Source organism: Bradyrhizobium sp. DOA9 (genome assembly GCF_000617845.2).
Classification (GTDB): Bacteria; Pseudomonadota; Alphaproteobacteria; order Rhizobiales; family Xanthobacteraceae; genus Bradyrhizobium.
This window is the reverse complement of the sequence record NZ_DF820425.1, coordinates 5,766,807-5,879,504: the sequence shown is the minus strand read 5'-3', so window position 1 is coordinate 5,879,504 and position 112,698 is coordinate 5,766,807. Positions and strand designations below refer to the sequence as shown.

The following is a 112,698-nucleotide window of genomic DNA, read 5'->3' as shown; positions in this document are numbered from 1 at the left end:
TTCTTCCTGCTCTCGCGCAGCCTGTCGCGCTTCTCCAGCCAGATCGCGGCGGTCGCGATCGGCTGGCAGATCTACGATCTCACCGGCTCGGCCTTTGACCTCGGCATGGTCGGCCTCGTCCAGTTCCTGCCCACCGCGCTTCTGGTGTTCGTCGCCGGCCACGCCGCCGACCGCTACGAGCGCAAGCGCGTGGTCCAGCTCTGCCAGCTGGTGGAGGCCGCGACCGCGCTCTATCTCGCGGCCATCACCTATCTCGGCGCGGTCAGCGAGGTGCAGCTCTTCATCGCGACCTTCCTGCTCGGGATCGCCGGCGCGTTCGAGAGCCCGACCACGGCGGCGCTGCTGCCGCTGATCGCGCCGCAGGGCTCGCTGCAGCGTGCCACCGCCGTCTCCAGTGGGGCGGCGCAGATTGCGACCATCACGGGACCTGCACTCGGCGGCATCGCCTATGCCGTTGCCCCGCACCTTGCCTATGCCGTGATGGTCCTGTTCTGGATCCTGGGGATGATCTTGACCGGCTTCATCCGGCCGCGACCGCAGGCGATCGCAAAGCAGGGGATGGACTCCGACAACATCTTCGCCGGCGTCCGCTTCATCCGCAGCAACCCGGCGATTCTCGGCACCATCTCGCTCGATCTGTTCGCCGTGCTGTTCGGCGGCGTCACGGCATTGCTGCCGATCTATGCCCGCGACATCCTCCAGACCGGCCCGGTCGGGCTCGGGGTGTTGCGCGCCGCGCCGGCCGTCGGCGCGCTGTTGATGACCATGGTGCTGGCGCGACACGCCATCTCCAGGCATGTGGGCCTGCGCATGTTCCAGGCCGTTATCGTGTTCGGCTTCGCCACCATCGTGTTCGCGCTGTCGTCCTGGATGTGGCTGTCGGTGCTGGCGCTCGCAGTCTTGGGTGCGGCCGACACGATCAGCGTCGTGATCCGCTTCTCGCTGGTGCAGCTGTCGACGCCCGACGAGATGCGCGGCCGCGTCGGCGCGGTGAATTTCCTGTTCATCAACGCCTCGAACCAACTCGGCCAGTTCGAGAGCGGAGTGGCAGCCGCGCTGCTCGGCGCCATGCCCGCCGCCGTGCTCGGCGGCGTCGCCACCGTCGCGGTGGCGCTCTTGTGGATGAAGCTGTTTCCCAGCCTGCGCAAGGTGGAGAGCCTGGAGTAGGGCACACTCTCTCCTCGTCATTGCGAGGAGCCCTTGCGACGAAGCAATCCAGAATCCCTCCGCCGAGGCAGCCTGGATTGCTTCGCTGCGCTCGCAATGACGAATGTGGAGGCAGTGCGGGATGTTAGCTCGCATCACCCCCGCAGCCCGGCAACAGTCGGCGGCTCCCGCCGCCTACTGTGCATGGAGTTGTTTTCGCGCTTTTTGTTCAGCCCCGCCCCACGAACGGCATCTTGGTTGCCATCACCGTCATGGTCAGCACATTGGCATCGAGCGGCAGGCCGGCCATGTAGGCCACGGCATCGCCGACCGCTTTCGCGTCCATGCGCGGCTCGTGCTTGGTGGTGCCGTCGGGCTGCAGCACGCCGGGGCCGTTGACCATGCGGTCGGTCATCGGGGTCGCGGCATTGCCGATGTCGACCTGGCCGACCGCGATGTCGTACATGCGGCCGTCGAGGTTGGAGGCCTTGGTGAGGCCGGTGATGGCGTGCTTGGTCGAGGTGTAGGCCGCCGAGAACGGCCGCGGCGCGTGCGCGGAGATCGAGCCGTTATTGATGATGCGGCCGCCGCGCGGGGTCTGGTCCTTCATGATGCGGAAGGCGTGCTGGGTGCACAGGAACGGGCCGGTGAGATTGGTGTTCACCACCGCCTGCCATTGCTCGAGGCTGAGATCCTCGAAGTTCACGGCCGGCGCGCCCATGCCGGCATTGTTGAAGAGCACGTCGAGACGGCCATAGGTCGCCTTCACCTTGTCGAACAGCGCGGCGATGGAGTCCGGCTTGGTCATGTCGGCGGTGACGCAGAGGCTCTTCCCGGCGGGACCGAGCTTGGCCGTCTCCTCGAGCATGTCGAGCCGGCGCCCTGCGAGCACTACGGTGAAGCCGGTGTTCATCAGCGCCAGCGACGCCGCGCGCCCGACGCCGGTGCCGGCGCCCGTCACCAATGCGATCTTTTTCGCTTCACTCATCGTTTCCTGCCTTTTCTCTTCTGTCAGGTTTTGGGTTCTTTGTCGTTCTTGTAGGGCGGGCGCGGAATGTTCTGATGGGCCGCGCGCAAGGCCGCCGACCAGCGTGAGCGAAGGTCGTGGAAATAAGGCTCGCCCGCCTCGATGCGATGGTTGAGATCGGCTTCGCAGGCGTCGGTGCGCACCACCAGCACGTCGATCGGCAGGCCGACGCCGAGGTTCGAGCGCATCGTCGAATCCATCGAGATCAGGCCGGTCTTCAGCGCCTCGTAGAGCTCGACGTCGTAATGCATGGCGCGGTCGAGCACCGGCTTGCCGTATTTGTGCTCGCCGATCTGCAGGTAGGGCGTGTCGGTGGTGCACTCGATGAAATTGCCGGCCGTGTAGACCATGAACAGGCGCATGCGCGCGCCCTTGATCTGGCCGCCGAACAGGAAGGAGACGTCGAAGGAGACGTCCTCGGATTTCAGTGCCGGCCCTTCGGTGGCATGCACCGCCCGGATCGCCCGGCCGATGCGCTGGGCGGCCTGGAACATGGTCGGCGCGTTCATCAGCGTCTCGATCTCGCCCGTGTTGGGGTCTTCGAGGCCCTCGGTCAGCGTCGACAGCACCGACTGGCTGATGGCGAGGTTGCCGGCGCTGGCGATCGCCATGATGCGCTCGCCGGGCTTGGAGAAGATGTGCAGCTTGCGGAAGGTCGAGACGTTGTCGAGGCCGGCATTGGTGCGGGTGTCGGCGATCATCACCAGACCGTCCCGAACCAGGATTCCGCAGCAATAGGTCATTTCCAGTCCCCGAACGCGTTTGCGCGGAATTACTAGCCAATTTCGGGGGCCGGTCCAACCCCCGATTGGGTCCGTCATTCCGGGGCGCGACGAAGTCGCGAGCCCGGAATCCATTCATCCACAAACTCTGCGGCCCAATGGATTCCGGGTTCGCGCTACGCGCGCCCCGGAATGACCGGTTGAGAGAGTAGCCTATTCGCCGGCATCCACCAGAAACGCCTCATCGACCGGCACGCCGAGCGCCGTGACCAGCCGGTTCGTTTCGGCGGCCATGCCGACGATGGCGAGCAGCTCGCCATATTCGGCCTCGGTCATGCCCTTGGCCCGCGCCGCGGCCGTGTGGGAGTGGATGCAATAGCTGCAGCCATGGGCGATCGACACCGCGACGTAGAGCATTTCCTTGACCTTGGGATCGAGCGCACCCGGGGCCATCACCTCCTTGATGCTCTCCCAGGTCCGCCGCAGCGTCTTCGGATCGTGCGCCAGCGCGCGCCAGAAATTGTTGACGAAGTCCGATTTCCGTAGCTTGCGGATATCGTCGAAAACGGCGCGCGCCTCCGCCGAGAGTTCATCATCCGAAAGCAGTTTCACAGTCGCCATGGCCTACCTCGCCGGTCTGATCCGATCGACGCAAGTGTAGCACGGCGATTGCGTTCGGCTGCCGGCTCCTAGCTCTGCCGCTGGGATTGTGATTGCGACTGCCCGCCGCGGCCGGCCTGTTCGACCTTCACGGCCACCGTCAGCGTTTCCGTGCCGCCGCCGTAGCGCGTGCCGCGCACCGGGGCCGCACCGAGATAGTCGAGCCCGATCGCGACGCGGACATGGGCATCGGTGACGCAGATGCTGTTGGCGGGATCGAAGCCGACCCAGCCGAGATCGGGCACGTAAGCCTCCGCCCAGGCGTGGCCGGCGTCCTGGTGCACGGTGTCGTCGGCGCGCAGGAAATGCCCGGAGACGAAGCGCGCCGGCACGCCGCCGGCGCGGGCGCAGGCAATGAAGATGTGGGCGTAATCCTGGCAGACTCCGCGCTTGAGCGTGAACGCCTCCGCCGCGGACGTGCCGGTGTTGGTGGGGTCCTCGTCGAACGTCATGTGGTCGGCAACCTCAGTCATCAGCGTGTGCAGGAAGCCGAGCGTGTCGCTCTCGGCCTCGCTGCGCAACTGGCGCGCGATGGCCGCCATCGCCGGATTGACGGAGGTGAGGTCGGTGGCGCGCAGGAACATGACCGGGGGGAAGCGCTCATCGCTGCCGCGCAGCACGCCGCCGGTGTCGTGGGTCTCGATCAGTCCCTCGGCAATGATCTGGATGTCGCCGACGGGCCCGCAGGACAACACGTGGGTGACGTTGCCGAACGCGTCCTCGTGCATGTCGAGCTTGGTGTCGGTGGAGACGTCGATCTGCCATTCCGCGACGTACTGCCCGTCATGGCTGCCCGGCGTCATGCGCAGGATCTGGATCACGCTGGTGGCCGGCGGCTCGTAGCGATAGGTCGTGGTGTGCTGGATTCGCAGGCGCATGGTGTTTCGATTCCGTCATTCCGGGGCGGTCCGCAGGACCGAACCCGGAATCTCGAGATTCCGGGTTCGCGCTGCGCGCGCCCCGGAATGACGAAGGCTGAGGTAGGTCCCTGTTCGACTAGATCAAATACTGCTTCGTGATGATTTCGCCCAGCCTGGAATTGTCCGCGATGAATTCCTGAATGAATTCATGGACGCCATGCTGGAAAATGTCGTTCATGTTGCTGTGTTCCAGCCGGTTGCGGATGCCGCGGGCGTGGCGCTGGGCCGGGCCCTGGCGGCCGTAGGCGACGCCGATCTGGTCGAGGTTGCGCACGAGGTTGCCGTAGCAGCTGGCGAGCGAGCGCGGCAGCGTGTCATTGAGGATCAGGAGGTCCGCGATCAGCCAGGGCTTCAGCGTCTCGCGATAGACCCAGTGATAGGCCGTCAGCGCCGAGACCGAGCGCAGGATCGAGCTCCACTGGTAGAAGTCGAGCGGGCCGCCGACATGCTCTTCCTCGGGCAGCAGCACGTGATACTTCACGTCGAGGATGCGCGCGGTGTTGTCGGCGCGTTCCAGATGCACGCCCATGCGCGAGAACCAATAGGCGTCGTTGCGCAGCATGGTCCGATAGGCCGAGCCGTCGAAGCGCAGCGAAGTCTCCTGCACGAAGCGCAGGAATTTTGCCAGATCCTCGCGCGTCGAGGTGCCCTTGCTCCAGACCGCCTGCAGCTCGATCCAGGCCGAATTGATGGTGTCCCACATCTCGCTGGTGAGCGCGGTGCGCACCGAGCGCGAGTTCAGCCGCGCCGCCTCGATGCAGTTTCGGATCGAGGAAGGGTTGTTTTGGGCGAACGAGAGATACTCGACGACGTTGTGCTCGTTGGCTTCCTCATAGGCCTGATAGAAGCTCGCGGCGACGCCGGCGGTCAGCAGCGCCGAATCCCATTCATTGGTCTTGCCGATATAGGCGGCGGGAAGCGCGGTGACGCGCAGCGTCGCATCGATGGTGCGCGCGAGATATTCGGCCCGTTCGACGTAGCGGGCGAGCCAGTAGAGGTTTTCGGCGGTGCGCGACAGCATCTCTCTACTCGTCCAAAATCCAGGTGTCCTTGGTGCCGCCGCCCTGGCTCGAGTTCACCACCAGGGAGCCTTCCTTGAGCGCGACGCGGGTGAGCCCGCCCGGCACGATGGTCGTGCTCTTGCTGCCCGTGAGCACGAAGGGGCGAAGATCGACGTGGCGCGGCGCGAGGCCCGATGCGGTGCAGGTCGGGCAGGTCGACAGCGCCAGCGTCGGCTGGGCGATGAAGCCTTCCGGCTCGCGCTTGAGCTTGTCGCGGAACGCTTCGATCGTGGCCTTGGTCGCGGCGGGGCCGATCAGCATGCCGTAGCCGCCGGAGCCGTGCACTTCCTTGACGACGAGCTCGCTCAGATTGTCCAGCACATAGGCGAGGTCCTTCGGCTCGCGGCAGCGCCAGGTCGGCACGTTCTTCAGGATCGGCTCCTCGCCCAGATAGAATTTCACGATGTCGGGCATGTAGGAGTAGATCGCCTTGTCGTCGGCGATGCCGGTGCCGACGGCGTTGGCGAGCGTGATGTTGCCGGCCGCATAGGCCGACATCAGCCCGGGCACGCCGAGCACGGAATCGGGACGGAAGGTGAGGGGATCGAGGAAGTCGTCGTCGACGCGGCGATAGATCACGTCGACCCGCTTCAGCCCTTCCGTCGTCCGCATGAACACTTCGTTGTTCTTGACCACGAGGTCGCGGCCCTCGACCAGCTCGATGCCGAGCTTGTCGGCGAGGAAGGAGTGCTCGTAATAGGCGGAGTTGTAGACGCCCGGGGTGAGCAGGGCCACCGTCGGCTCGCCGGAGGCGCCTTGCGGCGCGACCGAGCGGAGCGCCGAGAGCAGCTCGTCCGGATAGCGCTCGACCGGCGCCACCCTGTGGCGGGCGAACAGATCCGGAAACAGCCGCATCATGATCTCGCGGTTTTCCAGCATGTAGGACACGCCCGACGGCGTGCGGGCGTTGTCCTCCAGCACGATGAAGTCCTCGGCGTCGACCCGGACGATGTCGATGCCGGCGATGTGCACGTAGACGTCGTGCGGCACCTCTTGGCCGTTCATCTCGGGACGGAACACCGGGTTCTGGAAGATCAGATCGGCGGGCACGATGTCGGCGCGGAGGATGTCGCGGCCGTGATAGATGTCGCGCAGGAACATGTTGAGTGCGCGCACGCGCTGCTTCAGGCCCTTCTCCAGGACGGCCCATTCCTTGGCGGACATGATCCGCGGAATCACATCGAAGGGGATCAGACGCTCGGTGGACTCGGAATCGCCGTAGACCGCAAAGGTGATGCCGATCCGGCGGAACAGAAGCTCGGCCTCCTGACGGCGATATTCGAGCGCCTCGGGAGGCGTCTCCTTGAGCCAGCGCGCCAGCTCCTGATAGGCGGGGCGAAGGTCCCCGCCGGGAATGTTCATTTCGTCAAACGCGACTGCCATAGATCCCGACTCGTCCCCCCAGGCGCTGCGACATGAGCCAGGTCGCGTCGGCCTTGATGAGACCGCAACGTCCTGTGGCCATGCGTCAACAGTGCATGACTTTCATGTGGTAGCAAGGGCCGGGCCAGCGCGATAAGCAGGGAGAAGGGGCATTTGCCGCCGATGGCCGGTGGCGTGCCTGAAAAAATGGCTGAAGACTGCTTATTTCAGAAGCAAAACCGCGTGACTTCAACGCGTTACCTCGGCAAAGTCGGCGTCACAGGTGAGGGACTTAAGGCATGAGCGAGATCGTCACGGCGGGCATTCTGGTCATTGGAGACGAAATCCTGTCCGGCCGGACCAAGGACAAGAACATCGGCTTCATCGCCGAATACCTGACCAATATCGGCATCGACCTGAAGGAGGTGCGAGTCGTCTCCGACGACGAGCCCGACATCATCGCAGCACTGGATGCACTGCGGCATCGCTACACCTACGTCTTCACCACGGGCGGCATCGGGCCGACCCATGACGACATTACCGCCGATGCCGTCGCCAAGGCGTTCGGCGTCGGCATCGATCATCACCCTGAGGTGGTCGCCCGCTTCCGCGAGCGCTGGAGCGAGCAGGACCTCAACGAGGCCCGCCTGCGCATGGCCCGCATCCCCGACGGTGCCGAGCTGATCCAGAGCGCGACCATCCTCGCTCCCGGCTTCAAGATCGGCAATGTCATCGTCATGGCCGGCGTGCCCTCGATCATGCAGGCGATGATGGACATCGTCGCGCCCAAGCTGAAATCGGGCGTGCGCATGCTGTCGGACTCGGTTCGCGCCAATGCACGCGAGGGCGACATCGGCGGCCCGCTGCGGGCGATCGCCGCCGCCCATCCCGACACCATCATCGGCAGTTATCCCTTCATGGACGAGGAGCAGAAGCCCAACACCAACCTGGTGGTGCGCTCGCGCGATCCGGAGAAGCTCGCGGCGGCAATGGCCGCGGTGAAGGAAATGCTGGCGGGATTGAACATCAACCGCTAGAGCATGATCCGGAAAAATGTGAAGCGGTTTTCCGAAAAGATCATGCTCAAACAACAACCTAAAGCGCGATGACGATTCATCCCAATCGCATCGCGCTTGAGCAGGGAATTGCCGGACGAGATTGCAGGAGACAGGCGATGGCTGGTGAAGCACCGGAACTGAGTGCGCAGGAGCGGGCAGGCAAGGCTTTCCCGGTCTCGTGGGACCAGTTCCACCGGGATTGCCGAGCGCTGACCTGGCGTCTCAACGAGGTCGGTCCGTTCCATGCGGTGATCGCGATCACCCGCGGCGGCCTGGTGCCCGCCGCGATCGTGGCGCGCGAGCTAGGGGTGCGCGTGATCGATACGGTCTGCATCGCCAGCTACGACCACAACAAGCAGGGCGACCTCCAGGTGCTCAAGGGGATTTCCGAGGCGGCGATGAATCTCGGCGGCGGCACCGGCAAGGGCCTGTTGATCGTCGACGACCTCGTCGACACCGGCAAGACCGGCAGGATGGTGCGCGAGATGCTACCCGATGCGCATTTCGCGACCGTCTACGCCAAGCCGATGGGACGTCCGCTGGTCGACACCTTCATCACGGAGGTGTCGCAGGACACCTGGATCTTCTTCCCCTGGGACACCGCGCTGTCCTACCACCCGCCGCTGCGCGACGGCGCGGCGTGACGGACACCGTCATTGCGAGCGAAGCGAAGCAATCCAGAAATGCATCCGCGGAGGCGGTCTGGATTGCTTCGTCGCGAAGGGCTCCTCGCAATGACGGGTTGAGACACCGATGCCCCTGCAAAACCGCGTCACCCCGACCGGCGACATCATCGCCACGCCGCATCGCGGCCTGTTCACCGGCAATCGCGGCATCATCCACGATCCCGCCACCAAGACGCTGCTGAAGAAGCGCTGGTCGACGCCGGCCTGGATCACCTGCCTGTGCGAATTCCGCGGCTGGCGGCGGCCGGTGATGGCGCGGCGCAGCTGGACCGAGCTGTTCTTCCTCGACGAGGCCACCGCCTTCGCGGCAGGACACCGGCCCTGCTTCTTCTGCCGGCGCGACGACGCCAAGCGGTTTCGCGCAGCGTGGGAGAAGGGCAATGGTGCGAGCGGCATCAGCGCCAAGGCGATGGATGCCATCCTGCATCGCGAGCGTCTCGATCGCGGCAGGAAACGGCTGCATGAATTGCCGATGCCGCTCGCGCAATTGCCCGACGGCGCGATGGTGCAGCGGGGCGAAGACAGCTTTCTGGCGATGCAGGGACAGACGCTGCTGTGGTCGCCGGCGGGCTACACGTCGCATGCACGCGTGGTCGATCGGGCGATGCTGTTGACGCCGCCTTCCACGCTGCGCGCGATCATGGCCGGCTACCGGCCCGTGTTGCATCCGACGGCGGCGGGCTGAAGCACTGAGGTCTCGTGATCAACCCAGCCTCTCGCGCGCCAGCGCCGCGCCGGCGCCGAGCGCCATCAGCTTGGCTTCGGCGATCTCGCGCCGCATCGGCGCCATGCCGCAATTGGTGGTGGCGACGATGTTGCTCTTCGGCACGAATTGCGACACGGCGTCGATCACCTTCACGACGTCTTCGGCCGTCTCCACGGTGTCGCTGGCGACGTCGATCACGCCGGCCTGCACGATCTTGTTCTTGAGCAACGCGAGCAGGTCGAGCGGCACCTTGGAATTGCGGCACTCGATCGCGACCTGCTGGATCGGGCTCGCGTCGATCGCCGGGAAGATCTGCTCGTATTGCCGCCACTGGCTGCCGAGCGTCTCCTTCCAGTCGGTGTTGGCCTTGATGCCGTAGCCGTAGCAGATGTGCACGGCGGTGGCGCAGGTGAGGCCCTCTGCGGCGCGCTCCAGCGCCTTGATGCCCCAATCGTTGACCTCGTCCATGTAGACGTTGAAGGCGGGCTCGTCGAACTGCACGAGATCGACGCCGTCGGCCTGCAAGGCCTTGGCTTCCTCGTTCAAGAGCTCGGCGAAGGCAAAGGCCATCTTGACGCGGTCGCCATAATAGCGGTCCGCAATGGTGTCGATGATGGTCATCGGGCCGGGCAGTGTGAATTTCACCTGTTTCTTCGTATGCGTGCGAGCGACGCGCGCCTCGAACTCATGGATGCGGCCCTTCAGCCGGAGCGGGGCGACCACCTGCGGCACCATCGCCTTGTAGCGGTCTTTCCGGATTCCCATCTCGACCTTGTGGGCGAAATCGATGCCCTCGATCTTCTCCAGGAAGCCGTGCACGAAATGCTGCCGCGCCTGCTCGCCTTCGGTGACGATGTCGATGCCGGCGTCCTCCTGGATCTTCAGCCAGATCAGCGTCGCGTCGCGCTTGGCGCGGAGCAATTCGTCGCCTTCGGACTTCCAGGGCGCCCAGAGCATGTTGGGCTCGGCGAGCCATTCCGGCTTCGGCAAGGAGCCGGCGATCGTGGTTGGAAACAGCATGGCGGCCCTCCCGGCAGGTTGGTTGCGCCCCTTCCTGCCATGTCCTAACGTCGAGGTACAGAACAACGAAAGTCGCTCTTCATTCCAGCAGCGGCGACAGGGAAGGGCCGAGGCAAGGCCCAAAGGAAAAGCCAAGGGACAGGTCATGATCGACCTCTATTACGCGCCGACGCCGAACGGCTGGAAAATCTCGATCATGCTGGAGGAACTCGGGCTTCCCTATCAGGTGATCCCCGTGAATATCCGCGCCGGCGAGCAGTTCAATCCTGAGTTCCTCGCGATCTCGCCGAACAACCGCATTCCCGCGATCGTCGATCATGATCCCGCTGATGGCGGCGCGCCGTTCTCGGCGTTCGAGACCGGTGCGATCCTGATCTATCTCGCGGAGAAGACCGGCCGCTTCCTGCCTGCCGATTTGCGCGGCCGCTCCACCACGATCCAGTGGGTGATGTGGCAGATGGCTGGCCTCGGCCCGATGCTCGGCCAGCACGGCCATTTCGCGCTCTATGCGGCCGAGAAGATCCCTTACGCCATCGAGCGCTATCGCGACGAGGCGGCGCGGCTCTACGGCGTGCTCGATCGCCAATTGGCCAGGACCGGCGCCTATGTCGCCGGCGACTATTCCATTGCCGACATCGCCTGCTTCCCCTGGACCATGACCCACAAGGCGCAGGGCTTTACGCTCGACGACTATCCCAATGTGAAACGCTGGTACGCCGAGGTCCGCGCAAGGCCGCAGGTGCAGGCGGGGCTCGCGATCGGAAAGTTCGTGAAGGAGCCGTTCGACGAGGAATCACGCAAGATCATGTTCGGCCAGCGTGCGAAGGAAGTGTTGGGAAAGAGATGAGCTTCGCTCTCTCCGCGTCGTTGCGAGCGAAGCGAAGCAATCCAGACTGGTTCCGCGGAAAGACTCTGGATTGCTTCGCTTCGCTCGCAATGACGGGGGAGAGATCGAGAGAAACAAGACACAAAGGACCCCCCATGATCGAATTCTTCTTCGACTGCTCCAGCCCCTGGACCTATCTCGCCTTCCACAACATCCAGCCGCTCGCGAAAGAGCTCGGCGCCCAAATCGTGTGGCGGCCGATCCTGGTCGGCGGCATCTTCAACACCGTCAATCCGAGCGTCTACGCGCAGCGCGAGAAGCCGGTGCCGCTGAAGGCGCGCTACATGAAGAAGGACCTCGCCGACTGGGCGCGCTCGGCGGGTCTTGCCATCAAGATGCCGCCGACGGTGTTTCCCGTGAACAGCGTCAAGGCGATGCGCGGTTGCATCTGGCTCGGTCGGGACATGGTGCCGTTCGCAACCGCTGTGTTCGAGACCTATTGGGGCGAGGACAAGGACATCTCGCAGGACGCGGTGCTGGCTGAAATCTGCAAGAAGGTAGGCATCGACGAGCAGAAGTTCTTCGCCGGCATTGCCGAGCAGGGCATCAAGGACCAGCTCAAGGCCAATACCGAGGAGGTCGTGGCGCGCGGCGGCTTCGGTTCGCCGACGATCTTCGTGAACAAGACCGACATGTATTTCGGCAATGACCGCCTGCCGCTGATCCGCGAAGCGCTCGCGCGTGCCAAGGCGAGCGCGGCCTGATGGTGCGCGCCGTCGTCTGCCGCGAGCTCGGCGCGCCCGAGCGTTTGCGGCTGGAAGAATTTCCGTCGCGCGCGCTGAAGCCGGGCGAGGTCCGCATCGCCATCCGCGCCGCCGGGCTGAACTTTCCCGACGTGCTGATGGCCGCCGGCGAATACCAGCTCAAGCCGGAGCTGCCGTTCACGCCGGGCATGGAAGCGGCCGGCGACGTCATCGAGGTGGGGCCGCAGGCAAGCGGCTTTGCCGTCGGCGACAAGGTCATCGTCAAGATGCGCTTTGGTGCCTTCACGGATGAAGCGGTGGTGACGCCGTCGCAGCTCACCCCGATGCCGTCCACCTTCGACTATGCGGAGGCTGCGACCTATCTCGCCGGCCATGGCACCGCTTATCATGCGTTGATCGATCGCGGCCGGGTCGCGCCGGGCGAGGTGCTGCTGGTCCATGGCGCCGGCGGCGGCGTCGGCCTTGCCGCCGTCGAGATCGGCAAGATGCTGGGTGCGACGGTGATTGCGACCGCCTCCAGCGACGAGAAGCTCGCGATCGCGAAATCGCGCGGCGCCGATCATCTCGTCCGCTACGACCGTGAACCGTTTCGCGATGCCGTCAAGCGCATCACCGACGGACGCGGCGCCGACGTCGTGTTCGATCCCGTCGGTGGCCAGGTCTTCGAGGACTCGATGCGCTGCATCGCCTGGGGCGCGCGGCTGCTGGTGATCGGCTTCACCGGCGGCATCGGCTCGGCCAGGACCAATCTGTTGCTGATAAAGGGCGCCAGTGTGCTCGGCGTCCGCGCCGGTGAAGCGGTGCGCAAGAATCCCGCGCTCGGCGAGATCCGCCTGAAGGCGCTGTTGCAATGGGCGGAGCAGGGCAAGCTGCGCCCCAATATCTCGCACCGCCTGCCGCTGGAGGACTATGCCAAGGCGATGCGGCTGTTGATCGAGCGCAAGGCGATCGGGCGCGTGGCGCTGGTGATGGAGTGACGGTGCCGTAGGGTGGGCAAAGGCGCCCTTGCGCCGTGCCCACCATCTCTCTCGATCGCGAAAAGTGCGTGGGCACGCTTCGCTTTGCCCACCCTACGAGAGCTACGAAGCTACTTATACTCCCGCTCCGTCCACCACGGGAAATAATCCGGCATGTCCGTCGAGACCTTGTTCTTGAACTGCGCCGGACGCTTCTCCAGGAACGACACCACGCCTTCCTTCACGTCGTCCGAGCGGCCGCGGGCATAGATGCCGCGGCTGTCGACCTTGTGGGCTTCCATCGGATCGTCGGCACCCATCATGCGCCACATCATCTGGCGGATCAGCGCGACCGACACTGGCGCCGTCTTTGCGGCAAACTCCTTGGCGAGCGCACGTGCGGTCGGCAGCAGATCGTCCGGCGGGACCACCTTGCTGACGAGGCGTCCGGTAAGGGCCTCTTGCGCCGGGAAGACGCGGCCCGAATAGCACCATTCCAGCGCCTGCGAGATGCCGACGATGCGCGGCAGGAACCAGCTCGAGGCCGCCTCCGGCACGATGCCGCGCTGGGAGAACACGAAGCCGAACCGCGCCGCCTCCGAGGCGATGCGGATGTCCATCGCAAGCTGCATGGTGACGCCGATGCCGACGGCCGGGCCGTTCACCGCGGCGATCACGGGCTTGAGGCACTTGAAGATGCGCAAGGTGACCTGGCCGCCGCCGTCGCGCACCTGCGGGTCGCTGTAGTCGACCTTGCCGTCGGCGAAGCGCTTCACCGGTCCGCGCCGCGCGTCGCGATCGAACGTGTCGGCGCCGGAGGAGAGATCGGCGCCCGCGCAAAAGCCGCGGCCGGCGCCGGTGACGATGATGGCGCGGACCTCGTCGTCCTTGTCGGCGGCGTCGAACGCGTCGATCAGCTCCTTCTGCATCTGCGCGTTGAAGGCGTTGAGCTTGTCGGGCCGGTTCAGCGTGATGGTGAGGATCTGCTCGGCGACCTCGTACTTGATCGTCTCATACGCCATGGTGGTTTCCTTCCTTGTCATTCTTGAATCAATTCTGTCATTGCCGGGCTTGACCCGGCAATCCATCTTTTTGAAGAGGATGGATGCGCGGGTCGAGCCCGCGCATGACGAGTTGTGCTGAGACGCTAGATGCGCGCCGGCTACTTCGCCGGCGGCTTCGGCCAGGGCCGCTGCGGGCCGCGCAGACCTTCGAAAGCCTTGGCCATGCCGAGCACGCCGATGTCGTCGAAGCGGCGGCCGACGATCTGCACGCCGATGGGAAAGCCCTTGGCGTCGAAGCCGCCGTTGAGGGAGATTGCCGGGTTCTCCGACATATTCCACGGCACGGTATAGGCGATGTGCTCGAACGGCTTCATGGGATCGTTGGTTGGCGAGGCCCATTCCGCCGGATAGTTCACGTTCGGCGCAGTCGGCGAGATCACATAGTCGAGCTCGCAAAACAGCTTCGCCGCAGCCGCGCGGATCGCCATGGTCTGGTTGAAGCCGCGGATGACGTCGACGCCCGAGAGCTTGGCGCCTGACCCGCCCCATTTGAGGATATAGGGCAGCACCTTGGCCTGCTCGGCTGGCGTCAGCCTGGACAGATCGTCCCACATCCGCGCGCGCCAGAAATTGTCGAGACCGTCGAGCATCTCGCGCGTGAGGATGCCGCCGACCTCGGTGATGACGCTGCCTGCGGATTCGAACGCCTTGGCCGCCTTCACCGCGACCTCGCGCACCGGCTTCTCCAGCGCCAGGCCGCAGCCGGGATCGAGCATCAACCCGATACGCAGTTTTCGCGGAGACTTTTCCAGTCCCTTCCAGTTCAGCGGCTCGGCCGGCAGGCTCATGCCGTCGCGCCGGTCGGGCTTGGCGATCGCGCTCATCATCAGCGCGCAATCATCGACCGTGCGGGTCATCGGGCCGGCGACACGGCCGACATAGGTCGGATCGATCGGCACGCGGCCGAAACTCGGCTTCAGGCCGACGAGGCCGCACCAGCCCGCGGGCAGGCGCACCGAGCCACCGATATCGGTGCCGAGATGCAAGGGGCCATAGCCGGCTGCAGCCGCGGCGCCTGCGCCCGCACTGGAGCCGCCCGGGTTCTTGCTGAGGTCCCAGGGATTGCGCGCGAGCGCATGGAACGAGGAGAGCCCGGAGGACAGCATGCCGTAGTCGGGCATGGTGGTCTTGGCGAAAATGATGCTGCCTGCTTCACGCAGGCGCGCGGCGGGCGGGGCGTCCTTCTCGGCCGGCACGAGCTTGACGCTGGCGGCGCCCAGCGGCACCGGCACGCCCTTGGTCGCGATGTTGTCCTTCACCGTGACAGGCACGCCATCGAGCGAACCCGAGGGCTCGCCGCCGCTCCAGCGCGCGGTCGAGGCCTTGGCGGCTTCGCGCGCGCCGTCGGGATCGAAGGCGTAGAGAGCGTTGAGATGCGGTTCCCACGCCGCGACATGCGCGAGCACGTCCTCCAGCACCTCGCTCGGCGAGAACTGCTTGGCGCGATAGCCCGCGATCAGATCGACCGCGGACAGATCGTGCAGCGAGGTGACCGCTTCCTGGACGCTCTTTTTATGCATTGCCACCCACCGGCATCCGCGTCTCGACGATGCGGGCGAACATGCTGGCGCCGATCGGCAGGATCTTGTCGTCGAGCACGAAGCCGGGATTGTGCACGGGCACCGAGCCGTCATGGCCGACCCAGAAATAAGCGCCGGGAATGGTCTCCAGCATGTCGGCGAAATCCTCGCTGCCCATCTTCGGTTGGGTGCGGGTGATCACGTTGGCGGGATCGACGATCGTGCGCGCGACCTCCTCGACCACCTTGGACTGCTCGACCTGGTTGACCAGAACGTTGAAGGTGTCGCGGATGTCAACATCGATCGCGCAATTATAGGCGCTCGCGATGCCGGCGCAGATGGTGCGGATGCGTTCGCTCACCAAGGTGCGGACTTCCTTCGAGAAGGTGCGGATGGTGCCGCACAGATGCGCATCGCCGGGAATGACGTTGTAGGCGGAGCCGGCATGGATCTGGGTGATCGAGATCACCGCAGCCTGGAGCGGCTCGACGTTGCGGCTGACGATGGTCTGGATCGCCTGCGCCAGCGTGGTGGCGATGATCACTGCGTCCTTGGAGCGCTCGGGCATCGCGCCATGCGCGCCATAACCGGTGATGCGGAGGTCGAAGAAGTCGGCGGCGGCCATGGCGGGCCCGGGCAGGATCGCGATCTCGCCATGGTTGAGGTCGGGCGCGTTGTGCAGACCGTAGAGCTCGTCGCACGGGAACTTCTCGAACAGGCCGTCCTTGATCATGGCGCGGGCGCCGCCGAGGCCTTCCTCGGCCGGCTGGAAGATCAGGTGCACGGTGCCGTCGAAATTCCGGGTCTCGGCGAGATAGCGCGCGGTGCCGAGCAGCATGGTGGTGTGGCCGTCATGGCCGCAGCCGTGGAAGCGGCCGGGGATCTTCGAGCTCCATTTCAGGTTGGTGTTCTCTTCCATCGGCAGCGCGTCCATGTCGGCGCGCAGGCCAATGCGCTTGCCGCCGGAGCCCTTGCCCTTGATGATTCCGATCACGCCGGTGCCGCCGAGGCCGCGATGCACCTCGATGCCCCAGCTTGTCAGCTTGTCGGCGACGATGCCGGAGGTGCGTACTTCCTCGAAGCCGATCTCGGGATGGGCGTGAAGGTCGCGCCTGATGGCGGTGAGTTCGTCGGCGTAGCCGTCGATGCGATCGATCGTGGGCATGTGTCCTGTCCGGTTAGCGTGAAGGTGGATTGAAAACGGGACCGTTCGGCTTGATGCGGATGCCGGGTCGCAGGCGCGTCCAGGGCAGCGAAGCGGTATCGGCCGGCATCGCGCCGGGCGCGGCGCAGATCATCAGCTCTTCCGCGATCGGTTCGAAATCGGCGCGGAAATGCACCGAGCTCTTGTTGACCAGGATCTTCTGCTCGGTCGGCTCGATGCCGACATAGCGGTACATCGCCTGGTCGGCGAGCTGGGCCTTGTGCGAGGAGACGACGATTCGGACATCGCCGATACGCAAGGCTGCGGACGGGCCCATCTCCATTTCGCGGCCGCCGTAATAAGGACCGGGCGCGATGAAGCGGCCGTCGGAGAGCTGTTCGACCACGAAGGTCTCGCGATAGGGCTCGTCGCCGGGAATGCCGGACTTGCCGCCAAGCGACAGCGTCACGGTGGCGCCGACGCCGGCCGCATGCGCGGCCCTGGCCGATTCCGGATCGTAGATCGCGCCGGTTGCCGCACTCGCCTTGTTGCGCACCAGCGCGCGCAGCATGCCCGTCGTATCGGAGTCACCGCCGGCGCCTGGATTGTCCTGGGTGTCGGCGATGATGATCGGCTTGCTGGCAGTCTTCGAGAGTTCCATGGCATGGCGCACGCCATCGTCGGGCGTCCAGATCTTGCCGTCGAAATCGTCCTCGTGGCTTTCGATCAGCTTCAGAAGCGCGTCCGCCGCGCGATCGGCGTCGTCCTGCGTCCTGCCGTAGGCGAATACGCTGGGGCCGCAGTCGCGGAAATCGGCGGCGGGGAAGCCGGGCGCGAAAGAGAGAGTGGGGACGGCATCGCTCTCCAGCGCGGCGAGCTTTTCGTAGATGCCCTTGGTGGGCTGGTCGTTGGTGCATTGCCAGCTGATCGGGATCAGGAACGGCAATTGCCGGAACGCCTTGGCGAAGCGCCGCTTCGTCTGCAGCAGCAGCGCGAGATGGCGCGCGCAGGCGCGGCCGGTCTCGGCCATGTCGATATGGGGATAGGTGCGGTAGGCGATCAGCGCGTCGGCATGCGCCATCATCTCGGGCGTAACGTTGGCATGGAGATCGAGGCTGGTGACCAGCGGAACATCCTTGCCGATAACGCGGCGCACCCGCGCCAGGATCTCGCCTTCGCCGTCGTCGAGATGCTCGGTCACCATGGCGCCGTGCAGGTCGAGATAGACGGCGTCGATCGGCCCGGCGGCGGCGATGCCGTCGACCATCACCTTCACGATGCGTTCGAAGGCATCCTCCGTGACATGCGCCGACGGGCTCGCGCCGCAGGCAATGGTCGGAACGAGTTCCCAGCCGTTCGCTTCAGCGCTGTCGACGAAACCGGCGAGGCCGACATTGATGCGCCGCATCACCTTCAGCACGTCGGCCCCTTCCGTCATCGCCGGCCAGCCGCCGCCATGCTGGAAATCGGCGAAGGTCGCCTTGGTCGGAGCGAAGGTGTTGGTCTCGTGCAGGAAGCCGCCGACGGCGATGCGTGTCATTCAGTGCAGGTCCAGCGTTTGAAAGTGCGCGACGTTAGCCTTGGCTCAGAGGAGAGAGCAAGGTGAGAGGCCATCGCGCCGCGCATGGGGTCAAGCCGTTTTGGGAATGTGTGCCGCGCACACCGTCATTGCGAGCGCAGCGAAGCAATACAGAATCCTTCCGCGGAGAGACTCTGGATTGCTTCGCTGCGCTCGCAATGACGAGCGGATAGACCTACGCGCTCGCCCCTACGCCCTCCGCCACCGGCCGGAAGTTCGCAAAGTCCCAGTCGCGACCGGGTGCCGCGTCCAGCAGGGCCCTGGTGTAGGCCTCCTTCGGATGCGTCAGCACTTCGGCAGCCGGTCCCTGTTCGACGACGCGGCCGTGCTGCATCACCACGACCTCGTCGCAGATCTGGGCTGCGACGCGCAGATCGTGGGTGATGAACAGAATGGCGATGCCGAGGCGCTTCTGGATCTCGTCGAGCAGCTCCAGCACCTGCGCCTGAACCGAGACGTCGAGCGCGGAGACCGCTTCGTCCGCGACCAGCACGTCCGGATCGAGCGCGAGCGCGCGGGCGATCGCGATGCGCTGGCGCTGGCCGCCGGAGAATTGGTGCGGATAGCGCGACACTGCGTCGGCGGGCAGGCCGACCAGCTCGAGTAGCTCGCGTGCCCGCTTCATCGCATCGGCATGCGACTTGCCGTAATTGATCGGGCCCTCCGCGATGCTCTCGCCGACGGTGACGCGCGGGTTGAGCGAGCGGTAGGGATCCTGGAACACGATCTGGATCTTCTGCCGGTGCGGCTGCAGCAGGCGGCGCGAGATGTCGGCGATCTCGCGGCCGGCGAGGCGCACGCCGCCGGAGGTCGGATCGATCAGGCGCACGATGCAGCGCGCCACCGTCGACTTGCCCGAGCCGCTTTCGCCGACGATGCCGAGGGTGCGGCCCTTGCGCAAGGTGAGCGTAACCTTGTCGGCGGCGACGACCTCGCGGCCTTTGCCGAAGAAGGCGCGCTCCTTGTAGACCTTGCTGAGCTCGTTGGCCTCCAGCACCACGGGCTCGCGGGTCTCCTCGCGTGGCGGACGCGGCACCAGGCTCGGCACCGAGGCGAGCAGGTTGCGGGTGTATTCCATGGTCGGATTGCGCAGCACGGTCTCGAGCGGACCGGTCTCGACCAGGCGGCCCTGCCGCATCACCGCGACGCGGTCGGCGATCTCGGCCACGACGCCCATGTCGTGGGTGATGAACAGTACGGCCGTGCCGTGATCGCGCTGCAGGTCGCGGATCAGGGTCAGGATCTGCTTCTGCGTGGTGACGTCGAGCGCGGTGGTCGGCTCGTCGGCAATGAGCAGCTTCGGCTCCAGCACCAGCGCCATCGCGATCATGATGCGCTGGCGCTGGCCGCCGGAGAGGCGGTGGGGGTAGGAGGCGAAGATGCGCTCGACCTGCGGCAGGCGCACCTGGTCCATCATGTCGAGGATGCGCTTCTTGCGCGCCCTGGCGTCGAGGCTGGTGTGCGCGCGCAGCACCTCGTCGATCTGGCGGCCGACCGGCACCACCGGATTGAGCGCGGTCATCGGCTCCTGGAAGATCATCGCCATCTGCGTGGCGCGCAGCTGGCGCAGGCGGCGATCGGTGGCGGTGAGCAGCTCCTCGCCGACCAGCTTGACGCTGCCGGCGGTCGGCACCAGCGTGCCCTTCGGCAACAGGCCCATCGTGGTGAGCGAGGTCACCGACTTGCCTGAGCCGCTTTCGCCGACGAGGCACAGCGTCTCGCGCTCGCGCACCTGGATCGAGATGCCATCGATGATGTTCGCGCCTTTCGGCTGCTTGCCGATGGAGACGACGAGATTGTTGATGTCGAGGATGGTGTTGGTCATGAGGTCACTCCGTCGTCATTGCGAGGCGCGCAGCGGCGAAGCAATCCAGAATCTTTCCGCGGAGCCAGACTGGATTGCTTCGCTCCGCTCGCGATGACGGAACAAGGGGATAAGCCGGCGAACAAATCACTTCCCCTCCCGCTGCTTCATGCGCGGATCGAGGGCATCGCGTGCGGCGTCGCCGATCAGGTTGATGCTGAGGATGGCGATGGAGAGCAACAGGCCCGGCCAGAAGATCAGCGACGGCTTGATCTGGAAGTACTGGCGGCCCTCGGCCATGATGTTGCCCCAGGTCGGCGTCTCCGGCGAGATGCCGGCGCCGAGGAAGGAGAGGATCGCCTCGGTCAGGATGGCGCTGGCGCAGATATAGGTGCCCTGGACGATCAGCGGCGCGATCGTGTTGGGCATCAAATGGCGCCACATGATCTTCGGCAGGCTCGAGCCGACCGAGATCGCCGCCTCGACGTATGGCTCCTCGCGGGCCGACAGCACAACCGAGCGGACCAGGCGTGCCACGCGCGGAATTTCGGGGATCGTGATCGCGATCAGCACGGTCCAGAGGCTGGCGCCCGACAGCGACACCACGGCGATCGCGAGCAGGATGCTCGGCATTGCCATCAGGCCGTCCATGACGCGCATCATCACGGAATCGACCAGCTTGAAGAAGCCGGAGACGAGGCCGATCGCGAGGCCGATGGCGATCGACAGGATCGCCGCGCCGATGCCGATCAGAAGCGAGATGCGGCCGCCATAGATCACGCGCGACAACACGTCGCGGCCGTAGGCGTCGGTGCCGAGCAGGAATTGCGCGGAGGACGGCTTCAGCCGCTGCGACGGCGCGAGCTGGATCGGATCATGCGGCGCGATCAGCGGCGCCAGGATCGACACCACCACGATCAAGGCGAGCAGGCACGTCGCTGCGGCGATGATCGGCGTCGAAGTGAGGAATCCGAATCGCGGCCGCAACGGCGACGTGATCGGAATGGAGGACTGGGGAAGGGTATCGACCGACATTATGTTCTTGTCCTTGCCTCAGTACCGAATCCGGGGATCGAGCAGGGTGTAGGCGACGTCGATGAGAAGATTGACGACGACGTAGATCAGCGAGGTCAGCAGGATCATCGCCTGGATCACCGGATAGTCGCGCGCCAGCACCGCATCGACGGTGAGGCGGCCGATGCCGGGGATGTTGAACACGCTCTCGGTGACGACGACGCCGGAGATCAACAGCGCAAAGCCGGTGCCGATCACGGTGATCACGGGCACGGCGGCGTTGCGCAGCGCGTGGCGCATCATCACCGCGACCTCGTTGATGCCCTTTGCGCGCGCGGTTCGCACGTAGTCTTCGCCGAGCACGTCGAGCATCGCCGCACGCGTCATGCGCGCGATCAGTGCGATGTAGATGAAGGAGAGTGCGCAGGTCGGCAGGATCATGCGCTCGAAGAACGGACCGAAGCCGTTGAAGATGCTGCGGAAGCCCTGTACCGGCACCCAGCGCAGCTCGATCGCGAAGACCTGGATCAGGACATAGCCGACCACGAACACCGGCACCGAGAAGCCGAGCACGGACAGACCCATCACGAAACGGTCGACCCAGGTGCCGTGCTTCCACGCCGCGATCACCCCCAGGGGAACTGCGACGATGACGGCGAGGATGATGGTGCACAGCGCGATCGAGATCGACGGCTCGACGCGCTGGCCGATCATCTTCATCACGGGCAGGTTGGAGATCAGCGACGTCCCGAGGTCGCCGTGCAGCAGCTTGTTCACCCAGGTGATGAACTGCACGATCAGCGGCTCGTTGAGGCCGAGCGAGTCGCGGATGCGCTCCAGCCGTTCCGGGGTCGCGTTGTCGCCGGCGAGGATCGCGGCGGGATCGCCGGGGGTGAGGCGGAGCAGGAGGAAGACGAACAGCGCGACCACGCCCATCACGGGCACGGCGGCGAAGATTCGGCGAAGGAGATATCCGAGCAAGTTGGATCCGTCAGTTTAGAGTCAAATTGGGTAGGCTTCTTGGGCGGCGCCCTTGGCAACCTGCCACCAGCCTAACATTTCAGCAATTCCCGTGCCATGAGGGCCTTATCCCCAACATGGTCGTCATGCCCGGGCTGGACCGGTGCCATCACTCCAGCGTCGCCAGTAGCCCCGCCATCAGCCGTCCACGCTCAACGAGGCTCTCGACTTCGATATACTCCTCCAGCGTGTGGCCATTGCCGCCGCGCACGCCGAGGCCGTCGAGCGTCGGGATTCCCATCGCGCCGGTGAAGTTGCCGTCGGAGCCGCCGCCGGAGCTTGCATGCGGCAGTTCCATGCCGAGAGACTTGGCGATCCCACGCGCCTTCTCATAGAGCGCCATGGTGCCGGCATCGGGCTCCCACACCGGCCGCGTCACGCCACGCGTGACCTTGAAGGTGACGTCATTGCTGGTGCCCGACAGCGCCAGCATCCGCTCGACACCGCGATCGAGATCGGCCTGGCGCTTGGCCATCGACAGCGCTTCGCCCGTCGCGGTGGTGGCGACGCAATTGACCCACTGTCCGCCATGCACGACGCCGACCGAGAAGGTGCAGTCCTCCGTCGTCATGGCGTCGATGCTGAGAATCTGCCGCGCCATCTCGCGGATCGCGGAGCGTCCCGCCGACAGCGTGGCGCCGGCGTGGCTCGGCCGGCCCGTCGCCTCGAGGTTGAAGCGTGCGATGGCGTAACGCCCGGTGGTGACGCCGTTGTCGGCGCGGCCGGGCTCCGGCACCAGCACGTATTTGTTGCGCGCGGCTTCGGCCTCGATGATGTCGCGCGTCGAGGGCGTGCCGACTTCCTCGTCCGGCGTGAACAGCACCGTGATCGGCAGCGGCGTGGTGAAGGATGCGCGCGCCAGCTGCCGGATCGCTTCCAGCGAGAGATAATTGCCGCCCTTCATGTCGTAGATGCCGGGGCCGTAGCACTTGTTGCCCTCGCGCCGCCATTTCAGCTTCTCGATGGTGCCGACCGGGTGGACGGTGTCCATGTGGCCGGCGATCAGGATGCCCGGCTCGCCCTGCTTCGGGTGGGGAAAGCGCGCGCGGATGACGCCGCCAAAACCCTGGCGGCCGGCGATGCGTTCGATCGTCGCACCCATGATCGCCATATCGCGCGCCGCGATATCGAGCATGCGGTCCACGGCCCCTGCGTCCCAGGTCGGGCTTTCGCATTCGACCCAGCCGCGCAGGCCCTCGAGCATTGCCTCGGAATCAAAGGGGAGATTGGCTGGATTCATCTCAATGTCTCTCGAGCTTGGAAAGATGGAACGCGCATTGCATCGGCGTGGGCAGGACAAGCGGAAGGTGTTGTAGAGCCAAACCGATCTCTATGGAGCCCGCGCATGCGCCGCAAGGGCTTGCAACGAAACCGGATTGACGCGCTCGGCACTGTCTGCAAGTCTCGAAAAGATAAAGGCATTGCATGAGGTTAGTTCGCCCAACGAACGGACTTCATGCTCAATCAATAACCCGCCTTTGAACAGTTTCACGTCAGGAGAACTTTCTATGTTCCACTTCATGCGCCGGGGGCCTCGCGCGTTCGCCTCCACACTTGCGCTGTCGGTCGTCGCGCTTTCGACCGCGCTGGCCTCGCCAGTGCTTGCGGCCGGCAAGACCCTCACCGCGGTGATGCACTCGGATTTGCGCATCATCGACCCGATCTTCACCACCGCCTACATCACGCGCGACCATGGCTACATGGTTTACGACACGCTGGTGGCTCCGGATTCGAGCTTCAAGATCCAGCCGCAGATGGCGGACTGGAAGATCTCCGACGACAAGCTCACCTACACCTTCACGCTGCGCGACGGCCTGAAGTGGCATGATGGTACGCCGGTGACGGCGGAAGACTGCGTCGCTTCGCTCAAGCGCTGGGCCGCGGTCGACGGCATGGGCCAGAAGCTCATGGACTTCACCGCCAGCATCGAGGCGACCGACGCCAAGACCATCACGCTGAAGCTGAAGGAGCCCTACGGCCTCGTCCTCGATTCCATCGGCAAGCCGTCCTCGCGCGTCGCCTTCATGATGCCGAAGCGCCTTGCCGAGACGCCGGCCGACAAGCAGATTCCCGAGCAGATCGGCTCGGGCCCCTTCAAGTTCGTGCAGGGCGAATTCCAGCCCGGCGTGAAGGCGGTCTACGTCAAGAACACCGATTACGTGCCGCGCAAGGAGCCGGCGAGCTGGACCTCCGGCGGCAAGGTGGCGAAGGTCGACCGCGTCGAGTGGATCACCATGCCGGACTCGCAGACCGCGGTGAACGCGCTGCAGTCGGGCGACATCGACTTCATGGAAAATCTTCCCTACGACATGCTGCCGGTGCTGGAAGCGAACAAGGAGCTCAAGATCGAGGTCCTGAACAAGTTCGGTTACCAGACGCTCGGCCGCATGAACTTCCTCCATCCGCCGTTCGACAACGTGAAGGTGCGGCGTGCCGCCTTGCTGGCCATGAACCAGAAGGACGTGCTCGACGCGCTGGTCGGCAACGCGAAGTACCAGAAGATCTGCGGCGCGTTCTTCATCTGCGATACGCCGTTCGCGACCGAGGTCGGCGCCGACACGCTGGTGAAGGGCAACGGCATGGCGGAAGCCAAGAAGGCGCTCGCCGAGTCCGGCTATGACGGCACGCCGATCGTGATCATGGCCCCCGGCGACGTCACGACCCTGAAGGCGCAGCCGATCGTCGCGGCCCAGCTGCTGCGCGAGGCCGGCTTCAAGGTCGACCTGCAGGCGACCGACTGGCAGACCGTGGTGAGCCGCCGCGCCAGCCAGAAGCCGCCGAAGGAGGGCGGCTGGAACATGTTCTTCACCAACTGGGTCGCGCCCGACGTGTCCAACCCGATCGCCAACCTTTCGATCGGCGGCCAGGGCAAGAAGGGCTGGTTCGGCTGGGCGGAGGACGCCAAGATCGAGCAGCTCAAGGACGCATTCGTGCGCGCCTCCTCGCTCGACGAGCAGAAGAAGATCGCCGCCGACATCCAGAAGCAAGCCTATGAGCAGGTGATCTACATCCCGCTCGGGCAGTACCTGCTGCCGAGCGGCTGGCGCAAATCGCTGACCGGCGTGCTCGACGGTCCGGCGACGCCGATCTTCTGGAACGTCGACAAGTCGGAGTAGGGCCAAGTTCAAGTAAGGAAGGGCGCATGTCGCGCCTTTCAGCTCGACCATTGCGCGGCGCCGCTGTCATCAACGGCGCCGCTTGCCGGGAGACCTGCCAAGAAGACTGCCAACAGACCAAGAAGACTGCCAACAGAACTGCCTGGAGAACTTCGATGTTCCAAATCATGCGCCGGGGACGTCCCACGTTCGCCTCCAAGCTTGCGCTTTCGGTCGGAGTGCTTTCGGCACTGGCCTCGCCGGTTCTCGCCGCAGGCAAGACCATCACTGCCGTGATGCATTCGGATCTGCGCATCCTCGATCCGATCTTCACCAGCGCCTATATCTCGCGCGACCATGGCTACATGGTCTACGACACGCTGATCTCGACGGATTCGAACTTCAAGATCCAGCCGCAGATGGCGGATTGGAAGATCTCCGACGACAAGCTGACCTACACTTTCACCCTCCGCGACGGCCTGAAGTGGCATGACGGCACGCCCGTCACCGCGGAAGATTGCGTCGCCTCCCTGAAGCGCTGGGCCGTTGTCGACGGGATGGGCCAGCAGATGATGCTGTTCACCGCGAGCATCGAGGCGACCGACCCCAGGACCATCACGCTGAAGCTGAAGGAGCCCTACGCGCTCGTGCTGGACTCGATCGGCAAGCCGTCCTCGCGGGTCGCTTTCATGATGCCGAAGCGTCTTGCCGAGACGCCGGCGGACAAGCAGATCCCCGAGCAGATCGGCTCCGGCCCGTTCAAGTTCGTCGCATCGGAATTCCAGCCGGGCGTGAAGTCGGTCTATGTCAAGAACACCGATTACGTGCCGCGCAAGGAGCCGGCGAGCTGGACCACCGGCGGCAAGGTGGTGAAGGTCGACCGCGTCGAATGGATCACCATGCCGGACGCGCAGACGGCGTTGAACGCGCTGCAGTCGGGCGACGTCGATTTCATGGAAGCTCCTGCCATCGAAATGTTGCCCACCATCGAGGCAGACAAGGAGCTCAAGCTCGAGATCCTGAACAAGTTCGGGTACCAGACGGGTGCACGGATGAACTTCCTCCATCCGCCATTCGACAACGTCAAAGTCCGCCGCGCAGCGTTTCTGGCGATCAAGCAGAAGGACGTGCTCGATGCGCTGATCGGCAATCCCAAGTACTACAAGACTTGCGCGGCGGCCTTCATCTGCGACACGCCCTACGCGACAGATGTTGGCGGTGAGACCCTCGCGAAAGGCGGGGACATCGCTGCGGCCAGGAAAGCGCTTGCCGAGTCCGGTTACGATGGGACACCGGTCGTGCTGATGGCGCCGGGCGACGTGCTGATGCTGAAGGCCCAACCGATCGTGGTGGCTCAGCAGCTGCGCGATGCCGGTTTCAAGGTCGACCTGCAGGCGACCGACTGGCAGACGGTGGTGAGCCGTCGCGCCAGCCAAAAGCCCCCGAAGGAGGGCGGCTGGAACATGTTCATCACCAACTGGGTCAGCGCCGACGTGGACAACCCGATCTCCAACGTCGCTGTCGGCGGGCAGGGCAAGAAGGGCGGCTGGTTCGGCTGGGCGGAGGACGCCAAGATCGAGCAGCTCAAGGGTGCCTTCGTTCGCGCGACCTCCGCGGAGGACCGGAAGAAGATCGCGACCGAGATCCAGAAGCAAGCCTATGACCAGGTGCTCTACATGCCGCTGGGGCAATATCAAGGGCCGAGCGCGTGGCGGAAGTCGCTCACCGGTGTGATCGACGGTCCCGCGACTCCCGTGTTCTGGAACATCGACAAGACGGAATAAGCTCGCCTGCATTTGAAGAAAGAACGGCGCCGCGGATCTCCGCGGCGCCGTTTTTCATGAAGCGATACTTCTTTGTTTTGCCTTCAGCAGTGGCTGTCGCGCACCTGCTCGAGCCCTTCATTGGCGAAGGGCAGGTTTCTGCTTGGCTGCTCCTCGACCTGCTGCAAAGTGGGCTGCTCAAGTTCCGTCGCGGGCTGATCCGGCTTCTTCTTCGGTTCCATCTCGCAGTCCTCCAGAATTGCTGCAGGACAACATCGAGGCCGGCCACAGGTTCCTCACGCGACCGGACGATGCTGCGGCCTGAACAGCCGTCCCTTCTCGACCACCAGCACGATCGCGAGCGCGGCGAGGGTGGACAGGAAGAAGCCGATCGAGAACGGCAGCAGCGTGCCGTCGAAGCTCTGCCCGATCGCCATGCCGACCACGATCCCGATCAGCGTGGTGATCGAGCCGTAGAGCGAGGAGGCGGTGCCGGCGATGTGGCCCTGCGGCTCCATCGCGAGCGCGGTGAAGTTGGCGACCATCATGCCGAAAGAGAACATCATCAGCGCCGAGAGCGCCATGAATAGGGCGAGCGGCAACACACCGAGGATTTCGGTCAGCAACATGACGCCGGCGACCGCGGTGTAGAGCGTCAGCGCGCCGTGCGAGATCACGCGCATGCCGAGCCGGCCGACCAGCCGCGCATTGAGGAAGCCGGCGATGGCGGTGCCGGCAGCGATCGCGGCGAAAGCGACCGGGAAGTAGTGGCCGAGGTGATAGATGCCGGTGAAGATCTGTTGGGCGCAGAAGACGTAGGCGAACAGCGCGCCCATCACGCTGCCGGCAGCGGTGGCATAGCCGATGGTCTGGCGATGGGTCACGGTCTGCCGGAACGCCGAGAGCACGTCTGCGGGTGCCAGCGATCGGCGCTCGGACTGGGGAAGGGTTTCAGGCAGCCGCAGCACGCACCATGCGAGCGCGAGCAGGCCGTAGAGCATCAGCACCACGAAGATGCCGCGCCACGCCGTCACCAGCAGCACCGTCTGTCCGAACGAGGGCGCGACCACGGGCACCGCGATGAAGATCATCATGGCGAGCGACATCACGCTCGCCATGCGGCGGCCGACATAGCAATCGCGCACGATCGAGGTCGCGATCACGCGTGTCGCCGAGGTGCCGAGCCCCTGGAGCGCACGCGCCAGCAGCAGCGTCTCGAACGAGGGCGCGGCGACCGCCAGCACGCTCGCCACCGCATAGACCGCCATGCCGCCGAGCAGCACCGGCCGGCGGCCGAAACGGTCCGACAGCGGGCCCATCACGAACTGGCCGGCGCCGAAGCCGATCAGGAAGGTCGACAGCACCAGTTGCAGATGGTTCTCGACGGGGATCTTGAAAGCGGCGCCGATATCGGGCAGCGCCGGCAGCATGATGTCCATCGCGAGCGGATTCAGCGCCATGATGGAGGCGATCACGATGACGAATTCCGGAAAACCCATCGGGCGGTGTCCCGAGGACACCCAAGCGTCGGCATTGACGTCGGACAAGAAGCTTACCCCTGCAATCGAGTGACTTATTGAGCTTCGATGCTGCGTTGCACAACCCATGTTTCGGGATGGCTGGCAGGCGGGGGCAGGAACGGTCAAGAATTGGTGAGGTCCCGTCGTCGGCCTGATGGCCATGCTCGACGGCGTCGCAAGCGCATGGAAGCGTTTCTGAAACCGCGTCAAGCTGTGGGCGGCCGGCAACCAGGGATTCACCATAAGACCGCGCATGGTGCGCCGGGGAGATGAATCGGCAACACGTCCTGTCCATGGTGGCCGGACCGGCTGCCGCAACGGCGCCGCGAGAAGCCAGGCCAAACTGAGGTATCGCCCGTGTCCGACATGTCAGGTGCAGCACGATGGTTGGCGCCTGCGGCCAAGGCTGGCAGGCGCAACGTCTGGCTCGCCGGCGTGGTCGCGCTGACAGCGCTGCTGGTGCTCGGCAATCTCGCCAACGATGCCGCGCTCGACCTGCCCTATGGCTGGGACGTCCGGGTCAATTGCGCGGCGGTCGATGCGCATGCCGAAGCGCTCGATCCCTATTTCGTCAAGAACCTGAAGGGCACCAATTATTCTTACCCCTATCTGCCGGTGACGCTGGACGTTTTCCGCCCGCTCTGCGCAGGCGGCGTTCTCCTCGATCACTACCGAAGCATCTATCTCGTCCTCGCCGTGCTCTGCGGGCTGCTGCTGCCAGGCCTTGGCCGAACGCGTCCCAGCGCGCGCGATGCGGGCTTGAAGGTGCTCTGCGCGCTCGGCGCGTTCGTCGGTTTCGAATTCGTGGTGGCGTCAGGGAATTTTGCGCTGCTGAGCGGTGTGCTGACCGTGATCGCGCTGAAGCTGCTGTTACGTCCGCTCGCGTCCGAGCGAGATTCGAGCTTTTCCTTGCGCCTCGCCGGCGCGGCGCTGCTCGGCCTCGTGACCTCGTTCAAGCTGGTGTTCGTCCCGGTGCTGGCGGCGCTCTATTTCCTGCCGCTGCCGCGCGGCCGCAAGCTGGCCCTGATCGCGGTGGCCGCGTTCGCCTTCGCGTTGCCGGTCGCGGTGTCGCGGCTGCTGTATCCCGATCTGTTCGCGAGCTGGCTGCTCGCGATCGCAGGACAAATTTCCGGCCAGCATGCCGTCGGTCTCGTCGAGACCAATCCGTCGCTCTTGCTGCTGGCGCGCGACCTCATGGCTCAGGCCGGCTTCGGTGACGGCAAGCCGGCGATGCTGGCGGCCTATGCGCTCGCCGCGCTCGCGCTCGTGCTGGTGCCGTTCGCGCAGTCCGTCCTGCGCGCGACCGCGCGCGGATCGGCGCGGGGAGGGGCATCGCTCCTGCTAGGGCTCGATCGCTGGCTGATCGATCACCCCCGCACGGCCATGCGCATCACGGTGCTCGCCATGTTCGCGCTCTATCTCAGCTCGCCGCGCCTGAAGGAATATGCCTTCTTCGAGCTCGCGCTTCTTGCCGCGATCCTCATCGTCGATCTTCCGGCCCTGGCGCTCGCCGCCGTTCTCGGCGTCGGCCTCGCCCTTCCGGCCCTGGTCTCGCTTCTGGGCGCGCCGATCGAGGGCACCTTCATCCTCCTCGTCAGCGCGCTGATCTGCTTCTGGATCGTGCTGCTGGATTTCCGCGCGGAGCCCGAGCGGCTGGAGCAGGGGTAAATCGCACGGTGGGCCGGCTCCTTCGGTCTGAAACGGGTATGACAACCGGCGTGCTGGAGCGCTTTCCGCCGAGGGCCGCGCTCCCATGGCCTGCCTTATGGCTGCAGACCCGCTTCCGAAGGTTGCGGCGATGCGAGGGGGCGCTTGCGACGCGCCCAAGAGGTTAACATCCCCGATACGCCCAAGCGGCTGACCCGATCGAACACCACGGCGCCGAGGATCGCGCTCGCTCCCGCGAGAAATGGGACGGCGTAGTAGGCGTAGCGGTTGAATCCATAAACGAGAAAGGCCGGAAATGCGACGCTGATCAGCGCGAGCGAGATCATCAATGTGCCTCCGGCCGCCAGCCCCGCGGGGAGCGGTCGCATCAAACCGAGTCTGGTTCCGACGGCGCTTGCGAGCAGGACGACCATGAGTGCCAGAGCCGCCGCGGATACCCACCGGATCGGACCCGGAAAATCATCGTACTCGCTCGATATGGTCAAGCCGCAGCAGAGGTCGGCCAGATCCGGTCGCGGTTGGTAGCCAAGTGTCAAGAGGTAGTCCAGCTTCACCTGCACCTGATCGGACGTTGGCAAAAGCCATCGCTCCAGCCGCCAGTGGGGCTTGTAGTAGTCGTAGACCAGCCGACGGTATTTGAGCCCGGTCGGACTTCCAAACAGCGGGAGCGGGGCTTGCTGGACGAAGAACTCATAGGCCTGCGGATTGGTGGTCCGCCGCGCCACGCTATTTCCATCGAACAGGAGGAAGTACACCTCGCGCAGGAAATGCCTGGTGACGTGCCGATATAGCGTCGATGGTGTCGTCAGCGTCTCGATAAAGATGTCGCGAACTACCTTTTCAAACTCGTTCGCGCTGTCGCCGGGTTTCTCCAGCGCATGCATGGCCCCAAAGGGCCATTGATATACCTCCGCATCGGCCCAGCCGGTCGGAGTGTCCATTGCCCGCATCTTTTCGACGAATGCCCGCGCGTTGGCTTTACGGTCCAGGTGGACGCCGTGATCGAAGTCCGCGGAGTAGCCAACTACGAACGCCATCACCGCAAGGCTCTCGTTGCCGGCCGGACGCTTTCCAATCGCGTAGTTGACGGCCGTCGGGATCAGGTACACGGCCGTGGCAAGGCTGCCCGCGAGCGCGAGCACGCTCAGTCGGCGGAGCCATCCGGCATCCTGCACCATGACCAACCAGAGCAGGATAACAGCAGCTTGTCCGACCGCGGCCGACCGGCACGTCATGACAGCCCCGAGGGTCGTCCCGACCGCCGCCGCAGCGATGATTGGCGGCCATTTCCTGAAGGTGAGGCCTGCTGCGATGAAGGCCGCAACTCCGACCAGAAAGTTCGAGATGGTCTCGGCACCAATTGTGTTGTCATAGTGAACCGTGCGCGCATAGAGCGCCGCAATCAGAAAGGCCAAGACCGACAGGATGCGGGGGGCTCCGGCGAAGCGCACCGTCGCGGCGACGAGAAGGGCCGTAGCGATGCTCATCAAATGCTGGGCAATGACGAAGACCAGGATATGCGGCCCGAACAGCTTGGATAGCAGCACCAGGAAGACCGCCACGCCGTAAGGCCGTTTTCCCGAGTCATCGAGATAATGGCCCGTCAGGATGGATTGCGCCTCATCCAGATAGGCACCGCCATCTTCGTGCAGGAAATGATCCGGCCAGGCCACCAGAAAAGCCAGGTGAACCGATAGCGCCAGACCAATCACTCCAAGCCAGATCCAGAGCCACACGATGCGGCTTGCCCATGTGAGGCGTGCCGGCCGCCCCGTCAGCGGACCCTCTACGCTTTGGATGTCGATGGCAGGCATGGAAGTCTCCGGATTGACTGAGCGAAGGCGGCAGCAGCGGCCCTCCCTCAGGATGCCCCTCGCGCCGGCCGGGTGCCGCACACCGTCCAGCTATATCCGTGACGATGATAGATCTTCACATCCTCGAATCCGCCGGCCGGGAGCAGCGCCTCGGCCTCTTCGCGGGTGTAGTATTTGGCATAGGCGGGATTGAGCTGATCGTAGATGGTCAGACGTCGGACGCTGCGCGGAAACTTGGCCAGCACCGAGCGCATGTAGGAGCGCATCGGAAGCGGCACTATTCGGCACAGCCCGATATAGGCGGTCAGCGCCCATTCCAGAACGTAGGATAGCGCCACGAGCAGGCGGTGCGGTAATAGGATCGTAAGCCTGCGCAGCGGTACCGCGAGTGACAGATAGGTCTCGTTGCCCTCGTAACCATAGAGCCAGACGATGCATCGCCCTCCGGGACGCAACGCCGCGAACGCCGCGCGAACCACGGGGATCGGCGTCGGTATGTGATGCAAGACGCCCATCGAAACCACGTAATCCAGCCCGAGATCCGGCGGCAACTGGTCGCCGGGAATTTGCAGATAGTCGATCCGGTCCTTGCGCGCGGTCGTGTTGTCCTTCAGGACCTGCATGGCGGCCGATGGCTCGACCGCGACGACGCGAGCGGCTCCGGCATCCAACAGCATGTTGACGATGCGCCCCGAGCCGCTGCCGATGTCGGCGATCGTCTTGCCTTTAAGTTCATCAAGCGCAACGAGTGGACCAAGCAGGTCGGCAAGCAAGACGGCGGATCCGTAATAGCCGGGGTTGTCGCGGAACGCGCTCCATTGCTCTCCGAAGTCTCTGATCGTGTCTTCCTTCAGATCGGGCATGGCTGCGTACCCACCGTCGTCCGCTCAGCGTGGCGCGGGGCAAGCGAGCCCCAGCAACCAGATTCCCAGGGTGAGGATCGGCCACAACGCGAATGCGTTGTCGTTTCTGCGCTCGAGATGGTCTTTCCATAGCTGCCGGACCGCATCGGGCTTCAAGAACGGCGCGAACACGTCGGCCTCCTGGTTGAGCACGCGGTCGCAGATCGACCGCAGCCTGCTCCGCATCAGTTGCGCAATGGGCACGTTGAAGCCGCGCTTGCGTGACCACGCAGCTCCGCTCGGCATGCCCAGGCGCTCGGCGAGCTTGCGCAGCACGTATTTCGGCGCCCCTTTTGGCCAGGGATTGAGCAGCGAGCTGTCAATGGTGCCGGCGAGGTCCATGATCCGTCGGTCCAGAATGGGGACGCGCACCTCCAGCGAATGCGCCATGCTCATCGCATCGACCTTCGCGAGGACGCTTTGCAGATGGAAGCGCTGGTCGGCAATTAGGGCCCGGTCGAGCACGTTTGCGTGCGGCTCGGCGTAATATTCGGCGTATTCGGCGAACGGATCTGTCGATGCCAGATCGGCCATTCCGCCGTCATAGATCTTCTCGGCCAGAAAGCGAGGAACGAGGCGACGCCATTGCAAATGAGGGCTGTTGCCAGCTTCGCCCAACCCGAGAGCAAAGCGCGCGAGTTGGGCTGCCGCCGGAAGCCGCTTCTCGTTGCCGCGCACGGACGCATAGGCGATGCGGCCGGTCAGGCCCGCGATGTGGCGCGGAACGACGTGGCGCACGCGCTCCGCAATCATGGTCGCGGCGTAAGTTTCGTATCCGCCAAAGAACTCGTCGCCTCCGTCGCCCGAGAGGACGACCGTGCAGTGCTTCCGGACGGCGCCTGCCAGATGATAGAAGCCGAGCGCGCCGGTGTCGGCGCACTGGCCGTCGAAATGGTAGGCGACGGCGCGCAGCGCAGTCTCGGCGCCTTCGCCGGCTTCCCCATCGATGACGTGAAGCGGCAGGCCTGCGGTCGCGGCAATCTGGCGCGCCACCGCAGTTTCATCATGGCTCTTCTCGGTGAAGCCGGCCGTGAACAGGGGCGGCTTCAATCCGAGCCGGCCGAGCGTGAGGCTGATCAGCGAACTGTCGATGCCGCCGCTCTGCAGCACGGCGAGCGGCACGTCGCTCACCATCTGGCTCTTCACCACCGTCTCGATCGTCGATTGCAGCCGGGCGACGGCTTCATCGAGGTCGCGGATCGTAGGCGCGCGCACCGGCCGCCAGAAGCGTCGCTCGGCCCGCTCGCCACCGGTGAATGCGATCATGGTGCCGGGCGGGAGCTGCTTGATGTCCTGGTACAAGCTCTGTCGCGTGCCTGGATGGCCCGCGGCGAGATAGCCATGTAGTGATACGGGATCGATCCGTGCGGCGAGGTCGCCGCTCGCCATCAATCCCTTGATCTCGCTTGCGAACAGCACGCGGCTGCTGCTTTCGGAATAATAGAGCGGCTTGATCCCGATGCCGTCGCGCGCCAGGATCAGGCGGCCTTCCTTCCGATCCCACAGGCCGATCGCGAAGAAGCCCTCCAGGCGTTCAAACATCGCCTCGCCCCAGGCGAGGTAGGCGTAAGGGAGGATTTCGGTGTCGCAGGTGCTGCGAAACCGGACGCCGAACGATCGCTCGAGCTCGCTGCGCAATTCGCGATCATTGTAGATCTCGCCGTTGTAGGTGACGACGATGCGCTCCGATGCATCGAGCATCGGCTGTCGCCCGCCATCGGAGAGATCGCGGATGGCGAGCCGGCGGTGGGCGAGGCCGACGGGCCCGTCCAGCCAGGTGCTCTCGCCGTCCGGCCCGCGGTGAACCAACGCCGCCGACATCGCCGCAACCGCGCGGCTGTCGGCAGGGCGGCCGTCACGGTGAAAGATGCCCGCTATGCCGCACATCGCGTTCCCTTGCCGATGGCGGTCATGTTCGCTGATTCATGATCTGCTTCAGGAGCACCGCGAGCAGCCCCATGGCGACGACGAGAATGCTGAGCAAGATCGCGCCCACGCCCAGCACGAAAGCGCTGACGAGCTGCAGGATGATGCCACCGATCAGCGAAACCAGTGCGAGCGCCATGCACATCATCGCCAGCAGCACGAAGATCTTCAGCGGGTTGTAGTAAGTGCAGGCCTCCAGTACGTATTGCAGGGTCCGAATGGAGTCGCGGAACAGGTTCACCTTGGAGCGACCGATCCGCTCCTTGTATTCGATATCGATGTAGTCGACGAACTTCGCGTTCATCATGTAGGCAAGAGTCAGCGACGTCGTGAAGCTGAACAGGTCGCTGACATGCTCGAAATAGGAGATCGCGACCTGCCTGCCGAACACGCGCAGGCCGGAGTTGATATCGGGAATCTCGCGGTTGGCGGTGAATTCGACGATCGCCTTCAGGACGGCACGCAATGGCGACTTCAGCATCGACTCGCGGTAGTTCGGCCCGGTCCTGGCGCCGACGACCATGTCAAAGCCCTGGTTGAAGCGGGCGACCAGTGCCGGAATCGCCTCCATCGGATAAGAGCCATCGGCATCGCTGATGGCGATCGTATCGTACTTCGCTGCTCGAATTCCGTCCTTCAGCGAACGGCCATAGCCGATGTTGTGGGGATGCCTGAGTACCCTTGCACCCGCCTGTGCGGCGAGTTCGCCGGTCCCATCTGTCGAACCGTCATCGACGATGACGATTTCATAAGGGGTGAGTCGAGCGCCGTCGAGAGCCGCCTTGGCTCGATCAATGGTTTCAACAATGCCGTTGCGCTCGTTGAGCGCAGGAATGACGACTGAAATCATAAGCGACGTGCAATGCAGGTGACGGATTGCCCGAAGAAGCTTCGCGAGAGCGGATCGAGCGCCCGCGACAGCGGCACGGCATATTTGTCGAACAGGGCGATCTGCCCGTTGACGGCGGCATCATTGAGGGATTGATGGCGCTTCAGGCGATTGGCGAGCCATCCAAGCCCGCCGATTGGATTGAAGTAATTCAGCCGAACCAGCTCGATCGGTTGATTGGCGAGCAGTTTGGCGAGGCGCGCCGTGGTGTAGCGGCGGCAATGCCCCGCGAGGCGATCGAGATCGTTGTAGAGCAGCATCAGGGCCGGAACGCTGATCAGGAGGTGTCCTCCGGGCCTGAGCACCCGCACCAGGTTGGCGATTGCGGTGGCGTCATCCTCAATGTGCTCGAGAACGTTGATGGTGAAGACCGCATCGACGCCGTCGGGAAACAGCAAGCTCAACTGCTCACGCATCAGAATGTCGCAGACGGCGAATTTGCGGTCGGGCATCGCCATGCTGGCGCGTTCGACGCTTTCGCGGTCATGGTCCACGCCGCAATAGTCCCCAAGCTCTCCAAGCACTCTGCTGTAGAGCCCATGCCCAAAGCCGACCTCGATGATGCTACCTTTCAGGTAGGGACGGAACTGGTCGACAACCCAGTTCATATAATTCTGTGCGTCGGCGATCGCGCTCGAATAAGTATCGGCCCCGACTTTCAGACCTTCCGTTGTTGGCTGGGCGGGAAAGGGGGTTTGAGCCATAGAGCCTGCGCCTTGTTCTTGCCCGAGTTAGCAGCGAGCGCCGCTTTTCTCAAGGAAATGTGGGGCGCTATCGTCCTAAAGTTGACGGCCTTCGCTGTCGCCGTCGATAGCACTAATGGGGTGCCGGTTCCGTTGATGGCTCAGCATCACGCCATCAAGACGTCGAAACCGTCCGACAGGAGCACGACGGACTCCGCACAACCGCGCCAATCGGATTGATCGAAGCATCGCCGGACGCGCGTTCGATCATCGCTGGTTGAAGCCGGTGGCGGCCGGTCGCGGCGCGCCTCATGGCTTGCGGGCCTATTTTTCCGATGCCCACGGATGCGCGGCCGTCAAATCTCATGGTGCGGGCAGCCGGGGTCGAACCGGCACAGCGCTTGCGCACCGAGGGATTTTAAGTCCCTTGCGTCTACCAATTCCGCCATGCCCGCTTGATCCAACGAGATCAAACACTTAAGTCCGTTCCGGCGGTCTGGAATTGGCGCGTTCGTGAGCCGAAAGGACGGTTCTTCCTTAAGCGAGCCGGGCGCACAAGGCAAAGCCTCAATCCGGACATCTGTTGCTGCTTTAGGCATTCTCAATCCACGGGGGCTATTCATCCGGCATGGCTGCTTCGTTTTCCTCTCCGCTGCGCGGCGTTGGCGCGCTATTCGCGCTGCTTGCGGCGGGCCTTGCGCTGTCCGGCTGCGCCAGCGTGAGCGAGACGATTGCGCCGGCCTTCGCCGATCCCGCCAAGTACGAATTGTACGATTGCAAGCAGCTCGAGGCTGAGCGCAAGGGGCTCGCCAAGCGCACTGACGATCTGCGGGCGCTGATGCAGAAGGCCGAGACCGGGACCGGCGGGGCGGTGGTGTCCGAGCTCGCTTATCGCAACGACTATGTCGCGGTGCGCGGGCAGGCCCAATTGGCCGAGGACGCCTGGCGCCGCAACAGATGCCGGGAGTCGCCGCCCGAGGAGCCGCCGCCTCCGGCATCGCCCGTGGCCGCCGCCAAGCCCGCAGCGAAATCCGGCAAGGCCGCCCGCTGAGGCTTCGCGCCGGCGACGCTTCGCATCAAGGCCGCCAGCCGTAGATCCAGTCCTGCCGCGCCAGCATGCGCTCCGGCCCGAGCGCGCGGATCGCGAGATCGCGTGCGAGCGCCAGCGGCCCGCTGAGATGATAGATGCGGCCCTGCTGCCGCGCGGTCCGCTGCACCCGCCGCACCCGCGCCTCGCGGGCACGGCCGTATTGCGTCAGCGCGGCGGCAACCTCTTTGCTGCTCTCGGCGGCCGCAAGGCTCAAATGCCGGGCGAGCACGGCGGCATCCTCGATCGCCATGCCGGCGCCTTGCGCTGCGAACGGCAGCATCGCGTGCACGGCATCGCCGAGCAGCGCCACCGAGCCCTTGCTCCAGGGACAGCCGTCCGGCACGCCGAACAGCGCCCATTTGCGCCAGCTGTCGACCGCGGCGAGCATCATCCGCGCCGCCGGCGGCCAGCTTGGGCCGGCAAAGGCGTCCATCACCTCGCTGACATCGCCGGGCGTGCTCCAGCCCGGCCGGTTCCATGTGCCCGGCAGCACCGCGACCACGTTGATCTGGCGTCCGCCCGCAATGGGATAGGCGACCAGATGGGCGTTGGGCCCCATCCAGAGCTGCACCCGGCGCGCGGTATAGTCCTTCGGCAGCTGCGTGGCATCGAGCGTACCGCGCCAGGCGATCAGGCCGGAAAAGCGCGGCTGCACCTCGGGAAACAGGTGCTGGCGCACCGTCGACCAGATGCCGTCGGCGCCGATCAGCGCGCTGGCGAGGTCGCTGCGGCGGATCGTGCCGCTGCGATGGACCACGGTCAGCCCCTTGGCATGGGGCGCCACGTCCTCGAAGGTCGCGCCCAGCTTCAGGTCGATGTCGGGATGGTCGGCGACGGCGCCGGCGAGGGCCGATTGCAGGTCGGCACGGTGCACCACCCAATAGGGCGCGCCGGCGCGCAGCGCGGCGGCCTCGCCGAGCGGCATGCGCAAGAGCTCGCCGCCGGCCCGCGCGCTCATGATCGAGACCGCCTCGGGGACGACGGCGCGCGACTTGAGGCGTTCGGTCAGGCCGAGCTCGACCAGCACGCGGCTGGCATTGGGAGAGAGCTGCAGGCCGGCGCCGACCTCCTCGAGACGCTCGGCCTTTTCCAGCACGACGATGCGGAAGCCGCGCGCGGCGAGCGCGAGCGCGGCCGTCAGGCCACCGATGCCGGCTCCGGCAATGACAATCGTTCGGGAGAGCGCCACCCCTTAACCGAGGGACGCGGTCAGGCCACCTTGTCCTTCAGCACGCATTCCGGCGGACGGGCTTCGCCCGGCTTCAGGTCGGCCGCGAAGCGGTACAGCGTCGAGCAATAGGGGCAGATGATCTCGTTGTCGTTGCCGAGGTCGAGGAAGACGTGCGGATGGTCGAACGGAGGGTTGGCGCCCACGCACATGAACTCTTGCGAGCCGATCTCGATGACGGGGACACCGGCATCGTTATGGAAGTGCGGGACGACATGGTCGGACATCGTAGTTCATCCTGGAGTGGCAGAGGCGGCAGACACAATCAACGACTGACGCGGCATCTTTGAGGCCGGCGGACCATACTGGCGGGTGCAGATGATTGCTAGTCCAATGGAACCGAAAAGCTCCGCAAGTGCCCCATGCTCATTTGCTCATGCAAATTCGACACAATCTCGAGGCCTGAGAGAAGCCCTTCTTTCGTCGGGGACGTTGTGTCGCAATTTTGGCATACTATCTCTGAGGTTGCGTGAAATCGCGACGAAAGACTTATCGTTCCGCGCGGGCGAACTTGGGAGCATCCGGGCTTTTCCACATGAAGTGGCTGCGAATCAGTACGGCGTTGGCGGCGGTAGCCGCGTTCGGCTTCATGCTCGCGCAGGTGGCGCCGCATGCCCGCGAGGCCGGCGCGATCCTGGCTGCCCAGGACGATCCGGCCGCACTCTCCGAGCTGAAGCTCGATGCACTGCTCCGGCACAACGATCGCCTGGTTCAGGACAATATCGAGGCCGCGCTCGCCGCCGGCGATGCCGATCTCGCCGACAGTTTCGTGGCGCTGGCGCGCGAGCGCAACATCGCGCTTCCCGACGACCTCTTGAGCCGCGTCGGCGATGCCGTGAAAGCGGAGAATTCCACCTCGCAGTTCGCCAGGCGCTTCGCCACCGGTCTCGTCACCGGCAACGCGGACGACGTCGCGAGCCTGTCGGGGACCGTGGCCGGCGATCTCTTCGTGTTCGGCGACATCAGGGACGTCGTGCGCGAGGGCAAGCACCTCGCCATGGGCGAGGATACCGACCGCCTCGTGCTCTCCCTTGCGGCGGCCGGCCTTGCGGTGACGGCGGCAACCTATGTCTCCGTCGGCGGTGCCGCGCCGGTGCGCGCCGGACTGACGCTGGTGAAGGATGCGCGCAAGCTCGGACGGCTCGGCGAGGGGCTCGCCGCATGGGCCGGCCGCTCCGCGCGCGAGGTCGTCGACGCGCCGATGCTGCGGAATGCGGTGGCATCGGGCTCGGTGCTGCGCCCCGGCCAGACCGTGAGCGCGATCAAGGCCGCGTTCCGGGCCGAGAAGGCCGGTGCGCTGGTCCGGCTCGGCAAGGACGTCACGCGCATCGCCGGAAAGACCGGAACGCGCGGGGCGATGGATACGCTCCGCATCGCCGAAGGTCCCAAGGACGTCGCGCGCGCGGCGCGGCTTGCGGAAGCGCAAGGCGGCAAGACGCGCGCGATCATCAAGCTGCTCGGCCGCGGCGCGCTGCTGCTCGTCGGCGGCGCGTTCGATCTGGCGATGTGGCTGTTCGGTGCGGTCGTGACGCTGTTCGGCCTGCTCTCCTCCATCAAGGCCACCACCGAGCGACTTACCCAGGCCTGGTGCGATCGCAAGAGAGCGCGGCGGCTGCGCCGCGCGCAAGTAGCGGCCGACGCTGCTTTGGCCAATGCGGCCGCGGCGGTCTGAGGCGTTGCGCACGTCAGGCTATTGTTTGAGCACGATGTTGCCGGAAAACCGCTGCACTCTTTGCCGGATCGTGCTCTAAGATCGCGTCATCCCCTCAAACACCTCACGGAACTGCTGATGCCGAGCTTTCACAACGGCGCCGTTGAAATTGCCTATCTCGACGAAGGCGAGGGCGATCCGATCATCCTGGTGCACGGCTTTGCCTCCAGCAAGAACGTGAACTGGGTCTATCCGACCTGGGTGTCGGAGCTGCGCAAGAACGGCCGCCGCGTCATCGCGCTCGACAATCGCGGCCACGGCGAGAGCGCAAAGCTCTACGAGCCCGCGCAATATTCTATACCCGTCATGGCCGGCGACGTGCTCGCGCTGATGGATCATCTCGCCATCCCGCAGGCCGACATCATGGGCTATTCGATGGGCGGGCGGATGACGGCCTGGCTCTCCCTCAACGAGCCGCAGCGCCTGCGCTCGGCGATCCTCGGCGGCATCGGCATCGGCGGCCTGATCGAGGGCACCGGCCCCGGCGAGAACGTCGCCACAGCGCTGGAAGCGCCGTCGCTCGACGACGTCACCGATCCCGTCGGCCGCACCTTTCGCGCCTTCGCCGACCAGACCCGCTCCGACCGCCGCGCGCTCGCCGCGTGCCTGCGCGGCACGCGCGATCTCATGACGAGGCAAGAGGCCGCGCGCATCGAGGTGCCGGTGCTGATCGCCGTCGGCACCACCGACGATGTCGCAGGCAGCGCCAGCGCGCTCGGTGCCATCATCCCCGGCGCGGAAGTGCTCGACATTCCAAACCGCGACCACATGCGCGCGGTCGGCGACAAAGTCTATAAGACCGGCGTGCTCGACTTCCTGTCGCGCCGCGGCTGAGGCCCGCCGCCTCACACCGCCTTGTCGCTGAACGCGGCGGGAAGCGTGTTGAGGAACGACATGACGCGCTGCGTGCGCAGGGGCGGGCGGCGGCCGGAGGTGCGCAGCATCCACAGCGGTTCCGCGGGCGCGCGCCAGGGCGCCAGCACCTCGACCAGCCGGCCGGCGCGAAGGTCTTCGTGGACGAGCCATGCCGGCCCCCAGCCGATCCCGAACCCATTGACGATCAACGCGAGCGACGCATGCGCGTCGTCGCAAATATGCTTGGGCTTGGGCGTGATGCGAATGGGTCCTTTGCCGCGCGGATCGGCGAAGCGCCAGGTCAGGATCTGACCGCTCGCGGGATTGCGGAAGCCGACGTGGTCATGCGCGGAAAGCTCGTGAGGAGTAGCCGGCGCGCCGCGCGCCTTCAGATAGGCGGGCGAGGCGCACGCGATCCAGGAGAAGGTGCAAAGCCGCCGCGCCTGATGGCCTGGCGCGCGGTCGAGCGGCCCTGAGCGGATCGCGACGTCGACGCCTTCCGCCGCGAGATCGAGAATCTCGTTGCGGAATTTGACCTCGATCTCGATTTCCGGCCGCTCCCGCAGGAACGCGGGCAGCCGCGGCAGGATGCAGGCGCGCGCGAACGAGGCGGGAGCGGTCACGCGCACCCGTCCGCCATCCTCGCGCGCGACGTCGCCGAGCGCGGATTGGACGCGGGCGAGACTTTCGACCAGCGCGCGTCCTGCCGCCATCAGCCTGTCGCCCTCGTCGGTCAGCGCCAGCGAGTGGGTGGAGCGATGCAACAGCCGCAACCCGTGAGCCTGTTCGAAACGGGCGACCGCCTTGGACATCGCCGAGGTGGTCGTCCCCGCCCGCCGCGCCGCTTCGGCGAAGGAGCCCGCCTCGACGACGCGGACGAAGGCGAGCAGGCGCGAGAGATCGGGGGGCAAGGTCGTTGTGGACATGGAGTCCACATAGTCATGGCTTCGCAGTCACTACAAGGGCGAAGTCCGAACGGCTAGCTAGGAAGCGTCAGCGCGCATTCTGCAGCGCCAAGAACACGGGAAGTCCGATGAACCCCATCGAAATCACTCTGCAAGCCCTCGACGCCGCCGAGCGCGCGATTCCATCCGGCCAGCCGGTCTACATGCTCAATCTGCTGCGCTACCGCGCGCAGGCCCATTACGAGGACGGCTTCGACGCCGCGCCCTGCTCAGGCCGGGAAGCCTTCAATGAACGCTACAGGCCGGCATTCCGGCGTCTGGCGGCCGGCAAGCCGCTGGTGCGGGTATTCTCCGTCCCGGTCCTGGCGCCCATCGTCGGCTCGCCAGGCGAACGCTGGGACGAAGCGGCGGTCAATGAATACGGCGATTTCGCCACGTTTCGCGCGATCGTCGAGACCGACGATTACCGTCGCGACGTCGCCCCGCATCGGCACGCGGCGCTCGAGGATTTCCGGCTGTTCGCGCTCGCCAAGGCGATGTGAAACACAGCGAGGCGAGAACGCGTACGATGCGAAACCCATCATGCTTCGACAGCGGCGAACGGATTGATGGGTTTCGCTGGCGCTCTACCCATCCTGCGGGCTGAAGTTTCTGTCGCGGCGGGGTGAGGCTATAAACTTGGCCTAAGCCCCGCCCGCGTTCACTCTCTGGAGATTCCGGGTGCCCTTGATCAGCCCGGTGGGCGGTCAAAGCCCTCGAAGCCGATGAACAGCAATCCGAACATGATTGCCACGATCAAAGCAGAGCCGAAAACGACGAGCAGCGCAACTTTCCAGCCGGCCAAGCCCTGTTTCTGCAGCCTGATGGCGACAAGGATCAGAACGATAAATAAGATCGGGCCAATGAGGATGAGCATGGCCGATCCTAAATCTTCCGTTCTCGAGAAGTCTACTTCCTCGGGGCTGGCCGCCGATCCCGCCCACTCCTCTCATGTGACCGCCCGCTTGCCAATGGCAGCGCGCGATCCCCGAAGGTACACGGTCAATCCGGAGCGCTCAGCGGCTCTTCTTCTTCGCCAACCGATCCACGCAAAGTCGCATATCGTAGTTTCTAGCCTCTTGCGCTGCTCCCGTCAGCGAACCAAATGGGCCATGTTTTTGCATACGACTGTTTGCAGCATGCGAGCGGAAAGCTTGCCGTGCACATGGACAGATCTCGAGCAGACGCTTCAGAGGGCGGCAATTGGAAGCAGATTGCTGCGAGCGCAAGCAATGTGAACATGCGGATCATTCAACGACCTCATGAAAAACATGAAAATCAGTTCGCTTAGTTCGTGGGTAGGCCCTTCTTGGCAAGACATGCCCGGACCTTCGTGGCGGGACCCTCTGGCACCCTGTACGCGCTCCAATCCGCGCGAGTATAACCGACAGCGCTCACGCAGGCGGTCACCCCTTGCTCTCTCTTACGAGCTTGATCCACACTCGTGCCGTCACGCTTAGCTTGGCATACCGGATCATGATTGCACACGATGCGGGCGTGGGCAGACGGCAATCCGGCCAGCACGACGAAAAACGCAGAATAAATACTCATCGATTTCATAGTACACCCCCAAGTTGAGACCGCCGACCGTAGCGGTAATGGCCGGAACCTTCAACCCCAGCGGGTGAAGAGCTTACACAGGGGCTGGACGCAAAAGCGCGTGGGATTGTTTTCTGCTCTCGGCTCCCTCTGGAATTCCGCTTCATCATGCTGGAGGAAAATCTGCAGCGAGTCTGGTGCAGACGTGCACGCCGGCCACCGGATGCCTCTTCACCCCCGTCTCACCCCGCTTTGCCGTCCTCGCCCAGCCGCCGTCCCGCCGCCATCAGCACCACGAACGTCGCCACCCACACCATGCGCGCGCCGTAGCGGTCGTGGGGGCCGGAGATCACGCCGCAGATGAAGGCATTGCCGAGCAGGGCCAGCGTCACGGTTGCCGCCAGCAGCGTCAGATCGTCCAGCCGGCGGCTCGCCAACGCATGTGCCAGCAGGGCGAGCAGCCCCAGCATCGAGGCCAGCGCCACCGGCACGTGCAGCCAGTTGATCGCGGTGAAGTCGAGCTGCCAATTCTGCTGCCGCGCCGCGCGCATGGCTGCGGCCTGCGCGGGGATGTAGCGCTCGATGATGCCGCGGGTGTGCGGGATCCAGCCGTTGGTGCCTTCGCCGGTCGCCACATGCAGCAATTGCTGGCCCATGGCGCGGAGCGCCGCGCCGGCCTGCCAGGCCGGATAATCCCTCAGCGACTGCATGACGATGGTGCCCATCTCCTCGTTCATGCCCTGAAACCGGCCGAGCGTGTTGAACATGCTCTTGCCCCACAGGAACTCGTCGGCGCTCGCCGGCAGCTCGTTGCGGTAGGGACAGAGCTTGTAATGTTCGCGCGGGCAACGATCGTTGAGATATTGCGCGACGATGCCGTCCTGCATCATGCGGCCGAAGGCGACGCCATAACCGCCCGGCGTCCAGGCCAGCTTGCCGGACAGGGCGTAATTCGCCGACACCAGCATCAGGCCGCCCGCGACGATGGTGAGGCTCGCCAGCGTCAGCCCCGCGAGTGGCAGCCGCCCGCCCACGAACGGCCGCACCATCCACCCCATGGCGCATAGCCCCAGCAGCACGCCGAGCGTGGCGCTGTGGGTCGCCGCGGCAAAGGCGGTGAAGACGAACAGGGAGATCTTCTCGAGCGTGGAGGTGCGGCTTGCGCCTGTAGCCAGCAGGAACAGCGACAGCACCGAGAGCCCGGCAAAGATGTCGGTGAGCAGCATGCTCGCAAGCCAGGGCAGCGCGGTCGACAGCATCAGGGCGAGGCTGATCGCGACGAAACGAAAGGTCTGCATCAAGCCCAGCACGCGAAGCGTGAGCTGCAGCAGCCACAACGCCGCCAGCGACTGGACCGCGAGGTTGATCCAGAAGCCGAAGCTCTCGCCATAATGCAAATAGAGGCCGAATACCGTGGAGCGGCTGGGGACGAGATAGCCCTCGTACCAGCGCGCCAGGTAGCCGCCGGTATCCCATTGCAACAGCGGATAGCCGTTCCAGACCGCGGGTGCGATCATCAGAAGAGGCAAGGCCACCGCCGCCAGCCGCAGCCAAAAAGAGCCCGCGGCGCGCGCGCGCAATCGATCGGTGGTGATGCTCAAATCCGCTCCCGGCCTCGCTGGAGATCAATGACCCCAATAACGGCTCGAAGAGAATTCACCAATAGTTTGAAGCCGCCCGCCTTGAATTTGGCGAAACTCTGACCACCTTGAGCCGACCTTGCCGCTTGGGGCGTCCAAAGAAACCCTTGTGTTTCAAAGCCTTGGCATGCCCCTCGGGGCAGGGTGAGTTCACTCTCAGGCAAGCCAGCCACGACTTCGTCGCCTAGACTGTGCTATACAGAGAGCAACGGACGCCCATTCGAAGAGCAAATTCCAAAGAGAACATCCATGGCAGTGCATCAGGTCAATCCGGGAGGAAAGCTCGCATCGCTCGATCCGATCTGGGACCGGATCCGCAGCGAAGCGGAGGACATCGTCCGCCGCGAGCCGGAGCTTGCGACCTTCATCTATTCGTCGGTGCTGCATCACGGGCGCCTCGAGGATTCGGTGGTCCACCGCGTCGCCGAGCGGCTCGATCATTCCGCGCTGTCGGGCGACCTGGTGCGACAGGCCTATATGGACGCGCTGCGCGACGATCCCGATCTCGGCAACGCCTTCCGCGCCGATCTCGTCGCCGTCTACGACCGCGATCCCGCGACCTCGCGCTTCATCGACCCCTTGCTCTACTTCAAGGGCTTTCACGCCATCCAGACCCATCGCCTCGCGCACTGGCTCTATCTGAAGGGCCGCAAGGATTTCGCCTATTACCTTCAGAGCCGGTCCTCGGCGGTGTTCCAGACCGACATCAATCCCGCCGCGCGCATCGGCCGCGGCATCTTCCTCGACCACGCCACCGGCTTCGTCTGCGGCGAGACGGCGCTGATCGAGGACGACGTCTCGATCCTGCACGGCGTCACGCTAGGGGGCACCGGCAAGGAGAACGAGGACCGTCACCCCAAGATTCGCCACGGCGTGTTGATCGGCGCCGGCGCAAAGATCCTCGGCAACATCGAGATCGGCCATTGCGCGCGCATCGCGGCCGGCTCGGTCGTGGTCAAGCCGGTGCCGCACAACGTCACGGTCGCGGGCGTGCCGGCCAAGATCGTCGGCGAAGCCGGCTGCGCCGAGCCGTCGCGCACCATGGACCAGATGATCAACGCGATGGGGCTCTGAGCGGGCCTCGGGTGCTGCGAAGGGCCGGGTTTTCCGGCCCTTTTCCTCCCCAAATTCTTTGACAATTCGTGCTGGCGGTTCGCCGCATCTCGTCCTAAAACGCGGCCAGACATTTTCGATCGGAGACTTGCCGTGGACGTCAAAGAAGTCAGAAAGCTCGATGCATATCTGAAGCGCGTATTCGGCAATCCCAAGATCCGCGTCGTGCCGCGGCCGAAGAAGGACGATTCCGCCGAAGTCTATATCGGCGAGGAATTCATCGGCGTGCTCTTCGTCGACGACGAGGACGACGATCGCTCGTTCCAGTTCCAGATGGCGATCCTCGAGGACGATCTGGTCGATCAGGAATAGTTTCGACGCCTTTCGTGTCCCGGGCGCACTGCAATGCTGCTTAGCGTTGCAGTGCAGAGCCGGGACCCAGTAAGCCACGCACTGTATCTCTCCAGCACAGGCCCCGGCTCTGCAGCGCATCGTCAAAGAGACGCTGCGCTGCGTCCGGGGCACGCATCGAGATCGAGGCGCGTTCTCTCAACACCGTCATTGCGAGCGCAGCGAAGCAATCCAGGAATCTTTCCGCGGAGGGATTCTGGATTGCTTCGCTGCGCTCGCAATGACGCCCCGATTCCGGGGACGGTCAGGTTTTCAGTCCAGCATTGCTGGAGGAGCATCCTGAAAAGCATTACGTGCTCAATTGCAGACCTCGACGTTGCCGATACCCCTTCGCTCAAGCGAACAGCCGGGGCGAACTGGACGACAGATTCCCCCCGTTCCGGTACAGACTATTTGACCAGACGCCTGCAGCTTCGCGGGGGCAGCCTCCGTTTGCTTCCGCTCCGAGTCCCGTTTCTTGGCATCCTCGCGGGTAGCAACCGGCTTCTTGTCCTGCACCTTCTCGCATTCATTGTCGTCATTGACGCGATAGCCGGCGCGGCAGGTGATCTTGACGCAAGTGTCGCCATCGGCCTTGAAGCCACGATCGCACACCAGCGGGCAAACGCGTCCTGGCTTGCTCTTCAGCGCGTCGAGCGCCTCGAAGCTCGCCTGCTTGGCGTCGAACTTCGTTCCGGCATATTTGTTGAACAGCGTTAGCGAGCGTTGCGACGAGTCGGTCCAAATGCCGTCCGCGGGAGCCGGATGACAACCGACCCGGCGCAGCTCGGACTGCACCAGCTTCGCGGTCTCCTGGGACGAAAGGCCGGGCATCGACTGAGTTGGGGCCACGGCCGCGACCTTCTGCTCACCGTCACGCTGAGCCTTCTCGGACGCTTGCTTTGCGGCGAGCTCGGATGCCGCCTTTTCGGCGGCCTGTCTGTCGGCTAGCGCCTTGGCAACAGCCGCTTCGGCGTCCTTCCTGCGTTGCTCGGCGGCAGCCGCCTTGGCTTCCTCGATCTGCTTGGCTTTCTCCGCCGCTGCCTTGGCGTCCTCGGCGGCCTTCGCGGCCGCTGCTGCTTTCTCCTGCTCGGCCTTCTTGGCGCGGTCGGAGGCAAGTCGGGCCTTCTCTTCCTCGGCTTGCCTCGCCTTCTCCGCAGCAGCAGTGCGGGTTTCTTCAGCGGCGATCTTGTTCAGCTGGCCCTTGGCGAGATCGGAATAGAAGCCGCTCGGAAAGCGATTGAGGAAGGCCGTCCATCCGTCACGCGTGCCGAGCTGAAGCGCCAGTTCGTAGTCGCGCCGGATTTCGGCGTCCGGGTTGGCTTGCGGGCCGGCGATGACCGGCTTGACCGCAACCAGCGGCACGTCATCGCCGCCGAGCGAGCCGTACACAAAAGGCTCCTGCTTGTAGCCGGTGCTCTTCAGCACATCATCGCGAACGAAGCGAAAGGCCTTGCCCAGGTCGAGCCCCGGCGTCGGCAGGCGGTCGACCAGAGCCGTAGCAAACGGGCTGTTCTTGGTATCGCCATCCGAAGCTGTCGAGCCCGCCTTGGCCGCGAAGGCAATCAATGTATTCGGGCTCGTCGGCTCGACCTTGGCGAGGCCGCGGCCGATGGCACGAGAGGCAACCGTCCGCTTCATCGTCTTGGCGAACGGATTGTCCCGGCAAGCGTCCAGAATGACGAGACGCAGTTGTTTGGCCGGCTCGACGGCAAAGAGCGCGCGGTCCAGCGCGATGGTCTCGTCCAGCACGTCGCCGTCCGTTTCCAGTGTGGCATCAGTGGGGATCAGGTAGTTGGTGCCGTCCAGCTCGATGCCGTGTCCCGCATAGTAGATGACGGCAACGTCGGCATCGCGCGTCCGACCCGCAAACTCGCGCAACGACCTGCGCATGTCGGAGGCGTTGAGGTCGAGCCTGATGTCGACGCTATCGAAACCGGCCTTCCTGAACATGCCGCCGACCAGTGCGGCATCGTTGGCAGGGTTCGCCAGCCGCGCCACGTTCTTGTAGGCCGAGTTGCCCATGACGAGCGCAACGCGCCGCTCGGCCAGCGCCGGTCCACATCCGAGCCATACGGCAAACGCGATCAAGAAAAACCGAAGCGTGCCCATGACAGCCCTTGTTCTCACTTGCAGACTTCGAACGTACTTGTGCCGGCGCCGTAACTGCCCTTTTGGACGCCGGTGGCGCCCCAGGATTCGAGCCGACACCCCGGCCGGACAGGCCTACAACCCGCACTGCTGCAATAGATTTGGCCGGTTGCCTGCGGCTTCGCGGGCGCAGCCTCGACCTTCTTCCTCTCGTCGTCCCGCGGCTTGGCATCCTCACGGGTTGCAACAGGCTTCTTGTCCTGGACCTTCTCACACTCGTTGTCGTCGTTGATGCGATAACCCGCGCGGCAGGCGATCTTGACGCATGCATCGCCATCGGCCTTGAAGCCGCGATCGCACACGAGCGGGCAGACCCGGCCCGACTTGGCCTTGATCGCATCGAGCGCGTCGAAGCTTGCGAGCTTGGCATCGAACTTCGTGCCGGCATGCTTGTTAAACAGGGCCAGCGAGCGCTGCGACGTCGCATTCCAGTCGCCGTCCGCATTGCTCGCCAGACAGCCGACTCGACGGAGTTCTGACTGCACGAGTTTGGCTGTTTCCTGCGGCGAGAGACTGGGCGGCGATTGAGTCGGAGCCACCGCCGCGACCTTCTGCTCGCCGTCACGCTGAGCCTGCTCTTTGGCGGCTAGCTCGGCAGCTGCCTTGTCGTTCGCAATCTTTTCGGCGAGCGCCTTTTCGGCAGCCTGCTTGTCGGCCAGCGCCTTGGCGACGGCGGCTTCGGCGTCCCTCCGGCGCTGCTCGGCGGCCGCCGCCTTGGCCTCCTCGATCTGCTTGGCCTTCTCGGCCGCAATGCGAGCATCTTCGGCAGCCTTTGCGGCGGCTGCAGCCTTGTCTTGCTCGGCCTTCTTGGCGCGCTCTGCCACGAGCCGGGCCTTCTCCTCTTCGGCCTGCCTGGCTTTCTCTGTTGCGATGGCGCGGGCGTCCTCGGCACTGATCTTCTTCAACTGCACCCGCGCAAGATTCGCGTAAAAACCCTCGGGATAGGCCTGGAGGAACGCTTCCCATGCGTCGCGATCGCCCGCCTGCAGCGCCAGCTCGTAATCGCGGCGAATTGCGTCCTGCGGATTCGCCTGCGGCCCGGTCGCGACCGGCTTCGCCGGAACCAGGGCCACGTCGTCGCCGCCGAGCGAGCCGTAGACAAACGGCTCCTGCTTGTTGCCGGTGGTCTTGAGCACGTCATCGCGCACGAAGCGAAACGCCTTGCCGAGGTCGAGCCCCGGTGTCGGCAGACGTTCGACCAGAGCTGTGGCGAACGGGCTGTTCTTGGAATCGCCATCGGATGCAGTCGAGCCAGCCTTCGCCGCAAAAGCGATCATCGTGTTCGGGCTGGTCGGCTCGACCTTGGCGAGGCCGCGTCCGATCGCACGCGAGGCGATCGTCCGCTTCATCGTCTTGGCGAAGGGATTGTCGCGGCAGGCATCCAGGATGACGAGGCGCAGTTGCTTGGCCGGCTCGACCGCAAACAGCACCCGGTCGAGCGCGAACGCCTCGTCGAGAACGTCGGTGTCGGTTTCCAGCGTGGCGTCCGTCGGGATCAGATAATTGGTGCCGTCGAGCTCGATGCCGTGGCCGGCGTAGTAGACGACCGCAACGTCCGCATCCCGGACCTTGCTGCCGAACTCGCGCAATGCCTTGCGCATGTCGACGACGCTGAGGTCGAGCTTGATGTCGACGGCATCGAACCCGGCCTTCCTGAACATGCCGCCGACCAGGGCGGCATCGTTCGCGGGGTTCGCCAGCCGCGCCACGTTCTTGTAAGCCGAATTGCCCATGACGAGCGCGACGCGCTTTTCGGCCAGCGCAGCGCCGGTCCCGACCCAGATCGCAAAAATCAACAAAACAAACAGCCGAAGCCGCATTCCAGCCCCCGAATGCAATAGCGTCAGAATATTCGCAGCATGGCCAAACGCAATCTACGCTCAGTGATATCAGTCACACATAAACGCGGCCATCATGCCCTGTTTTGCCCCGAAGGGTCAATCATTATTCGAAAAAAACGAAAATGCTCGATGACGCCCACACTTGGCTACTGTGCATGGGGTTGTTTTCGACGTTTTTGTTTGGGAGCCGGTCCCGCTCAGCCCCGCGGCCCGCGCAATTGCGCCGTCAGCCTGTCCATCGCCTCGGCCACCTCGCGCCATTGCGACAGCCAGCTCCGCGGAAAGCGGAAGGTGAGGTCGGCGCCGCCGACGCGGCGCTCGGCGAGGCACATGCCCGGGGTGGCGGCATCGCGCGTGCAGCGCGCGGTGAGCGCGGGGCTTGCAGCCGAGTAGAGGTCCTCGCTGCCATAGGGCGTGTCGGTGCGGAACGTCCGCATCGTCAGGCCGTCCGCCGGGCTGACTGCTGCCCGGTCGAGATAACGCGGATAGATCGTGGCGGTGCGCTGCTCGGGCGAGAGCGCATCGTGATGGGCCGCGATCGACAGGAAGATGCGGTCGATCGACTGCAGCGCCGCTTCCGCCGTGTCGGAGGTGACGTGCCTGGGCGCGCCGGGCGGCTCCAGCGAGGGATAGAGGAAGTCGAGGTCGATGCGCTCCTGCGGCCCTGAGTGCCGCTGGATCTTCATCCGGATCGCGGTCACCGGCAGGTTGAACAAGGTGCCGCCGACGCTCACCGGCAGCTTGTCCGGGGCGTTCGCGCCCCGGCTGCCCCAGGTCGGCCACAGCAGATAGGCGACCAGCGCGATCGCAGCGGCCGCAGCCGCGCCGCCGAGCACGATCGGGACGACATGCGCCCGGGTGCGCGTGCGGGGGGACCTGAGGGGAGCTGCCGAGAACAATGTCATGAATTGCGCGAGATCGACCGGAGGTCGGCCGATGGCCGACGAATCAGTGTCGAATATGCCACGCGACCGCGGTTTCGCGCAGCGTTCCCGCTGCCTGGGATCGGGGACGGCCCCTGCGCGGGGTGGCCGGCCGCGTTAACCTTTCCTTAAGGATAATGTAGCGTTAACGCGCTCTCCTTGTCACAGGAAGGCACGCGCGTTGCGTAAGGGCGGAGCAGTTCCGATGACACCTGAGGCTCTCAACTCCTTCTTCTCGATCTGCATCGGTTTCGCGCTCGCGGGCGCGCTCGTGAGCGGATACCAGGCGCTGGCGCAGCGGCCCGCCGGCTTCGGCCTGCTGCAGGACGGCGTGGCCCCGAAAACCTTCGCGGCGGTTCCCTTCCTGGTGTTCGCCGCCCCCTTCATCATCATGCGTAACACGCTGCGCGGCGTGCGGGTGGAAAGCCGCCGCGTGGAATTCGTGATGATGGCAACCGTCATCGCCGCCTTCTGGAGCATGATGAGCGGCACCTTCTTCCTGATGACGCTGCGCGCCGCCGGCCTTCTGGTCTGATCCCCGCGCGCTTTGAGCGCGGCCGGCCCTTTGCGTCGCGGCTGCCGTTTGGCTATGCCAGTCGTCAACGCGACAGGAGACGTCCATGGCCATCTACGAGCTCGACGGGCAGGCGCCCGACCTTCCCGCCGACGGCAATTATTTCATCGCCGAGACCGCGACCGTGATCGGCCGGGTGCGCCTGAAGCCGGGCGCGAGCGTCTGGTTCGGCGCGGTGCTGCGCGGCGACAACGAGTGGATCGAGATCGGCGAGGGCGCCAATGTGCAGGACGGCTCGACCTGCCACACCGATCTCGGCTTTCCGCTTCACATCGGCAGGAACTGCACCGTCGGCCACAACGTCATCCTGCACGGCTGCACCGTCGAGGACGGCGCGCTGATCGGCATGGGCTCGATCGTGATGAACGGCGCCAGGATCGGCCGCAACAGCATCGTCGGCGCCGGCTCCGTCATCACCGAGGGCAAGGAGTTCCCCGAGCGCTCGCTGATCATCGGCTCGCCCGCGCGCGTGATCCGCACGCTCGACGATGCTCAGGTGCAGAAGATGGGGAGTGCGGCCAAGTTCTACGTTGCCAACGGCCCGCGCTTTTCGAAAGGCCTGAAGCGGATCGGTTGATCAACTGCCTTCGGACTCGCGCTTCGATCGCGCCCACCACCTTCTCGTGCCCGGCGGCCCAGAGCGCGTGCTCGTCGCTGCCGTCGTGGTAGGGATTGGCCTCAGCCGGAATATTGTCACGCGCGGCGCGTTCGCCCTCTGCAAAGGGATCGTGATCGGTCATCGTGATTTGCCTCCTCGCTTTCGGCGCAATCATCCGGCGCGGGCTCCGGAGTCACCACCGGCAGCGCCGCAGGCGGTGGCGGGGTTGACGCCGCCGTCAACGCCGAGAACCGCCAGCTCGACAGGAAATTGAAGAGCATCTGCCGCGGTTGCTGATACTCGCGCGGAAGTGAGACAGCGTGTCTGTCACGAAGGACCGGCTGACGTTAGCTTGGTCCTGCGTTGAAGCGTGGAGCGTGTCCGCGCGGAGGGAAATCGAGTGATGTTACGCAGGACGTTGAAGGCGGCGCTCGCCTTCGCAGTGATCGGGTTGTCAGTGCCGCAGGCGGCGGAGGCGCGAGGATTTGGGCACGGTGGCTGGGGTCATGGTGGCGGTTGGGGCCATGGCGGCCACTGGCATGGCGGCGGCTTCTGGCCTGGCGTGGCGATCGGAGCGGGCATCGCCGGCGCCGGCCTGTACGGCGGCTATTACGGATATGGGTACGGCTATCCCTATTACGCCGTTCCCGACGACTATGGGCCCGCCTACAACGATGGCTATGGCGGCTGCTATGTGGCGCGCAAGCGTGTCATGACCCCATCGGGATGGCGCTATCGCCGGGTCGACGTCTGCGAGTGAGGCGGAATAGCCGTTAAAAAACAAGGTCGTTGACGCAGTATACCGTCAACGACCTTGCCAGCCCCGGATATTGAAATCGGCTCACGCCATCCGGTAGCGGTGAGCATGGCGTGGAATCATACGGGCGAATGTGATCCAGTTCACAAGTGGCGAAAATAAAGTTCCCGCCCGTGATCGGCTCAGCCGCTTGAGCGCTTGCGCGCGCTGGCGTGGGCGCGATGCCGTGCCGGTTTCCTGCGGGTGACCGATGGCGTCTCGACCTCGGTCGCCCGTGCACTGGCAAAGGACTGCCGCAGGCCCTCGATGGAGTCGTTCAAGGCCGTGACCTGCTCGGACAGGCGCTTGGTGTCGGCTTGTTGCGCCGCCATCAGCCGCTTCATCGTCTGGAGCTGGTCCTGCACCATCTGGAGCTGGTCGATCGATTCCTGCTGCGTCGCCTCCAGCCCCTTGGTCTTCTCGACCAGCTGCTCGGAGGCCTGGGCGGTGCGGGCCTGCAGCTGCCGCGATGCCACCACCCGGTCGGATTCGGGGGCGGCGCCGGAATAGGCGCGCCAGATCGCGATCGAGGTCACTCCGGCGATCAGCAGGAGAAGGGCGGCGGCGGTCAGCGCGATCGGCTGGGCGCCAAGGCGAAGCAGGGAGTTGGACGGCGTGTCCTGGGCGAGATCGATCATCGCTGACAAAACCCAAATTGAAACTTGGTGCGTGGCGTAGGCCGGCAGCCCTTGGGCAGCCGGGGCGTCCCGAAAGCGTTACGTTTCCGCAAGGAATGGGACCAAAAAGAGGCTAAAGGCGAAAAACCAACAACCGTTGGGCTTTATCAGCCTCCGAATACCCGTCAGGGACGGGAATCAGGGCTGAAACGGCGAAAACGGCCCGGAATAGGTCTTCGGCCGCGGGGCCGCATAGGGGCCGAGCCGGGACGTCGTCAGCCCCAGCCGCACCAGTGATTCCGCCAGCGTCACTGCGGCGGCGACGCCGTCGACCACGGGCAGGCCGTGCGTGGCGGCGAGCTCGCTCGCGAGATCGGCCATGCCGGCGCAGCCGAGCACGATGGCCTCGGCGCGGTCGTCACGGATGGCGGCGGTGATCTCCGCCGAGATCTTGCCGAGCGCATCAATGTTGCGCTCTTCAAGCGCCAGCACCGGGACCTCGGCGGCGCGGACGCAGGCGCAGCGTTCGGCGAGGCCGTATTTCCGCAAGTTGTGCTCGATCGGCACGATGGAGACGCCGAGCGTGGTCACCACGGCAAAGCGCGCGGCGATCAGGCTCGCGAGGTGGAAGCCGGCCTCGCCGATCCCGATCACCGGTGCCTTGGCGGCGGCACGCGCCGCATCCAAGCCGGTGTCGTCGAAGCAGGCGATGATGTGCGCGTCCGCGCCGTCGCGATCGGCTTCGCGGATGCAGCCGAGCATCCCGGGCACGGCGAAAGCTTCGTCGTAAAATCCTTCGATCGAGACCGGGCCCATCGCCGGCTGACGCGCATCGATCGCGGTGTCGGCGAGGGCAATGCTGCGCGCGGCAGCGGCGATCTTCGCCGTCATCGACGCCGTTGTGTTGGGATTGACGACGTGAAGCCGCATCAGATCAGACAAGCCCTTTGCCGGCGTCCGAGCCCTTGGCCGCCTGCCGCTTGTTGAGCACGTGGATGGTGCCGAGCGCAAGCGTGATGACCGTGAACGAGACGGCCGAGATCACGGTGCCGAGCGCGTAGATGTCGGGGTTGGTCACGGTGGTGGTGAGGCCTTGAAGATCCAGCGGCAACGTGTTCACCGCGCCGATCGCCTGGCTGGAGCGCGCCAGCTCGTCCCAGGACAGCGTGAAGCCGAACAGGCCGATGCCGATCACCGAGGGCAGGATGATCGGCAGCACGACATGGCGGAACGTCTGCCACGGTGTCGCGCCGAGATCGCGCGCGGCTTCTTCCAGGCGCGGATCGAAGCGGTTGAAGATCGCGAACATGATGAGCAGCCCGAACGGCAGCGTCCAGGTCAGGTGCGCGCCTAAGCCCGACGTGAGCAGGCCCATCGAGGTCTCGAAATTCTCGTTCCAATGCGCCTTGATCAGGTCGTCGATGATGCGGAACTCGAGCGAGATGCCGAGCGAGGTGATGATCGAGGGCACGATGAGGCTGGCGATCGCCGAGTAGAACAGGATGCTCTGCGCCTTGAACTTGCGCCGGAACGCCATGCCGGCGGCGACCGACAGCACGACGGTGACGATCATCACGACGATGCCGAGCAGCAGCGATCGGCGGAAGGCGGCACCGAGATCGACGATGCCGGTGCCCTGGAACAGTTTCGCGATCCAGAAGGTCGACACGCCGTTCATCGGGAAGGTGAGGCCGCCCTGCGGTCCCTGGAACGACAGCACGTAGATCGCAATCATCGGCCCGTAGAGGAACAGCACATAGGCCGCGAAGAAGATCGCGAGCACGTAGAACGAGCGCGGGCGTCCTTCCTTCATGCTCTAGAGCTCCTTCTTGATGTCGACGATGCGCGACATCATGGTGATGATCAGGAAGGTGATCGCGAGCAGGATCACGGCATTGGCCGCGGCGGCGGGGAATTGCAGCGCGTTGACCCGCGTCTCGATGATCTTGCCGGCCGCCGCAATCTGCTGGCCGCCCATCACGCCGATGGTGATGAAATCGCCCATCACGATGGTGATGACGAAGATCGAGCCGATCACGATGCCGGGCTTGGCCAGCGGAATGATGACGTTGACGAGGGTCTGGAAGCCGGTCGCGCCGGCGTCATAGGCGGCTTCGATCAGCGACTTGTCGATGCGCACCATGGAATTGAAGATCGGCACCACCATGAAGAAGGTGAAGAGGTGCACCAGCGCCAGCACCACCGAGAATTCGGAGAACAGCAGCCATTCCACGGGATGGTTGATCAGCCCCGTCTTCATCAGGCCGGAATTGACGAGGCCGTTGCGCCCGAGCAACGGGATCCAGGCGATCATGCGGATCACGTTGGAGGTCCAGAACGGGATCGTGCAGAGCAGCGACAAGCCCATCTGCCAGGTCTTGGACTTGACGTGGAAGGCGAGGAAGTAGGCGACCCAGAAGCCGACGAAGAGGGTGATGGCCCAGACCATGAAGCAGAGCTTCAGCGTCATCAGATAGGTCTTGCCGATGGTGCAAAGGTCGGGAAGCTGCGCGATGCAGCCCTCGAACGTGTCGGTGTAGCCGCGGCCGGAGAAGGCCGGCAGCAGCTGGTATTCGTTGTAGTCCCAGAACGAGACGATGACGACGAAGACGAGCGGAATGAGGAAGAAGGCGAGAAACACCAGCATCATCGGCCCGGCCTGGAGCCAGGAGATGAAGGACGCCGACAGGCGCGTCGGCTTTGCGGCGCGCGCTGTGCCCGACCCCGGGATCAGGCCCGGGGTAACCTGTTGCAGGACTTCTTCCGACATGTCCGTTACGCCGCGATGAACTCGTTCCACTTGCGGACCATGTAGTCGTTCTCGTCCATCACGGCGTTCCAGCACGCGACGCCGCCCATGCGGTCCTCGTAGGAGCCGCCGTCGCGCACCGCGCCGGCCTTTTCCAGCAGCGAGCCGTCCGGCGCCTTGATGTCCTTCTCGGCCGGCTTGCCTTCCATCCAGTACGCCCATTCGTAGGGCTCCATGTGCGCCTTCGCGGTGGAGAGCACGGCGGAGTAATAGCCCTGGCGGTTGAGATAGGCGCCGGCATAGCCGGACAGGAACCAGTTCACGAACTCATAGGCCCAATCGAGCTTGGCACCCGAGACGCCCTTGGATACGCAGAAGCCGGACGCCCAGGAGCGATAGCCTTCCTTCAGCGGCTGGAAGGTGCAGGGGATGCCCATCGAGCGCACCTTGGTCACGGCCGGGGACCACATCGATTGAATGACGGTTTCACCCGACGCCATCAGGTTGACGCTCTCATTGAAATCCTTCCAGAAGGCGCGGAACTGGCCGGCCTTCTTGGCCTCGGTCATCACCTTCATGGTGAGATCGATCTCTTCCTTGGTCATGTTGCCCTTGTCGGCATATTTGTACTTGCCGGAGGCTTCCACGACCATCGCGGCGTCCATGATGCCGATCGAGGGGATGTTGAGGATCGAGGCCTTGCCCTTGAACTCGGGATTGAGCAGCTCGGACCAGGAGCTGATCGGCCGCTTGATCAGGTCGGGGCGGATGCCGAGCGTGTCGGCGTTGTAGACGGTGGGGATCAGCGTGACGAAGTCGGTCGCCGACGTCGCGAACTTCTTGGAATCCTTGCCTTCGAGATAGAGCACCTTCCAGGGCGCGGTGCCCTGGCCGCCGATCTTCTTGCCGCCGGGCGTCTCGCCCTTGGTGAAGACGGGCGTGATGTTGTTGAACTCCTTGATCTTCTTGGCATCGAGCGCAAGGATGTTGCCCGACGGCACCAGCTTCTTCAGCGAGAAATATTCGGTGTCCAGCACGTCGAAGGAATTCGGCTGGGTCATCACGCGCTTGGTGACGTCGTCCGTCGTTGCGGTGATGTATTCGATCTTGATGCCGGTGTCCTTCAGGCACTGCTTGGCGATGTCGTCACCCTCGTTCACGGCGGTGCCGAGATAGCGCAGCACCTTCGCATCGGCCGACTTCACGTAGGGAAAGCCGGTGATCGCACCGGAGCCGGCGGCGAGGCCGGCGAGACCCGCGGTGCCCTTCAATAGCGTGCGGCGGCTGACGCCGATCTTCCTGGTCGTCTCGGTCATTTCGCTCACTCCTCTGTGCTGCGCATTTTCCGTGGTGAAGGATGCTATTGCAGGCGTTGCGCCTTGGCCGGATCCCAGGTCGCCAGCACGCGATCGCCCGGACGGAACGGATGCACGTCGAAGGCGGTCTCGGGAACGTGGGAGAACAGGGCGGTGCCGTCGTCGAGGGTGAGCGAGACGGCGATGTAGGAGCCCTGGTACTCGGTCTGGGTCAGCAGCGCCGGCGCGCCGAAGGCGCCGTCGGCGAACGGCGCGATGCCGAGCTGATCGGCGCGGACGGCGATGAGATTGCCGGCGTCGCTGAGCACGTTGTGGCCGCCGATGAAGCGGGCCACGAACTCGGTGCGGGGATGATGGAAGATGTCGCGCGCCGTGCCCTGCTGCTCGATCTTGCCGTGGTTCATCACCACGATGTGGTCGGCGAGCGCCATCGCCTCTTCCTGGCCGTGGGTGACCTGGATGAAGCTGATGCCGAGCTCGCGCTGCAGCCGCTTCAATTCGCCGCGCATCTTGACGCGCAGGAACGGATCGAGCGCCGAGAGCGGCTCGTCGAGCAGGAGGATTTGCGGTTCGGTGATCAGCGCGCGGGCGAGCGCGACGCGCTGCTGCTGGCCGCCGGAGAGCTGCGCCGGAAGACGGCCTGCATATTGGCTCATCGCGACCAGCTCGAGCAATTCGCCGGCGCGCTTGTGCCGCGTCGCCTTGTCGATGCCGCGCATCTTCAGGGCGAAGGCGACGTTGTCGAGCACGGAGAGGTGCGGAAACAGCGCATAGGACTGGAACATCATCGCGGTGCCGCGCTTGGCGGGCTCGAGGTCGGTGACGTTCTGCGCGCCCAGCAGGATGTCGCCTTCGCTGACTGCCTCGTGACCTGCGATCATGCGCAGCGTCGAGGTCTTGCCGCAGCCGGAGGGGCCGAGCAGGCAGCAATAAGTGCCGGCCGGGATCTTCAGGTTGACGTTGTCGACGGCCAGCGTGGCGTCGTAGCGCTTGGTGACGGCGACCAGTTCGAGAGCGGCGGGAATGGCCATGGCGTGTCCGAGGAGGGGCGTTGCGTCCCGGCTCTCTCCGCAAGGTCCGTGCCAACAACCCTCGACGGTGCGAACTTCGAAAACTGTGCAGCGGAGTCAGATCTTTAGATCGATTCCGGCCCAATTTGTCCGGGCGCCGCCTGTGCAACCAGATGCACACAAAACGGGCGAAGATTGTATAAAGTTTCGCCTGTGATTGGATACAGCTCGTCGACTAACATTGCAGGCCGAACGTTCGTCGATCGAGCCCTCACAATCATGGCCGCCAAGACCCGCCAGAAACCCGATGCGCCAGATGCGAGCGATCGCGTCGGCCGCATCCGGGAGGGTGTGACCGCCGCGATCCTCGAGCACCGCCTGCTGCCCGGCACGAAGCTCGGCGAGGACGAGATCGGCGACATCTACGGCGCGAGCCGGACGCTGGTGCGCACGGCACTGCAGCAGCTCGCGCATGAGGGCATCGTCAGCATCGAGAAGAATCGCGGTGCCTTCGTCGCGCGCCCGACTCCGGCCGACGCCCGCGAGGTGTTCGAGGCGCGCCGCCTGATCGAGCCCGGCATCGTCAACCACGCCATCGACGCGGTCTCGCCGGCCTGGCTCGATCGCCTGCAGCACCATCTCACGGAAGAACGCGAGGCCGAGTTGCGCGGCGATGCCCGCGCCTCGGTGCGGCTCTCCGGCGAGTTTCATCGTCTCGTCGCCGAGATGAGCGGCCACAGCATCTATCTCGGCTTCCTGAAGGAGCTGATCGCGCGCTCCTCGCTCATCATCCTGCTCTACCGTCGCCACGACACGCCGGCGTGCGGCACCGATCATCACGCCGAGATCGTCGCCGCGATCCGCACGCGCGACAAGGCGCGCGCGGGTGCCTTGATGCTGTCGCACCTGAACGAGATCGAGGCCGAGCTGTTCCTGAAGGATCCCGCCGCCGACGAGCTGCGGCTGGCGGACGTGCTGGGGGCGTGAGCGCGCCTGATCCTAGCGGCGTGCAGATATCGTCGGTGGCTTTCGCCGCATCTGCTTCGTAGCGGCGGGACGTCGCTCATACGCCGCCAGAAACACGTTGATGCCGTTCTCGATCAGCGCGCGATGGCGGGCAGGGCTCGGCGCCTTCATCGACAGAGCCCATTTGAGGATCTCCTTGCCCTGGATCAGGCTGAGAAACTGCGTCGCAGCCATGGCGATGTCGGGAACGTCGACAAGCCCCTGTGCCTGCGCTGCACGCAGAAAGGCGGCCACCTCGGCGTCGCAGCGATCAGGTCCGGACTTCATGAAGACTTCCGCCACACGCGGATAACGCGAAGCGCAGGACATGATCAGCCTGTGCACGGCAAGCCCGCGCGGATCGAGAAAGGCTTCGAGGAACGTCGTGCCGATGGCGTGCAGGTCCTTTCTCAAGTCGATTTTGCCGCCGTGGTTGCGCCATAGGGCCTTCGGTCCGTAGCGCCTGCACTCCTCGTTCACCAACGCGAGCAGCAGATCGTCCTTGTCGTCGAAATGGACGTAGAGCGTGGCCTTCGACACGCCTGCAGCGCGCGCAATCGCGTCCATGCTGGTGGCGTCGAACCCTTGGTCGAGAAACAGTACGCGGGCGCTCTCGAGTATCTGGGAGCATTTGGCTCGAGCGCGAGGTTTCTGGATTGTTTCTGAGTGCACGTTGTCGTCCTGCATCTGCATATCGTGAAATGTACTGTCGTATGCCCGCCAGCGCCACGGCTTGACTTTTGGTTCCAACCTGCAACATACAGCCTCTCGGAAAAACTAAACGGTTTAGTTCTGTGACATCTGACCATTGCGGCCCGCGCCGGCGCTGGCTTTCCGTCGTGGCCGACTGCGAGGGCAGGGCCCTTGCATGGGCTAGCATGCTGCTCCCGGGATTTCTGCTGGCGTCCTGTGCCGTCGGGCCGGACTTCGTCACGCCCTCGGGTCCGGGCGTCGACGGCTTTACGCGGGAGCCCCTCGCGAGCACGACGAGCGCCCCGGTTGCCGGCGGAGGCGCGCAGGGCTTTGCCTCCGGCCGCGACATCTCTGGCTATTGGTGGACGCTGTTTCGGTCGAAGCAGCTCAGTGCCTTCGTCGAGGAGGCTGTGCGCAACCATCCGGACGTCCAGGCGGCACAATTCGCGCTGCGCAGTGCGCGCGAAAGCGCGCTGGCCCAGCAGGGCAGCCTGTTTCCGCAGGTGACGGCGGACGGATCGGCGGAGCGCCAGCAGACATCGACGACCCAGCAGGGCTACTGGCCGGGGCAGACCTCGAACTATGCGCTCTATGGCGCCTCTGTCAGCGTGTCCTACACCCTGGACATTTGGGGCGGCACGAGACGTCAGATTGAATCCCTCCAGGCGCAGGCCGACTACCAGGCGTTCAAGCTCGAGGCGACCTACCTTGCGCTGACCGCCAACGTGGTCACCGCCGCGATCACGGATGCCTCGCTGCGCGATCAAATTGCCGCGACCGAGGAGATCATCAAGGCCGAATCGGACCAGCTCGTGCGCATCCAGCGCCAGTTCGACATCGGCGCGAACTCGAAATCGGACGTGCTGTCGCAGGAGGCGACGCTGGCGCAGGCGAAAGCCACGCTGGCGCCGTTGCAGAAGCAGCTGGCGCAGCAGCGCAATCAACTGATGGCCTATCTCGGGCGGTTGCCGAGCCAGGACCGGGGTGAGCACGTCAGGCTCGCCGATCTGCGCCTGCCCGGACGGCTTCCCGTCTCGCTGCCCTCCGCGCTGGTTCGCCAGCGCCCCGACATCCGCCAGGCGGAGGCAACGTTGCATCAGGCGACCGCAACCGTCGGCGTCGGCATCGCCAACCTGTTGCCACAACTCACCCTGTCCGGGAGTTACGGCGCCAGCGGTCCGGAGCGGCTGTTCTCGCCCACCACCATCGTCTGGAGCGCGGCCTCCAGCGTCAGCCAGAAAATTTTCGACGGCGGGACGCTGTATCACACCAAGGAAGCCGACGTGGCGACGTTCGAGCAGGATCTGGCGCTCTACAAGAGCACGGTGGTGACGGCGTTCCAGAACGTCGCCGACTCGCTGCGTGCGATCCAGTACGACGCTGCGACGCTGAAGGCACAGGCGGCCTCGGAGAAGGCCACGGCCGACAGCCTCGCGATGGCCATCGAGCAGTTCAAGGTCGGCGCGGTCCCCTATGTGACCGTGACCAACGCCCAGCAATCCTATCTCAATGCGCGGGTGTCCCGCATCAAGGCGCAGGCAACGCGCTTCACCGATACGGCCGCGCTGTTCCAAGCGCTCGGCGGCGGCTGGTGGAACAGGATGGACGAAACCCCGGACGCGCTGCCGCGCGCCAATGCCGGCTATTTCGCCGGCCCCGACAAGAAGACCGAGGACGCGTTGCGATGATCAAGCGTATGACAATCATGCTGTGCGGGATGGCGATCCTGTTCGGCGGCCTGTACGGATTCCAGACCTTCAAGGAGATGATGATCCGCAAGGCGATCGGCGCGATGGCCAATCCGCCGCAGACCGTCTCCACCGTGGTCGCCGCCAACGCGCCTTGGCAGCCCAGCCTGAGCGCGGTCGGTTCGCTGCGCGCGGTGAACGGCGCCGACCTCGCACTTCAGGTCGCGGGCATCGTCGCGGGCATCGAGTTCTCCTCCGGCGACAGCGTCGCGGCGGGGCAGCCCCTGCTGTCGCTGGTCGCAACCGACGACGTCGCCAAGCTGCATTCGCTGCAGGCGACCGCCGAGAACTACGCGATCGTGCTCAAGCGCGACGAGGAGCAGATCAAGTTCAACGCGGTCAGCCAGGCGACCGTCGACAGCGACAAGGCCAATCTCAAGAACGCGCAGGCGCTCGTCGAGCAGCAGAAGGCTGTGGTCGAGCAGAAGACGCTGAAGGCGCCGTTCGCCGGCCGGCTCGGTATCCGCGCGGTCGATCTTGGTCAGTATCTGAGCGCCGGCACGAGCATCGTCACCCTGCAAAGCCTCGATCCGATCTATGTCGACTTCTACCTGCCGCAGCAGGCGCTGGCGTCGATCAGCATCAACCAGGATATCGCGATCTCCGTCGATTCGTTTCCGACTGAGCGATTTACCGGACAGATCACCGCGATCAATGCCAAGGTCGATTCGAGCAGCCGCAACGTCCAGGTCCGTGCCACGTTGCGCAACGGCGAGGCCCGGCTGCTGCCGGGCATGTTCGCCAAGGTCGAGATCGCGGTCGGCAAGCCGGACCAGGTCGTCACGGTGCCGCTCCCGGCGATCGTCAGCAACTCCTACGGCGATCTCGTCTACCTCGTCGACAATTTGCACGATGGTCAGGGCACCGCCCGCCAGATGTTCGTCAAGACCAGGCCGCCCAAGGGCGATCGTGTCGCAATAACCGAGGGAATCAAGCCGGGCGAGACGGTGGTGATCGCCGGCCAGCTCAAGCTGCGCAACGGCAGCCCGGTGAAGATCGACAACACCCACGTGCCGGTCGCCGAGGCCGCGCCGAACATCGTCGATCAGTAGACCGGCCACGAATCCAAGCGGGTAGGCATAAGCAATGCGTTTCACCGATATCTTCATCCGCCGGCCGGTCCTGGCGCTCGTGGTCAGCGCCCTGATCCTGGTGCTCGGCCTGCGTTCGATGTCGACGCTGTCGATCCTGCAATATCCGCGCACCCAGAACGCCATCGTCACGGTGACGACGACCTATGCCGGCGCGGATTCCGACATCATCGCGGGATTCATCACGACGCCGCTGGAGAACGCCATCGCGCAGGCCAACGGCATCGACTACATGACGTCGAGCAGCGTCACCGGCACGAGCACCATCACGATCAATCTGCGGCTGAACTACGATTCCGGCAAGGCGATGACGGAGATCAACGCCAAGGTCAATTCGGTGCTCAATCAGTTTCCGAGCGGAACGCAGCAGCCGACGCTGACGCTCAAGGTCGGCCAGACCATCGACGCCATGTATATCGGCTTTGCCAGCGAGGTGCTGGCGCCGAACCAGATCACCGACTATCTGACGCGCGTGGTGCAGCCGCGGCTTCAGGCCGTGGCCGGCGTGCAGACCGCCGAATTGCTGGGTGCCAAGAAGTTCGCGCTGCGTGCATGGTTCGATCCGGACAAGCTGGCGGCCTACGGCCTCACCGCGAGCGACGTTTCGACGGCCTTGTCCGGCAACGACTATATTTCGGGCCTCGGCACCACCAAAGGGCGCCTGGTGCAGGTCGACCTCGCCGCCTCGACCAACCTCCATTCCTTGGAGCAGTACCGCAACCTCGTGGTCAAGACCGTCAATGGCGCGATCATCCGCCTGCGCGACGTCGCCAACGTCACGCTCGGCAACGACGATTACGACAGCGAAACGAAGTTCAACGGCAAGACGGCAGTCTATATCGGCATCCAGACCGCTCCGACGGCCAACCTGCTCGACGTGATCAACGGCGTGAAGGCGGTGCTGCCGGACATCAAGGCGCAGCTTCCTAACGGGCTCGTCGGCGAGGTACTCTACGACTCCACCGATTTCGTGAACGCCTCGATCGAGGAGGTCGTGCATTCGCTGCTGGAGGCGGTGCTGATCGTGATCGTCGTGGTGTTCCTGTTCCTGGGCTCCTGGCGATCGGTGCTGATCCCCGTCATCGCCATCCCCTTGTCGCTGATCGGCACTTTCGGCCTGATGCTGCTGATGGGCTTCTCCATCAACCTGCTGACGCTGCTCGCGCTCGTGCTTGCGATCGGGCTCGTCGTGGACGACGCCATCATCGTGGTGGAGAGCGTGCACCGCTTGATCGACGAGGGCGTTGCGCCGGTCGAAGCGGCCATCCAGTCGGCCCGTTCCCTGGCGAGCCCGATCGTCGCGATGACCGTGGTCCTGATTGCGGTCTACGTCCCCGTGGGATTCCAGGGCGGCCTCACGGGCGCGCTGTTCACCGAGTTCGCCTTCACCCTGGCCGGCGCCGTGACGGTGTCGGCGGTGATCGCGCTCACGCTGTCGCCGATGAACTGCGCCTGGCTGCTGCGCAAGACAGAGCGCGATGCGACCAATTGGGAAGCGCGCCTGGTGCGCGCGATCGACCATGTGCTGGAATGGCTATCCAGTGCCTATCGTCGCCGGCTCGAGGCCGTCTTCAGCATGAAGCCGGTCGTGGCCGTGTTCGCGCTGCTGCTGCTTGCCGGCATCCCCTGGCTCTATGCGACCTCGACCAGCGAGCTCGCGCCGGACGAGGACCAGGGCGTCGTGCTCTCGCTGACGTACTCGGCTCCTTCCGCAACGCTCCAGCAGCGGCAGTTCTATGGCCGGCAGCTCTACGAGCTCGTGGCCGAGCGCCCCGAGACCGCCACCGTGTTCCAGATCGACACCTCGACCCAGGTGATCAGCGGCTGGGTGCTCAAGCCCTGGGAGCAGCGCGTGCTGACCACGAAGACGCTCCAGCCGGAGTTCCAAAGCCTGCTCAACACCATCGCCGGCACGCGCTCGGTCGCGTTCCAGCCCTCACCGCTGCCGGGAAGCAACGGGCTTCCGATCCAGTTCGCGATCGGCACGACCGGCTCGTTCAACGAGCTCGACACCGTCTCGCGGAATTTCATGGCAGAGGCGCTCAAGACCGGCCAGTTCATCTTCCTCGACACGGATCTGAAGGTCGACAGGCCGCAGACCCTGGTCGTGTTCGACCGTGACAAGGCCGGCGACCTCGGCTTGAAGATGAGCGATCTCGGCGGTGCGCTCGCCACCATGCTGGGCGGCAACTACCTCGATTATTTCAGCCTTGACGGCCGGTCCTACAAGGTGATTCCCCAGGCAGTGCAGAACCAGCGACTGACCAGCGACCAGTTGCTCGGCTACTATATCCGCGTCGGCAGCAACTCCATGGTGCCGCTGTCGACGGTGGCCCACCTCGAGAAGAAGACCGTTCCGCAGTCGCGCAACCACTTCCAGCAGATCAATGCGGCGACGATCTCGGGTGTCGCAATGCCCGGTGTCTCCATGGGCAGCGCGCTGGCGACCTTGAAGGGTCTCGCGAAGACGTTGCCGGTCGGCTACACGGTCGATTTCGGCGGCGCCTCGCGACAGCTCGAACAGGAATCGGGCGGCTTCGTCACGACCTTCGGCTTTGCCGTGATCATCATCTTCCTGGCGCTGGCGGCGCTGTTCAACAGCTTCGTGGATCCGGTCATCATCCTGGTGTCGGTGCCGATGTCGCTGGCCGGTGCGCTGATCTTCATCAGTCTCGGCATCGGCGGCGCGAGCCTCAACATCTATACCCAGGTCGGGCTGCTCACGCTGATGGGCCTCGTCAGCAAGCACGGCATCCTGATGGTCGAAGTCGCCAACGAGCTGCGTGCGGCCGGAAAGGAGCGGACGGAGGCGATCATCGAGGCGGCGACGATCCGGCTGCGGCCGATCCTGATGACCACCGCCGCGATGGTGCTCGGCGTCGTTCCCCTGATCACGGCGAGCGGCGCAGGCGCCGTCTCGCGCTACAACATGGGGCTCGTGATCGCGACGGGGCTGTCGATCGGAACGCTGTTCACGCTGTTCGTCGTGCCGGTGGCTTACGCCCTGATCGCGCGGTCCGCGGCGCCGGCTTCGGCACCGGCCGAGACGGCGCCGGCATGAGGTGCCAGAAGAGTGGCGGCGAGGCTTCGAGGGAGGGGCGCGCTATTGTGGCTCCAATCCGAGATTCCTGATCGACTCCAGCCAGACCGGCCCTTCTTTTTCATAGAGGGCGACCGAGGATGGCCGATCCATGGCCGGCGCATCGACGCCGAAGGCCTCGAGCAGCTTCTGGACACGCTCGGTCTTGCCGCCTTCGACCATGAGCTTGGCGAGCAGTTCGATCCGGTCGGGCGGCGTCGCCGCGGGCGCCACCAGGGCCGTGAAGCTCGTCAGCTGGAAGACCTTGCCGGTGACCCCCTGCTCGGTGAACGTCTTGGTTTCCGGCAGTTTCTTCATGCGAACCAGTGACGGCACGGCGATCGCGCGGCCGACGCCGGTATCGAGCACTGGAAGCGCGGCCTGATAGCTGCCGGTCGCGGCCTGGATGACGCCGGCCGCGAGGTCCTGCCACATCGGCGCTTCGCCGCGGTAGTGCACGATGGAGATATCGAGGCCATATTGGCGGTTGAGCTCGGCGATCGCGATGTGCGCGAACGAACCGATCCCATACGAGCCCGCCGTGACCTTGTTGCGGCGCGCATGGGCGACGAGATCCTCGATGGACTTTGCGCCGGTGGCGGAATGGACGACCAGCGGCAGATGACCCGACGGCGTCATCGCGACGATGGTGAAATCCTTGTCCGGATCGTAGGCCAGCGACTTCAGCAGCAGCCGGTTTCCGAGCAGCGTGGACGAGATCGTGTACATCAGCGTGTAGCCGTCCGCCGGCGACTCCTTGACCGATTGGGCAGCCAGCGCGCCGCTCGCTCCCGTCTTGTTCTCGACGATGACCGGCTGTCCGAGCTTCTGGGAGATGTAGTCGCCATAGGCGCGTGCGAACGCGTCGGTGATGCCGCCGGCGGGGGTCGACACGACGATCTTGATGGCTTTGGTCGGCCAGGCTTCGGCCGCTGCCGCATCGGCCGTGGCTACGACCAGGCTTGCAATTGCAGCGCCCAGCATTGCGATGAATGTTCTCATGTGCCCCTCCCGTTTGCTTTGCGTCATTGGGCGCCCTGCGGCCGCCGGGCAGAGATGTCCCACGAGCGGACGGAAATAGAAACAACATTTCACTGTGTGAAATGGCTAGCGCTTGGCGGCGGAGGACGGGCCTGCCGCAGCAAGCTTGGCGCTGAGCGTCTCGGCCAGTGCGGAGGCGATTTTCTTCATCTGAGGCACGAAGCGCCGGACACCTTCCTCGGGGCTGACGGCCTCGCGCAGCATCATCACGTTCATGCTTGCGAACAGGCGGTTCGGCACCGCGACGGGAACGCCGATGGCCCAGACGGCGCCGCCGAAGATGCGGCGGCTGTAGTTCTCGTCCATGACTGCAAATCCGGCTTTCCGGATTGCGCGCAGCACCTTCGTGAGTTTGGCAGGACTGCGCGCGAGGTCGTTCCAGGGCGCCGGGTCGAGGGCAAGGCGCGCCGCGATGCGTTCCTGCTCGGCGGGCTCGCAAAATGCCAAATAGGAGCGTCCCATCGAGGTGCCGAGGACGGGAAAGCGAAAGCCCGGCGGACGATGGAAGAGCAGCGAGCCGCCGATCCGCGTCGTGTGTGCGATCACCATGGAGTCCTGATCGAACACGGCCACGTCCGACGGCCAGTGGATCTGCTGGCGGAATTGGTTGAGGATCGGTTCGGCAATACCGCCGATCCAGTTGGGTTCGTCATAGCCGGCGCTGAGCAGCAGCGCCCGTCCTGTCGGGGCGTAGCTGGGCGGCCCGCTGCGGCGAACCACATAGCCTTCATGCTCCAGCGTCTCGAGCATGCGAACGATCGTTGCCTTGTCGAGCCCCGTCGCCTTGTGCAGCGAACCCACCGTCGATTGCCGTTCCTGGTTGATGACGCGCAGGATCTCGAGGCCTCTCGACAGCGCGATGACGGGACGGAACGAGGGCATGGCAGCTCTTGGTGGGGACCGTGCTGCCAGTGAATGAGGCAATCGCCGCATCAGTCAAGAGCGGCCGGCTTCCGCCGGGGACGTGGACGGTGCCGCATTGGCTCCTCAGCGGCCGAGTTCGCGCTCGGCGGCAAGCTGCCCCTCTGGCGTGATCTCGTATTCGTCGTCCTGCTTGGTCATCCATCCTGACCTGACCATCTCTCGCGCAAGCTGGATCGAGCAGATCGGATGATTGCCGCCCGGGTGATACAGCCTGTCGTTTCGGACGAGCAGATGCCCGTACAATCGCGCCTGGCGCAGCGCCCTGCGCATACCCGGTGATGGACTTTTCATCCCGGTTCAAGCGCGAGCACGATGATGGTTCCTAAGAGATGGCGATGATCCGAGAGCTGCGAATCGGTGGCAGTCGCCGCTTCCGCGTGTTCCCACGCGCTTCAAGCGGCGTGTGGACGATGATGCGTTGCGAGGTAACCTGACTATTCCTCGCGCGGTCTATCGGCTATATGCTCGCGCTCTGTCATCAAACTGTCATGTTACTTTCCATGCTGAAATCAGATTCAACGCCGGCCCGCAAGACTCCGGGCGCACCGGATGGGAATCACCCGCCGAAGGAGAACAAGGGAGCGCACATCGTCGCGGGCTTCCTGAGGCAGATCGAACCCGCAGGGCCAGACGCGGAGCCGGTGGTCAAGGACGCTGTGAGTGACCGGACGCCAGAGACGACGCCTGATCTGCAACCGGCCGGGCCGGGCAGCACCACTCATCCCGCCGGCGAAATCGAGCTCAAGCTGCTCGTCGGCGCCGATCGCATGGCGCATTTCGGCGCAGCGCCGGTCATCGTAGCGAACGCACGCAACAAGGGCGCGCGCAAGCATCTCAAGTCCGTCTACTACGACACGCCCGAGCGGGCGCTGCGTCGCGCCGGCCTGAGCTTGCGCGTCCGCCAGAGCGGCACGCGTTTCGTGCAGACCGTGAAGACCGAGGTTGCGGACGATCCGTTGCGTCGCGGCGAATGGGAAGCAAGCGTGCCGTCGCTTGCGCCCGATCTCGCTTTGGCGATGCCGTTCATCCCGGAGAAGCTTCGCCTCCATCTCGACGCACAGCCGCTCGAAGCGGTGTTCACGGCCGATGTGCATCGGCACACGCGCATCCTCGACCTGCCGTCTGGCACGGTCGAGGTCGCCTTCGATCGGGGCGAGCTGACGGCCGGCGACCGGTCGGTTCCTGTCAGCGAGATCGAGCTGGAGCTGAAGAGCGGCAGCGCGAGCGCGATCTACGAGATCGCGCTGCGCCTTGCGGAGCACGGAGCGGTGAAACCGTCCATCCGCAGCAAGTCCGCGCGCGGCTTCGATCTTGCCGCGGACCTGCCGCCGTCGGCACGCCGGCCGCGCAAGCTTCGCCTCGATCCCGACGTGACGCTCGACGAAGCCTTCGCGACCATCCTGCGCGCCTGCTTCCTTCACCTGCTGCAATCGCTGCCGGCGGCCGAGGACGGCCGCAATCCGGAAGGCGTGCATCAGCTGCGCGTCTCGCTGCGCCGGCTGCGATCCGCGCTCGACCTGATGCGATCGGTCGGCGCGCTCGATAAACTCGATGCGCTACGCTCGGAAGCCAAATGGCTGGCGCAAGGCCTGTCCGCCGCGCGCGACTGGGACGTGTTCCGGCTCGCCACCTTGCCGGCGATCGCGACAGCCTGTCCGTCGGTCGCGGGCTTCGATGCGCTCGGGCGGGCCGCGGCTCAGCGTCAGGCGGAAGCCTATCGCAGCGCACGCCATGCGCTCGATGATCGCCGCTGTGCGGTCTTCCTGATCGGTCTCGGCGGCTGGATCGAGACGCGCGGCTGGCGCAACGGCGTTGCGGCGGAAGATCTCGGCCGGCTCGCCGAGCCTGCCGTCAATTTCGCCGAGCGCGTCCTGTCGGAACAGCATGCCAAGGTGCTCAAGCGCGGCCGCCGCTTCAAGTCGCTGACGACGGACGAGCTGCACCGCCTGCGGCTCGCCACCAAGCGGCTGCGCTATCTCGGCGAGTTCCTGCTGCCGCTGTACGAGGATCGCAAGTCTGCGCGAAAATTCGCGCGCCGGCTCGCCGGCTTGCAGGAGGAGCTCGGCGTCTTCAACGACATGACGGTGACGGCCTCGTTGCTCGACGGGCTCGGCGCTGACGATCGCAACAGCGCCATTGCGGCGGCCGCGATCGCCGGCTGGCAGGCGCGGGCATCGATCGGCGTGCAGCAGGGCTTGCAGGATAGCTGGCGGGATTTCACCGCCGCGCGCGTGCCTTGGTCGCGTGAGGGCCAGCAGAGCTGATCGCGTATCCCCAAAAAGTTGCGGCCAGCCATTGGGGGATGGCTGGCCGCGCGCGAACCGGTCTGGGACGGGGAGGGGTGGGGATGTGACCGGGTCGCGTAACCTGTTGTCTCGTTCCTGTTAATCTCTCGCGCTGGCGGTGGAGACCGCCGGCTTGGTATCGCCCAGCGAGACCCAGACGTTGGGATCGCTCTGCGACTGGCGCTTGACGAAGCGGTAGCCGGTCTCCGTCCAGGCGACGACGTTCTCGTTCTGATTGTCGAGAACGAACTCGCCCTTGTCGGTCTTCACCGTCAGCACCGCGTGGCCTTCGCCCTTCTTGTCGCGCACCACGGTGATGAGCAGGGCCTGGCGCGGCCAGCCGGCGTCCATCAGCATCTTGCGCTTCAACAGCACGTAGTCTTCACAGTCGCCGTAACCGTCCGACGGCAACGACCACTTCTCGATCACGCCCCAGTGCTCCTGGTCGGTCAGGGGCTTGACGGTCTCGTTGACCCAGCGATTGACCTTGACGAGGTCGCGCCATGCCGCCTGCGACATCACGATGTCGCGCGGCTGCAGCTGCGTGCCCTGGCACTGAGCGGCATTGTCCGCGCAGAACTCGACCCAGCCGATCGGCGCACGCGTGGTGTCGCCGAGGCTCGCGTAGAGCAGACGGCCTTCGCCGGCCTGCGCTGTCGCGCTGATCCCGAAGAGCATGGCGGCGAGCGCCAGTCCCTTCCCCCGTCCCTTGAAGTCAAACATTGCGGCCCCCGTTTCTTGTTGGGACCACATTTCGCACGGAGCTTTTGAGTTGCCGCTAAGTCGACCAAGTCAAGTCGAGACGAATGCAAGTAAAAGGCGCGGCGAATTCGATCTATACTTGAATAGAATTCGCGTAAAACTCGATATGACTGTAATTGATTCAAATTTTATCTGTTAACGCGGAAACGCTGGGACAGGCGTTGTTTGCGCTCGTCTGCAACCCCTCCGTTAACCGCCGGCCGCTCGCCGCCGGGCATGAAAAAGGCGGCGTCCGCATCGCGGAAGCCGCCCTTGAGCCCGGGAATATCGGAGGTTTCGCCTCTCCGCGCTTTACCGCGCGGTAACGCTCTCTTCGAGTGTCTCCACCGGCTGCTCGTGCATGAACTCGAGCGCGAAGCCGTCCTCGAGGTTTCGGACGACGCGGCCCTGGACCCGGCCGAGCAGAACCGTCGATTTCAGCGGTGGGCGGTTCTCGGCAGCGATCGCCGCGCCCGACAGCGAGAGGTCGATGATGCGGCAGGTCATCTTGGTGCCGTCCTCGAGCGTCAGCACCGCGATCGGATTGCGCGGCACGATACGGTCGTGGCGGCGGTCCTCCGGCAGATTGAGGATGTCGCGGTTGGCGAGCCAGGTCAGCTGCGCGGCGAGCTTGTCGCGCTTGCGCGGCGTCGCGCCGATGGTCATGGCGAAGCCGTTGTCGATGATCCGAGTGATCTTGCCCTCGACGCGGCCGATATGGTCGAGATAGGCGACGACGCGGTCGCCGACATTGCCGATGCCGGGGGCGAGCAAGGCGAGGCCGCCCGGCGACATGTTGATCACCTGGCAAGGGAATTCCCGGCGGTCCGGCAGCATGTAGCGGCCGAGCAGGTGCACCTTCACCCGCTGGAAGCGCCTGCGCTCCTCGGCGGCCGGAAGAAATTTTTTGTTCGCCAACGCCATTTCCAACACCCGACCCCCCGCCCGGGCGGAGTCCTGAAGACCCTAAGGTGCACAGGGTTAATGCGCCGTTATCGGCGCGTGGGGAACGATGGGATGCTCAGGCCGGCTTTGGCCGGCTTGCGGGGATGCGCTCGAACAGCCACAGCAGCAGCGGGCAGGCGAGCACCACGGCCGCACCGAGATCGAGCGCCGCGGCAGCGCTTCCGGTCAGGCCGGCGAGGCGCCCGCCGATGGCCGGTCCCAGCATCATCGCCGCATAGAAGACGGTGAGGAACAGGCCCATGCCGATGGCGCGCGTTTGCGGCGCCAGCACGCGCGCCGGCAGGCTCATGATCGGACCGGCCGGCAGGCCGGACACGAGTCCGAGGCCGACGACGATCGGAATTACTGCGTCGGATCGTGTCAGCAGGACCAGAAGCAGGGCGATGCCGAGGCTGCCGCCGACGAGAAGAGCATGGGGGCGCCCGGTGCGATCCGCGAGCATGCCGCCGATCGGGACGGAGATGGCCGAGATCCACAGCGCCAGGCTGATCGCCGAGCCGGCCGCCGCGACCGTCCAGCCCCGCTCGACGAGCAGCGACGGTCCGAACGACAAGATCATGGCAAAGCCGACATTGAAGAGGCCCCAGATCGCGCCGGCGACCATGACGGCCGCAACCGTTGGCCGGTCCAGGCGCGCGAATCTCGCGGCTCCGGCTGTGCTCGCCGGCGGGGGTTGATAGAACAGCAACAGCAGGATGCCGAGCGCAATCGCGGCGCAGACCGCAAGCGAAGCGGCCGCAGGACCACCCGACGTGCCGATCGCCGGTAGCGTCAGGAGCGCGACGGCGATGCCGGTGGGCCAGGAATTGATGGCGATGCCCATAGCGGTCGCGATTTCCTTGCCGGCGAACCAGTCCGTCGTCATCTTGGTGAGCTGAACGCTCAGCAGCACGCCACCGATCCCGCCGATCAGCCGGCCCGCGATCTGAAAGCTCCAACCGTCCCCGAACGCCATTGCCGCGCTTCCCGCCATCATCAGCACGAGAGCTGCGAGCGCCGTCGCCTTGTCGCCGAAACGCGCGCCGATGGCCCCGCCAGGCAGCGCCAGGGCGACCCCCGGCGTGAAGTAGAGCCCGATCAGAAGGCCGATATCGGAGAGTCCAACGCCGAACGCCTGCTGCAACAGCGGCGCAACCGTCGCAACACTTTGAAACTGGAACGCCATGGTGAGGCGCACCAGAAAGATGATCGCAAGAATGCCCCAGCGATTACGCAATACTCGTCCCCCAAGCAGGTTCGGGCAACCTGCGGTCGCGAGGGGGTGGGTGTCAACTACCTGACTTCCGATAAAGGAGAAGTAGCAGGGCTGCCAGCGCTGCAGCCGAGAGCCCAAGCGACCAGTGGATGCCGATCGCCGCGCCTGCGACCCCGATCGTGATGCCGCTGAAGGCCCGCATGCCGAGGCCGGCCATGTTGTAGAGGCCGACGACGCGGCCACGGATGTCGTGCGGCGCGTTCAGCTGCACCAGCGCCTGCGCCATGGTGTTGAAGGAGAGCTCGAAGAAGCCCGCCAAGAACAATAGCGCGATCGCGACCGGAAAGACCGGCACCAGCGCGAAGCCGAGCAGCGCTATGCTCCAGAGCACCGCGAGCAGGATCGCGGTGCGCGGCGTGCCCTTCAGGCGTCCCCATGATTCCAGCGCGATGGCGGCGAGCACTGCGCCGGCGGCGTCCGCCGCGAGCAGCACGCTATAGGAGACCCCGGGATCGCCATGGCCGAGATCGCCGGCATAGCCCGGCATCTGGGCGTGATAGGCGTTGCCGATCATGAAGGAGGTGAGGCCGGCGAGCCACGTCATCGCCGACAGCACGGGCTGGGTGCCGATGGCGCGGATGGTGAGCACGATGTCGGCAAGGCCGCGCACCGCAAAGCGCCGCGCCGCCACGCTATTGTCCCTGACCGGGGCCCAGAACAGCCAGAGCAGCATCGGCAGGTAGAACAGCGTGTTGAAGATGATGCCGTGCGAGGGACCGAGCGTCAGCATGATGATGCCTCCGACCGCAGGTCCCACCAGGATGCCGAGATAGCGCGCCATCGCATTCAGCCGCACCGCGCTCGGCAGATCGGCCGGGCCGACCAGGTCGTAGAGCAGGAGCTGGTTCGGCGTCTGCCAGAGCACGCCGGCGCAGCCATGGATCACCAGGAGCAGCATCGCGTGCCACATCTGGATGGTGTCGGTCAGGAAGAAGAATCCCCAACCGGCGGAGGCGGTGATGAACAGCAGCATGCCGCACTGGATGATGCGGCGCGGATCGAACCGGTCGGCGAGCCCGCCGACCGCGACGGAGAACAAGAGGAACGGCAGCCAGTGCGACAGCACGGCAAACCCGCCCAGCGTCGGCGAATGGAATTTCTGGAACACCACCCAATAGCTGATCACATGCTCGACATTGTCGGCCATCATCGCCAGCACGTAGGAGCCGAACTGGAGCCGGTAGGGCACGGACCTCATCGCCGCGAACGATCCGGACGCGGCCACGGGATTTTGGGGAAGGGGATTCAAGCGGGCACCTGGGTGGGACTGCTGCGGAGTTACACGTTCACTGGCCGGTGCTCAAGGCACTTGGGTGTGGACACCTGCTATGCATTGCGGCCACACACTCTGCCGTCATCCTGAGGTGCGAGCGAAGCGAGCCTCGAAGGATGGGCTGCAAGCGCTCGTGGGCCCATCCTTCGAGGCTCTTCTTGCGATGCTGACGCATCGCAAGAAGAGCACCTCAGGATGACGGCGGTGGTTGTGGCTCGCTGCGTAGCCCGGATGAGCGAAGCGATGTTCGGGGCCGCTGTCCCCGCATGTCGCTTCGCTCATGCGGGCGACTGCACCTTGGCACGACTGCACATCTCACATACGCTGCACCTTACGCCCGCACCACCAATCATAACAAGCGGGCAGCGAGGACACACCATGGAGCAAATCCGCGTCTGCACCCACGCTGGTCCCGGCTCGGAGCCCGTCATCCGCACGGTGCCGTGGCCGAAGGTCGGCAAGAAGGCCGCGCTGATCAAGGTCGGCGCCTGCGGGGTCTGCGGCACCGATCTGCATATTCTGAAAGGGCATTGGCCGAAGCCGCTGCCCTGGCCGTTCACGCTGGGTCACGAGCTTGGCGGCATCATCGTCGAATGCGGCGATGAATTTTCCGAGGATTTCATGAGCAAGCCGCTGAGCGTCGGTTCGAAAGTGATGATCCCGCCGCTCATGCCCTGCGGCCGCTGCTATTACTGCATCCACTATCCACAGACCGCGAACAAGTGCCTGACGCCGGTCTATTACGGCCGCTATCTCGGCTTCGACAAGGCACCGCATTTGTGGGGCGGCTGGGCCGAATATGTCTATGTCGATCTCGACATGCTGCCGGGCACCAAGATCTACAAGCTGCCGGACGACATGTCGCTGCGCCTCGGCGCGCTATCGGAGCCGCTGACGTCGTGCATCCGCGCCTTCAATCGTGCGACCCGCGCCGGTGGTTTCAGCTGGGGCGACACCGTTGTGATCCAGGGCTCCGGCCCGATCGGCATTCTGGCGGTCGCTGCCGCCAGGGAGATGGGCGCAGGACGCGTGATCTGCGTCGGCGCGCCGGAGGAGCCGCGGCTCAAGCTGGCGCGTGAGTTCGGCGCGGAGGCGACCGTGAACATCGAGGAGCTGAAGTCGCCGCAGGAGCGCATCGATCGCGTGCGGAAGATCGTCGGCGGCTTCGGCGCCGATCTCGTGATGGACTGCTCGGGCCATCCCTCGGCGGGCCCCGAAGGCATCGAGATGCTGCGCGACGGCGGCACCTATGTGGAGATGGGGCAATTCACCGACGCCGGCTCGATCGACACCTCCTGGCACCGCATCTGCACCAAGGACCTCAACGTGCTGGGCTCCTGGGGTTTTACCGGCAATGATCTTCCGCTCGGCGTCGACATGCTCTACCGCACGCGTGACAAGTATCCGTGGCTGAAGATGCAGACGATCTATCCGTTCACGGAAGCAGGCGTCGCGCAGGCGGTGAAGGACGCGATGGCGATGAAGACGGTGAAGTCGACCATCGTGCCGTGGCCGGAGCTGGTGGAGTGAGTGAATTCAGGTTTCACTGAATTTCGAGAACGTTGGCGGGTCCGAAGATCCGCCTAATATTCTCGACTTTTGCGTTGTCGCGACTGCCTAGGTCCACCACCGCAAGTCGTTCTCTGGGTCTTGAACAGCAAACGTAAAAGAGATTCCGGCTTCTCTTCCAGCGCTCAGCCTTATCCCTCAAGTCTTCCATGCTAAGATATTTGTCAAACGAGTATTGTGTCCATCTAGCTCCCTTGTCGTCGAGCACTACGATCACTTCGTCAAACTCGGCGCCTTTGACGCCATGCTTTGTAGCAAAGGGTGTGTGGTTCAGGAAAAAGTCCACGAAAGATGCAATCTGCGCGTAAGGCAAGCTGAATAGCTCGGTGTAGAATTTTGAATCTCGAGCCTCGCGCTCAGTATCCTTTTCGTCCATCTTGGAAGTATCCCGCTTAGGCGTTGTCAGCCTAGTCTCAAGTTCTTCCAGCATCGTCATAAGCTTTGAACTTCGGAGGTGCGTAAGAACCTCCTTTACGGTCGCGGTCTCGCGAAGCTCGTTTAGTTTGTCTAGCTCGCGACGGACAACTTGTTTGTCCGCGTTCGACCTGAGTTGAAATCCATTGTTCTTAAGTAAGGTGACGGTCAGCCCCTGGTTGGCTGAGCGCCAAGCGGACGCGAGGGCTTCTACTTTATCCATGAAGAAGGAAATGGTTCGATCCTCTCCTCCAAGAAAGTCTTCCCTGAAGTATCCGCCTCGGTCCCCGTAAACCTGAATCAAATCTCCGTATCCGCCCCTCTTGGCAATTAATCGGTGCGTCAGGAATAATTGCTTCGTCCGGTTTGCTGTTACCGACCAGCCGCGGCTATCCTTAAGAAACGTTTGGGCCGACTCTAGTCCAGCTTCATCTTGAGCGAACAAATAGAGGGCTTCCCCCTGCGAATTGTCTGCAGCTGGCACCTGCTGAATGTCATCGCGGATTCGGTTGAGGACGTTTATTACTGCAATAGGACAGCGTCGATTGTCGGGTTTGATGATAGGCTCGAGCAACTCTCGAAGCGCTGGGGGGAGTTCGCCAATTCCAGGATTCGATGTGCTCGAGTAGATGCTCTGTAGCTTGTCCCCGAATAGGCCGACCACAAAGCGATCCTTCATTTTGGGTAGGATAATGCCCAGCACGATCTCAACGACCGGCCTGCTCGTGTCTTGATATTCGTCGATGAACAGAAATGGAAATTTTGCGACACTAATTTGAGCGAGCATCGGGTTGTCTTCAAACATAATCTGAGCGACCTGCAGAAGGTCATCGTGGAATAGTCGCCCCTTTAGCAGATTTGTCCCAAGATCGGCATAAGTGACGGACGCATTTTGTAGCGCAGCTTCGAGCGAAGCTTGCTCCACCTTCCGCCGGCTGCTGTCCTTTAGCGACGCATTGTATTTGCTAACCGCGAGCCGTAGTGCTCTTTGGTGGGGAGCAATCAAGTCCCATAAGAAGTCGTGAATTGTGGAAACTCTCACCAGTGGATCATTCTCGATCCTCTCGGCGATCTGATCTTTTGCAACATTTGTAAACGTGATGCACCCGATTTGCTGTCCTTTTGCCTTCAGCTCGCTTCGGTGCGACTTCAGTAGGAGTTTGAGGGCCTTGACGAGGGAGTACGTCTTTCCTGCTCCGGCACCAGCATCAAGGAGGAAGCTTTGACGAGCCTCAATACAGCTCGCGATTTTTGCGTCAGCATCGTTCATCCACGCTGCTCCGAGAGCCATTTCAGGCCGTTGGAAATGTAAAGTGGCGTTTTCCAGCCATTGTTCAATATGAGGTCAATCGCGAAGTCGACTTTCGGGAACGAGATGGAGTAGGCCGCAGCTTCCAAGTCTCCCGCGGTGGCGTAGTTAAAGAGATCGCCAGTCCCAAGTAGGGCTCTATTGTTCGCAATTAGCCACTCGCTATTTGCGTAGCAAAAGGCTTCCTCAAAGCTCCGGCCGCAGGGGCGGCCATCGGCTTCGGGGACCTGAAAAACCACGCGAATCGAGCCGTCGGTGCAATCGTCAGGTTGGGCCGCGCGTATGTCTCCAAGTACAGATTGCCCGGGGAGCCAAGCTTTAAGAGTTGCATTGCTAGTCGAAACGCCTTGGCTAACGGGGCATTTCTTGCGGCTTGAATCGATCGAATCTAGGTCGGTGATCACTAGCGCCGGAACGTCTAGAAACTGCAGAAACTCGCGAAAGATGTGGGCGTAGGCTCCGCCAACTTCGACAACTGAAAGATACGCTTGGGTAAGGTCTATGCCGGCTTTCTCGGCAAGCAGCAGCATTGGAGGTAATAGCAGGCGTTCAACAGCGCCTTCGATCAAAATCGCCTTGTCACAAAAGAAGAGATCGCACCGAGTTATCGTCAAATACTGCGCGACGAAGTCGTATGCCTTCTTTTGATCTTCGCTCGAGCGCGAATCTTTGAAGGTCATAAGATCTTTGACTGTCGCACGGGATCCTTTTCTGCGGAAATATCGGACTGGGGTGAGACCTGATGTGGCAGCAATGTGAGAGGAGTGCGTTGTGATTATCAGCTGTGCTCCGCCGGGTGTGCCAGCCTCAAGAAAAGATTGTGCCTTATTAAGAAAGACAGTCTGCATCTGAGGATGAAGGTGTGCTTCAGGTTCCTCGACGACGACAAGGTGTACACGGGGGCGTGGTCCATCCAAACTCTGAGCTTCGTCTCGGAATGCTTTTAGTTGCAATACCATATAGATGAGATTTTTGAATCCGAGGCCATTATATCGTTCTGGAAGCTCGTAAGGGACTGCCTCAGCCCCTCCTATCGGTTCCAGCTCGGCCGCGTAGAAGACGCGCGTGTTGTCCTTGAAGATCGCACTAGCGGATAATTCCGCGCGGATACTCAGATTAGGCGTCTCCGGATATCCAAATGTTTGCAGGGCTTGCTTCAGTTCAGCGAAGGCTGCCCCATATTTGATGGTCAATTCCTCGGCCTGCTCACGGACGGCAGTCTCTAGTTCCTCGTAGCTGTCGGGCTGAGTGGACTTGTATCGGTGCTCGTAGTGGATATTAAGGAGGCGGGAGAGCTTCGTCGCTTGTCGGGTTCCTTCTTGGTCTTCCATGTGCCGCTGCGCAGGAAGAAAGTCTACTCGAATCAATCGTTCGATCAGTGATGCTACTTTGTCGGAGGGAATCGATTGAACTGCGCCGTCTTTGGCGACCTTGAAGTATCGAAAGTCATAATATTGAGCGAGCTTTGTAGCTAAGAAATCGCGCAAATCCCTTTTGGGATACTTCTCGTGAAAAGCCTTGAAGGCGAAGGCTAGCTCGTCGGCGATGATTGATTGCAGCTCTATTCGAAACCGAACTTCAGACGAGGTCTCGTCGAGGTCCATCAGGAGCGAGTCAGCGACGACGAGATCTTCAGCGGAATCATCGTACGCGAAATTCAGGTCAAGCTGCAGTGATGGTAGGGGCGGTAAAGAGGATGTGCCGATCTGCCCCGATAGTGCGGCCTTCTGAAAGGCAGTGAACGCCGGTTGAGTGCGGATTGAGAAGTCGCTGATCGCGAAGGATCTTATATTGCCGCTCAGAAAGGCCGCGACAGATTCGACTAGCGATGTCTTTCCGCTATTGTTTGGGCCGACCAAAATGGTGGCTTGCGTTCCAGTTTCAAGGTGAATTTCAGCATTTTCGATTAGTCTATAGTTTCGCAAGCAAATGGTTTGGAGCTTCATTGGTTGGGTCGCGCATTGGTGGAAGGGTGAAATATGAGAATTCAACCAGAGGGCGTTATCGAGTGCAAGTCGACTTAGGTTCTGCCCTCCATCTAAAATTTGAATACGTACGTCGTTGCACCGCAAAATGATGTGCTGTTCGGCAGCCACCAGCATGCGCTGGAGTTTGTCGTTTTGTGCTGTGCACGAGTGTCTAGGATGAAGGGTACTATGATGGGTGATAAAGCACGCGAACTAGCTCCACAGACCCGCTCGCCCTTCAACGCCATCCGCGCGATCGACTACACCGTCATCTTCGTGCGCGACATGGCCGCGATGCGCGGCTTCTACGAGGACGTCCTCGCCTTATCCCTCTCGCGCGAGCTGTCGCCGAACTGGATCGAGTACAGCCTCGGCAGCAACACGCTGGCGCTGGCAAGGCCGAGCCGCACCTCCGGTGATGCACCGACGCCAGCGGGCAGCGCCTCGCTGCAGCTGGCCTTCAAGGTCTCTGCTGCCGAGGTCGACGCGTGCGCCGATGAACTCGTGCGCCAGGGCGTGGCGCTGCTGTCGCCGCCGACGAACCAGCCCTTCGGCCATCGCACGCTGTTCTTCCGCGATCCCGACGGCAATTTGCTGGAAGTGTACGCGGAGATCTGAAAATTCTATTTGACGTATCCGGACAACATGGCCTGCGCCCAGGCCGGGCGGTTGTTGGCGAGCGCGCGCGCCGCGGCGGCTTCCCAGTCGTATTCGAGGGCCAGGAGATCGACCTGCCAGCCCCGCTTTCCCTTCGTGAGGATCGCGTAGCGGGCGTGAGGCGAGCGGTGTTCGAGTTTCGCGGCGACGGGAAGGTCGGCGAAAACAGGACATCCGACGCTGCCGGGGTTGACGACCAGACATTCGCGCGGCCCGTGAACGACGGCCGGGCGGTGGCTATGGCCGCACAGCACCACGCGCGCCGCCGGCTCGCTCGCAAGGCGTGCCTCCAGCGTGTCGCGGCGTGCCGGCACGAAGCGGCCGTCGTCGAGCGCGTCCTCCAGCAGGCACGCCGTATCGCTCTCGGGCGTGCCATGGCAGGCCAGGATGCCGTCGTCCAGTCGCAGCTGGGAGGGCAAATTGTGAAGTGTCCGACGCTGCTCCGCAGTCAGTGCGTTGCGCGCAAACAGGCCTGCCGGCGAGAGCTTGTCGTCCGGAAATTCCTCGATCCAGCGATCATGGTTTCCGCGCACGGTGGGCAACGACAGCGATTGGAGGAATTCGAACGTTTCCCGTGGCCACAACGGGCTGGTGACGCAATCGCCGAGGTTGACCGTTCGATCGACGCCCCGCGTCTTGATATCCGCCAGCACCGCCTCGAGCGCGGCAAGATTGCCGTGGATGTCGGAAATGACCGCCAATCGCATCGTTATTCCTCATATGCTCAGAGTTGCGCCCGGCTCGGCTGTCGGCCGATCCGTCGCACCAAGGTTAATCGAGCTGGCCGCGTATCCGCTGCAACCTTCCGGCGCGGCTGCCCGGCGAGCCATGCATCACGGCTATGGTGATTTCCGGGCGCATGGCGTAAAGAGCGCCTAGATCAAATCCGCGTGCGGTCGGCCGTTTGCCGCGCACGCAGCTTTAGGCGCCCCGGTCCACCGTTCGCGCGCCTGAATTCAACCAAGGTTCTCCATCTCGTGTCTCTTCCGGCCCTGACCCCGCCGCTCGCCCGCGCTTTGGCCGAGCGGAACTATGATTCACTGACGCCCGTCCAGCTCGCGGTGCTCGCCCATGAAGCCACCGGCCGCGACCTCCTGGTCTCGGCCCAGACCGGTTCCGGCAAGACCGTCGCTTACGGATTGGCCATCGCCAAGAACATCCTCGATGACGCCGAGCAGTTCGCACCGGCGGCCGCGCCGCTCGCTTTGATCGTGGCGCCGACCCGCGAGCTCGCGCTCCAGGTTCAGCGCGAGCTGGCCTGGCTGTACGGGCATGCCGGCGGGCGTGTCGTCTCCTGTGTCGGCGGCATGGATCCACGGCGCGAACAGCGCGAGCTCGCCGCCGGCGCGCACATCGTCGTCGGCACGCCCGGGCGTCTGTGCGATCATCTGCGGCGCGGCCGTCTCGACATCTCCGAGCTCGCCGCGGTCGTGCTCGACGAAGCCGACGAGATGCTCAATCTCGGCTTTCGCGAGGACATGGAATTCATCCTCGAGACCACGCCGCAGACGCGTCGCACGCTGCTGTTCTCGGCAACGTTTCCGCGCGGCATCGTCGCGCTGGCGAAGGCTTATCAGCGCGACGCCTTCCGGATCGAGGTCGCCGGCGACGAGGGCGGCCACGCCGACATCGAATACCGCGCGATCCGCATCGCGCCCGCCGACGTCGAGCATGCCGTCGTCAACGTGCTGCGCTTCTACGAGGCGCCGAGCGCGCTGGTGTTCTGCAGCACGCGCGATGCCGTCAGGCATTTGCAGGCCGCGCTGCTGGAGCGCGGCTTTTCGGTGGTCGCGCTGTCGGGCGAGTTGACGCAGAACGAACGCACCCTGGCGCTGCAGTCGCTGCGCGACGGCCGCGCCCGCGTCTGCGTCGCGACCGACGTTGCCGCCCGCGGCATCGACCTGCCGAGCCTCGACCTCGTCATCCATGCCGATTTGCCCAACGACGCCGAGGTCCTGCAGCATCGCTCGGGCCGCACGGGGCGCGCGGGCCGGAAGGGGACGAGCGTCCTGTTGGTGCCGCCCGCGCGGCGGCGGCGCGCCGAGCTGCTGCTCAATCTCGCAGGCGTCGACGCGGTCTGGGGCACGGCGCCGCAGGCGGACGACATCCGCAAGCTCGATCACGCGCGCATGAAGGACGTGCTGTTCACGGAGGAGACGACACCCGACGATCTGGCCCTGGCGCAAGCGCTGTTGGCCGAGCGCTCCGCCGAGGACATTGCCGCTGCGCTGGCGCGGCTCTATCGCGCGCGGCTGCCGTCGCCCGAGGACATCATCGATCCCGGCGAGCGCAGCGGCAAGCCGGAACGCGGGCGTGATAGGTTCGAACAGGGAGATGACCGCGCCAAGCCGCGCCCGAAGGCTGGCAAATCCTCGAAGCACGGCATGGCCGAGGGCAGCGTCTGGTTCCGTGCTGCCATCGGGCGCCGCAAGAACGCGGAAGCACGCTGGCTGCTGCCGATGATCTGTCGCCGCGGCGGCATCGACAAGCGCGACATCGGCGCCATCAAGATCATGGACACCACCACCGAGTTCGAGATCTCCGAGCGGGTCGCCGACTCCTTTGCGGCGAAGATCAAGCGTCCGGACAAGGAAGACAGCATCCGGATCGAGCCGATGGCGGACGCGCCCAACCGGCAAGAAGCGCCCCAGGAGCGCTCTCGCGCGCCGCAGCGCGAGGCCGGCGCGCATCGTGAACAGCGCGAGGATCGCCCGCGCGAGGCCAGCGGCTTCAAGCCACGCAGCAAGCCTGAGCGCGCGCCGAAATTCGGCGATGCTCCTTCCTTCGGAAAGAAGAAGCACAAGAACAGGCCCGGCCACGCCGAGCCGTCGGTCACGCCATGGCCGGTCAAGGGCGCATCGGGAAAGAAGACAAAGAAGAAGCGTCGCGGTTGAGCTTCTGCTGGCGACGGGCTTACCTCGCGGCGAGCTCGCGCAGCATATAGGTCGCGCCGTCGCCGTAGGATGCGAGCTTTGCGCGCAGCTCAGCGTCCGCCGTCAGGGTGCGAAAGCCCATGCGTTCCCATAGCAGCCGCGTGCCGTAGACCGAAACCAGCGCGAGTGTTGTGATGCCCGACGCACCCGCCAGCGTCTCGATCTCGGCAACATAAGCGCGCACGACGCCGCCGCGGAAGTCGGGCAATACGGCGACGTCGTGGACGTAGAGACAGTCCGCGCCATCGGGCAATCCTCGCAGAAAGCCGTCGAGCGGCGGAATCCGGTAGCGCATCCAGGGATGTGCCAGTCCGTAACCGACGATGCCTTGGTCCGTATCGAGCACGCTGCAGCCGTCCGGGCAAAGCCGCATCTTCTCCCCGAGCACCTCGGCGCGTTCGGGCAACGCAGGATGGATGCGCGCCGCAATCGCGCTGATTGCAGCGAGGTCCGAGGCGCGCGCGGGACGCCAATGCGGCTTGCTCATGTCGATGCGTCGTTCCGTGGTTTCATGCCAATCTATTCCGCCGCGGCGATGTGCGCAGCGAGAAAGATCCTGCCGCTCCTATCTCGGATATTCCAGCTGCATCGCCACGAAGTCGGCCGTGCGCGCTCCGTAGCGTGCCTCGATCGCACGCAGCGTCTCGTCGAGCGCCCGCGCCGGCGGCGAGGCGCCGGCATTCGGCAGGGTCTGCTCCGCCGGCCAATTCTCGGCGATGCGGTCCGGCAGGATGCGAAGGCCGCTGCGGCTCGTCTGCGCCTCCGGCGTGGCGGCGAAGGTGAGGGCGCGCGAGCGGTAGGTGCGCGACCACGCATCGGCGATCAGGGCGAGCGAGACCTCGTCCACATCGGGCCGCAGGGCGATGCCGAGCTGCTCGCGCTTCCAGAATGCGAGCGTGTTTGTGATCGCCGTCAGCGCGAAGGGGCGTGTGAAGCTGAACGCGTCGCTGCGGTGGCGTGCGTCCCATCTCGCAAGGCCGATGTCGCCGGCGACCGCCTCGGCCTTGGCGCGGCCGGCGATCGCCTCGATCAAGGTGAGGGCCATCGGCATGGATGCGGTGATGCCGGTGGTCGTCGCGACGCCCTGGTCGACCACCAGCCTGCGGTCCGCCGCGTAGCGGATCGTCCCATGCTTCTGCAGATCGCGCACGGAATACCAATGCGTCGTGGCCCGCTTGCCGTCGAGCAAGCCGGTGTTGGCAACGACGGTGGCGCCGACGCAGACGCCGATCACGATCGCGCCCTTGCCGGCCTGGCTCCTGATCCAGTGCAAGACCGTCGCGTCGTCGTCGCGGCTCATCGCCGGCACGATGACGTAGTCGGCGCCGTCCGGGTGCGCGGCATCGAACTCGGCGATGGTCGCATGCGGCTGCACCTTGAGGGCCGGATAGAGCGTGACGGGCCCTGGCTGCGTCGACAAGGTGAGGACGTCGGCAATGTCGGCGCGGGCGAGGATGCCGTAGGGCATCAGGTAATCGGTGGTCTCGCTCATGTCGTTGATGCCGACGATGGCGATCAGGGGGCGCTTGCGTTTCGGCGGTTTCAGCGCCGCCAGGGTCGCCTCAGCTTCGTCTCTGGAAATCGCAGGCGGGGTTCCCGATGCCGGCGCGGCCGGCAGCAGGAGCAGCCAGGTCGCGCCGATCGCCGCCAGCAATGTCATGCCGCCGAGGGCAGTCCACGCCAGATTGCGCCAGCTCATCATGATGTCACCCGCTCGTCTCACGCGACGCGGAAGCTATCCGGTCGCATCGACGTCAGGAATGACGCAAATCCGGCAAAAACAGTCATGCCGCGCGAGGATCCATCGCCGCCTGTCCGCAGGCGCTCTATCGCAGCCCCTCATACACCATCAGCCCGCGTGCGATCTGCAATTTCCGGATGGCGCGCGGCAGCAGTTTCTCCGGCTGGTGCAGGTAGCGCCAGGAGGTGAGAGTGAAGGCGGACAGCGTGCCGCATTCGTCGTCGAACGGCGCGAGCACGCCGGTGACGCTGACCGGCGTATGCGGGCGCGCGTTGAAGGGCAGCAGCAGGAGCTCGAGATGCGCCTTGCTGCCGTCCTCGCGCGCGGCGGTGAGGCCGGCGATCGCGCCCAGCGTCTCGTCGGCGACGATCGTGGTGATCTCCTCGATCTCGCTGCGGCTGGCTGCTGTGAACAGCGCCGCAAAGCTCCGGTCCTTGAGGTCCGTTCCTGCGAGCGCGCAGACGCGTGTGCCGGCGACGCGGAACGGGAAGCCTAGGTTCGGCTCGCAGGACAGCACGAAGATGTCGCTGAGCAGGCCGCGGACCGCGGCCGGGTCGATGTCGGCCCGGTCAGGGGCCCGTGCAGTGCCGCGCTTGTTGTCCCAATACGCGAAGAACGCGCGGCTCGACGGATGTTTCATGACTGAACGCTCGCCCGGGGTGCGACCTCGAAGGGACAGACCTGTCCCGCTTCAGTGCACCCGCGATCCCTTCTGTTGTTGTGCAGGAGGGGATTTGCAGCGTCCATGCCGCCGGCGCGTTTTCGCGCCGGTTAAGGCGGTCTTTGCGTCGTTAACGTTAAATTAACGATGTGCTTCGTGTCGGCTACGCGCCTGCTATGGTGACCCCGGTCGCAAACCTCGCCGCTTTTCTCCAGGTTCTCGGCGGGGCCTGTACAGGGCGTCAAACAGTTTGGTCACGGGCCGCGGGGAGGGGTGGGGATACGCCTTATCTCTCCGGCCACCGGAAGACCGACACGGACAGGCAGGGCCTTCCCAGGGCCCTGCCTTTTCCTTTTTCGGCAATCAGCGCTCGTGCTCCGGACGTAGCACAGCCTCTTCAGTGATGCGCTGCAGAGCCGGGACCCAGTCAGCCGGCCAGCGAACGATACAGCCCGCACGATTTCCTTTTGTGCACTTGCGCAGGGACGGCAAAGGCGACTATCTCCAAGCCTGTCGCTCCGATGTCGCCTGAAAGCGAAGCTGCCTTGGATTCCCCGCAAGATTCGTCGCCGCAAGGTCCTCAGCCGGGCCCGCCGGCCGTCAATGAGGAGGCTCCGCGCGAGCCGATCCTGACGCTGCCTCCGGCGCTGACCGCCTATATCCTGCTCTTGGCGGTGATCCATCTGCGGGTGCTGCTGCCGCCGGAGCTCGAGAACTGGACCATCGACGTCTTCGGCTTCATCCCGAAGCGCTACGATTCCTCGCTGCTCAATCTGCAGATCCCGGGCGGGGCGGGGGCGAAGGTCTGGACTTTCGTCACCTATTCGCTGCTGCACGCCAATCTCACCCATCTCGGCTTCAACGTGCTGTGGCTGCTGCCGTTCGGCAGCGCGCTGGCGCGGCGCTTCGGCACGGTCAGGTTCTTCGTCTTCCTGGCGGTGACGGCGGCGGCCGGCGCGCTCGCCCACCTCGTCACCCACGAGCATGCGGTGGCGCCGATGATCGGCGCCTCGGCCTCGGTGTCGGGCGCGATGGCGGCCGCGATCCGCTTCGCCTTCGTCCGCGGCAGCTTCCTGTCGTTCAGCCGTTCGGATGCCGATACCGCCGCGAAAGTTCCGGCGCTGCCGCTGTCGCGCGCGCTTCGCGACGGGCGGGTGGTCGGCTTCCTCGCCGTCTGGTTCGGCGTCAACATCATCTTCGGCGTCGGCGCGATCGGGGTCGACGCCGAAACCACGAGCGTGGCCTGGCAGGCGCATATCGGCGGCTTCTTCGCCGGCCTGTTGTTGTTCGCTCTGTTCGATCCCGTGCCGCGTCTGCGAGGCGATGCTGCGGATGCGTCATCACGGGACGTTTCAGACCGTATCTGAAGCGGCGCTTGCGACGCGGCCCGAATTCATCCATCATTCCCGCGAAGAATGTTCCGAAGCGGCACGTCGTTAGCGACGATGCTTCGCAAAGCGCACGAGCGTGAACCGGCGCTGTAACTGTTAGTTGAAGACTCGCGAACAAGTCCGGACCGCCAAAGGCGGACGGCTCGGATTCAGGGAGGCGACAATGACGGTACGTTCCATTCTCAACACCAAGGGCCACCAGATCATGAGCGTCGAGCCCGACGCCAAGCTGGCGGCCGCGATCAAGCTGCTGGCCGAGAAGAAGATCGGCGCGGTGCTGGTGATGAACCAGAGCCGCGTCGAGGGCATCCTGTCGGAGCGCGACATCGTGCGCGTGCTCGGCGAGCGCGGCGCCGCCGTGCTCGAGGCGCCGGTCTCGGAGGTGATGACCCGCAAGGTCGTGACCTGCAAGGAGACCGACACCGTCGCCGAGATCATGGAGACGATGACGACGGGCAAGTTCCGCCATCTGCCCGTGATCGACAACGGCAAGGTGGTCGGCCTGATCTCGATCGGCGACATCGTCAAATGGCGTGTCCGCGAATACGAGACCGAGCAGGAAGCCTTGCGCGACTACATCAAGACCGCCTGATCAGGCCTGCTCGTCCGCTTTCGGCGCGGTGCCCGCGGGCGCCGGCGCCAGCACGTGGATCGCCTCCTGGATGGACTCCAGCGCGCGCTCGGCTGCGCGCGTGCCATGTGCGATCAGGTCTTCGGAGCGGTGGAAGTCGAACCAGCCGAACTGGCCGACCCGCGGCGTGATCAGCATGTCGGGCGGATCGCCGGCGAGACGGGCGCGGGTGATGCGATCCTGCATGATGTTGAAGGCGTCCACCATCACCGACGAGATGCCGGGCCGGCCGTTGCCGCCGAAGAACTCGCGCTTCATCGTCTTCTCGGGCGAGAACAGGCGCGGGAAGCGCCGCTTGGCCGCCGGCTCCCCGGCCTCCGGCACGACCGGGCTGGGCACTGCGCCATGCGAATAGATCGTGGTTGAATGGGTGAAGATGTCGCTGGAAAGATTTGCGGCGATGACGATTTCGGCGCCGAGCGCGCGGGCGGCCGAGACCGGCACCGGGTTCACCAGCGCGCCGTCGACCAGCCAGCGGTCGCCGATCAGCACGGGCGCGAAGATGCCCGGCAGGGCGTAGGACGCGCGCATGGCATCGACCACGCGGCCGCGTGTCAGCCAGATCTCGTGGCCGGTGCGAACCTCGGTCGCGACGCTCGCGAACTTGATCGGCAGGTCCTCGATCAGGACCTGCCCGATCGCCTCCTCGAGCCGGGTCGCGAGCTTCTCGCCGCCGAGCAGGCCGGAGCCGTTGAGACGGATATCGAGATAGCCGAGAATGTTGCGCATCCCTTGCAGGCTGCGCCCCCATTCCTCGAACGTATCGAGCCGGCCGGCCGCATGGAGGCCGCCCACCACCGCGCCGATGGACGTGCCGACCACGACATCGGGCACGATCCCGTTGGCAATCAGGGTCCTCAGGATTCCGATATGGGCGAAGCCGCGCGCCGCGCCGCCGCCGAGGGCAAGGCCGATTACCGGCCGGCGGATGCTGCCCAGGCCGACTTTTTCGCCCACTTTCTCGCCGTTCGAGCCGTTCGCGCCCCGGCCTTTCAATCTGTCCAGCACCGAAAACTCTCCTACGCCGGGCCAGCCCGCGTCGTCAGACTAGGCATCGCCCTTGCGCTCCGCCATCCCAGGCGCGAAGCATGGTTTATGCCGCTTTGGAAAGGGCACGGGGCAGGAGTATGGCGAGGGGCGGTTGCTTCCGAACTAATCACGCAGCCGTCAACCCGGTTCCACAGAAACGTCCGGGGCCGTATTTCCAAGGGTTTCAGAGGCTTGAATTTGCCGCGTTTTCGGTGAAAAGCAGGGAGCATGACACGCGGGGGTGACGGCATCATCAGATGGCGGCGCAGCGGCAGGCTGCTGCCGGCGCTGATCATTGGCGCTTGTCTCCTTGTTTCCGGCCGAAACGCCGCCCAGGCGCAGCTTTTCTCGGATCGTCCGCCGCCGGTGCCGCCCGCCTCGGTGCCCGACCCCGGCAACGCCGTCAGCCTGGCGCCGCCTTCCGGGCCGGGCGCGGGACCCCCAAGCCTGCCGCCGACCCTGATGCAGCCGGCGACCCCGAGCATGCCGCCGCCCGCGGTCTCGTCCGTGCCGCCCGCCGCCCCGCTGAATGCGGCCGTGCCCGGACAGGGCGTGCTGTCCCTGACCGCGAAATACGGCAAGGACTCGGCGCCGATCACCAGCGGCCTGGTCTGGCGCGTGTTCGCCGACCGGCCCGACGAGAACGGCACCTTCAAGCTGATCCGCGAGGACCGCAGCGGGACGCCGAACATCGTGCTGCCGCCCGGCAATTATGTCGTCCACGTCGCCTTCGGCCTCGTCAGCGCCGTGCGCACCGTCAGCCTGAAGTCCGAGACCAATCGCGAATCCTTCGTGCTGCCGGCCGGCGGCCTGCGCATCGAAGGCCGCGTCGGCACCAGCCGCATTCCGCAGAACCAGATCTCGTTCGCGATCTACAAGGGCAGCCAGTTCGAATCCGGCGAGCGCGCCTCCCTGGTGCCGAACGTCGCCGCCGGCGACGTCGTGCTGATCCCGGAGGGCACCTACTACATCGTCTCCAACTACGGCGATGCCAATTCGGTGGTGCGCTCGGACATCCGCGTCCAGGCCGGCAAGCTCACCGACGTCACCATCACCCACCGCGCCGCCGTCATCACGCTCAAGCTGGTCAGCGACAAGGGCGGCGAGGCGCTCGCCAATACCGCCTGGTCGGTGCTGACCCCGGGCGGCGACGTCATCAAGGAATCGATCGGCGCGTTCCCGCGCGTCGTGCTGTCCGAAGGCGAGTACCGCGCCATCGCCAAGAACGAGGGCAAGGTCTACGAGCGCGGCTTCAACGTCGTCAACGGCGTCGACGGCGAAGTCGAAGTCATCGCGCGCTGAGGCCAGCGCGGCCCGCAACGAGAAGCTCCCGCACGGCCATTCTCATCGCGCGCACGTATGTGCATCTTGGAATACCGTTGCCTTCAGCGGGTTTCTGCCAAGTAACTGCCTGCCACTAACCGTCCGCCGCTGTTCTGCGTTCTGGCGCGAATAATGGTAACGTCACCACTCGCCTGCGGGGCCAAGAAACACCGGCGGCATCGGCTTATTCCAACGGCGGCGCGCCTTGCTCACGACAGTGGACGATACGAATTTCCGATAATCAATTTTATACTCTGTCCATCCTGCTGCGCTATATGTCTCGCGTCCGTCCAACGGGGAAGCCGGAGCAGGCGCATGCCTTGGTTCGGCACGGAGCAGGGGACCAGGCTCATCGGCATGTTCGAAGTGATCCTCACCAGGCGCAAGCGGTTCGGCTGGCGGTGGCAGGTGTGCGACCAGTCCGGCAAGATATTTGCCGACGGCTTCGAGCGCACGCGTCCGTCCGCCAAATATCAGGGCGAGCGCGCGTTGTTCTTTCTGCTGTCCCAGGCTTATCTGCGCAACCGCTCGGCGGCGTCGAGCGAGGACTAGAGCATGATCCGGAAAAGTGTGAAGCGGTTTTCCGAAAAGTTCATGCTCAAACAAAGAGCTAAAGCGCGATGACGATTCAACCCGATCTCATCGCGCTTTGGAGGCACGCTGCCTCGTAGCCCAGATGGGGCAAAGCCGTGCCGCGCGACAGGCTTCATCTCAGACATCGACGACCAGCTTGCCCTTCGCTGCGTGATCGCGGATCAGCGCATAGGCGTCGCCCACATTCTCCAATGTGAAGCGCTGGCGATCGAGCATCGGCACGAGCTTGCCGGCCTCGACCAGGCGCGTCGCCTCCATCATGATCTCCCCATGATGCGCGCGGCCTTCGCCCGACAGCAGCGGTAGCAGCGTGAACACGCCGGAATAGGTGGCGGCGCGGAACGACAGCGGCGCAAGCGCGTGCGTGCCCCAGCCGAGCGCACTCACCACATGGCCGAAGCGGCGCGCTGCTTCAAAGGAGGCGTCGAGCACCTTGCCGCCGACCGTGTCGTAGACGATGTCGAAGCCGCGGCTGCCGGTATGATGGGCAACGTAGGCTTCGACAGGGGTGCTGCGGTCGATGAACACCGCGCCAAGACCTTCGATGGTGGCGCGCTGCGACGCCGAGCCCGTTGCGAACACGTTCGCCCCGAAGGCGCGTGCGATCTGGATCGCGACATGACCGACGCCGCCGGCGCCGCCATGGATCAACACTTTCTGGCCGGCCTTGAGCGACGCACGGTCGATCAGGCCTTCCCACGCCGTGATGAAAATCAGGGGCAGGGCAGCCGCTTCCCGCATGCTGAGATTGGCGGGCTTTGGCGCCAGCAGATCGGCATCGACCGCGGCGAATTCGGCCAGCGAGCCCTGTACGCCGCCGACGCCTCCGGTCATGCCATAGACCTCATCGCCCGGCTTGAACCGTGTCACCTCGTGCCCGGCCTGCTCGATCACGCCGGCGAGATCGATCCCGGGAATTGCAGGCAGCGGATGGCGCGCATGGGCCGCTACGCCGGCATGGATCTTCGTGTCGAGCGGATTGACCCCGCTGGCGCGCACGCGCACCAGCACCTCGTGCGGGCCGATCTCGGGCGTGGAGATGCTTGAGAGCCGCAGCGGCGCGTTGTGGGTCTCGAGGATCGCCGCGCGCATCGTCGATGGTCTCGTCATGGCCGTCTTGCTCCGTTGTCGCTCTCCAATATGCCCATGAAGTTTTGCATGAGAAGGAACAAGGCTGTACGATGGTCATACAATTTTGTTTGGCTGGATTCGGATGGACTGGAGCGATCTGCGCATCTTCCTCGCAATTGCGCGCGAAGGAACGCTCGGCGCTGCCGCGCGAAAAATTGGCCAGACCCAGCCGACGATGGGCCGGCGGCTTCGCGCGCTCGAACAGGCGTTGGGACAGACCCTGTTCCAGCGCACCGCCGACGGATTTGTCCTCACCGATGAGGGCGCCGCCGTACTGCGGCACGCCGAGCGGATCGAGGAGGAAGCGCTCGCGCTGGAGCGGTACGCCTCCGGCGCCGAGACGCAGCTCGATGGTCTTTTGCGACTGTCATCCTCCGACTGGTTCGGGACGGTGATGCTGTCGCCAGTGATCGCCGCCTTTGGCAAGCGGCATCCGAGGGTGACCATCGAACTCCTGACCGATGCGCGCCTCTACAGCCTGCCGCGCCGCGAGGCCGATCTCGTCTTCCGCATCAAGCCGTTCAGCGAGCCCGAAGTCATTTCCAGGAAGCTGCTGCACATTCCCTACGCGCTCTATGGCAGGAAGGGCAGCAAGCCGCCGCGCGTCGGTGACGGGCGCGGGGTCCGCGTCGTGACCATGAACGTCGAATTCGCCGACATGCCCGATGCGGTCTGGCTGAAGCGTACGCTGCCCCATGCGGAGGTCGCCTCGCGCAGCAACAACAGGCAGGCGCAGGCTGAGCTCTGTGCGAGCGGCGGGGGATTGGCGGTGTTGCCGCGCCCGCTCGGCGACCGCGACCGCCGCCTCGTCGCATTTGACATCGGCATGCCGCCGCCCGGCCGCGACACCTTCGTCGGCTATCACCGCGACCTCAAGCGGCTGGCTCGGCTCCGCGCGCTGCTGGATCTGGTGATTGAGAGGTTGGCGTGACGGTCTAGTTTGTCGGGTCGGCAAAGGCGCGCGCACTTTGCGCGCCGTGCCCACCACCTCTCGACGATCGCATTAGGCAATGGTGGGCACGCTTCCGCCTTCGCTCTTCGAGCTACGGCGGACAAGTCGCTTTGCCACCCTACACATCGATCCGTTGCGTTGCCCGACGGGCAAAACACCCAAGATGCCGGTCAACCTGCGCCGCGGAAAATATTCCACTTTACCGAAATTCGGAAATAACGTATGTGTCGGCTCAACCCGGCCCAAGGAAGAGGGGCGTATCGCGATCGTCACGAACGCGGGCCGGGCGGCGGTGGACGCGGGTCACACTGGGGCGGAAGGTTCGCAGGGCGGGCAACCGTGAGCGAAAACCATCGCGCCAACGACGGGTGTGGTTCGCGTACGGCAAAATCGTGTGGTCCTGGCGCCCGGGGTCTGTGCGTCAAGTCTTGTGGTGATGGGGCGGCCCAACCGGGCACGCGCATCAGCTATCGGCAAGGCGACGGGGGCAATAGTGCATCGCTCCCCGAGGAGAGCGCGACATAAGCCGTAAAGCCACTGCGCAGGGAAGGCCGGATGTTTGGCTTCACCTGTATGCCGCTGTGCAAACTTTTGTTGCCACCTTTCGCACAGTGGACCGTGGGTGCCCGGCCGGCACCCGGTCTTCCCTGCGCCCTTTTCCATCGGGGCTGAGGTGATCATGCAAAGCTCGGGCGAGATGCGCCGCGAGAATGCGAAGGCGTGTCTGCGAGTCGTAGGATGGGTAGAGCCCTTGCGAAACCCATCATGCTTCAACACGGAGAAAGCGTCGATGGGTTTCGCTTCGCTCTACCCATCTTACGAATTAAAGGAGCGACGGTCACCACACACCCCGTCATTGCGAGCGCAGCGAAGCAATCCAGACTGCCTCTGCGAAAAGATTCTGGATTGTTTCGCTGCGCTCGCAATGACGGGTGGAGGCAGGTGTGCGCGAAAACTCCGGCTGTGTGCCCCGGACACAGCGCAGCGTTCTCTTCGGCTCTGCGCCGCCTCACGCGCTGCGTCGCCTCCGGGACACGAGAGCACCTTCGCGAAACCGTCACAGTCTCTAACACGCACTAACCAACACCTGACTTAAAACTGTCATAATCACCGAATGGAACCAGCGCCTTCGCGCTTTTTACACGTCGTTAAGAGCGTCTGCATTGGATGCGGCGGCAAAGTGCGTTGGGGACTGCAATGACTGCCGCGAAGAAGTTGCCGGGAAAACCGGCCGCCGATATGTTCGACGACATCCCGGTGCTTCAGCGCAAATGGCGTGCGGCGTTGAAGCCGGGCGAGCGGCTGCCGCGCTACGAGGACGTCATGCTCGGCAGCCTCGGACGGCTCGCCGACCACATCGCGCTCTTGAAGAGCGATGGTGTGCTCGAGCTGTCGCGCAGCGGACGCTACGTGCAGAAATGGCTCGGCGACGAGCGCTGGGACATTCCCCTTGCCGAGCTGTCGCCCGATTGTGCCACCGCGCTGTCGGAAGCGGCGGCAAGCGCGCTGGCGGCCGGCAGGCCGCATCGGGCGAGCGCGCATTGCGTGCGCGACGGCATGGTCAGGACCTATGACGTGCTGGCGCTGCCGACGTCCTCGCGCTGGGGCGCGACCCTGATCGGCGCCTATGTCAACGAGCGCGGCGCGCAATACAATCTCCTCGACGCTGTCTTTTCCGCGACCGACGACGCGGTGGTCTCGCTGGCGACGTTGCGCGATGCCGCCGGCAAGCCGTTCGACCTTCAGGTCGTGCACCACAACAAGAGCGCGGGTGAGCTGCTGAAGGTTGTCGGCGCAAGCCTGTTGTGGCGGCGGATCGGCGAGGGCGGCACGCTGCTGGCTTTGCCCGAGGTGATGGAATTCCTGCTCAAGGCCGTTTCGGGCAGCCGCTGCGAGCAGCTCGAGATCGAGAGCGAAGGGCGCTACCTCAGGCTCAGCGCCACCGCCTTCGCCGACGTGGTTTCGCTGACCATCTCCGATGTCACCGTCCTGAAGCGGCGCGATGCTTCGTTCCGCCTCCTGTTCGACAACAATCCAATGCCGATGTGGGTGTTCGACGCGGAGACCAGGGCGTTTCTCAGCGTCAACGACGCCGCGGTCCAGCATTACGGCTACAGCCGCGCGACCTTCCTGCGCATGAAGCTGCACGAGATATGGCCGGAGGACGAGTGGGACAGTCACGCCGCGGCGCTGGAGCGCCTCGGCGACGCCTATCACTCCTCGCGCAACTGGCGCCACTTGCGCGCGGACGGCAGCGAGATCGAGGTGCTCACCTTCGGCCGCCGCGTCGCCTTCGACGAGCGCGAGGGCTATCTGGTGGCGGTGGTCGACATCACCGAGCGGCGCAAGGCCGAAGCGCGCATCGCCTATATGGCGCATCATGACGGGCTCACCGACCTGCCGAACCGCGAATACTTCCAGGAGCGCCTGAAGCAGGCGTTGGACCAGGCCGCGGGAAAACGGGTCGGCGTGCTCTACATCGATCTCGACCTGTTCAAGAACATCAACGATTCCTTCGGCCATCCGGTGGGCGATCGCCTGTTGAAGCAGGTCGCCGAGCGCCTGACCGTTGCGGTCCGCGGCGCCAATCTCGCCGCGCGGCTCGGCGGCGACGAGTTCGCCGTCATCCTGGCAGCCGACGTCTCGCCGAACGAGGCCAGCGCCTGCGCCTCCTTGCTGATCGACATGCTGAAGGCGCCTTACGACGTCGAGGGACAGGAGATGGTGATCGGCGCCAGCATCGGCGTCGCACTGTCGCCGGGCGACGGCACCACGCCGGAAGAGCTGATGCGCAATGCCGACATGGCGCTGTACCGGGCCAAGGCCGACGGCGGCGGCGTGCACCGCTTCTTCGAGCGTGAGATGGACCTCCAGGCGCAGAAGCGCCGTGACATGGAGCTGGACCTGCGCCGCGCGTTCGCCAATGGCGAGTTCGAGCTGCATTACCAGCCGCTGGTGTCGATCGCCTCCGATCGCATCTCAGGTTTCGAGTCGCTGCTGCGCTGGCGTCATCCGGACAAGGGCATGGTCTCGCCGGCGGAGTTCATCCCCGTTGCCGAGGACATCGGGCTCATCATCCAGCTCGGCGAATGGGTGCTGCGCGAAGCCTGCGCCGAGGCAGTCAAATGGCCCGCCGACGTCAAGGTCGCCGTCAACCTGTCGCCGGCGCAATTCCGCAGCCGCAACCTGGTTCAGGTCGTGATCTCGGCCCTGGCGCAGTCCGGCCTGTCGCCGAAGCGGCTCGAGCTCGAGATCACCGAGTCGATCTTCCTGGCCGAGACCGATGCCAATGTCGCCACCCTGCACCAATTGCGCGAGCTCGGCGTCGGCATTTCCATGGATGATTTTGGCACCGGCTATTCCAGCCTGAGCTATCTGCGCAGCTTTCCCTTCGACAAGATCAAGATCGACCGCTCCTTCGTCAAGGATCTGGCGCAGCGGCCCGATTGCGGCGCGATCGTGCGCGCGATCTCGGGTTTGGGGCGCAGCCTCAACATCACCACGACCGCCGAGGGCGTGGAGACCGAGGATCAGCTCGACTGGCTGCGCGCCGAAGGCTGCAACGAGGTGCAGGGCTTTCTGTTCAGCGCCGCCCGGCCCGCCGCCGAGATCGCAAAGCTGCTCGCCGATTTCGGCCAGCGCACCTCACGGGCGGCGTAACGCGGGTGGATAGCAATCGTAGACCAGTGCCTTGAACGCGGGCGTGATGCGGCCGCGCTCGTTCTGGGTCTGCTGCATCATCAGGTAGACCATGTCGAGCTTGGGATCGACGCCGAAATAGGTGCCGCTTCCCGAGTCCCATTTCAACTCGCCGAGCGAGCCCGGCGGCGGCGGTTTGGCGTTGCCCGGATCGGTCCGCACCGCAAGGCCATAGCCGTAGCCGAAGCCGTCGCCCGGGAAATAGAAATAGTCGCGTCCGACGCCGGAGCCGGGTCCGATCTGGTCGGTCGTCATGGCCTTGAACGCGGCCGGGCTGAGATAGCGCCTGCCTTCGAACTCGCCGCCGTTGAGCAGCATCTGCGCGAAGCGCTGATAGTCGGTGATGGTCGAGAGCAGGCCGCCGCCGCCGGACTGCCATTCGGGGTGCTCCAGGCGGTCGCGCTCGCCGGCGAGCAGGATGAAGTCGTTCGGCAGCGGCCGCGCCATCCGCACCAGCTCGTCCTCGCCGGCGAGCGCGAATTTGGTGCTGTTCATGCCGAGCGGATCGAAGAGACGTGCTTTCAGGAACTCGTACAGCGTCTGGCCCGAGATGATCTCGATGACGCTGCCGAGCACGTCGGTGGAATGGCCGTAGCGCCACAGCGTTCCAGGCTGCCGCGCCAGCGGCAGCCTGGAGATGCGATCGGCGAATTCCCTGTTGTTGAAATGGCCCGCGAAAATGTTGGCCATCTTGTAGGCGTGCTCGACCCATTCGCTGCCGATGTAATCGTAGCTGATGCCCGACGTATGCCGCAGCAGATCCTCGATGTTGACGGGGCGGTCCGGTGGGTCGAGGTCCAGCTCGACCGTGCCGTTGGGCAGGGTCACCTCGCGGCCCACCTTGGTCTCGGCAAACAGCGGAACGTATTTCGACACGGGGTCGGTCAGCGCGAGCTTGCCCTCGTCGATCAGCATCATCGCGCCGAGGCACGTGATCGGCTTGGTCATGGAGTGGATGGCGAAGATCGTGTCCGGCGTCATGGCGAGGCCGGTCCTGGTGTCGCGCACGCCGAAGGTCTTGAGGTAGACCGGCTTGCCGTGCTGCTGCACCAGGATCACCGCGCCCGGCAGGCGGCCGCTTGTCACCTCCGTGTTGAAATAGGCGGTGATGCGCTCGAGCCCCTCGGGCGACGGCGCCGGGATGTCCGCAGCGCGGCTTCGCGCCATTGTGCCGGCGAGCAGTGCGGCCCCGACCAGAAATTCACGACGCTTCATCCGGGCTTCCTCCCTCGGCGGGATCAAAGCCGCAAGACGCTCGATGCGTCAACACAGCATCGGTTAAAAACGCGTCACGATTGCCGAAAGGGACGGCCGCGGACGGTCCTCGCTGGGCTCGTCCGCGTGCCCGATGAAGGCGCCCTTCGTTCGGCCCGAGGCCGTATGTCGCGATTGGACGGCTTCGACTACATGGCACGAACGCTCGCGAGGAACTTATCGACCTGGACTTCCAGCTCGGATGCGTTCCTGGCGAGGCTGCCGGAGGCGGTCAGAACATTCCCCGCTGCGTCGCTGGTTTGGCCGACAGCCTGATTGGTGCTGCTGATGTTGGTCGTCACCTCCTTGGTGGCGGCGGCCTGCTCTTCCACGGCGCTCGCGATCGCCGTGCTGATCTCGCTGATCCGGTTGATGGTCTGGGAAATCGCCTTCAGCGCCCCGGCCGTGTTGCCTGTCGCGGATTGCATCTCGTTGATCTGGGCGCCGATGTCCTCCGTCGCCTTGGCGGTCTGGCTGGCGAGTGCCTTCACCTCCGATGCGACGACGGCGAAGCCCCGGCCGGCCTCGCCGGCGCGGGCGGATTCGATCGTAGCATTAAGTGCGAGGAGGTTGGTCTGACCGGCAATCTGGCTGATGAGCGCCACCACGTCGCCGATCTTCTGCGCCATTGTCACGAGGCCGGAGACCAGTCGATCGGATTTTTCCGCCTCCTCGACCGCGGCCCTCGCGACCTTGCTCGCCTCGGCGACTTGCCTGCTGATCTCGTTGACGGAGGAGGTGAGCTGCTCGGAAGCCGATGCCGCTCCTGCGGATCGCTCGCTGACGAATTCGGCGGTGGAGGACAGTGACTGAGCGGTCGCCTGCATCTCGGAAGAGGCGGAGGCCAGTGTGCCCACCAGGCTCTTCACGTCCCGTTCAAAGTCATCCGCAAGTCGCACATTGGCCGTGACGACCGACCAGTTGAGCATCGCTCCGGTGTAGCTGCCTTTCCTGTCGAACAGGGGCGAAACGCGCAGGTCGAGCGTCTCCGGTCCAAGCTTGATCTTGGCCGCGTGGGGCAGCCGGGTCGGGTCGCCGACGATACGGCGTTGATGCTGTGGGTTCTTGTGGAAGATGTCGAATGACTTGCCGACGAGCTCGTCCGGGGCGACCGGAAGCAGATGCCTCAAAGGCGCGAGCGTCTTGACGCTGGTCTTGTTGACGTAGGTGATATTGAATTCGGTGTCGCACATCATGATATTGAGCGGCATGTTGTCGAGCATCTGCAATTGACGTTCGGTCTCGGCTTCGAGCTTGGCCTTCTCGGTCGCAAGCTCCCAGGTCAACATCGGCCCGGTGTAGCGGCCGCGCGCATCGATGACGGCGGTTACGGTGAGATCGAGCGTCTCGCCGCCGATCGTGATGCGGGCGCGGTGCGGAAGGTTCTTTGGATCGGACAGGAGTCGTCGCTGATGCTCGGGGTTCTTGTGGAAGATGTCGATCGACTGGCCGATCAGGGCGTCGACTTTGACGGGCAGCACGTGCTCGATTTTCTTGAGGTTGTTCCTGGTCGATTCGTTCACATAGACGATCTTGAAGTCGGTCATCTCGCAGATCATCACGCTGATCGGCATCCGGTCGAGCAAACCGAACGAGCTGTCGGATTTGAAACGAGAAAGCATGCTAAGACCCCCAATTGAGAATGTTCAAAGTCAAGACGGCATCGGGCCAGGACTGGCCCATTGCGAAACGCGGAATAACGCAAACACGACTGCTACAATGACCGCGCAATCCCTGAGCTGGATTGCGACGACCCGATCAGTTGACGAGCACCGCCCCGTCGCAGCGCACGCCGGAGACCCATACGTCCGCTTGTCCAATCCCGACGCCGAGTGCGGCAAGCGTGGATGCGAGTACTTGATCGATCGAGCCCGTGGCGGCGGAGAGGATGTTGGCGACCGTCGAGCCGGCCCCCGGCAACGGCAGTGCGAGGGGCCCGGAGGTGACTGTCAAGCTCATATCCCTGAGCAGGCTCGACATCAACGAAGATGTGAAATTTGTCGTCGTGACTGTCTTGATCGTCTGCGCCTGAATCTCGGCGTAGCTGAAGTCGACCCGCCTTGCCGCGGTGTTGCTTATTTCAGCATGAGCTCGGCCGGTGATGTTCACGCCGGATATGTTGACCAAGGTGGCGGGCGGGGGATTGGGCTTGGTCCTGAAATTGGTCATGTCGGCCATCGATACGTTGCCGACCCAGGCATCGACGACGCCGGGTGTGACGCCGAGCGTTACGGTCGAACTGCTGATGTCGGGCCGTCCGCAGGAGATGCCGGACAGCGTCGCTGTCCCCGGTGCGACCTCGACATAGACCGGCAGATTGACGGAAGGAATGCCGCCGCTGCCGGCGAGCTGGATCGTGATCAGGACGCGCGTCTGAGCCGTGTGGACGCTCGCGCCCTGGGCGCCGACGGCGAACCAGCCAGAGCCCACCGGACGTTCGCCGACGGTGGCGGTCACCGAAACCTGCGTGATCCCAGGCAGATTGAGGTTCACGCCGGCTGCGATCTGATTGTTTCCATTCGCGACTGCGGCGGTGCCGGACAGCAAGCTCAGGAGCGAAAGGCTGGCTCCGACCCTCGGCTTCTGGCCGATTGCGAGGCTGCCGTAGGGCCCAAGGTCGAGGAGCGATCCCGGAGCAATCCGGGTTGACCGCGCGGATGTGGCTTGGGCGATGCTCGACAAGGCGATCGTGGCCGCGTTGTTGCCATTGGCGTTCTGTTGCGTCGTCAGCATTGCCGCAAACAGATCGGCCATCTTGACGTTGCTGGTCAGGACGTTGTCGTAAGTCGGGCCGGTCACATCGGCCCGCGTGGCAACAGCAGACAGGAAATCGAGCGCGTCGACGCGCGCGTTCGCGAGCGCCTGATAGTCCATGGCCGTCAGAGAAAGGTTTGTGCCCAGCATCGACCCAAGCATGGCGTTGATCAGCCCGCCGTTGACCGCAAGAAGGCGTGAGCCGATCGCGAACGAGGCGAGGGCCGTGCTCGACGCCGTTGCTGTGGTCTTGATCGTGTATTGGCTCGAGCCGGTGATGTAACGCGCGAAATAGAGCGGTGTCTTTGTTTCGAGGGTGACCCGTGCGGCGGTCGGCGTTCCCGTCGCCGGCGTGATGAAGCGTTTGTTCGGCGCCAGGGCGGCGTTGGCCGTGTAATTTCCAAGCTCGACCCCGACCAGCGCGTTCGCCGGATAGTTGTTGCGTACGACGGTCGCAGAGGCGGCATTCGTGGCGTTGTTCAGGTTGCCGGCAGCGACGATCGCCGCAAGGTCCGCTGCGCTCTGGGCCTTGCGCCTGTCGGCGAAGATCGCGCCGAGATCGACGCCAAGCGCGGCGAAGCCGATGACCAGGGTCATGACGATCGATCCCATGATCGCAACGTTGCCACGGTCGTCGGAGGCAAACCGGCGCACGAGGTGCTGTGCCAATTTCATCCTAGAACCCTCCGTAGGGAATGGCGGCTGAACGGACGATCGTGGTGGAGGGAGCCGGCGCGAGTGGAAGCGCGAAGATGATGCTGTTGGACGCGTCGTATGTTACGGTCACCACGTACACGTTCGTGGAACTGCTCGATGGAGCGGCTCTGACGACAATTTTGCCTGGATCCAGCAACGGGTAGGTCGAGGCGTTTGAAGAAACGTAGCCGGTTGCAATCGTGTTGCGCTCGCTGTCGGAGATGCCGGCAACCGAAGAGCGGGCCGCTTCCGCGGCAAGCTGCTGGACCCCGTGGACCATCGTGAGATAGCCGCCGAAGATGACGATCCCAAACAGCATCAATAGAAAGAGAGGCGTGATTAGCGCGAATTCGACGGCAGAAGCGCCGCGCAGGCAGAATGCGAATCGAAGCATGTCGGACCTCAACCCATTGTTGTGGCTGAGGATGCGGTCGCGCTCGTTACGGCTTATTTTAAGGATCGTTCCGTAAATTTGCGGGTCCTATTGCGACTTTTAGCCCTCAAGAAATTTATGGGGCCATAGAAAGCTTGTTCTAGATCAACGATTCAGAGTTGTAGGGTGTTTCTAACAGAGACAACCTGCGGTTAAGTATATTAATGGAGATTCGCTAAATGGATCAACGCAAGGGGTACGTAAATATTCCTACGGAAATCGTGCGTACCGCGATTGCGATCTCCGAGACCGGGAGCCTGTCCAAGGCCGGTGAAATGTTGGGCCTGAGCCAGCCGGCGATCAGTTCACAGATGAAGAGGCTTCAGAATTTGGTGGGTGGACCGTTGTTCGAGCGGACCTCGACCGGGACGGTCCTCAGCGATCTCGGCAGGCTTGCGCTGCAACAAGCCAGGCGCATGATCGAGGCGAATGACCAGTTGCTGAGATTGTCCGGCAATACTGATCGTGCGCAGCCGGTCAGGCTGGGGCTCAATTCGCTCTTCGCGACCGATTTCTTCAAGGCGCAACAATCTGCCGGCGGTGTTTCCGGCATTTTCGTCCAGGTCGATCAGTCCGGCATCCTCGCCAAAGCCTTGATCGAGGGATATCTCGACATCGCCTGCATATTCGATCATCAGCGCATGGATGGGGATATCCGCCAGATGATCGTGGCGGGAATTGAAGAGCCGCTCGTCTGGGTCAGGGCGAAGCAGTTTGTAGTGAGTCCGGGATCACCCATTCCGATCCTGACATGGCCTGGCCACGATTGGATGGTGCGAACGCTCGAGCGCCACGAGATTTCATACAAGATCGTCTTCAACAGTCCGGATTTCGAGATCAAGCTGCGGGCGGTCGAAGCCGGCATGGGATTTACCGCCGTGCCTGCCAGCAAGGTGCCCGACACGGTGGTCATCGCCAAGGACTATTATCTTCCTGAATTGCCGTCCATACGCCGGGTCATGTGCGTTCGAGCGAGCCCCGGCAACGCGCGCATGGCTGAACTCACGAAGCAGCTGGCCACGTTGTTTTTCGAGCCGAGATGAGAATCTTCAGCCTCGGCGGCGCAAGCTTTGCGGGCTTAGAACCTGGTCACGAGATCGGACAGAATGGGGCGCGGACGGTCCTCGCTCGGCTTGGTCGGCTTGCCCACGTGAATGAAGCCGGCGAGCTTCTCGTCCGGCTTGAGGCCGAGCCCGTCGAGCACGTCGCGGTCGAACGAGAACCAGCCGGTCAGCCAGCACGCGCCGTAGCCGAGCGCGGTCGCCGCCGTGACGATGTTCATGGCGCTGGCGCCCGCCGACAATTCCTGCTCGAACGCCGGCACCTTCGGATGTGGCCTGGTGAAGCTGACGATGCCGATCACCAGCGGCGCGTCCATCAGGCGCTTGCGCTCGGTCTCGACGTCGGCCGCAGGCGCGCCGGGATTCTTCCGCGCAAAGACCCTCGCGATCACCTCGCCGGCACGGGCCCGGGCATCGCCTTCGAAAATGATGAAGCGCCAGGGGGCGAGCTTGCCGTGATCGGGCACACGCGCGCCGATGGTGAGGATGGTCTCGAGCTCGGCCGGAGAAGGGCCGGGCCCGCTCATCTCGCGCGGCTTGACCGAGCGGCGGGTCTTCAGGAGTTCGATGGCGTCGGGCACTGCGATATCCTCTTCAAATGGTCGGCGGGCGTGCCATGCCGAGATAAGCATGCACGCCCGCAACCGAAAGCGAATTTAGACCGATTTCAGGAATCAGACCGCACCACGCATCCGCATCACATCCGGCGGCGTCGCTTCGTCGACGAGGGCGGCGATCGCCTCGGCCGTCGCCATCACCTTCTGGCCGTCGCTGCCGAGGCGGCGCACCGAGACCGAATGCGACTCGGCTTCCTTCTTGCCGACCACGAGCAGCGCCGGGATCTTGGCCAGCGAATGCTCGCGGACCTTGTAGTTGATCTTCTCGTTGCGCAGGTCGATCTCGACGCGCAGGCCGGCGCGGCGCGCCTGCTCCAGCACCACCTTGGCGTATTCGTCGCCTTCCGAGGTGATGGTGGTGACCACCGCCTGCACCGGCGAGAGCCAGAGCGGGAAGTTGCCGGCATAGTGCTCGATCAGAATGCCGATATAGCGCTCCATCGAGCCGCAGATCGCGCGATGCACCATCACCGGCGGTTTCTTGCCGCCGTCATGGTCGATGTAGAAGGCGCCGAACCGCTCCGGCAGGTTGAAATCGACCTGCGTGGTGCCGCACTGCCAGTCGCGGCCGATGGCGTCGCGCAAAACGTATTCGAACTTCGGCCCGTAGAACGCGCCTTCGCCCGGGTTGATCTCGGTCTTGATGTGATTGTTCTGCGACTGGATCTCGCGCAGCACCGTCGCCATCACGCGCTCGGCGTGATCCCACATCGCATCGGTGCCGACGCGTTTCTCCGGACGCGTCGACAGCTTCACCGTGAGGTCGCCGGTGAAGCCGAAATCGGCATAGGTCGACAGGATCAGATCGTTGATCTTCAGGCACTCCTCGGCGAGCTGATCCTCGGTGCAGAAGATGTGCGCGTCGTCCTGGGTGAAGCCGCGCACGCGCATCAGGCCGTGCATGGCACCCGACGGCTCGTAGCGATGTACCACGCCGAACTCGGCGAGGCGGAGCGGCAGGTCGCGGTAGCTCTTCAGGCCGTGCTTGAAGATCTGGACATGGCCCGGGCAGTTCATCGGCTTGAGCGCAAACCAGCGCTTGTCCTCGGCCTCGTCGCCGGCCGACTGCGCCGCGAACATGTTCTCGCGATACCAGCCCCAATGGCCCGAGGTCTCCCACAAGACCTTGTCGAGGATCTGCGGCGCGTTGACCTCGTTGTAGTCGCCGGACAGGCGCCGGCGCATATAGGCGATCAGCTGCTGGAAGATGGTCCAGCCCTTCGGGTGCCAGAACACGACGCCCGGGCCTTCCTCCTGGAAGTGGAAGAGGTCGAGCTCGCGCCCGAGCTTGCGATGATCGCGCTTCTCGGCTTCCTCGATCTGCTTCAGGTAAGCGTCGAGGTCCTCCTGCTTGGCGAAGGCCGTGCCGTAGATGCGGGTGAGCATCGGGTTGTTGCTGTCGCCGCGCCAATAGGCGCCGGCCACCTTCATCAGCTTGAAGGCGCCTCCGACCTTGCCGGTCGAGGTCATGTGCGGGCCGCGGCAGAGGTCGAACCAGTCGCCCTGGTAGTAGATCTTGATCGGCTCGCTGCCGGGAATGGCGTCGACCAGCTCGACCTTGAAGGCCTCGCCCTTGTCGCGGAACACCTGTTTGGTTTTCTCGCGATCCCAAACCTCCTTCGTGAAAGGCTTGTCGCGCGCGATGATCTCGCGCATTTTCTTCTCGATCGCGGCAAAGTCCTCCGGCGTGAACGGCTCGTTGCGGAAGAAGTCGTAATAGAAGCCGTTCTCGATCACCGGGCCGATGGTGACCTGCGTGCCCGGCCACAGCGTCTGCACCGCTTCCGCCAGCACGTGCGCGCAGTCGTGGCGGATCAATTCGAGCGCGCGCGGATCGTCGCGATTGACCAACTCGATTTTGGCGTCTGCCTCGATCGGATCGTTGAGATCGGCGAGCGCGCCGTCGAGCGCCATCGCAACCGTGCGCTTGGCGAGCGAGGGCGAGATGCCCTTGGCGATATCGAGGCCGGTGATGCCCTTGTCGTACTCGCGCCGGGCGCCGTCGGGGAAGGTGAGGGTGACCTTGGGGGCCGGGGTCACGGGCTTCAAATTGGAGAGGCTGTACTGGAACCCGGACTCGGATTTGGGCTGGTCTGACATTGCTTTTCTCCTGAGGCTCACTCCTGCGAACGAGCGCAGGTAAGCGGGAACGAGCGATATATCAGGCGATTCGGCCTGCGCAATCCGGCATTTCCAAGAAAGTGGCGCGTAAAACCCGGGGCGGAGCCCGCAACTATTTGACGTTGTGCCCTTTAATCCGCCGCGGGCCGCCGCTACATGCGTTTGCATGGAAAATGCCCCTGCCGCCGGCCGTTTAGCGCCAACCGCCCTGATGCTCGGCAATCTCGTGACGGGCTGCTCGGTCTTGGCGCCGGCGGGCATGCTGCCGGAATTGTCGGCGGGGCTCGGGATCAGCATCCACGCGGCCGGGCTCCTGATCACCTTCGGCGCGGTGACGCTGTGCGTCGGCTCGCCGCTGACGGCGTGGCTGACCAGCCGCATCGAACGGCGGACCCTGCTCGCCACGACGCTGGCGGTGCTCGCGCTCGGCAATCTCGCCTCTGCGTTCGCGCCCGATTACATCAGCCTGCTGATCATTCGCCTCGCGATGCTCGCGGTCGGCGCGCTCTATACGCCGCAGGCCGCCGGCACGGCTGCGCTGATCGTGCCGGCGGAACGCCGCGGCAGCACCATTGCGTACCTCTTTCTCGGCTGGTCGCTCGCCGCCGCCGTCGGCCTGCCGCTGATCACCTTCATCGCCAGCCGTTACGGCTGGCGCGCCGCCTATGGCGGGATCGGCGCGCTCGGCTGCATCAGCTGGCTGCTGTTGCTGCTGCGTCTGCCGGCGGGCCTGAAGGGCGCGCCGGTCGATCTGAAGACATGGGCCGCCGTCGGCCGCAACAGGACGATCCTGCTGCTGCTTGCGATCACGATGCTGCAAATGTCGGGACAGTTCGTGGTGTTCACCTATATGGGGCCGCTGCTCAACAAGCTCACCGGCGCCGGCCCCGATGCGATCGGCGCGGTGTTCGCGCTGTACGGGATCTGCGGCTTCCTCGGCGTCGTCGTCGCAACCCGGATCGTCGACACTTCCGGGCCCTATCGCACCTCGTTGCTGTTCACCTGCCTGCTGCTTGCCGGGATGAACGGCTGGGCGCTCGGCGCCGGCTCGCTCGTCATGATGACGGGCGCGGTCGCGATCTGGGGCCTTGGCTTCGCCTCGACCAACTCGATGCAGCAGGTGCGGCTGGTCGCGGCCGCGCCGCCGCTGGCCTCGGCCACCGTCGCGCTCAACACGTCGGTTCTCTATATCGGCCAGGCGGTCGGCTCCGCCGTCGGCGGGCTGCTGTTCGCCCGCGAGCTCCTGCATATGCTCGGCTTCGTCGCGGTCGGTTTCGTGGTGCTGGCACTGATCCTGGTAGTCGCGACCCGGCCCCGGCGGGCGGCTGCCGCCACCGCCTGAACGCTGCAGGTCATTCGCGCAAGGCGCTTGGCAAACCTCGCGCCGGAGCGGTAGAAGGCCGGCGTGGGGATCAAAGAGAGTTGACTGAGATGAGGATGATTCTGGCGGTTGCCGCGGTGCTCTATTCAGCCTCCGCATTTGCGCAGACCGAGAAGCCACCGATGGTGGGGGACAAGCCGCTGGTGCAGGTCAAGCCCAAAGGGACCAAAGCGGGGACCACGGAGGCAGCGGCCAAACCTGCTGCGGCAGCAAAGGGCAAGCCGCAGTCGATCGCCGTCCGGCTCCAGAGCTGTCTCGAGATCGACGACGGCACCAAGGATCGCCTCAACTGCTACGACGCCGTGATCCCGCCGTCGCCAAAGCCGAAGCCGGCCAAAGCCAAGGGCTACGCTGATTGCCGCTTCTTCAAGGAAGAGGACGAGCGGCTGACCTGCTTCAACGGCTTTGCCGAGAGCATTCCGAAGCTGCCCAAGAACTGATTAGACTGATATTGCCCGGCTAGGGATTTGTGGAGGCGACGCGCGTCAGCGCGAGCGAGGGCGTCGCCGCCATCTTCACCAGCACGTCCTTGAGGGGATCGCGCGTCCAGGCGCGGGTGACATAGTCGCGATGGGTGATGCCCTCGCCGGTCTCCACGAACACCACACTGCCGGGTCGTAGCGGCCCATCCATGTCCTCGACGACGCCGATGCCCTTCTGGCGGAGCATGCTCATCAGCTCGCGGTCGCGCCGGGCGGTGTAGCGGGTGTAGGCGCTGACGAAGAAGCCGGAACGGTGGCTCTCGATCCAGGACGCGAACTTGTCCATCTCGCCATAGACGGCATCGAACAGCACCACGCCGCGCACGCGGTCGCTGATGCCGCCGACCTCGAGGCTCCAGGCCGTCGGCAGGAAGCCGCCGCTATAGCCGACGATCACGATCGGCATGTTGGCGAAGGCGCGCGCGCTGTTGGGATCGCCGGTGAGGCGGGCAAGATGATCGGCCGATTCCGCCATGAAGCGCTTGAAGCCGCCCGGCTGCCAGAATTTTCCGGCGCTGGAATCGGCGGCGTCCACCGCCATCTGCGGCGCGAGCAGGATCGCATTGGCGCCGGAATCGGTGATCTGTTTCGGCACCATCTGCCGGTCGCGGACGTCGCGCTCGAGCGTCGCGCCATTGCCATGGAAGAACACCACGATCACGCCCGGCTTGCGGACATCGAAATGCTCGGGGACGTGCACCAGTACCCGGCTGTCGCTGTAGGTCTCGTCCTGCCAGTAGACGCGGCCGGAATAGCTGCGGTGGCCGCGGCGGTCGCCTTTGGAAATGTTGAGGAAGGGCGCGTCGGAGGCGGGGTTGTTGCCGAAATAGGGAAAGGCCGACGACTTCATGCTGACGAGTGTCGTCAAGTCCTCGCGGGCGGGGCGCTTGTACGGGACTTGCGGCTCGAGCGAGGCCACCTTGTAGGGCGCCTGGTCCGGATTCTGCCGCTGGACTGCGCTCTTGGGCGAGAAGTCCGACATCTGCCGCTGCAGGAAGCTTTCACTCGCCGAGGGAAAGCGCTCCCTGAACTGCGGGGCAGGGAAGCGATCCTCGAACGTGTCGCCGCTTGCCACGCGCGCGTTCGACGTCTGCGAATTGGTCTTGGCGACCACCTGAACATTCGCCTGGGAGTTCGCCGCCAGTGCCGCCGGATCCGGCGCCTTGCCGCATTGAAGCAGCGTCAACGACAACGGCACCAGGGCCGAGATCAGACCAGCCCGGAGCGCACGACCATGCCGACCGGACGACGTCCGGTCGGCACGATCATCAGCTCTCGGTTTCGGAGCGGCCCCGACCATCCACCCATGACCCCAAAGTCACGACCCAAGTCTAAAGTCCCAAGTCACACGTCCATCGGCAATCTTGAAGTAATTGAGCCGACCGGCGTTTAGGCGACGTTAAGCGTCCGGAGAAACTCCCCACATCCGGAACGCTCGAAAGGACCATGCAATCGTGTCCTGATTGTGGGGAGGGGGAACGGGCAAATCCGGGCAAACTCCAGTGCCACCGCCCAAAAACGCGCGTTTACGGTGTTTCGATACCTGCTTCCATTGCCTCATTTAACCCTTGTTAACCCTGCTTGAATTGACTGGGCCAAAGTGCACGATGGGCCCCGCGAGGCGAAGGGCCTGAGGTTAAGGACCCCGATGACGGCATCAGATGCGGGTACCCCGCCCTGGACGGACCGGCTGACCGGGAGGGGGGCCGGGGTCTCCGTTCCGGTCGCCACCGCCATCGTCGTGGCCGACATGATCGGGGTCGGCGTCTTCACCAGCCTCGGCTTCCAGGTCAAGGACATCCCGTCCGGCTTCTCGATCCTGCTGCTCTGGACGGTTGGCGGCGTCGTCGCACTGTGCGGTGTGTTCGCGTACAGCGAGTTGGGCGCGATGTTTCCGCGTTCGAGCGGCGAGTACAATTTCCTTGGCCGCGCCTATCACCCGGCCTTCGGCTTCCTCGCCGGCTGGGTGTCGGCCACGGTCGGCTTCGCGGCGCCGGTCGCGCTCGCCGCGATGGCGTTCGGGGAATATGCCAAGTCGGTCGTACCCGATCTGCCGGCGATTCCGCTCGCCATCGGCGTCGTGTGGCTGGTTTCGCTGGTGCAGCTGACCGGCGTTAGGCACTCGTCCACGTTCCAGCTGATCTCGACCGTCCTCAAGGTCGTGCTGATCGTCGGCTTCCTGGTCGCCGGCTTCGTCATCGCCGTGCCGCAGCCGATCACCTTCACGCCGCAGCCGGGCGATATCGCCCACATCGTCAGCGCGCCGTTCGCGATCGGACTCGTCTTCGTGATGTATTCGTTCTCGGGCTGGAACGCGGCGACCTACATCATCGGCGAGATGAACATGCCGCAGCGGAACCTGCCGCGCGCGCTGCTCGCGGGCACGCTGATCGTGCTCGTGCTGTACGTCGCACTGAACGCGGTGTTTCTGCATTCGACGCCGGTCAGCGCGCTCGCCGGCCAGCTCGACGTCGCCAGTGTCGCCGGCACCGCCATCTTCGGCAGTCTCGGCGGTCGAATCGTGGGCGCCATGATCTGCTTCGGTCTGATCTCTTCGATCAGCGCGATGATGTGGATCGGCCCGCGTGTGATGATGACGATGGGGGAGGACATTCCCGCCTTACGCGTCTTCTCCAAGCGGTCGGTGAGCGGCGCGCCGGCCTATGCCATCCTGTTCCAATTGGCCATCGCCAATCTTCTGCTGTTCACGCGCAGCTTCGAGGCGGTGCTCGACTTCATCCAGTTCGCGCTGTTGTTCTGCTCGTTCTTCACGGTCGCCGGCGTCATCAAGCTGCGGATCACCGATCCCGATCTGCCGCGGCCCTATCGCGCCTGGGGATACCCGTTCACGCCGCTCGTGTTTCTGCTCGTGACCGCGTTCATGATGTACTACCTTCTGACGGAGCGGCCGGTTCAGTCGCTGTCGGGAATGCTCGTCATGCTCTCCGGCCTTTTGATCTACGCTGTTTTCCGCAGACGGCCCGTTGCCGCTGCCGCATCACCGCATCGCGAATAGACATGCTCCGCTCCTTGAGAATTGCGGCCGTTGCTTTTGCCCTGTTGGCTGCGGCCGTATCGTCCGCGCGTGCCGCAGAGGTCTCTTTCGACGACACGGCGCGCTTCCTTGCGGGCATGCAGCCTTCGGCGGACTCGCCGCTGGTGCCGCTCACCAGGGACCCGGCCTGGCAGCGTCACGCCAAATTCTTCGACGGCGCCTTCGCTCAGCTCGAGCAGCGTCAGATCTCGAAGATCCGCAGCTGGGCCGACCTCAATCTCGCCGCGCCCCGACCGACCATGTTCTATTTGTTCAGCGGTCCCGATTTCCTCTACGCCAACGCCTTCTATTCCAAGGCCAGCACCTACGTGCTCGGCGCGCTGGAGCCGGTCGGCGCGGTGCCCGATTTGACGCGGCTGCCGCGCGGTTCGGTCGGCGCTGCGCTCTACAACGTCGAACGCTCGCTGGGCTCGATCCTGAGCTTCTCGTTCTTCATCACCAAGCAGATGAAGGTCGACCTGAGCGCCAACCAGGTCAACGGCACCCTGCCGATCCTCTATGTCTTCCTCGCCCGCTCCGGCAAGACCATCCGCAATGTCGAGATGGTCGCGCTCGACGACAAGGGCGAGCTCCATGTCGGCGGCGACAATCCCGGACGGAACGCGACGCGCGGCGTCCGCATCAGCTTCGCCGGCAGCGACGGGGAAACGCGCACGCTGTATTATTTCTCGACCGACCTCTCCAATTCCGGCGCGCGTGCCGCAGGCTTCCTGAAATTCTGCGAGACGCTCGGGCCCGGCAACAGCCTGATCAAGAGTGCGTCCTACCTGTTGCACTCCGGCAATTTCACCGTCGCACGCGACTGGTTGCTCGCCAACAGCGCCACCATCATCCAGGACGATTCCGGCATTCCGCTCGCGAACTACAATTCACGGCAATGGCGGTTCTTCCCGTTCGGCCGCTATCTCGGCCCCATCGACGAATTCCCGGGCCGCTACCAGGAGCGCTACGCCGAGCTGTTCACGCGCGCCCAGCCGATCGATTTCGGTGTCGGCTATCGCTGGCGCACGCGCGAATCGAATTTGCTGCTGGCGGTGAAGGTGCCGGGTAGCGAGACCGCACCGGCTGCGGAGACCACTTCGGCCGCCGAGCCGGCGCCGAAGCCGCCGCGCCCGAAGCGGCCACGGCCGCCGGAATCGGTCCCGCCGTCACAAGGACGTCTTTTCTGGTTCCGGTAGGCTCTTTGCGGGAGGCTGGACGTCAAGAGGACTGGGCCACGACGACCAGCACCTCGGCTTTCTGCCGGCCGAGGCTCCTGACCTCGTGCGGCGTCTCGCCTGAAAAATACAGGCAGTCCCCCTTGCCGAGGACGAGCTCTTCGCCGTCGAGCTTGATCGCGATCCTGCCGTTGACGACGAACAGCAGTTCCTCGCCCGCATGCGAGGCGCGCGTGGCGGC

98 protein-coding genes and 1 tRNA gene (2 of these 99 running past the window's edge) are annotated in these 112,698 nt (G+C 64.5%); 38 read left to right on the top strand and 61 right to left on the bottom strand.

The window, feature by feature from the left end; translation table 11 throughout:
- Nucleotides 1-1,167, top strand: partial view of an MFS transporter gene (locus BDOA9_RS27710; RefSeq protein WP_042336794.1) — the 3' portion only. 72 nt of this gene lie to the left of the window's left edge; the window shows 1,167 of its 1,239 coding nt (coding positions 73-1,239); its start codon lies beyond the left edge, outside the window; it ends in the stop codon at nt 1,165-1,167.
- A 208-nt stretch (nt 1,168-1,375) separates the two neighbouring features.
- On the opposite strand, the gene BDOA9_RS27705 is transcribed toward BDOA9_RS27710, so the two are convergent.
- The 6 genes from BDOA9_RS27705 to BDOA9_RS27680 all read right to left on the bottom strand — a co-directional run bounded on the left by BDOA9_RS27705 (nt 1,376) and on the right by BDOA9_RS27680 (nt 6,919).
- Nucleotides 1,376-2,134 (bottom strand): SDR family oxidoreductase, encoded by a 759-nt coding sequence (locus BDOA9_RS27705; protein WP_025037199.1) that lies wholly within the window; start codon nt 2,132-2,134, stop codon nt 1,376-1,378.
- A 23-nt stretch (nt 2,135-2,157) separates the two neighbouring features.
- The gene (locus BDOA9_RS27700) at nt 2,158-2,916 is read right to left on the bottom strand and encodes a proteasome-type protease (protein WP_025037198.1); all 759 of its coding nucleotides are present in this window, start codon (nt 2,914-2,916) and stop codon (nt 2,158-2,160) included.
- 192 nt (nt 2,917-3,108) lie between these two features.
- Entirely contained in the window at nt 3,109-3,516 is a 408-nt protein-coding gene (locus BDOA9_RS27695) for a carboxymuconolactone decarboxylase family protein (RefSeq protein WP_025037197.1), read from the bottom strand.
- A 68-nt stretch (nt 3,517-3,584) separates the two neighbouring features.
- Nucleotides 3,585-4,433 carry a transglutaminase family protein gene (locus tag BDOA9_RS27690; protein WP_025037196.1) on the bottom strand — a complete coding sequence of 283 codons (849 nt, stop codon included), beginning with the start codon at nt 4,431-4,433 and terminating at the stop codon, nt 3,585-3,587.
- Between the two features lie 118 nt (nt 4,434-4,551).
- Nucleotides 4,552-5,496 carry an alpha-E domain-containing protein gene (locus BDOA9_RS27685; RefSeq protein WP_025037195.1) on the bottom strand — a complete coding sequence of 315 codons (945 nt, stop codon included), beginning with the start codon at nt 5,494-5,496 and terminating at the stop codon, nt 4,552-4,554.
- Between the two features lie 4 nt (nt 5,497-5,500).
- A complete protein-coding gene (locus BDOA9_RS27680) occupies nt 5,501-6,919 on the bottom strand; it encodes a circularly permuted type 2 ATP-grasp protein (RefSeq protein WP_025037194.1) in 1,419 nt (472 codons plus the stop codon).
- Between the two features lie 278 nt (nt 6,920-7,197).
- Here BDOA9_RS27680 and BDOA9_RS27675 point away from each other — a divergent pair, with 278 nt between their 5' ends.
- The 3 genes from BDOA9_RS27675 (at nt 7,198) to BDOA9_RS27665 (ending at nt 9,327) form a co-directional block, all read left to right on the top strand.
- On the top strand, nt 7,198-7,935 hold the full coding sequence (locus tag BDOA9_RS27675) for a competence/damage-inducible protein A (RefSeq protein ID WP_025037193.1): 738 nt from the start codon (nt 7,198-7,200) through the stop codon (nt 7,933-7,935).
- Nucleotides 7,936-8,072: 137 nt separating this feature from the next.
- On the top strand, nt 8,073-8,600 hold the full coding sequence (gene gpt / locus BDOA9_RS27670) for a xanthine phosphoribosyltransferase (protein WP_025037192.1): 528 nt from the start codon (nt 8,073-8,075) through the stop codon (nt 8,598-8,600).
- Nucleotides 8,601-8,709: 109 nt separating this feature from the next.
- Nucleotides 8,710-9,327 carry a hypothetical protein gene (locus BDOA9_RS27665; RefSeq protein ID WP_025037191.1) on the top strand — a complete coding sequence of 206 codons (618 nt, stop codon included), beginning with the start codon at nt 8,710-8,712 and terminating at the stop codon, nt 9,325-9,327.
- An 18-nt stretch (nt 9,328-9,345) separates the two neighbouring features.
- Here BDOA9_RS27665 and BDOA9_RS27660 read toward each other — a convergent pair whose 3' ends face one another.
- Nucleotides 9,346-10,368: a methionine synthase gene (locus BDOA9_RS27660; protein WP_025037190.1), complete on the bottom strand. Its 1,023-nt coding sequence runs from the start codon at nt 10,366-10,368 to the stop codon at nt 9,346-9,348.
- A 145-nt stretch (nt 10,369-10,513) separates the two neighbouring features.
- Between BDOA9_RS27660 and BDOA9_RS27655 the strand changes: the two genes are divergently transcribed.
- The 3 genes from BDOA9_RS27655 to BDOA9_RS27645 all read left to right on the top strand — a co-directional run bounded on the left by BDOA9_RS27655 (nt 10,514) and on the right by BDOA9_RS27645 (nt 12,935).
- Nucleotides 10,514-11,215, top strand: coding sequence for a glutathione S-transferase N-terminal domain-containing protein (locus BDOA9_RS27655; RefSeq protein ID WP_025037189.1), 702 nt, complete (start codon nt 10,514-10,516; stop codon nt 11,213-11,215).
- Nucleotides 11,216-11,349: 134 nt separating this feature from the next.
- Entirely contained in the window at nt 11,350-11,958 is a 609-nt protein-coding gene (locus BDOA9_RS27650; protein WP_025037188.1) for a 2-hydroxychromene-2-carboxylate isomerase, read from the top strand.
- Nucleotides 11,958-12,935, top strand: coding sequence for an NADPH:quinone oxidoreductase family protein (locus BDOA9_RS27645; RefSeq protein WP_025037187.1), 978 nt, complete (start codon nt 11,958-11,960; stop codon nt 12,933-12,935). Before BDOA9_RS27650 ends, BDOA9_RS27645 begins: the two co-directional genes overlap by 1 nt.
- A gap of 110 nt (nt 12,936-13,045) precedes the next feature.
- On the opposite strand, the gene BDOA9_RS27640 is transcribed toward BDOA9_RS27645, so the two are convergent.
- The 8 genes from BDOA9_RS27640 to BDOA9_RS27605 all read right to left on the bottom strand — a co-directional run bounded on the left by BDOA9_RS27640 (nt 13,046) and on the right by BDOA9_RS27605 (nt 23,299).
- Entirely contained in the window at nt 13,046-13,936 is an 891-nt protein-coding gene (locus BDOA9_RS27640; RefSeq protein ID WP_025037186.1) for a crotonase/enoyl-CoA hydratase family protein, read from the bottom strand.
- Between the two features lie 140 nt (nt 13,937-14,076).
- Entirely contained in the window at nt 14,077-15,498 is a 1,422-nt protein-coding gene (locus tag BDOA9_RS27635; RefSeq protein ID WP_025037185.1) for an amidase, read from the bottom strand.
- Nucleotides 15,491-16,663 (bottom strand): M20 aminoacylase family protein, encoded by a 1,173-nt coding sequence (locus BDOA9_RS27630; RefSeq protein ID WP_025037184.1) that lies wholly within the window; start codon nt 16,661-16,663, stop codon nt 15,491-15,493. Before BDOA9_RS27630 ends, BDOA9_RS27635 begins: the two co-directional genes overlap by 8 nt.
- 13 nt (nt 16,664-16,676) lie before the next feature.
- Nucleotides 16,677-18,182, bottom strand: a complete 1,506-nt coding sequence (locus BDOA9_RS27625) for a M81 family metallopeptidase (protein ID WP_025037183.1) — start codon at nt 18,180-18,182, stop codon at nt 16,677-16,679.
- 214 nt (nt 18,183-18,396) lie between these two features.
- Entirely contained in the window at nt 18,397-20,046 is a 1,650-nt protein-coding gene (locus BDOA9_RS27620; protein WP_025037182.1) for an ABC transporter ATP-binding protein, read from the bottom strand.
- Between the two features lie 126 nt (nt 20,047-20,172).
- Nucleotides 20,173-21,060 carry an ABC transporter permease gene (locus tag BDOA9_RS27615; RefSeq protein ID WP_025037181.1) on the bottom strand — a complete coding sequence of 296 codons (888 nt, stop codon included), beginning with the start codon at nt 21,058-21,060 and terminating at the stop codon, nt 20,173-20,175.
- Nucleotides 21,061-21,078: 18 nt separating this feature from the next.
- The gene (locus tag BDOA9_RS27610; protein ID WP_025037180.1) at nt 21,079-22,020 is read right to left on the bottom strand and encodes an ABC transporter permease; all 942 of its coding nucleotides are present in this window, start codon (nt 22,018-22,020) and stop codon (nt 21,079-21,081) included.
- Between the two features lie 148 nt (nt 22,021-22,168).
- Nucleotides 22,169-23,299 carry a M20/M25/M40 family metallo-hydrolase gene (locus tag BDOA9_RS27605; RefSeq protein WP_025037179.1) on the bottom strand — a complete coding sequence of 377 codons (1,131 nt, stop codon included), beginning with the start codon at nt 23,297-23,299 and terminating at the stop codon, nt 22,169-22,171.
- Between the two features lie 268 nt (nt 23,300-23,567).
- Here BDOA9_RS27605 and BDOA9_RS27600 point away from each other — a divergent pair, with 268 nt between their 5' ends.
- Together BDOA9_RS27600 and BDOA9_RS27595 are read left to right on the top strand one after the other, a co-directional pair.
- The gene (locus BDOA9_RS27600; RefSeq protein ID WP_025037178.1) at nt 23,568-25,175 is read left to right on the top strand and encodes an ABC transporter substrate-binding protein; all 1,608 of its coding nucleotides are present in this window, start codon (nt 23,568-23,570) and stop codon (nt 25,173-25,175) included.
- Nucleotides 25,176-25,330: 155 nt separating this feature from the next.
- Nucleotides 25,331-26,938 (top strand): ABC transporter substrate-binding protein, encoded by a 1,608-nt coding sequence (locus BDOA9_RS27595; protein ID WP_025037177.1) that lies wholly within the window; start codon nt 25,331-25,333, stop codon nt 26,936-26,938.
- A gap of 83 nt (nt 26,939-27,021) precedes the next feature.
- Here BDOA9_RS27595 and BDOA9_RS39070 read toward each other — a convergent pair whose 3' ends face one another.
- Both BDOA9_RS39070 and BDOA9_RS27590 read right to left on the bottom strand, forming a co-directional pair.
- Nucleotides 27,022-27,159, bottom strand: a complete 138-nt coding sequence (locus tag BDOA9_RS39070) for a hypothetical protein (RefSeq protein ID WP_192859621.1) — start codon at nt 27,157-27,159, stop codon at nt 27,022-27,024.
- A 54-nt stretch (nt 27,160-27,213) separates the two neighbouring features.
- Nucleotides 27,214-28,416, bottom strand: coding sequence for a multidrug effflux MFS transporter (locus BDOA9_RS27590; protein WP_445291815.1), 1,203 nt, complete (start codon nt 28,414-28,416; stop codon nt 27,214-27,216).
- Between the two features lie 387 nt (nt 28,417-28,803).
- Here BDOA9_RS27590 and BDOA9_RS27585 point away from each other — a divergent pair, with 387 nt between their 5' ends.
- Nucleotides 28,804-30,105, top strand: coding sequence for a hypothetical protein (locus BDOA9_RS27585; RefSeq protein ID WP_244521597.1), 1,302 nt, complete (start codon nt 28,804-28,806; stop codon nt 30,103-30,105).
- A 95-nt stretch (nt 30,106-30,200) separates the two neighbouring features.
- Here BDOA9_RS27585 and BDOA9_RS27580 read toward each other — a convergent pair whose 3' ends face one another.
- From BDOA9_RS27580 to BDOA9_RS27550, 6 genes are all read right to left on the bottom strand, one after another.
- Nucleotides 30,201-31,919: a hypothetical protein gene (locus tag BDOA9_RS27580; protein WP_152033497.1), complete on the bottom strand. Its 1,719-nt coding sequence runs from the start codon at nt 31,917-31,919 to the stop codon at nt 30,201-30,203.
- 47 nt (nt 31,920-31,966) lie between these two features.
- Nucleotides 31,967-32,782: a class I SAM-dependent methyltransferase gene (locus BDOA9_RS27575; protein WP_025037173.1), complete on the bottom strand. Its 816-nt coding sequence runs from the start codon at nt 32,780-32,782 to the stop codon at nt 31,967-31,969.
- Between the two features lie 24 nt (nt 32,783-32,806).
- Entirely contained in the window at nt 32,807-34,708 is a 1,902-nt protein-coding gene (asnB, locus tag BDOA9_RS27570) for an asparagine synthase (glutamine-hydrolyzing) (protein ID WP_025037172.1), read from the bottom strand.
- Between the two features lie 22 nt (nt 34,709-34,730).
- Complete coding sequence (locus BDOA9_RS27565; protein WP_025037171.1) at nt 34,731-35,597, bottom strand: glycosyltransferase family 2 protein; 867 nt, start codon at nt 35,595-35,597, stop codon at nt 34,731-34,733.
- Nucleotides 35,594-36,244: a class I SAM-dependent methyltransferase gene (locus BDOA9_RS27560; protein WP_192859620.1), complete on the bottom strand. Its 651-nt coding sequence runs from the start codon at nt 36,242-36,244 to the stop codon at nt 35,594-35,596. The genes BDOA9_RS27565 and BDOA9_RS27560 overlap by 4 nt, the downstream gene beginning before the upstream one ends.
- 441 nt (nt 36,245-36,685) lie before the next feature.
- Nucleotides 36,686-36,774: transfer RNA gene (locus tag BDOA9_RS27550), tRNA-Leu, on the bottom strand.
- 173 nt (nt 36,775-36,947) lie between these two features.
- Here BDOA9_RS27550 and BDOA9_RS27545 point away from each other — a divergent pair.
- Complete coding sequence (locus tag BDOA9_RS27545; protein ID WP_025037168.1) at nt 36,948-37,370, top strand: hypothetical protein; 423 nt, start codon at nt 36,948-36,950, stop codon at nt 37,368-37,370.
- Nucleotides 37,371-37,395: 25 nt separating this feature from the next.
- On the opposite strand, the gene BDOA9_RS27540 is transcribed toward BDOA9_RS27545, so the two are convergent.
- The gene (locus BDOA9_RS27540; protein ID WP_025037167.1) at nt 37,396-38,598 is read right to left on the bottom strand and encodes an FAD-dependent monooxygenase; all 1,203 of its coding nucleotides are present in this window, start codon (nt 38,596-38,598) and stop codon (nt 37,396-37,398) included.
- Nucleotides 38,599-38,618: 20 nt separating this feature from the next.
- Nucleotides 38,619-38,864, bottom strand: coding sequence for a zinc-finger domain-containing protein (locus tag BDOA9_RS27535; RefSeq protein WP_008562814.1), 246 nt, complete (start codon nt 38,862-38,864; stop codon nt 38,619-38,621).
- Nucleotides 38,865-39,172: 308 nt separating this feature from the next.
- Between BDOA9_RS27535 and BDOA9_RS27530 the strand changes: the two genes are divergently transcribed.
- Both BDOA9_RS27530 and BDOA9_RS27525 read left to right on the top strand, forming a co-directional pair.
- Nucleotides 39,173-40,309 carry a hypothetical protein gene (locus tag BDOA9_RS27530; protein WP_025037166.1) on the top strand — a complete coding sequence of 379 codons (1,137 nt, stop codon included), beginning with the start codon at nt 39,173-39,175 and terminating at the stop codon, nt 40,307-40,309.
- A 117-nt stretch (nt 40,310-40,426) separates the two neighbouring features.
- Nucleotides 40,427-41,182, top strand: coding sequence for an alpha/beta fold hydrolase (locus BDOA9_RS27525; RefSeq protein WP_025037165.1), 756 nt, complete (start codon nt 40,427-40,429; stop codon nt 41,180-41,182).
- A gap of 11 nt (nt 41,183-41,193) precedes the next feature.
- Here BDOA9_RS27525 and BDOA9_RS27520 read toward each other — a convergent pair whose 3' ends face one another.
- A complete protein-coding gene (locus BDOA9_RS27520) occupies nt 41,194-42,129 on the bottom strand; it encodes a LysR family transcriptional regulator (protein WP_025037164.1) in 936 nt (311 codons plus the stop codon).
- A gap of 107 nt (nt 42,130-42,236) precedes the next feature.
- On the opposite strand from BDOA9_RS27520, the gene BDOA9_RS27515 reads away from it, so the two are divergent.
- Nucleotides 42,237-42,650, top strand: a complete 414-nt coding sequence (locus BDOA9_RS27515) for a hypothetical protein (RefSeq protein WP_025037163.1) — start codon at nt 42,237-42,239, stop codon at nt 42,648-42,650.
- Nucleotides 42,651-42,838: 188 nt separating this feature from the next.
- Here BDOA9_RS27515 and BDOA9_RS27510 read toward each other — a convergent pair whose 3' ends face one another.
- Together BDOA9_RS27510 and BDOA9_RS27505 are read right to left on the bottom strand one after the other, a co-directional pair.
- Nucleotides 42,839-43,024: a hypothetical protein gene (locus tag BDOA9_RS27510; protein WP_025037162.1), complete on the bottom strand. Its 186-nt coding sequence runs from the start codon at nt 43,022-43,024 to the stop codon at nt 42,839-42,841.
- A gap of 904 nt (nt 43,025-43,928) precedes the next feature.
- A complete protein-coding gene (locus tag BDOA9_RS27505) occupies nt 43,929-45,287 on the bottom strand; it encodes a hypothetical protein (RefSeq protein ID WP_025037161.1) in 1,359 nt (452 codons plus the stop codon).
- A gap of 288 nt (nt 45,288-45,575) precedes the next feature.
- Between BDOA9_RS27505 and cysE the strand changes: the two genes are divergently transcribed.
- Both cysE and BDOA9_RS27495 read left to right on the top strand, forming a co-directional pair.
- Nucleotides 45,576-46,400, top strand: coding sequence for a serine O-acetyltransferase (gene cysE, locus BDOA9_RS27500; RefSeq protein ID WP_025037160.1), 825 nt, complete (start codon nt 45,576-45,578; stop codon nt 46,398-46,400).
- A gap of 132 nt (nt 46,401-46,532) precedes the next feature.
- On the top strand, nt 46,533-46,751 hold the full coding sequence (locus BDOA9_RS27495; RefSeq protein WP_007602550.1) for a DUF3126 family protein: 219 nt from the start codon (nt 46,533-46,535) through the stop codon (nt 46,749-46,751).
- Nucleotides 46,752-47,087: 336 nt separating this feature from the next.
- Here BDOA9_RS27495 and BDOA9_RS27490 read toward each other — a convergent pair whose 3' ends face one another.
- The 3 genes from BDOA9_RS27490 to BDOA9_RS27480 form a co-directional block, all read right to left on the bottom strand.
- A complete protein-coding gene (locus tag BDOA9_RS27490; RefSeq protein ID WP_025037159.1) occupies nt 47,088-48,881 on the bottom strand; it encodes a caspase family protein in 1,794 nt (597 codons plus the stop codon).
- 14 nt (nt 48,882-48,895) lie between these two features.
- Nucleotides 48,896-50,740 (bottom strand): caspase family protein, encoded by a 1,845-nt coding sequence (locus BDOA9_RS27485; protein WP_025037158.1) that lies wholly within the window; start codon nt 50,738-50,740, stop codon nt 48,896-48,898.
- Between the two features lie 218 nt (nt 50,741-50,958).
- Complete coding sequence (locus BDOA9_RS27480) at nt 50,959-51,666, bottom strand: hypothetical protein (protein ID WP_025037157.1); 708 nt, start codon at nt 51,664-51,666, stop codon at nt 50,959-50,961.
- Between the two features lie 223 nt (nt 51,667-51,889).
- Here BDOA9_RS27480 and BDOA9_RS27475 point away from each other — a divergent pair, with 223 nt between their 5' ends.
- The 3 genes from BDOA9_RS27475 (at nt 51,890) to BDOA9_RS27465 (ending at nt 53,616) form a co-directional block, all read left to right on the top strand.
- Nucleotides 51,890-52,219 (top strand): DUF6949 family protein, encoded by a 330-nt coding sequence (locus tag BDOA9_RS27475; RefSeq protein ID WP_025037156.1) that lies wholly within the window; start codon nt 51,890-51,892, stop codon nt 52,217-52,219.
- Between the two features lie 85 nt (nt 52,220-52,304).
- Nucleotides 52,305-52,835: a gamma carbonic anhydrase family protein gene (locus BDOA9_RS27470; RefSeq protein ID WP_025037155.1), complete on the top strand. Its 531-nt coding sequence runs from the start codon at nt 52,305-52,307 to the stop codon at nt 52,833-52,835.
- 424 nt (nt 52,836-53,259) lie between these two features.
- A complete protein-coding gene (locus BDOA9_RS27465) occupies nt 53,260-53,616 on the top strand; it encodes a hypothetical protein (RefSeq protein ID WP_025037154.1) in 357 nt (118 codons plus the stop codon).
- Nucleotides 53,617-53,795: 179 nt separating this feature from the next.
- On the opposite strand, the gene BDOA9_RS27460 is transcribed toward BDOA9_RS27465, so the two are convergent.
- The 6 genes from BDOA9_RS27460 to BDOA9_RS27435 form a co-directional block, all read right to left on the bottom strand.
- Nucleotides 53,796-54,290, bottom strand: a complete 495-nt coding sequence (locus tag BDOA9_RS27460; RefSeq protein WP_025037153.1) for a hypothetical protein — start codon at nt 54,288-54,290, stop codon at nt 53,796-53,798.
- Between the two features lie 177 nt (nt 54,291-54,467).
- Nucleotides 54,468-55,199 carry an aspartate/glutamate racemase family protein gene (locus BDOA9_RS27455; protein WP_025037152.1) on the bottom strand — a complete coding sequence of 244 codons (732 nt, stop codon included), beginning with the start codon at nt 55,197-55,199 and terminating at the stop codon, nt 54,468-54,470.
- Nucleotides 55,200-55,203: 4 nt separating this feature from the next.
- On the bottom strand, nt 55,204-56,082 hold the full coding sequence (locus tag BDOA9_RS27450) for an ABC transporter permease (protein WP_025037151.1): 879 nt from the start codon (nt 56,080-56,082) through the stop codon (nt 55,204-55,206).
- 3 nt (nt 56,083-56,085) lie between these two features.
- Complete coding sequence (locus BDOA9_RS27445) at nt 56,086-57,039, bottom strand: ABC transporter permease (protein ID WP_025037150.1); 954 nt, start codon at nt 57,037-57,039, stop codon at nt 56,086-56,088.
- Nucleotides 57,040-57,044: 5 nt separating this feature from the next.
- Nucleotides 57,045-58,334 carry an ABC transporter substrate-binding protein gene (locus BDOA9_RS27440; protein WP_025037149.1) on the bottom strand — a complete coding sequence of 430 codons (1,290 nt, stop codon included), beginning with the start codon at nt 58,332-58,334 and terminating at the stop codon, nt 57,045-57,047.
- A 44-nt stretch (nt 58,335-58,378) separates the two neighbouring features.
- Nucleotides 58,379-59,365: an ABC transporter ATP-binding protein gene (locus BDOA9_RS27435; RefSeq protein WP_025037148.1), complete on the bottom strand. Its 987-nt coding sequence runs from the start codon at nt 59,363-59,365 to the stop codon at nt 58,379-58,381.
- 258 nt (nt 59,366-59,623) lie between these two features.
- Here BDOA9_RS27435 and BDOA9_RS27430 point away from each other — a divergent pair, with 258 nt between their 5' ends.
- Nucleotides 59,624-60,331, top strand: a complete 708-nt coding sequence (locus BDOA9_RS27430; RefSeq protein ID WP_025037147.1) for a GntR family transcriptional regulator — start codon at nt 59,624-59,626, stop codon at nt 60,329-60,331.
- A 12-nt stretch (nt 60,332-60,343) separates the two neighbouring features.
- Here BDOA9_RS27430 and BDOA9_RS27425 read toward each other — a convergent pair whose 3' ends face one another.
- Nucleotides 60,344-61,036: a TetR/AcrR family transcriptional regulator gene (locus tag BDOA9_RS27425; protein WP_025037146.1), complete on the bottom strand. Its 693-nt coding sequence runs from the start codon at nt 61,034-61,036 to the stop codon at nt 60,344-60,346.
- A gap of 191 nt (nt 61,037-61,227) precedes the next feature.
- Between BDOA9_RS27425 and BDOA9_RS27420 the strand changes: the two genes are divergently transcribed.
- Genes BDOA9_RS27420 through BDOA9_RS27410 form a run of 3 tightly spaced genes read left to right on the top strand, consistent with a single transcriptional unit; the run spans nt 61,228 to nt 66,942 of the window.
- Nucleotides 61,228-62,730 (top strand): efflux transporter outer membrane subunit, encoded by a 1,503-nt coding sequence (locus BDOA9_RS27420; protein ID WP_042336793.1) that lies wholly within the window; start codon nt 61,228-61,230, stop codon nt 62,728-62,730.
- Complete coding sequence (locus tag BDOA9_RS27415; RefSeq protein WP_025037144.1) at nt 62,727-63,842, top strand: efflux RND transporter periplasmic adaptor subunit; 1,116 nt, start codon at nt 62,727-62,729, stop codon at nt 63,840-63,842. Before BDOA9_RS27420 ends, BDOA9_RS27415 begins: the two co-directional genes overlap by 4 nt.
- A 34-nt stretch (nt 63,843-63,876) precedes the next feature.
- The gene (locus tag BDOA9_RS27410) at nt 63,877-66,942 is read left to right on the top strand and encodes an efflux RND transporter permease subunit (protein ID WP_025037143.1); all 3,066 of its coding nucleotides are present in this window, start codon (nt 63,877-63,879) and stop codon (nt 66,940-66,942) included.
- 42 nt (nt 66,943-66,984) lie between these two features.
- On the opposite strand, the gene BDOA9_RS27405 is transcribed toward BDOA9_RS27410, so the two are convergent.
- The 3 genes from BDOA9_RS27405 to BDOA9_RS27395 all read right to left on the bottom strand — a co-directional run bounded on the left by BDOA9_RS27405 (nt 66,985) and on the right by BDOA9_RS27395 (nt 69,216).
- Nucleotides 66,985-67,962 carry a Bug family tripartite tricarboxylate transporter substrate binding protein gene (locus tag BDOA9_RS27405; RefSeq protein WP_025037142.1) on the bottom strand — a complete coding sequence of 326 codons (978 nt, stop codon included), beginning with the start codon at nt 67,960-67,962 and terminating at the stop codon, nt 66,985-66,987.
- Between the two features lie 105 nt (nt 67,963-68,067).
- A complete protein-coding gene (locus BDOA9_RS27400; protein ID WP_025037141.1) occupies nt 68,068-68,883 on the bottom strand; it encodes a helix-turn-helix domain-containing protein in 816 nt (271 codons plus the stop codon).
- A gap of 105 nt (nt 68,884-68,988) precedes the next feature.
- Nucleotides 68,989-69,216, bottom strand: a complete 228-nt coding sequence (locus BDOA9_RS27395; RefSeq protein ID WP_025037140.1) for a hypothetical protein — start codon at nt 69,214-69,216, stop codon at nt 68,989-68,991.
- A gap of 209 nt (nt 69,217-69,425) precedes the next feature.
- Here BDOA9_RS27395 and BDOA9_RS27390 point away from each other — a divergent pair, with 209 nt between their 5' ends.
- Nucleotides 69,426-71,189 carry a CYTH and CHAD domain-containing protein gene (locus tag BDOA9_RS27390; RefSeq protein WP_025037139.1) on the top strand — a complete coding sequence of 588 codons (1,764 nt, stop codon included), beginning with the start codon at nt 69,426-69,428 and terminating at the stop codon, nt 71,187-71,189.
- A 120-nt stretch (nt 71,190-71,309) separates the two neighbouring features.
- Here the strand turns inward: BDOA9_RS27390 and BDOA9_RS27385 are convergent, their stop codons facing one another.
- The 4 genes from BDOA9_RS27385 to BDOA9_RS27370 form a co-directional block, all read right to left on the bottom strand.
- Nucleotides 71,310-71,933 carry a transglutaminase-like cysteine peptidase gene (locus tag BDOA9_RS27385; protein ID WP_025037138.1) on the bottom strand — a complete coding sequence of 208 codons (624 nt, stop codon included), beginning with the start codon at nt 71,931-71,933 and terminating at the stop codon, nt 71,310-71,312.
- Between the two features lie 330 nt (nt 71,934-72,263).
- Entirely contained in the window at nt 72,264-72,875 is a 612-nt protein-coding gene (locus BDOA9_RS27380; RefSeq protein WP_025037137.1) for a PilZ domain-containing protein, read from the bottom strand.
- A 97-nt stretch (nt 72,876-72,972) separates the two neighbouring features.
- Nucleotides 72,973-74,133, bottom strand: coding sequence for an MFS transporter (locus tag BDOA9_RS27375; RefSeq protein ID WP_025037136.1), 1,161 nt, complete (start codon nt 74,131-74,133; stop codon nt 72,973-72,975).
- Between the two features lie 52 nt (nt 74,134-74,185).
- Nucleotides 74,186-75,421 (bottom strand): MFS transporter, encoded by a 1,236-nt coding sequence (locus tag BDOA9_RS27370; RefSeq protein ID WP_025037135.1) that lies wholly within the window; start codon nt 75,419-75,421, stop codon nt 74,186-74,188.
- A 402-nt stretch (nt 75,422-75,823) separates the two neighbouring features.
- Here BDOA9_RS27370 and BDOA9_RS27365 point away from each other — a divergent pair, with 402 nt between their 5' ends.
- Nucleotides 75,824-76,975 carry a zinc-binding dehydrogenase gene (locus tag BDOA9_RS27365; RefSeq protein ID WP_025037134.1) on the top strand — a complete coding sequence of 384 codons (1,152 nt, stop codon included), beginning with the start codon at nt 75,824-75,826 and terminating at the stop codon, nt 76,973-76,975.
- Nucleotides 76,976-76,988: 13 nt separating this feature from the next.
- Here BDOA9_RS27365 and BDOA9_RS27360 read toward each other — a convergent pair whose 3' ends face one another.
- Together BDOA9_RS27360 and BDOA9_RS27355 are read right to left on the bottom strand one after the other, a co-directional pair.
- Nucleotides 76,989-78,698: a UvrD-helicase domain-containing protein gene (locus BDOA9_RS27360; RefSeq protein ID WP_025037133.1), complete on the bottom strand. Its 1,710-nt coding sequence runs from the start codon at nt 78,696-78,698 to the stop codon at nt 76,989-76,991.
- Nucleotides 78,695-80,839: an AAA family ATPase gene (locus BDOA9_RS27355; RefSeq protein ID WP_210183844.1), complete on the bottom strand. Its 2,145-nt coding sequence runs from the start codon at nt 80,837-80,839 to the stop codon at nt 78,695-78,697. Before BDOA9_RS27355 ends, BDOA9_RS27360 begins: the two co-directional genes overlap by 4 nt.
- A 54-nt stretch (nt 80,840-80,893) precedes the next feature.
- On the opposite strand from BDOA9_RS27355, the gene BDOA9_RS27350 reads away from it, so the two are divergent.
- A complete protein-coding gene (locus BDOA9_RS27350) occupies nt 80,894-81,322 on the top strand; it encodes a VOC family protein (RefSeq protein WP_244521533.1) in 429 nt (142 codons plus the stop codon).
- Nucleotides 81,323-81,327: 5 nt separating this feature from the next.
- Here BDOA9_RS27350 and BDOA9_RS27345 read toward each other — a convergent pair whose 3' ends face one another.
- Nucleotides 81,328-82,068, bottom strand: coding sequence for a metallophosphoesterase family protein (locus BDOA9_RS27345; RefSeq protein WP_025037130.1), 741 nt, complete (start codon nt 82,066-82,068; stop codon nt 81,328-81,330).
- A gap of 270 nt (nt 82,069-82,338) precedes the next feature.
- Here BDOA9_RS27345 and BDOA9_RS27340 point away from each other — a divergent pair, with 270 nt between their 5' ends.
- Complete coding sequence (locus BDOA9_RS27340) at nt 82,339-84,255, top strand: DEAD/DEAH box helicase (RefSeq protein ID WP_025037129.1); 1,917 nt, start codon at nt 82,339-82,341, stop codon at nt 84,253-84,255.
- A 19-nt stretch (nt 84,256-84,274) separates the two neighbouring features.
- On the opposite strand, the gene BDOA9_RS27335 is transcribed toward BDOA9_RS27340, so the two are convergent.
- From BDOA9_RS27335 to BDOA9_RS27325, 3 genes are all read right to left on the bottom strand, one after another.
- Nucleotides 84,275-84,781, bottom strand: a complete 507-nt coding sequence (locus BDOA9_RS27335) for a GNAT family N-acetyltransferase (RefSeq protein ID WP_025037128.1) — start codon at nt 84,779-84,781, stop codon at nt 84,275-84,277.
- 78 nt (nt 84,782-84,859) lie between these two features.
- Complete coding sequence (locus BDOA9_RS27330; RefSeq protein ID WP_025037127.1) at nt 84,860-85,993, bottom strand: DJ-1/PfpI family protein; 1,134 nt, start codon at nt 85,991-85,993, stop codon at nt 84,860-84,862.
- 127 nt (nt 85,994-86,120) lie between these two features.
- Nucleotides 86,121-86,675 (bottom strand): PAS domain-containing protein, encoded by a 555-nt coding sequence (locus tag BDOA9_RS27325; protein WP_025037126.1) that lies wholly within the window; start codon nt 86,673-86,675, stop codon nt 86,121-86,123.
- A 566-nt stretch (nt 86,676-87,241) separates the two neighbouring features.
- Between BDOA9_RS27325 and BDOA9_RS27320 the strand changes: the two genes are divergently transcribed.
- Nucleotides 87,242-88,063, top strand: a complete 822-nt coding sequence (locus BDOA9_RS27320; RefSeq protein WP_025037125.1) for a rhomboid family intramembrane serine protease — start codon at nt 87,242-87,244, stop codon at nt 88,061-88,063.
- Between the two features lie 187 nt (nt 88,064-88,250).
- The gene (locus BDOA9_RS27315; RefSeq protein ID WP_025037124.1) at nt 88,251-88,679 is read left to right on the top strand and encodes a CBS domain-containing protein; all 429 of its coding nucleotides are present in this window, start codon (nt 88,251-88,253) and stop codon (nt 88,677-88,679) included.
- On the opposite strand, the gene BDOA9_RS27310 is transcribed toward BDOA9_RS27315, so the two are convergent.
- On the bottom strand, nt 88,680-89,726 hold the full coding sequence (locus BDOA9_RS27310) for a patatin-like phospholipase family protein (RefSeq protein WP_025037123.1): 1,047 nt from the start codon (nt 89,724-89,726) through the stop codon (nt 88,680-88,682). It abuts the gene before it with no gap.
- A 249-nt stretch (nt 89,727-89,975) separates the two neighbouring features.
- Between BDOA9_RS27310 and BDOA9_RS27305 the strand changes: the two genes are divergently transcribed.
- Both BDOA9_RS27305 and BDOA9_RS27300 read left to right on the top strand, forming a co-directional pair.
- Nucleotides 89,976-91,049, top strand: a complete 1,074-nt coding sequence (locus tag BDOA9_RS27305; RefSeq protein ID WP_025037122.1) for a hypothetical protein — start codon at nt 89,976-89,978, stop codon at nt 91,047-91,049.
- 336 nt (nt 91,050-91,385) lie between these two features.
- Nucleotides 91,386-91,622: a hypothetical protein gene (locus tag BDOA9_RS27300; protein ID WP_244521532.1), complete on the top strand. Its 237-nt coding sequence runs from the start codon at nt 91,386-91,388 to the stop codon at nt 91,620-91,622.
- 159 nt (nt 91,623-91,781) lie between these two features.
- On the opposite strand, the gene BDOA9_RS27295 is transcribed toward BDOA9_RS27300, so the two are convergent.
- Complete coding sequence (locus tag BDOA9_RS27295) at nt 91,782-92,774, bottom strand: zinc-dependent alcohol dehydrogenase family protein (protein WP_025037120.1); 993 nt, start codon at nt 92,772-92,774, stop codon at nt 91,782-91,784.
- A 103-nt stretch (nt 92,775-92,877) separates the two neighbouring features.
- Between BDOA9_RS27295 and BDOA9_RS27290 the strand changes: the two genes are divergently transcribed.
- Together BDOA9_RS27290 and BDOA9_RS27285 are read left to right on the top strand one after the other, a co-directional pair.
- Nucleotides 92,878-93,726 (top strand): LysR family transcriptional regulator, encoded by an 849-nt coding sequence (locus BDOA9_RS27290; protein ID WP_025037119.1) that lies wholly within the window; start codon nt 92,878-92,880, stop codon nt 93,724-93,726.
- A gap of 1,218 nt (nt 93,727-94,944) precedes the next feature.
- Entirely contained in the window at nt 94,945-97,407 is a 2,463-nt protein-coding gene (locus tag BDOA9_RS27285) for a putative bifunctional diguanylate cyclase/phosphodiesterase (RefSeq protein ID WP_025037118.1), read from the top strand.
- On the opposite strand, the gene BDOA9_RS27280 is transcribed toward BDOA9_RS27285, so the two are convergent.
- The 4 genes from BDOA9_RS27280 to BDOA9_RS27265 all read right to left on the bottom strand — a co-directional run bounded on the left by BDOA9_RS27280 (nt 97,393) and on the right by BDOA9_RS27265 (nt 102,544).
- On the bottom strand, nt 97,393-98,661 hold the full coding sequence (locus tag BDOA9_RS27280) for a serine hydrolase domain-containing protein (RefSeq protein WP_025037117.1): 1,269 nt from the start codon (nt 98,659-98,661) through the stop codon (nt 97,393-97,395). The genes BDOA9_RS27285 and BDOA9_RS27280 overlap by 15 nt on opposite strands.
- Nucleotides 98,662-98,849: 188 nt before the next feature.
- Nucleotides 98,850-100,322 carry a methyl-accepting chemotaxis protein gene (locus BDOA9_RS27275; protein WP_025037116.1) on the bottom strand — a complete coding sequence of 491 codons (1,473 nt, stop codon included), beginning with the start codon at nt 100,320-100,322 and terminating at the stop codon, nt 98,850-98,852.
- 136 nt (nt 100,323-100,458) lie between these two features.
- On the bottom strand, nt 100,459-102,129 hold the full coding sequence (locus BDOA9_RS27270; RefSeq protein WP_025037115.1) for a pilus assembly protein TadG-related protein: 1,671 nt from the start codon (nt 102,127-102,129) through the stop codon (nt 100,459-100,461).
- 1 nt (nt 102,130) lies between these two features.
- The gene (locus tag BDOA9_RS27265) at nt 102,131-102,544 is read right to left on the bottom strand and encodes a TadE/TadG family type IV pilus assembly protein (RefSeq protein WP_025037114.1); all 414 of its coding nucleotides are present in this window, start codon (nt 102,542-102,544) and stop codon (nt 102,131-102,133) included.
- A gap of 218 nt (nt 102,545-102,762) precedes the next feature.
- Between BDOA9_RS27265 and BDOA9_RS27260 the strand changes: the two genes are divergently transcribed.
- Entirely contained in the window at nt 102,763-103,626 is an 864-nt protein-coding gene (locus BDOA9_RS27260; protein WP_025037113.1) for a LysR family transcriptional regulator, read from the top strand.
- A 35-nt stretch (nt 103,627-103,661) separates the two neighbouring features.
- Here the strand turns inward: BDOA9_RS27260 and BDOA9_RS27255 are convergent, their stop codons facing one another.
- A complete protein-coding gene (locus tag BDOA9_RS27255) occupies nt 103,662-104,225 on the bottom strand; it encodes a nitroreductase family protein (protein ID WP_025037112.1) in 564 nt (187 codons plus the stop codon).
- A 93-nt stretch (nt 104,226-104,318) separates the two neighbouring features.
- A complete protein-coding gene (gene thrS, locus BDOA9_RS27250; RefSeq protein WP_025037111.1) occupies nt 104,319-106,361 on the bottom strand; it encodes a threonine--tRNA ligase in 2,043 nt (680 codons plus the stop codon).
- A 187-nt stretch (nt 106,362-106,548) separates the two neighbouring features.
- Here thrS and BDOA9_RS27245 point away from each other — a divergent pair, with 187 nt between their 5' ends.
- Together BDOA9_RS27245 and BDOA9_RS27240 are read left to right on the top strand one after the other, a co-directional pair.
- Nucleotides 106,549-107,724 carry an MFS transporter gene (locus BDOA9_RS27245; protein ID WP_025037110.1) on the top strand — a complete coding sequence of 392 codons (1,176 nt, stop codon included), beginning with the start codon at nt 106,549-106,551 and terminating at the stop codon, nt 107,722-107,724.
- A gap of 89 nt (nt 107,725-107,813) precedes the next feature.
- Nucleotides 107,814-108,203 (top strand): hypothetical protein, encoded by a 390-nt coding sequence (locus tag BDOA9_RS27240; protein WP_025037109.1) that lies wholly within the window; start codon nt 107,814-107,816, stop codon nt 108,201-108,203.
- A 19-nt stretch (nt 108,204-108,222) separates the two neighbouring features.
- Here the strand turns inward: BDOA9_RS27240 and BDOA9_RS27235 are convergent, their stop codons facing one another.
- Nucleotides 108,223-109,545 (bottom strand): alpha/beta hydrolase, encoded by a 1,323-nt coding sequence (locus tag BDOA9_RS27235; RefSeq protein WP_025037108.1) that lies wholly within the window; start codon nt 109,543-109,545, stop codon nt 108,223-108,225.
- Between the two features lie 348 nt (nt 109,546-109,893).
- Between BDOA9_RS27235 and BDOA9_RS27230 the strand changes: the two genes are divergently transcribed.
- Together BDOA9_RS27230 and BDOA9_RS27225 are read left to right on the top strand one after the other, a co-directional pair.
- Nucleotides 109,894-111,261 carry an APC family permease gene (locus BDOA9_RS27230; RefSeq protein WP_025037107.1) on the top strand — a complete coding sequence of 456 codons (1,368 nt, stop codon included), beginning with the start codon at nt 109,894-109,896 and terminating at the stop codon, nt 111,259-111,261.
- 2 nt (nt 111,262-111,263) lie between these two features.
- Nucleotides 111,264-112,478: a hypothetical protein gene (locus BDOA9_RS27225; RefSeq protein WP_025037106.1), complete on the top strand. Its 1,215-nt coding sequence runs from the start codon at nt 111,264-111,266 to the stop codon at nt 112,476-112,478.
- Nucleotides 112,479-112,500: 22 nt separating this feature from the next.
- Here the strand turns inward: BDOA9_RS27225 and BDOA9_RS27220 are convergent, their stop codons facing one another.
- Nucleotides 112,501-112,698, bottom strand: partial view of a helix-turn-helix domain-containing protein gene (locus tag BDOA9_RS27220; protein WP_025037105.1) — the end only. The gene runs 360 nt beyond the window's last position; only the last 198 of its 558 coding nucleotides appear in the window; its start codon lies beyond the right edge, outside the window; its stop codon occupies nt 112,501-112,503.

What these genes read in the sequence shown, in the direction of transcription:
- BDOA9_RS27705 (WP_025037199.1), bottom strand. Translation starts at nt 2,134, where the DNA reads ATGAGTGAAGCGAAAAAGATCGCATTGGTGACGGGCGCCGGCACCGGC.
- BDOA9_RS27700 (WP_025037198.1), bottom strand. Translation starts at nt 2,916, where the DNA reads ATGACCTATTGCTGCGGAATCCTGGTTCGGGACGGTCTGGTGATGATC.
- BDOA9_RS27695 (WP_025037197.1), bottom strand. Translation starts at nt 3,516, where the DNA reads ATGGCGACTGTGAAACTGCTTTCGGATGATGAACTCTCGGCGGAGGCG.
- BDOA9_RS27690 (WP_025037196.1), bottom strand. Translation starts at nt 4,433, where the DNA reads ATGCGCCTGCGAATCCAGCACACCACGACCTATCGCTACGAGCCGCCG.
- BDOA9_RS27685 (WP_025037195.1), bottom strand. Translation starts at nt 5,496, where the DNA reads ATGCTGTCGCGCACCGCCGAAAACCTCTACTGGCTCGCCCGCTACGTC.
- BDOA9_RS27680 (WP_025037194.1), bottom strand. Translation starts at nt 6,919, where the DNA reads ATGGCAGTCGCGTTTGACGAAATGAACATTCCCGGCGGGGACCTTCGC.
- BDOA9_RS27675 (WP_025037193.1), top strand. Translation starts at nt 7,198, where the DNA reads ATGAGCGAGATCGTCACGGCGGGCATTCTGGTCATTGGAGACGAAATC.
- gpt (WP_025037192.1), top strand. Translation starts at nt 8,073, where the DNA reads ATGGCTGGTGAAGCACCGGAACTGAGTGCGCAGGAGCGGGCAGGCAAG.
- BDOA9_RS27665 (WP_025037191.1), top strand. Translation starts at nt 8,710, where the DNA reads ATGCCCCTGCAAAACCGCGTCACCCCGACCGGCGACATCATCGCCACG.
- BDOA9_RS27660 (WP_025037190.1), bottom strand. Translation starts at nt 10,368, where the DNA reads ATGCTGTTTCCAACCACGATCGCCGGCTCCTTGCCGAAGCCGGAATGG.
- BDOA9_RS27655 (WP_025037189.1), top strand. Translation starts at nt 10,514, where the DNA reads ATGATCGACCTCTATTACGCGCCGACGCCGAACGGCTGGAAAATCTCG.
- BDOA9_RS27650 (WP_025037188.1), top strand. Translation starts at nt 11,350, where the DNA reads ATGATCGAATTCTTCTTCGACTGCTCCAGCCCCTGGACCTATCTCGCC.
- BDOA9_RS27645 (WP_025037187.1), top strand. Translation starts at nt 11,958, where the DNA reads ATGGTGCGCGCCGTCGTCTGCCGCGAGCTCGGCGCGCCCGAGCGTTTG.
- BDOA9_RS27640 (WP_025037186.1), bottom strand. Translation starts at nt 13,936, where the DNA reads ATGGCGTATGAGACGATCAAGTACGAGGTCGCCGAGCAGATCCTCACC.
- BDOA9_RS27635 (WP_025037185.1), bottom strand. Translation starts at nt 15,498, where the DNA reads ATGCATAAAAAGAGCGTCCAGGAAGCGGTCACCTCGCTGCACGATCTG.
- BDOA9_RS27630 (WP_025037184.1), bottom strand. Translation starts at nt 16,663, where the DNA reads ATGCCCACGATCGATCGCATCGACGGCTACGCCGACGAACTCACCGCC.
- BDOA9_RS27625 (WP_025037183.1), bottom strand. Translation starts at nt 18,182, where the DNA reads ATGACACGCATCGCCGTCGGCGGCTTCCTGCACGAGACCAACACCTTC.
- BDOA9_RS27620 (WP_025037182.1), bottom strand. Translation starts at nt 20,046, where the DNA reads ATGACCAACACCATCCTCGACATCAACAATCTCGTCGTCTCCATCGGC.
- BDOA9_RS27615 (WP_025037181.1), bottom strand. Translation starts at nt 21,060, where the DNA reads ATGTCGGTCGATACCCTTCCCCAGTCCTCCATTCCGATCACGTCGCCG.
- BDOA9_RS27605 (WP_025037179.1), bottom strand. Translation starts at nt 23,299, where the DNA reads ATGAATCCAGCCAATCTCCCCTTTGATTCCGAGGCAATGCTCGAGGGC.
- BDOA9_RS27600 (WP_025037178.1), top strand. Translation starts at nt 23,568, where the DNA reads ATGTTCCACTTCATGCGCCGGGGGCCTCGCGCGTTCGCCTCCACACTT.
- BDOA9_RS27595 (WP_025037177.1), top strand. Translation starts at nt 25,331, where the DNA reads ATGTTCCAAATCATGCGCCGGGGACGTCCCACGTTCGCCTCCAAGCTT.
- BDOA9_RS39070 (WP_192859621.1), bottom strand. Translation starts at nt 27,159, where the DNA reads ATGGAACCGAAGAAGAAGCCGGATCAGCCCGCGACGGAACTTGAGCAG.
- BDOA9_RS27590 (WP_445291815.1), bottom strand. Translation starts at nt 28,416, where the DNA reads ATGGGTTTTCCGGAATTCGTCATCGTGATCGCCTCCATCATGGCGCTG.
- BDOA9_RS27585 (WP_244521597.1), top strand. Translation starts at nt 28,804, where the DNA reads ATGTCAGGTGCAGCACGATGGTTGGCGCCTGCGGCCAAGGCTGGCAGG.
- BDOA9_RS27580 (WP_152033497.1), bottom strand. Translation starts at nt 31,919, where the DNA reads ATGCCTGCCATCGACATCCAAAGCGTAGAGGGTCCGCTGACGGGGCGG.
- BDOA9_RS27575 (WP_025037173.1), bottom strand. Translation starts at nt 32,782, where the DNA reads ATGCCCGATCTGAAGGAAGACACGATCAGAGACTTCGGAGAGCAATGG.
- asnB (WP_025037172.1), bottom strand. Translation starts at nt 34,708, where the DNA reads ATGTGCGGCATAGCGGGCATCTTTCACCGTGACGGCCGCCCTGCCGAC.
- BDOA9_RS27565 (WP_025037171.1), bottom strand. Translation starts at nt 35,597, where the DNA reads ATGATTTCAGTCGTCATTCCTGCGCTCAACGAGCGCAACGGCATTGTT.
- BDOA9_RS27560 (WP_192859620.1), bottom strand. Translation starts at nt 36,244, where the DNA reads ATGAACTGGGTTGTCGACCAGTTCCGTCCCTACCTGAAAGGTAGCATC.
- BDOA9_RS27545 (WP_025037168.1), top strand. Translation starts at nt 36,948, where the DNA reads ATGGCTGCTTCGTTTTCCTCTCCGCTGCGCGGCGTTGGCGCGCTATTC.
- BDOA9_RS27535 (WP_008562814.1), bottom strand. Translation starts at nt 38,864, where the DNA reads ATGTCCGACCATGTCGTCCCGCACTTCCATAACGATGCCGGTGTCCCC.
- BDOA9_RS27530 (WP_025037166.1), top strand. Translation starts at nt 39,173, where the DNA reads ATGAAGTGGCTGCGAATCAGTACGGCGTTGGCGGCGGTAGCCGCGTTC.
- BDOA9_RS27525 (WP_025037165.1), top strand. Translation starts at nt 40,427, where the DNA reads ATGCCGAGCTTTCACAACGGCGCCGTTGAAATTGCCTATCTCGACGAA.
- BDOA9_RS27520 (WP_025037164.1), bottom strand. Translation starts at nt 42,129, where the DNA reads ATGTCCACAACGACCTTGCCCCCCGATCTCTCGCGCCTGCTCGCCTTC.
- BDOA9_RS27515 (WP_025037163.1), top strand. Translation starts at nt 42,237, where the DNA reads ATGAACCCCATCGAAATCACTCTGCAAGCCCTCGACGCCGCCGAGCGC.
- BDOA9_RS27510 (WP_025037162.1), bottom strand. Translation starts at nt 43,024, where the DNA reads ATGCTCATCCTCATTGGCCCGATCTTATTTATCGTTCTGATCCTTGTC.
- cysE (WP_025037160.1), top strand. Translation starts at nt 45,576, where the DNA reads ATGGCAGTGCATCAGGTCAATCCGGGAGGAAAGCTCGCATCGCTCGAT.
- BDOA9_RS27490 (WP_025037159.1), bottom strand. Translation starts at nt 48,881, where the DNA reads ATGGGCACGCTTCGGTTTTTCTTGATCGCGTTTGCCGTATGGCTCGGA.
- BDOA9_RS27485 (WP_025037158.1), bottom strand. Translation starts at nt 50,740, where the DNA reads ATGCGGCTTCGGCTGTTTGTTTTGTTGATTTTTGCGATCTGGGTCGGG.
- BDOA9_RS27480 (WP_025037157.1), bottom strand. Translation starts at nt 51,666, where the DNA reads ATGACATTGTTCTCGGCAGCTCCCCTCAGGTCCCCCCGCACGCGCACC.
- BDOA9_RS27475 (WP_025037156.1), top strand. Translation starts at nt 51,890, where the DNA reads ATGACACCTGAGGCTCTCAACTCCTTCTTCTCGATCTGCATCGGTTTC.
- BDOA9_RS27470 (WP_025037155.1), top strand. Translation starts at nt 52,305, where the DNA reads ATGGCCATCTACGAGCTCGACGGGCAGGCGCCCGACCTTCCCGCCGAC.
- BDOA9_RS27465 (WP_025037154.1), top strand. Translation starts at nt 53,260, where the DNA reads ATGTTACGCAGGACGTTGAAGGCGGCGCTCGCCTTCGCAGTGATCGGG.
- BDOA9_RS27460 (WP_025037153.1), bottom strand. Translation starts at nt 54,290, where the DNA reads ATGATCGATCTCGCCCAGGACACGCCGTCCAACTCCCTGCTTCGCCTT.
- BDOA9_RS27455 (WP_025037152.1), bottom strand. Translation starts at nt 55,199, where the DNA reads ATGCGGCTTCACGTCGTCAATCCCAACACAACGGCGTCGATGACGGCG.
- BDOA9_RS27450 (WP_025037151.1), bottom strand. Translation starts at nt 56,082, where the DNA reads ATGAAGGAAGGACGCCCGCGCTCGTTCTACGTGCTCGCGATCTTCTTC.
- BDOA9_RS27445 (WP_025037150.1), bottom strand. Translation starts at nt 57,039, where the DNA reads ATGTCGGAAGAAGTCCTGCAACAGGTTACCCCGGGCCTGATCCCGGGG.
- BDOA9_RS27440 (WP_025037149.1), bottom strand. Translation starts at nt 58,334, where the DNA reads ATGACCGAGACGACCAGGAAGATCGGCGTCAGCCGCCGCACGCTATTG.
- BDOA9_RS27435 (WP_025037148.1), bottom strand. Translation starts at nt 59,365, where the DNA reads ATGGCCATTCCCGCCGCTCTCGAACTGGTCGCCGTCACCAAGCGCTAC.
- BDOA9_RS27430 (WP_025037147.1), top strand. Translation starts at nt 59,624, where the DNA reads ATGGCCGCCAAGACCCGCCAGAAACCCGATGCGCCAGATGCGAGCGAT.
- BDOA9_RS27425 (WP_025037146.1), bottom strand. Translation starts at nt 61,036, where the DNA reads ATGCAGGACGACAACGTGCACTCAGAAACAATCCAGAAACCTCGCGCT.
- BDOA9_RS27420 (WP_042336793.1), top strand. Translation starts at nt 61,228, where the DNA reads ATGCTGCTCCCGGGATTTCTGCTGGCGTCCTGTGCCGTCGGGCCGGAC.
- BDOA9_RS27415 (WP_025037144.1), top strand. Translation starts at nt 62,727, where the DNA reads ATGATCAAGCGTATGACAATCATGCTGTGCGGGATGGCGATCCTGTTC.
- BDOA9_RS27410 (WP_025037143.1), top strand. Translation starts at nt 63,877, where the DNA reads ATGCGTTTCACCGATATCTTCATCCGCCGGCCGGTCCTGGCGCTCGTG.
- BDOA9_RS27405 (WP_025037142.1), bottom strand. Translation starts at nt 67,962, where the DNA reads ATGAGAACATTCATCGCAATGCTGGGCGCTGCAATTGCAAGCCTGGTC.
- BDOA9_RS27400 (WP_025037141.1), bottom strand. Translation starts at nt 68,883, where the DNA reads ATGCCCTCGTTCCGTCCCGTCATCGCGCTGTCGAGAGGCCTCGAGATC.
- BDOA9_RS27395 (WP_025037140.1), bottom strand. Translation starts at nt 69,216, where the DNA reads ATGAAAAGTCCATCACCGGGTATGCGCAGGGCGCTGCGCCAGGCGCGA.
- BDOA9_RS27390 (WP_025037139.1), top strand. Translation starts at nt 69,426, where the DNA reads ATGCTGAAATCAGATTCAACGCCGGCCCGCAAGACTCCGGGCGCACCG.
- BDOA9_RS27385 (WP_025037138.1), bottom strand. Translation starts at nt 71,933, where the DNA reads ATGTTTGACTTCAAGGGACGGGGGAAGGGACTGGCGCTCGCCGCCATG.
- BDOA9_RS27380 (WP_025037137.1), bottom strand. Translation starts at nt 72,875, where the DNA reads ATGGCGTTGGCGAACAAAAAATTTCTTCCGGCCGCCGAGGAGCGCAGG.
- BDOA9_RS27365 (WP_025037134.1), top strand. Translation starts at nt 75,824, where the DNA reads ATGGAGCAAATCCGCGTCTGCACCCACGCTGGTCCCGGCTCGGAGCCC.
- BDOA9_RS27360 (WP_025037133.1), bottom strand. Translation starts at nt 78,698, where the DNA reads ATGAACGATGCTGACGCAAAAATCGCGAGCTGTATTGAGGCTCGTCAA.
- BDOA9_RS27355 (WP_210183844.1), bottom strand. Translation starts at nt 80,839, where the DNA reads ATGCTGGTGGCTGCCGAACAGCACATCATTTTGCGGTGCAACGACGTA.
- BDOA9_RS27350 (WP_244521533.1), top strand. Translation starts at nt 80,894, where the DNA reads ATGATGGGTGATAAAGCACGCGAACTAGCTCCACAGACCCGCTCGCCC.
- BDOA9_RS27345 (WP_025037130.1), bottom strand. Translation starts at nt 82,068, where the DNA reads ATGCGATTGGCGGTCATTTCCGACATCCACGGCAATCTTGCCGCGCTC.
- BDOA9_RS27335 (WP_025037128.1), bottom strand. Translation starts at nt 84,781, where the DNA reads ATGAGCAAGCCGCATTGGCGTCCCGCGCGCGCCTCGGACCTCGCTGCA.
- BDOA9_RS27330 (WP_025037127.1), bottom strand. Translation starts at nt 85,993, where the DNA reads ATGAGCTGGCGCAATCTGGCGTGGACTGCCCTCGGCGGCATGACATTG.
- BDOA9_RS27325 (WP_025037126.1), bottom strand. Translation starts at nt 86,675, where the DNA reads ATGAAACATCCGTCGAGCCGCGCGTTCTTCGCGTATTGGGACAACAAG.
- BDOA9_RS27315 (WP_025037124.1), top strand. Translation starts at nt 88,251, where the DNA reads ATGACGGTACGTTCCATTCTCAACACCAAGGGCCACCAGATCATGAGC.
- BDOA9_RS27305 (WP_025037122.1), top strand. Translation starts at nt 89,976, where the DNA reads ATGACACGCGGGGGTGACGGCATCATCAGATGGCGGCGCAGCGGCAGG.
- BDOA9_RS27300 (WP_244521532.1), top strand. Translation starts at nt 91,386, where the DNA reads ATGCCTTGGTTCGGCACGGAGCAGGGGACCAGGCTCATCGGCATGTTC.
- BDOA9_RS27295 (WP_025037120.1), bottom strand. Translation starts at nt 92,774, where the DNA reads ATGACGAGACCATCGACGATGCGCGCGGCGATCCTCGAGACCCACAAC.
- BDOA9_RS27290 (WP_025037119.1), top strand. Translation starts at nt 92,878, where the DNA reads ATGGACTGGAGCGATCTGCGCATCTTCCTCGCAATTGCGCGCGAAGGA.
- BDOA9_RS27285 (WP_025037118.1), top strand. Translation starts at nt 94,945, where the DNA reads ATGACTGCCGCGAAGAAGTTGCCGGGAAAACCGGCCGCCGATATGTTC.
- BDOA9_RS27280 (WP_025037117.1), bottom strand. Translation starts at nt 98,661, where the DNA reads ATGAAGCGTCGTGAATTTCTGGTCGGGGCCGCACTGCTCGCCGGCACA.
- BDOA9_RS27275 (WP_025037116.1), bottom strand. Translation starts at nt 100,322, where the DNA reads ATGCTTTCTCGTTTCAAATCCGACAGCTCGTTCGGTTTGCTCGACCGG.
- BDOA9_RS27270 (WP_025037115.1), bottom strand. Translation starts at nt 102,129, where the DNA reads ATGAAATTGGCACAGCACCTCGTGCGCCGGTTTGCCTCCGACGACCGT.
- BDOA9_RS27265 (WP_025037114.1), bottom strand. Translation starts at nt 102,544, where the DNA reads ATGCTTCGATTCGCATTCTGCCTGCGCGGCGCTTCTGCCGTCGAATTC.
- BDOA9_RS27260 (WP_025037113.1), top strand. Translation starts at nt 102,763, where the DNA reads ATGGATCAACGCAAGGGGTACGTAAATATTCCTACGGAAATCGTGCGT.
- thrS (WP_025037111.1), bottom strand. Translation starts at nt 106,361, where the DNA reads ATGTCAGACCAGCCCAAATCCGAGTCCGGGTTCCAGTACAGCCTCTCC.
- BDOA9_RS27245 (WP_025037110.1), top strand. Translation starts at nt 106,549, where the DNA reads ATGGAAAATGCCCCTGCCGCCGGCCGTTTAGCGCCAACCGCCCTGATG.
- BDOA9_RS27240 (WP_025037109.1), top strand. Translation starts at nt 107,814, where the DNA reads ATGAGGATGATTCTGGCGGTTGCCGCGGTGCTCTATTCAGCCTCCGCA.
- BDOA9_RS27235 (WP_025037108.1), bottom strand. Translation starts at nt 109,545, where the DNA reads ATGGTCGGGGCCGCTCCGAAACCGAGAGCTGATGATCGTGCCGACCGG.
- BDOA9_RS27230 (WP_025037107.1), top strand. Translation starts at nt 109,894, where the DNA reads ATGACGGCATCAGATGCGGGTACCCCGCCCTGGACGGACCGGCTGACC.
- BDOA9_RS27225 (WP_025037106.1), top strand. Translation starts at nt 111,264, where the DNA reads ATGCTCCGCTCCTTGAGAATTGCGGCCGTTGCTTTTGCCCTGTTGGCT.